This window comes from Gilliamella bombicola (genome assembly GCF_900094945.1).
Lineage (GTDB): Bacteria > Pseudomonadota > Gammaproteobacteria > Enterobacterales > Orbaceae > Gilliamella > Gilliamella bombicola.
Window position 1 is genome coordinate 1 of the sequence record NZ_FMAQ01000009.1, and the last position, 87,648, is coordinate 87,648.

Genomic DNA, 87,648 nt, shown 5'->3' on the forward strand with positions numbered 1-87,648 from the left:
GCCGCTCGGTCTTAACGCACCGTTTGTGGACGCGTTCCAGACGCACCACAAACTCGCCAAACATCCCTGTTTGGCGTGCTAACCTCACTCTGTTGTCGGCACATTCTGACGCCGGAATAAAACAGACAACATAACCTTGGGTATTTTATGTGAATTGCTTTTTTGTTAAAAAACAATGAAATTACATCCAAAAAGTGGTCAGGAAAGGTATTGATTTTATTGAAGTTTTTATTTTGCTGTTTTTAAGATAAATCAATCACTTACACAACCTAAGCAAAGCGCCGGCAACTAACAAATCAACAAAACCAAGAATAGCGCCCCAATAACAGCAAGTTAACCGCTCCAAACCCTTTTTTTAACGATAATTTAAAATTAAATAAAATCAATAAATTATAAAACACCTCAAAAAAAGGGTTTTCAAAGATGAAATTGTTGTTTATCTTTATACAGCAAGATTTATCAAATCTTAAGCTCTACCTTAACGCCGTGTAGGCGGTTTAGAAATGCAAGAATAGCCGTTTCAGCATTTAAATATTCCTTAACGCCGTGTAGGCGGTTTAGAAAGTCTAAAAAGTTGACTGATTCTGGCCATATTTCCTTAACGCCGTATAGGCGGTTTAGAAATTGTGCTGTCGTATTGTCCAAATTAGAAAAATCCTTAACGCCGTATAGGCGTTTAATTCAAATAAAATCAACAATATAATTATAAAAACACAACAATCTTCCCAAAAACGATGGTTATGTTATTTGTCTTATTCCGGCGTCAGAATGTGCCGACAACAGAGCGAGGTTAGCACGCCAAACAGGGATGTTTGGCGAGTTTGTGGTGCGCTTGGAGCGCGTCCACAAACGGTGCGTTAAGACCGAGCGCCGGCGTCGGACAAATTTGTCTGGAACAAATTTGAACATCTGAGCACAGCGAAGATGGCCTCGTAGAGGCGAGTATCAGGATGATACGAGTAGTGCCGCAGGCCACATTCTGCAGCCAAAGCGTGGGTTGTCAGGGAATTCGCTTTAATTCCCTGACTCGGACGTGGTCACGATAGCTATTTTGTTCCCCAAGGTCAAAACGTCCGAAACCACCACACCCAATCTATCCTATTCACCAAAACAAAAAGGCCTGATTTTCCGCCCAAAAATCGGTCAGGAAAGGTATTGATTTTATTGAAGTTTTTCTGGATGTTTTTTATAAAAAAACAATTCATTATTTTATTCTTCTTATTCCGACTGAACAACCAAAGCGCAAATCATCAGGGAATCGTCAATTCCCTGACTTAAACACACTCTCTATTGCTATTTTGAACACCAAAACCACAAACATCCCCCCCCCACACTTAATGCATGTTTAAGTATATTTCTTAAATTATTCAATATATGATATAGCAAAATAACCAATATAAAACAGAACAATGAGTAACGAAATCGAATTAAAGTTTGAAATCAATACCAGCGATATTGCTAGTTTTAAATCTTTTTTAGATCAATGGTCAGATTGTGACGAAGCCGAGTTTTCGGCAATATCATCAACAAAACGAAGTTTTACAAAGCTAAATTTAACCAATACTTATTATGATACCAACGATCATTATTTACGTAATCATGGTTGTGGACTTCGCGTAAGAGGGAGTGATGATGGTTTAGTGAAACGTTTTGAAATCACATTAAAACGTGACAAAAAATCGATTGCGGGGTTGCATGAGCGTGCAGAATTTAATGTTGATTTACCTGATTCTGTCCCCGATTTAACCGTATTACCTTGCCATGCATTACCAAATGGCTGTGATGTTGCTTTGCTACAACGGGATTTACAACCTCTCTTTACCACCGATTTTGAACGGCAAGCGTGGTTAATTTCGTTTGCTAATAGCGAAATTGAAGTTGCGTTAGATCAAGGGCAAATTAGCTCAAATAATCAGTCTATCCCCATTAAAGAAGTTGAACTGGAAATCAAACAAGGTAATAAACAAGATTTACTCAATTTTGCTATTGAGCTAACTCGATTTAATTTGCATCTATTTTCACAAAGTAAAGCTTCTAGAGGTTATCGATTACTGAACAATCTGGCACCTAAAAAATGCGTTTATGCGCTTTCAAGCCAATGTGATTTATCTGAGTTGCTCGAGTTTTGGCAACAAAACGAGGAATATGCGTTAGAAGTGGATGATTTAGCATACTACCTGCAAACCTTAAATCAGGTAAATGATCAGTTAACCAATAAACCACTATCTCACGAACCGGAATTTGCCCAATGGCAAACGGCATTATTATCTGTTAATTCAATAAAAGCGTTTGCTTTTAGTGAGATAAATACCAAATTAAAATTGATGCTGATAGCCAGTATGCATTATTTGTAGGAATAACTATATCAGTAGCAAAAGTCATTTATAATATAACTTTGTTGCGCTGATGCTATTTTGAGTACTAATTTCTAAGAGAGCTTGCCTATGTCAGAATTTAACTCGTCGTTTTCTTCTTTGTTTGAACAACAAAAGCAAAAAGTTACCACTCAACTTCAACAATGCAATCTAGCTCAAGTGCAAGCTCACCTTGATGTTTTGGTGCAGAGTGATTTTTTGGTTGATGCTTTTAACCGATTCCCTAACTGGTTTGCTGACATAGTACAAAATCCACCGCAAGCAGATGAAAGGCTATTTTATCAATCTTGGTTAGATGCGCAATTGGCAGATGTGACCGATGAAGCTATTTTTATGAAAAAACTGCGGTTATTTCGACATTTTATGCTGGTGCGCCTTGCGTGGTCACAATTGGCTAGAATAAGCAATGATGAGCAGATTTTATTGCAATTGACCGAATTGGCCGAAGTGCTCATTGTCACCGCGCGTAATTGGTTGTACGAACTTAGTTGCAAAGAGTGGGGAACACCTTGCAATGCTCAAGGCCAAGCGCAACCTTTATTGATTTTAGGTATGGGGAAATTAGGTGGCGGAGAGCTGAACTTTTCGTCCGATATTGACTTGATTTTTACTTATCCCGAGCATGGGCAAACCCAAGGCGGTCGGCGGGAGCTTGATAATGCTGTCTTTTTTACTCGATTAGGTCAACGCTTAATTAAATCGCTCGATCAGATCACTGAAGATGGCTTTGTCTATCGTGTTGATATGCGCTTGCGTCCGCTTGGCGATGGTGGGCCTTTGGTGCTTAGCTTTTCTGCCATGGAGGATTATTATCAAGAGCAAGGGCGAGATTGGGAACGTTATGCCATGGTTAAAGCAAAAGTACTTGGTGATCAGAGCGCCCCTTATGTATGCGAACTGTATCAAATGCTGAAGCCTTTTGTTTATCGGCGCTATATTGACTTTAGTGTTTTACAATCATTGCGTAATATGAAAAGTATGATTGAACGTGAAGTGCGTCGCCGTGGTTTAAAAAGTAATATCAAGCTTGGCGCAGGTGGCATTCGTGAAATAGAGTTTATTGTACAGGTGTTTCAACTTATTCGCGGTGGGCGAGTGGTTAGGTTACAAACTCGTTCGCTATTAAATGCCCTTCATGTGATTGAACAAGAAGGACTACTTGAATCGAACGAAGTATCATTGTTACGAGAAAATTATCTATTTTTGCGCCGTTGTGAAAATCTTCTACAAGCCATTGCCGACGAACAGACTCAAACATTACCAGACGATGCACTTGATCAAATTCGCTTAGCTACCAGTATGGGGTTTGGCAATTGGCATGATTTTGAAAAAGATTTATCTGGACGGATGGAATATAATCGCCAAATTTTTAATGAACTTATTGGCGAAAACGAATCAGAATCTACCTCAACCACCAAGCCTTATAACGATCAATTTGACGATCTTTGGGTGCCTGATCTTCAAATAAGCGATGTTAGTGCAATATTACCTACCTATTCAGAAACAGAAGTTGCGCAGATCTACCAAATGTTAGTGCAATTTCGTGATGATATAGGTAAACGTACCATTGGCGTACGGGGGCGTGAAATCCTCGATCAGTTGATGCCACGTTTGTTAGAATCCGTCTGTAGCGAAAAGCAAGCAACAATGGTGCTAGCAAGGATTTTGCCATTGCTAGTGAATATTGTAAGTCGTACCACTTATTTAGAGCTGTTACTTGAATATTCAACCGCTTTAAAGCAATTAATTCGCCTATGTAGCGCATCACCAATGATTAGCGATCAACTTGCTCATTATCCTATATTGTTAGATGAGCTTATTGATATCAATTCGCTGTACCAAACCGTTGCACCTAATGAGTATAAAAGTCAGCTTTATCAGTATTTATTACGTATTCAGTTGGATGATGAGGAGCAACAGCTTGAAGCATTACGTCAATTTAAGCAGATGCAATTACTGCATATCGCCGCCGCCGATGTTGAGAATGTGTTAACCACCATGAAAGTTAGCGATCACCTAACTTATGTGGCTGAATCCTTATTAGATTTTGTGGTACAAATGGCTTGGAATCAAATGGTTGCTCGTTATGGAAGACCAGAATATTTGGCAGATAATGATAAAGGACTAGTTGTGGTTGCCTATGGTAAATTAGGTGGCTGGGAATTGGGTTATGGTTCGGACCTTGATTTAGTCTTTTTACATAATTGCCCAGCTAATAGCGTGACCAATGGTGATAAGCAGATCGACAGTCGTCAATTTTATTTACGCCTTGTGCAACGTATCATCCATCTATTTAATGTGCGTACTAGCTTTGGTATTTTATATGAAGTTGATGTTAGACTTCGTCCTCAAGGCGATGCAGGGCTTCTTGCTTGTAGTTTAGATTCGTTTGAAGATTACCAAATGAATGAAGCTTGGACATGGGAACATCAAGCCTTAGTACGTGCTCGAGCTGTATATGGTGAAGGTGAATTAATCAAACGCTTTAACCAAATTCGGCATAATGTACTTTGTAAAAAGCGTGATGAAGTTGTATTAAAAAAAGAAGTGCGTGAAATGCGTGAAAAAATGAGAGTACATTTAGGTAGCACTCAAAACAATTTATTTAACTTAAAAATTGATGAGGGCGGTATTGGTGATATTGAATTTTTATCGCAATATCTGGTGCTTAATTATGCTTATCAATATCCTAAGATGACAACATGGAGCGATAATGTTCGTATTTTAGAACTCGCGGCAAATTACCAAATTATGGATAACGAAGAAGCCCAGCAGTTAACTAAAGCTTATATTGATATGCGTAACGAAATCCATCAATTAGCACTGCAAGTTTTACCGAGTACGGTTGAGAGCTCGTGTTTTAAACAAGAAAGGCATATTGTTAACCAGAGCTGGAAAAAGTGGCTAGCCTGATATTTGGTGTTAGCAGCTTAATTTGGCAAAAAATCTTGTTTTAATTTTTGGAGTTTAAAACTAAATGACAACGATCAAAGATATAGCTAAACAGGCAGGTGTATCACATGGTACGGTTTCAAATGTACTTAATGGTCGTGGAAATGTTAGTGTTAAAAAAATTAAACTAGTGGAAGATGCAGCTAAAAAGTTAGGGTATCACCTTAATTTACAAGCAAAAATACTAAAAGAAGGTGCGGCAAAGACGATTTCGGTTGTTTTGCCTAATATCTCATCTCAACAATATGCTAATCTTTATGATGGATTATTTCATGATTTAAATCAGCTTGGTTATGAACTAACGTTATACCTAACTTATGATTCCAGAGAGCTAGAACAAAAACTTATTGAACAGATAGCTGTTAAGCGCGATTATGCAGTGATAGCCGTTAGTTCTTTAGACAATGCCGATAGTTATTACCAAAAAATAAAAATAGCTAAAGAAAAAATTATTTTTGTTTATCGCCAACCTGAATCGGCTGTGCAATTTATTACGTTGGATTATGAGAAGGCTGGCGCTGATATTGCTAGTGAGATAATGAAACATGATTATAAACGTATTGGTTTACTGAGTAATTCTGAACACCATACTCATGCACAATCTTTTAAAAAAGGTCTGCAAAAGGCCTTTAATGTACAACATTATCCTATTGAATTAAAAAGTATTGAATCAATTCCGTCAAATACTACTTATAATTTGTCTTTCAGTTTTTTTACAAAAGAATCTGAACCTTTTGATGCACTTATTACCATGGATATTGAGCGTGCTCGTTATTTACGGAACGCTAGTTATTTTGGTAGCTTGCAACTTTGTCCGCCTATTTATACGCTTACTGATGATAGTTTTTTTTATGAAAACAATTTTTATCAATATCATATGAATTATGGTATGTTAAGTCAGCAAATCATTAGCTTAATCAAAGGAGAGCCAGTTTATAAATTAGATAATAAAGGCTTTTTTTTATTGTCTGATCAGATTGCTAATACCAAATTTAATAGCAATGAGCAAATCAATGTATTAATTATACCTAGTCCATCAACGGAGGCTTTAAAAAAGTTACTTCCACATTTTGAAAAAATGAGCGGAATAAAAGTTAATTTAATTATCGAACCGTTTGATAAAATTTATCATATCCTTAATGAGCTTGAACAATATAAACAATTTGATATTATTCGTATTGATATGGCAGGATTACCTTGGTTTGCCCCAAAGGTATTTAAACCATTATCTGATTTAAATCTTAACTTAACTAATTTATTCAGTCGCTATTTACCTGAAATTGTTAAACGATATAGTTATGTGAATAATACGGCTTATGCACTGCCTTTTGATCCCAGCGTACAGATGTTATTTTATCGTAAAGATCTGTTTGAAGATCCCTTAATTAAACGATCCTATTTTGAAAAATATCGTCAACATTTAGGTGTACCCGTTGATTTTAAACAATTTAATCAAATTGCTAGCTTTTTTAACCAAGCACAAAATCCTGAATCACCAATAGAATTTGGTAGTTGCATAACCTTAGGTAATGACGAAATTATTGCATCTGAATTTCTAGTACGTTATTACGCTCAGGGAGGTGAGCTATTTAGCAACCAACAATTAGGTTTGGATTGTCCAATAGCTATTGAAACATTGACGCAATTACAGTCTTTTATGCAGATTGCAAACAAAGTAGATACGGCATGGTGGCAAGAGTCAGTTAATCAATTTGAGCAAGGTCGATTGGCTATGATAATGGTCTATGTTAACTTATTCAGTTATATCAACCATCGAAATATTTTGCCATTAGTGGGGTATGCTCAAGTGCCTGGTAATAGCCCATTATTTGGTGGTGGCTCATTAGGTATTTCAAAATATAGTAAAAAAACAGTTTCGGCGTCACTATTTTTTGATTGGATTTATTCTAAAGAAATCAGTGAGCAAATTGCATTATTAGGCGGTACAACCGCACAAAATAGTATTCTTCAAAACCAACGTATTATAAAAGGTTATCCTTGGTTGAAATTAGCACAATTACAGTATGCCAATGGAAAACGAGAAAACTATATAGGTAATCAAGCTATTAATTTAAGGCATATTGAACATATTATTGGTCGTTATTTATCAAAGTGGATTAAAGGACAATATAGTTCAGAGCAGGTTATTTTAAAAATTAACTCTCATATAAAAAAAGAATACTGCTAATAACGTTAATATTATTAGCAGTATGGTGTTTGTTATATCAATATTTACTTTATTTATTGTGTTTTAATTATGAAATGGTTTTAGAGGTCGTAATAATATCTTTATCTCTAAAGAAAAACCAAAAACCAACAGCAACGACAGCGGCTACAGCAGCCGGATAGATCCAAAACTCTTGCCATTGTGGACCTGCATTTGGTAAGGTTTTTGCTGTAACTACTCGGTTATTGATAAATCCGCATACTGATGCCGCCATAAATAGACCAAATCCATTGGATATAATAAGACGTAAACCTTGAGCTTGAGCTTTAATTTCAGGACCTGCTTTTTTATCGACATAAATATCTCCTGCGGTAAAAAAGAAGTCCCAGCAAGCTCCTTGTAACAATAAAGCACCAATAACATAAAAGAGCGTACTACTATCAGTAGTCGCAGCGAGAGATAACATTAAACTACGAATTACCCAGCAAATGGCACCGAACAAAATAATCTTTTTAAAACCAAAGTGTCCCAATAAGAACGATAAAAGGAACATAAATAAAACTTCGGTAGCGATAGCAATTTGCATCATTGATGCTGGTTCAAGACCAAGTACTGGTAAATATACCGGCAAGTAAGCACTATAAGCAGTTTTTGTTATCATCAATATAAAGGTTGATAACATAAAGATGGTGAAATATTTATCTTTAAATAATGATAATGCATCTAAACACAGTGCATCGCGGATTGAAAATTTCTTATTTTTGCTTGTTGGTGGCGTGTTTGGTAGGGTAAAGCAATAAACACCGTATACGATCGAAGCTACCGCTGCAAGTAAAAATGAGTTAATTGATTTTGAAAAACCAGTATAGCCAAGAATAAAACCGACAACCATAAAACCAATGGTGCCAAACACACGAATGATCGGGAACCAACGTACACCATCAATATGCCTAAAACTGACACTATTGGCTAACGCCGTAGTTGGGTAAAAGAGTAATCCAACAATAAAGATCATAATTAAAAAGCCAACAGTATTGCTACTTTCAACAAAAGTAGGAATTAAAAATAGTACACCTGCATTAATAATGTGTAGTATCCCCATCATCTTCTGTGAGGCAATAAATCGATCTGCAATCATACCAATAAATAGTGGTGAAATAATGGTTGCAATTCCTAATACAGAATAAGTTGAACCAACGATCTCTTTTAACTCATAAGCGGCAAGTACCGCACCAATAACCATATTCCATGCACCTTGCACAAAATATTGTAAAAACATCATTATCAGTAAACGAGGTATTTTGAACATAGTAAGTTCCCTATTAAATTATTTTTATTAAGCCGTCGTAAGCAACTTCAATATTGTAAGGTTTAAAAATCTCAACTAATTCATCGTGCATAAAGCCACTGCTGTGAGAGTGATGAGAAGTGATGAGTTGCGTACTACTATGAAAAATGCCTTCATCAAGCATTCGTTTTTGTGCCGATATTACTGATTCAATACTCATATGATTATTAGTACGATCATTTTGTTTATATCCATAAGTACACTCAAAAATCGCTAAATCGATTTTTTTACCACTATTTTTTAGCCATTGCCAAGTTAGTTCAGGGAAATATCCCGAATCATGACCGTGAAGTATGGTTTTGCCGTCTTTTTCAATTAAATAGATATAGCAAAATTCCCATTTAGCATGATTAGCCAGTAGTGGTGTAACTGTATATCCGGCCGATGTTATAACAGATTGATATGGCACTAATAAGTTGAACACAAAACGTTCATGGCTATATCCTGGTAATACATCTAAGCAACCATTGATTGCAATATCATTACCGTACACATAAAGTGGATGAGTGATATTAAATCCATAGTCCACCATACGGCTAAACAAATCCCCTACATTGAAGTGATCAGGGTGAGTATGAGTGAACAGCAGATCTTTTATTTTGGTGACATCAATATTTTCACGCATCACTTGATAGCTAAATTCTGGAGCAAAATCAATTTGCATTATGTCATCAATGACAACAGAACTACGCGTGCGTATGTTTTTTCCTTTTATAATGCGTGATTTTTCGCATATTTGGCATTTACAAAAAGGATTGGGAATACCTTCAGATGCAGCCGTTCCCAAAAATTGTAGTTTCACATTGTTCTCCTATAAGTTTAGTTTGCCATTATCGAGTTTTGTTTTTATCTATTTATTAAAATTGGAACGTTTCAATTTTATTTTACGATACATAATTCTACAATAAAAAAACGTGATTTTTTACTAATGCGTGAGCAAGATCATAAATTTTAGGGAGGAGGGAATATTATCGGTGAATTAAAAAAATTCACCGATAACTTTTGAGACTGGGTTGATTTTGAAAGTTATTTAGCGGAACAATAAACTTTATTGATTGGATTAGCTATTTTGCTTCTTTCCATAAAATCATATCTTGTTCTTCAAGCTCGGAAGCATCAAAGCCAACGGTTGGCGTCATATCTTCGCGGTCAAAAGCGATATCGCCACCATTAACGGCAAGATCACCTTTTTTAATCCCTTTGAAATCAAATAAATTGGTATCACACAGATGGGATAGGGTGATGTTTTGTGTTGCTCGGAACATGGTTTCAATGCGCCCGGGGAACTTTTTATCCCATTCATTGAGCATTTCTTTAATTACTTGTCTTTGTAAGTTGGGTTGTGAACCACAAAGATTACAAGGAATAATCGGAAATTGTTTAATTTCAGCATATTTGGCGATGTCTTTTTCTTTGCAATAAGCTAGTGGTCGGATAATGATATGTTCGCCTGAGTCATTCATTAGCTTCGGTGGCATTGCTTTGAGTTTACCGCCATAGAACATATTCAAAAACAGTGTTTCTAAAATATCATCACGATGATGTCCAAGGGCAATTTTTGTTGCACCAAGCTCGGTGGCTGTGCGGTACAATATTCCACGGCGTAAGCGAGAACAAAGCGAACAGGTTGTTTTACCTTCAGGTATTTTTTCTTTAACAATACCGTAAGTGTTTTCTTGAACAATTTTATACTCAATGCCTAATGATTGCAGGTACTGTGGCAATACATGTTCAGGAAACCCCGGTTGTTTTTGATCTAAATTAACGGCTATTAAATCGAAGTTTATTGGAGCACTGATTTTCAGGTTAATAAGAATATCAAGCAAAGTATAACTATCTTTACCGCCTGATAAGCAGACCATAATACGATCACCTGCTTCGATCATATTAAAGTCAGCAATTGCCTCGCCAGTTAAGCGACGCAATCGTTTGTGTAGTTTATTTTGATTATATATATTCATTACAGTTTTATTGGTTACTCGGCACGACTCATATAACGACGTTCAGCAATATGGATTTTAACTTTTTCGTGGTTATCAATATATTCAGGAACTTGAATAACAAGTCCGGTTGATAAGGTCGCTGGTTTAGTTCGCGCACTGGCTGAAGCACCTTTAATACTTGGCGATGTTTCAACAATTTCTAGATCAACTGTTTGTGGTAATTCCAAAGCAAGCACTTCACCATCCGCCATTAGCACCTGAATACCATTCATGCCACCTTCTGGAATAAACAGTAATTCATCTTCAATTTGCTCTTTTTTGAAGATATACGGGGTGTAATCTTCGTTATCCATAAACACATATTCATCGCCATCAATATACGAAAAACTAACAGGACGGCGTGATAGTTCAATCGTTTCGAGGATATCATCACCTTTAAAACGCTCTTCAACTTTTCCGCCATTTTTGACATCGGTAAAACGCATTTTATAAAGTGTACTTGCGCCACGAGCACTTGGACTTTGAACATCAATATCTTTAACTAGTAATAATTTACCATTATAAGTGACGGCATCGCCACGTTTTATTTCATTTGCTTTAGCCATAGTATTTATTCTTCACAATTAATAAAAGAGTTAAAAATTAGCTCGCTATTTTACCGCTAACTTGCTATTGTCACCATCAAAATTTATTCAAGCGCCTTAAATTAAAGAAAAACTATGGCAGATTTATTCAAATGCAGGCAAAACTGTGGTGCTTGTTGTATTGCACCATCGATTTCATCAATTATTCCCGGTATGCCTAAAGGGAAGCCGGCTGGTGTTGCTTGTATTCATTTAGATGATAATTATCAATGTAAATTATTTTTGCACCCATCAAGACCTGCAGTTTGTGGTCGATTGAAGCCCTGCTTCGAAATGTGTGGTAATAATCGAATACAAGCGTTAAATTATTTAACTCAATTAGAACAGCTAACTAAAGATTAAGTATTGCTTAAATTTAACAAAACAGTTCGATTATTAGAATTATTTATCTCGCACAGTATTTTTTTTGATAAACTCCCCCGCACTTCATTATTCAACGATAGATATCAATACTTTTTAAGTTTGATTGGTCGTTACATGTAGTTTTATAAGCATATTAATTTAGTGATTACTTTTATTATCAAACTTAATCTCTTTAGACAGAAGAAAATCATTATGAAAAACAAATTAAAACGAGATTTAAAAGCCCGCCATTTAGCCATGATAGCTATTGGTGGCTCGATCGGAACTGGGCTATTTGTTGCATCAGGGGCAACCGTTGCTCAGGCAGGTCCTGGAGGTGCATTGCTTTCGTATGCCATTATAGGTGTGATGGTATATTTTTTAATGACCAGCCTTGGTGAGCTAGCAGCTTATTTGCCTGTTTCAGGTACTTTTGCAACTTATGGTTCACGTTATGTCGATGAAGCCTTTGGTTTTGCCATTGGTTGGAACTATTGGTACAACTGGGCAATTACGGTTGCTGTAGACTTAGTTGCAGCTCAATTAGTTATCTCTTATTGGTTTGATGCAGGACCTTATAGTTGGTTATGGAGCTTATTATTTTTAAGCATCATCTTTTGCTTAAACTATATTTCAGTTAAAGGTTTTGGTGAAGCAGAATTTTGGTTTTCATTAATTAAAGTTGTTACGGTAATTGTTTTTATTATCGTTGGCTTATTAATGATTATTGGAATTTTTCAGGGGGCAGGAGGTGCAGGTTGGCAAAATTGGACAATTAAAGAAGCTCCTTTTGCTGGTGGATTTTCAGCAATGATTGGTGTGGCGATGGTGGTTGGATTTTCATTCCAAGGCACGGAACTTATTGGTATTGCCGCTGGTGAATCAAAAGATCCAGAAAAAAACATACCTAAAGCTATGCGCCAAGTGTTTTGGCGAATACTACTGTTTTATATCCTTGCGATTTTTGTTATCAGCATGATTATTCCTTATACCGATCCTAACTTGTTGCGTAATAACGAAACCGACATTAGCGTAAGCCCGTTTACCCTAGTATTCAAGAATGCGGGATTATTATCTGCGGCGGCATTTATGAATGCAGTGATTTTAACATCGGTATTATCAGCCGGTAACTCAGGGCTCTATGCTTCAACGCGTATGCTTTATGCTCTTGCCAAAGAAGGTAAAGCGCCTAAAATCTTTGCAAAATTATCATCGTCAGGTGTGCCTCGTGCTGCGTTGTTAGCAACAACATTTGTGGCCATGCTTTGTTTCTTAACCTCAATGTACAAAGATCAAGCTGTTTATTTATGGTTACTTAATATGTCAGGTATGACAGGCTTTATTGCTTGGCTAGGTATTGCAATTAGCCATTATCGTTTTAGAAAGGGTTACTTTATTCAAGGTAATGATGTTGATCAATTACCATATAAATCAAGCTGTTTCCCATTTGGTCCCATTTTCGCTTTTGTCTTATGCTTAATTATTACGCTTGGTCAAAATTACGAAGCTTTCTTGCAAGATACCATTGATTGGAATGGTGTTATCGCGACCTATATTGGTATCCCATTATTTTTAATGATTTACTTTGGCTACAAGATAGTTAAAAAGACAAAATGGGTTAAATATGAACAGATGGATTTTTCTAGAGAAGATTAATTCGCTAGTTTAGTTCCGATTCTTCACTTTTCCGTCGACAAATGTCGACGGATTTTTTTATTAAAAAAGAGAGAAATAAACTGTTATAGTTTTAAATAGTTTATTTTGATAACGATATTAGCGACTACGGAAGATGATACGTGCTTTAGACAGATCATAAGGGGTCATTTCAACAGTAACTTTGTCGCCAGTTAAAATACGAATATAGTTTTTTCGCATCTTACCAGAAATATGTGCAGTAACGACATGACCATTTTCAAGTTCAACACGAAACATCGTGTTTGGAAGTGTATCAAGTATAGTACCTTGCATTTCAATGTTATCTTCTTTTGCCATTGGGGCCTCTTAATAATAAATACAAATTAAATATACTCAACTGGTTTATCATGCTGCCATACTTAAGGCAGTAGTAAAACAAGAATCTGATGCTTTAATGCCATCTTATTCGTGTTTTATTTTATGATTTAGTAAAGTTAAGTATAAACACAAAAAAACTGAATTCAAAATATATAAACACAGCGGCGAAATAATGCCGAAAAAACTGCCAGATGTAAAGCCCTTTATATTATTTCTTTGCGTTATAAAGCCCTTGCTGTTGAATATAATGCCACACTTTGGGCGGCAATAGATTTTCACAGCAGGCTTGATTGTTGATATTTTGCCTGATTTCAGTCGCTGAAATATCTTCAAGTGGGGTGTGCGCAAAAAAGATATGCCCTTGCGGTAAATCATGTAAATCTTGAACGTTTTGGGTTTGATGTTCATCTATCCATTGTTTTAGTTCAATATTATCAGTATGCTCAGCATAACCGGGCCTACGGCAAATTAGCAAGTGGCAGTAATTAAGTAATGTTTTCCATTTATGCCACGTTGGTAAACTCAATAATGAATCTTGACCCATGATAAATGCTAATCCTTCACTATCCCCATTTTCTTGTCGCCATGCTCGAAGCGTTTCGATGGTGTATGAAGGGCGGGTTGATGCTTTAGGTAAAAGCTCTCTTACATCTAATGCAAATAACGGCAAATCTTCAATAGCTAATTTTATCATCGCTAAACGTTGCTCAGTACTTGCTTCAGGTTGTGGTTTATGGGGGGGAATATGATTGGGCAATAAATTAATTTGCTTTAACCCCACTTCGCTAGCTAATGAAATAGCAGGGCGAAGGTGTCCATAATGGATCGGATCAAAAGTTCCCCCTAATAACGCAGTTAACATTTATCTAATCCCATAAACTGCATTGATAAACTAAACATGGCATCCCATATCCGTGCTTGATTATCATGTTTTAAGCTGATTTCGATTTCGGTCAGTTTTGCTAGTATGCTAAACAGACTTTTTAGATCGAAACGGTTTAGATAATTGATATAAATGGTTCTTTTGTTTTGCCAGACTTTGTACTCATCAAAGACTTGCTTTAGTGATTTTTGTTGTGAACCTTTTTTTAAATTAATCAGCAATATCAACTCACGTTGAATAATCCGCAATAAAAATAACGGTTCAAACTCATTCATCTTCAACTGTTGTAAAATATGAATAGCCCGTTTAGTTTTATTAGCAATCATTGCATCAGTCCAATGAAAGGGAGTAAATATAGCCGAATCGTTAATATTGCTTTCAACTTCATCATAAGAAATGTTTTGATCAGGATATAGCAACTTTAACTGTGCAATAATCTGTGTTAGTGCCAGCAAATTACCTTCATAATAATAACAAAGCAGTTCTATTGCTTTAGGCTCAATGGTCATTTGTTGCTGTTGCAAATGATTTTTAATCCATTGCGGTAAATGTAACGTGTCAGGTGTAACACAGTTAACAACCACAAGCTTATCTGATAGTGCCTTATACCAAGCGGCATTTTCTTGCGATTTTGTGATTTTATTAAGGCTAATTACCAGCGCAATATCGGTCGTTAAAACTTCGCTTAACGTATTGAGCTTGGCGGTGATACTAGCATTTAATGCACCCTCACCAAAATCAAGAAAAATCAAGGTTTGGCTAGAGAAAAGATTCATCGCTTGACAGCTATCTAAAATCGCGGTCCAGTCGGTTTGATTATCGATCACAAACGTTAGTTGCTCATCAAATCCAGCATGAATAAAGGATTTTCGTAACTCTGTTTGGACATAATGTTGTAAATAAGGATCACTACCTACAATCAAATAATAGGGTGATCCTAATTTATGGCTAATTTGATCGGCATTAATTTTTATCATGACAACGTTAATTTACCGCATCAATCGATTTTAATTTACGGATGACTTGCTTAGCGGCTTGCTTGAACATCTCATCTTCGATCAAATCTTGCTCGACTGTTTTTGCCAATGCTTCTGATGGATTATCAAAAAACGTTCTAAATACACGAACATTGATTGGATATATCTGTTGACCTGCAATAACTACTTGTGCTTCAACAGTTAACACTAATTGATATTCGGCTGCTTTACCATCTTGATAAATTGAAATGGTATTGCGGCTTAGATTTTCACTTAGCATTCTTAATGATGGCACCGAGTTTGTAGCATTATTAGCGGTTAATGTCACTTTATTGTCGAGCAATAATTCTTTAATATTACGAGACAATCGCCCATAAGGGTCATAGCTGGTATAAGACATTGTCTTAAACCTTGTTGGGACTTCTGTCTCATGCTGTAAGTGAAATCCACATCCTGTTAAGGATATCGCTAATAACATAAATAATGCTAAATACTTTTTCATATCTATAACCGCCTAAATTTAGTTATCAAACCATCTTAACCCACAACAAGATTTAATAATTTACCCGGCACGTAAATTACTTTACGGATAGTAACGTCGCTCAAGTATTTTTGAATATTAGGTTCTTGTTTAGCTTGCGACACAACAAAATCTTGATCGGCATCAGCTGGCACTGTAAATTTACCACGGACTTTACCGTTGATTTGCACAACAATAAGTTTTTCGTCCTCAATCATTGCTGATTGGTCAGCAACAGGCCAAGTTGTGTTATCAATCGATTCGCTATGACCTAAAGCTTGCCACATAACAAAACAAGCGTGTGGCATCATAGGGTAAAGCAAACGAATAATCGCATTTAATGCTTCACTCATGAGAGCACGATCTTGCTCGGTTTCTTGTGGTGCTTTTTGTAAGCGATTCATAAACTCCATCACAGCGGCAATAGCGGTGTTAAACGTTTGGCGACGTCCAATATCATCACTCACTTTCGCAATGGTTTTATGTAGCTCACGGCGTAATGATTTTTGTTCACTATCTAAGGTTGTAATATCAAGTTTAGCAGTTTGACCTTTTTGGGCATGTTCATAAACTAAACGCCATACACGTTTAATAAATCGGTTAGCACCTTCAACACCAGACTCTTGCCATTCCAATGTCATATCCGCTGGCGAAGCAAACATCATAAACAATCGAACAGTATCAGCACCATATTTTTCAACCATTTCTTGCGGGTCGATACCATTATTTTTGGATTTTGACATCTTTGTCATACCTGCATGGACTAGCTCATTGCCATGTTTGTCAACGGCTTTAGCAATGCGACCTTTTTCATCACGTTCAATAGTGACTTCGGTTGGTGAAACCCAAATGCGTTCATTGGTTGGGCTAGTGTAATAAAATGCATCGGCTAATACCATGCCTTGGCATAATAGACGTTTTGCCGGCTCATCGGACGAAACTAAACCAAAATCACGCATTAATTTATGGAAAAATCTAAAATAAAGTAAATGCATAATCGCATGTTCAATACCACCGACATATTGATCGACAGGCAACCAATAGTTAGCAGCTTTTTCGTCTAACATCCCTTTGTCATATTGTGGACAAGTATAACGGGCATAATACCAAGATGACTCCATAAAGGTGTCAAACGTATCGGTTTCACGCAGAGCAGGCTGGCCGTTCACCGTGGTTTTTGCCCAGTTAGGATCGGCCTTAATTGGACTAGTGATACCGTTCATTTCGACGTCTTCTGGCAAAATAACCGGTAACTGATCTTCTGGTGTTGGAATCGTTGTACCATCTTCAAGCGTCACCATTGGGATAGGCGCACCCCAATAACGTTGGCGCGAGACGCCCCAATCACGCAAACGATAATTGACTTTACGTTGACCAATACCTAACGCAATTAATTTATCGGCAACAGCATTAAACGCTTGATCAAAATCCAGACCATCAAACTCGCCAGAATTAAATAATTTGCCATGCTCAGTATATGCTTTTTCAGACAAGTCTGGCGCGTTGCCGTCTTGAGTTAATATAACAGGATTAATTGGTAAATTATATTTTGAGGCAAATTCATAATCGCGCTCATCGTGCCCCGGTACGGCCATGACGGCACCAGTGCCATATTCAATTAATACAAAGTTAGCAATCCAAACAGGGACTTTTTTTCCTGTTAATGGGTGGATAGCATAAAAGCCCGTTGCAATACCTTTCTTTTCCATGGTTGCCATATCGGCTTCGGCTGTTTTGGTATTTTTACATTCAGCAACAAATTCAGCAATTTTAGGATCGTTTTTTGCTGCTAATTGTGCAAGAGGATGCTCTGCCGCAACTGAGACAAAGCTCACCCCCATTAAAGTATCAGGGCGCGTTGTATAAACGCGTAATTTATCGGCATAATTTTCAACAGCAAAATCAAACTCCACCCCTTCAGAACGACCAATCCAGTTACGTTGCATAGTTTTAACTTGCTCTGGCCAGCTCTCTAAGGTATCTAAATCATTAAGTAGCTCTTCGGCATATTCGGTGATTTTAATAAACCACTGTGGGATCTCTTTACGTTCAACGGGTGTACTACAACGCCAACAGCAACCTTCAACCACTTGCTCATTAGCAAGTACGGTTTGGTCATTTGGACACCAGTTAACTGCGGATGTTTTTTTATAAACTAGACCTTTTTCGTATAACTTGGTAAAAAACCATTGTTCCCATTTATAATATTCTGGACGGCAAGTTGTTACTTCGCGATCCCAATCATAACCGAATCCTAAAAGCTGCAATTGCTTTTTCATATAGGCAATATTTTCGTATGTCCATTTTGCAGGTGCAGTATTATTTTTAACAGCAGCCCCTTCAGCAGGTAAGCCAAACGCATCCCAACCAATTGGTTGTAGTACATTTTTACCATTTAAACGTTGGTAACGTGAAATGGTATCACCAATGGTGTAATTGCGAACATGACCAAGATGCAAACGCCCAGACGGGTAAGGTAGCATCGATAAGCAGTAATATTTTTCTTTTGATGGATCTTCGGTAACGTGAAAGGTTTTATTTTCTTGCCAATGTTTTTGCACAGTGGCTTCGATTTCATCTGGGCGGTATTGTTCTTGCATGACGAGTTAATGTCCTATCTATTATTGCTAATAAAAATATGTTGCTAATTGTATTGGTTATTGACACGTTTTACAAACGATATGTGAATCAAGAGTTAGTTTAAAATATGGCTATAGAGTATGAGATAATAACTTTTGTATTCCACATATTGTTTTCTCTAATATCGACAACAATGGAATTAATATTTTGTAAAGCTTCAGCTAACAAGGTTCCATTTTAATTTGCTAATTAATTGCCATTTAATCAAACTTAAATAGCAATTATATTATGCAGAATTATTAATGGTTGGAAGTCAAATCTAAAACAGCCTAACCGCCATTAAAAACGCTAGTGAAGCGTGATAAAAATGAACGTTGCTCTTCTTTTGGCATGTTTTCAAGGTTGGCTTGAATTAGTTGATCTACTTTTTGTGTTTCGTTGACTAACCCTAATTCATTATAAGCATTACGCATTAATAGCAACGCTTCTTTTGTTGAATCGGTATCTGGGAACGTCGATAGCATGTCAGTCACACGGTTAATTACTGCTACATAAGCGCCACGTTTAGTATAAAATTGAGCTACTTTTAGCTGATAGCGCGCTAATCGGTTTTTCAAAAATACAAGACGTTTTTGTGCATCGGCAGCGTACTGGCTACTAGGGAAGCTAGACACTAAATAGGTAAAATCCTTAAACGCAGCTGCCGCGTAATCAGCATCGCGATCTGAACGATCAACATTAAACCAACCTTGGATCATATTGTCATCTTGCGCCATATTTGAAAGGCCACGCATATAAATAACCCAGTCAATATTTTGATGTGTCGGATTCAACTTTAAAAATCGGTCAATTGAGGCAATCGCCAATGGCAAATCGGCAGACTTATAATAAGCATAAATCAAATCAAGTTGCACTTGTTGTGAATAAGGGCCAAATGGATAATTTTTATCCATGGACTCTAATACTTTAATACTGGATTTTATATTCCCATTTTCAAGCTCTGATTTAGCTTTATTGTAAAGCTCAATTTCGGGTACATTTTCAACATCTGGCTTAGAAGAAGTACAACCAATTAGCATGCCAGTTAAAGCGATAGCTAACAAAGAGTGTAAGCGCAATTTCATTCAGTTTTCAATCCAAATATAATTAAACATAAAAGGCGATGATTGGTATATAATACTCTAAAACAAAACAGCTTAAAATAGATAAATTACACATGCATGAGTTAAAATTATCAACCGAAATTGAACAACACCAATTAGGGATGCGCTTAGATCAAGCTTTGTCAGAGCTTTTCCCTGATTATTCACGATCAAGAATAAAAGATTGGATCGTCAATAATAAAGTCACTGTTAATAACAATATAGTTAATAAACCCAAAGAAAGGGTTTTAGGTGGTGAAAAAATCGCAATTAATGCCGAAATCGAAGAAGAAACCTATCACCAACCTGAAGATATAAAACTTGATATTGTTTATGAAGATGACGACATATTAGTTATCAACAAACCGCGTGATTTAGTCGTACACCCCGGTGCAGGTAATCCGGATGGTACGGTATTAAATGCTTTATTACATTATCATCCTAACATCGCGCGTGTACCGCGTGCTGGTATTGTTCATCGACTGGACAAAGATACCACAGGCCTTATGGTTGTTGCTAAAACCATTAATGCCCAAACTCATTTAGTTGATGCACTTCAACACCGCGAAATCACCCGTGAATATGAGGCAGTTGCTATGGGTATTATTACAGCAGGGGGCACAGTAGATCAACCCATCACCCGCCACCCAACCAAACGTACCCATATGGCAGTATTCCCGACCGGCAAACCTGCGGTTACACACTACCGAGTGATGGAAAAGTACCGCTTACATACCCGATTACGCTTACGCTTAGAAACAGGTCGTACTCACCAAATTCGTGTACATATGGCACATATTGCCCATCCATTAATTGGCGATCCACTTTATGGTGGGCGCCCAAGGCCGCCCAAAGGCGCAAGTGAATCGTTTATTCAAACCTTGCGTGACTTTGACCGCCAAGCATTACATGCCACCATGTTACGCCTGTATCATCCCATTACAGGAGAACTCATGCAATGGAATGCACCAATACCGCAAGACATGCAAACGTTAATTCAAGCTTTGCAAGAAGACACTGAACAGCACAAAGATGAACTAGACTGGTAACCAACATGATAAAATCGATTTACCCATATTGGACAGCACCCAAAAACGTCCATGCCCTCACCACAACACGAACAGGCGGTGTTAGTATGGCACCATTTGCGAGCTTAAATATGGGGAGTCGAACAGGCGATAATTTAGAGCACATAGCGCAAAACCGCCAGCGCCTAATACAAACCGAACAGATACCCAGCGAACCTTATTGGCTAACTCAAACCCACAGCACCATAGCGCTGGATATATCGCAAATTGCTTTACAAACAGCAACAGGCAACATTCCTAACCAAACGATAGAAGCCGACGCATCTTATACTCATCAACCCAAACAAGTGAGCGTAGTACTTACTGCCGATTGTATGCCAGTCTTGTTTTGTACAACTAATGGTGACGAAGTTGCGGCAGCACATGCCGGCTGGCGAGGATTATGTAACGGAATACTGGAAGAAACAGTCAAAAAATTTGTCTCGCCACCGTCAAACATCATCGCATGGCTTGGGCCAGCGATCAGTGCCAAAAAATTCGAAGTTGGTATTGATGTCAAGGAACAATTTGAAAAAGTCGACCGCAATGCAAAAATTGCCTTTAAATTAATCAACCCTGCTGAACAAAAATACCTAGCCGACCTTTACTTAATTGCTAAACAACGCTTACAAGCAATGGGAGTAACTAAGATTTTTGGAGGGGATTTTTGTACTTATACTGAACAAGATAAGTTTTTTTCATACCGTCGGGAAAATCAAACAGGGCGGATGGCGTCAATGATTTGGTTTGAGTAAGTTTTTTTATTTTAAAATAAAAAAAATAATAAAATCAAATATTTTTCTAACTGTTTTTTATTTGTAGATTGATTGTCAGTTATTTGTAGTGGTTTCGGACGTTTGCTGTTTGGTGATCAAAATAGTTATGAAGATTACGTTCAATTTAGGAAGTTTTTTTGCTAAAAATCAGTCAGAAAAGGTATTGATTTTATTGAAGTTTTTATTTTCATCTTTTCAAAAAAATCAATTGTTTATACGCAGTTGGGAAGGTTGCGACATCTAACAAATCAACAAGACTACGAATAGGGAACCATAATGAAAACCATTTAACCAACTAAAAAATGTCTAAAAAGATATCGAATTTAATCATATTTTTGTTTTGGTGTTTAAAAAAAAACGCAAACATACACTCTTGGTCACTTTCGTTGTTTACAATCCTCACGCTAACCTCTAAACTACTCGACGTTCTCAACGGGGTGCCCAGTAGGGCTGAGAATGTTAGATTGGCTAACATAACCCGTCGAACCTGAACTGGATCATGCCAGCGGAGGGATTTGAGTTTATTGTATCTGCTCAAACCTTTTGTCTTTTATTTGCTATTTTGGAGGCAAAATGTTTTTTAAGAATGTTTTATTACCTTTAGGCTTGTTTGCACTTTTTGTGGTCAACAATGCCAATGCTACTAGCGAAAAACCTACTTTGATTGTTTATAGTTATAATTCGTTTATTTCAGAATGGGGACCTGGTCAGGCGATTGAAAAGGGCTTTGAAGCTCAGTGCGACTGCCAACTTGAAATTGTTGCATTAGGCGATGGGGTGGCGGTTTTAAATCGAATTCGCCTTGAAGGGAATAGAACCAATGCCGATGTGATCTTAGGGTTAGACAATAACCTTTTAGATCAAGCCAAACAGGCAGGTATTGTTATTCCTCATCAAATCAGTAAGCCAAATAATTTAAATACCGACTGGTGGGATAGTAATTTTATGCCTTATGATTTTGGTTATTTTGCCTTTATTTATGATCAGCAAAAGATTAGTAACCCGCCACGCACTATGCATGAATTAGTTGATAATAAAGCCAATTGGAAGATTATTTATCAAGATCCAAGAACGAGTACACCTGGTTTAGGTTTATTATTTTGGATAAAGAATATATATGGTGATGATGCGGCATCTGCATGGCAAAAAATAGCTAACAATACTGTGACTGTGACCAAAGGTTGGAGCGAAGCTTACGGTCTATTTTTAAAAGGTGAAGCTGATTTTGTGCTTAGTTATAGCACTTCACCTGTGGCTCATATTATGAATAATAATGATCATCGTTATGCTGCGGCTATTTTTGACGAAGGTCATTATCGTCAAGTTGAAGTTGCTGGCATCACTAAGTACAGTCAGCAACCGGAGCTTGCACGTTCATTTTTGAGATATTTATTAACCCCTGAGGTACAGCGCCAATTTGCTGAAAAAAATTTCATGTATCCGATTATTAATATTCCATTACCTGACGCTTTTCAGCAAATTAGGCCAGTTGATAAAGCGCTTGAGTTTGATGCCAAGCAAGTTGAACAGAATCAAAAAGCGTGGGTACGTGAATGGAAATCCACCATTAGTAAGTAGTTTTATTTAGTCTAATGTTGAAATTAAGAACATTACTTCCTGGTTTTAGCGCTGCAAGCTTCATCTTAATTGTATTAGGCACAGCGCTATGTGCACTTTGCTTGGTCGCTATTAAGTCTAATAATTTAACTGTCTATTTTGATAGTTATTTAATGCATTTGATTTGGATAACAGTATTTCAAGCAACGCTATCGACATTATTATCTATTTTATCTGCAATAGTCATGGCGAAAGCTTTATCAATGGTCAATTTTTGGGGTAAACGGTTATTGTTACGCATAATGCCAATTACCTTCATTTTACCTACCCTTGTTGTGGTAACGGGGCTGCTGTCTGTTTACGGAAAACATGGCTTATTGGCAGGGGTGTTCAATTGTTTGGGATTACCATTTATTACATCCATTTACGGTTTAAAAGGTATATTACTTGCGCATGTGTTTCTTAATTTTCCGTATGCTTGTTGTTTATTTTACCAAACATTAAATAACGTGCCTGTCGCACACAAACAGTTAGCAACGCAGTTAAATTTTTCGAGTTTTACTTATTTTAAATTGGTTGAATGGCCGCTACTACGTCGGCAATTGTTCCCGATGGCATCGCTTATTTTTATGCTTTGTTTTTCGAGTTTTGCCATAGTATTAACGCTTGGTGGTGGACCAAAATATTCCACAATTGAAGTGGCTATTTATCAATCTATTCGTGAGTTTGATTTGATACAAGCTGTATTTTTAGCCTGTTTGCAGTTAGTTTGTTGTGTTAGTTTTATGCGGTTGATGCAAAAAACAAATTATAACAAAAGACTTAGTGTGAACTACGTTAGGCAAAATTATTGCGTGCCAGTTTCGTTTCACTTAGTGTTGTTGAGTATGTTGATTATTGTTATTGGTGGGCTATTTATTGTGCTGCCCATCATCACCATAATTATTGAAGGGATTTATTTTTTTAAGTGGTCATTTTTAACGGCAGCTTTCCAACACGCTGTTATGTTTTCGGTATTAATTGCTTTGGGATCGGCAATGATTGCTATGCTACTTGCTTTATTATTACTTTATACCAACAGTCGCCTATTGATTAACCAACACACGCAGTGGAGCAATCGATTAATGTTAGTGGGATCGCTGATTTTAATTATTCCAAGCATGGCACTGGCATCGGGTCTGTTTTTATTGTTATTTCCCTACGCGTATAGTTCTGTATTTGTGTGTGGCTTAATTATGTTGTGTAATGGCTTAATGGCATTACCTTTTGTATTAAAAAATCTTGCCGCACCAATGTATGATGTGACCGCACGCTACTGGCAATTAACTCAATCACTCAATATTGATGGTTTGTTGCATTTTTATTTGATCGAATACAAAGCGCTAAAAAAATTAATCATTCAGAGCTTTGCTTTTTCAGCCATATTATCATTAGGTGATTTTGGTATTATTGCGTTATTTGGTGGGCAGTCAGTCATTACGTTACCCTACTATTTATATGAGCAAATATCGCATTATTATTATCAAGAAAGTACCGTAACGGCTGCATTATTGTTAATATTATCTTTTAGTTTGTTGGTTGTGATAGATTATGATCGAACTGAATCACATTAATTATCAATATGATAATTTTAAAGTACATTTTGATATTGCTATAGTAGCAAAAGAACGCGTCGTTATTGTTGGGCCTAGCGGTGCAGGTAAAAGTACTTTATTAAATTTAATTGCTGGATTTATTCATCCAAAATCGGGCGATATCATTCTTAATAAACAATACGCAAATAACTTACTTCCTGGTAAACGCCCTGTATCAATGTTGTTTCAAGATAACAATTTATTTAGTCACTTAACCGTTGAACAAAACATTGCTTTAGGACTTAAGCCATCATTAAAGTTAACGGTAGCTGAGCAACAGACTATTTGTGACATTCTAATTCAAGTGGGACTGGATGGATTTGGCAAACGATATCCAGAACAGTTATCAGGTGGGCAACGCCAGCGAGTGGCACTTGCGCGTTGTTTAATTCAGCATCGGCCTATTTTATTATTGGATGAGCCTTTTTCAGCGCTTGATCAAGCTTTACGTTATGAAATGCTAGCGCTAGTTAATCAAATTTGTGATAAGTTTAATTTAACATTAATGATGATATCGCATTACCTTGATGATTCGCTCAGTTACTTTTCGCGTTGTTTGGTCGTGGATAATGGGCAGATTGTTTTTAATGGTTTGCCAAAACAGCTAAAACAACCTGAAAATAGTCACATTGCCAAAATGTTGGGGTTTAATTTTCAATAAATAGTCGTTGTTAAGGGCTAAATAAAGGTCTTTAGCTGTCTATTTATCTATTATTCATCTAAATTAATTCACGATTATTCTTTGTTGATAACTTATTATTTAAATAAAAATTTTTATGTCTTAAGGTTTTATTAATCTATTTTGCGTAGATTATTTTTAATAATTAATAACAAACTTATTTAATATCTATGCAAAACACCAAAGCAAATCGTTCTTTTAGTCGATCAGCACTTATCTTTAATATTCTATTTTTTACTTATTTTTCTAGTGCGTTGCAATTGTATATTTTCTTTTCTGGTCATTCTAATGTTATTGGATTGCGTGATTCTATTATTTATAGTTTGATTTGGCTTATTCCTGTTTTAATTTTTCCTAACTATACGCGGAGGATTGCGACTGTTTTTGGAATGATTGTGGGCAGTTTGTCTTTGATTTCTGTTGGATATTTTATTATTTATCGACAGGAATTTTCGCAAAGTGTCTTTTTTATTATGGCGGAATCAAACTTTGCTGAGTCTAGTGAGTTTATTCAGCAGTATTTGAGTATTAAATTAGTTGTGATTCTGATTATTTATAGCTTGGTAGGGATTTATCTGTGGACTAAAGTAAAACCAGTTTATGTTAAAAGCTGTACAAAATGGATTGCATCACTGTTAATTGTGATTTATGCCATTATGCCAGTGTTTATTAGTGTCACAATAAAAAAATCATCCATCAGGAAAGCGGGATCGCACCTGCTATCACGTATGGAAACAACCGTACCATGGCAATTGCTTAATGGTTATTTAGCTTATCGTTCACAATTATCAAATATGAAAGATATTTTAAACCATTTGCAAACATTACCACCGTTAGAAAATTTAAAAGATGCCAACGGTAATACCCCAAGAACGTTAGTGCTAGTAATAGGTGAATCAACAACACGCAATAGAATGGGAATTTATGGCTATGGACGGGATACTACACCACAAATTGAGCAGTTCAAAAAAGATAATCCGAATTTTGTGGTATTTAATGATGTGATTTCATCAAGACCTTATACCATTGAAATTTTACAACAAGCATTAACTTTTGCTGATGAACAGCACCCAGATTTATATTTAAAAACGCCATCTTTAATCCATTTAATGAAACAAGCAGGTTATAAAACGTTTTGGATCACCAATCAGCAAACAATGACTCGCCGTAATACGATGTTAACGATGTTTTCTCAGCAAACGGATGAACAATTTTATATGAATAACGATCGTAATCAAAGTGCAAGGCGATATGATGAGTCCGTTTTTGAACCATTTAAAAAAGTGTTGAATGATCCAAGTGAGAAGAAATTCATTGTTATTCATTTGCTAGGCACGCATATGAAATACGCGTTCCGTTACCCAAAAGATAGTGTGTATGATCGTTTTAAAGATAAAACAGGTATTACATTTAATATCGATGACGATAAAGTCGATGTGTATAATACTTATGATAATGCCATAAGTTATAACGATTATATTACGACAACGCTTTTTAATATCTTTAAAGATAGCCAAGAAAATGGTTTTATGTTGTATTTTTCAGATCATGGCGAAGATGTTTATCAAACCCCACCACACAATATCTTAGGGCGAAACGAAAAAGCACCAACTCGCACCATGTATACTGTGCCATTTATGCTGTGGCAATCACCAACATGGGTGGCAACGCATCCGAATCATTATCAACATTATGTGGATCGCAAATTTAGTACGCAAGATTTGATTCACACGTGGTCTGATTTAGCGGGATTAAGCTATAACTTATACGTTCCTGAAAAAAGTATTGTTAATCCTAGTTTTCATCAATCAACGCGCTGGATTGGCGATCCTTATGATAAAAATGGTTTAATTGATTTTGATAAATTGGCTAAGTAACCGTAAAGGCTATTTACACAACAGTTTTAGTTATGATATTGTATATTTATACAGTATATTTTTAAGTGTTGTGAAGCCGTTTTATGCGAAAAATTATTCATGTCGATATGGATTGTTTTTATGCCGCCGTTGAAATGAGAGATAACCCCCGTTATCGCAATTTGCCCATTGCGGTTGGAGGTGATCCCCGTAAACGTGGTGTGGTTGCCACTGCCAATTATTTAGCTCGTCAATATGGTATACACAGTGCTATGTCAATGGCACAAGCGATTAAACTGTGCCCTAATCTTAAAATTATACCCGGTAGGCATGCGGTGTATAAAGACGTATCAAAACAGATCCATCAAATTTTTAGGCGGTATACTGAATCTATTGAGGCGCTATCACTTGATGAGGCTTACCTTGATGTGACCGATTGCAAGCTTTGTTACGGTTCAGCTACCTTAATTGCTCAAGATATTCGCCAAGCTATTTTTAAGGAACTTGAATTAACGGCGTCGGCTGGTGTTGCTCCACTTAAATTTCTTGCCAAAATTGCTTCAGATATGAACAAGCCTAACGGCCAGTATGTGATAACACCTGATGAGGTCGATGGGTTTATTGCGCAGCTTCCCTTAAAAAAAATCCCCGGTGTAGGTAAAGTCACTGAAAAGAAACTGGCACAATTAGGGCTATTTACGTGTAAAGATGTTGTTAATTACGACGTAACAAAATTATTCAATCAATTTGGTAAATTTGGACGCATATTGTATGAGCGATGCCAAGGTATTGATGATCGTGAAATTTATAATGACAGGCAACGTAAATCCGTTGGGGTAGAGCGTACTTTAACTGACGACATCCATAGTTGGAATGAGTGTTTATTGCAGTTTGACCCATTATTTGAAGAGATAGAAAAACGATTAAGTAAAGTGCGTGCTGATTTGTCGATTGCTCGGCAGGGTGTCAAATTTAAGTTTGACGATTTTCAGCTGACAACACAAGAGCATGTATGGTCTAAATTAGATAAAGCCGATTTGATTGAACAAGCGCATAAAGTTTGGTTAGAACGGCGTAATGGTCGTGGTGTTCGGTTAATTGGTTTTCATGTAACGTTAATTGATCCGCAAGTTGAAAAACAGTTAATTTTTCCGTTTTAGGTCTTTTTCGTCATAAAATGAGGATGCGGACAAAACTTGAACGCATCCTCTTAATAAAATTTCTGTTAACTGATAATTATGATTTTAAACTTGCACCGTTAGTGCTAATCACTTGTTTATACCATTCAAATGAATCTTTTTTATAACGCTTCATGCTACCGTTACCGGCATTGTCACGGTCAACATAAATCACGCCATAACGTTTTTTCATTTCGCCAGTAGTGAATGATACGACATCAATAATCCCCCAAGCGGTATAGCCAATCACATCAACGCCATCATAATCCATGGCAGTTTGCATGGCTTTAATGTGTGCACCTAGATATTCAATACGAGGTTTGTCGTGCACTTGATTGCCGTTTTCAAGTTCATCAATTGCTCCAAAACCATTTTCTACAATAAATAGTGGTAATTGATAACGATCATACAAACGATTGAGTGTATAACGTAAACCTTCAGGGTCAATTGGCCAGCCCCAATCACTGCTTTTAATATAAGGATTTTCAACCGCATTAGGTAGTGCACCGTTAACGATGTTATCGCGATTGTCATTTTTGGCATCCGCTTTCACAACGGTAGACATATAATAGCTAAAGCCAATGTAATCAACCGTACCTTTTTTCAAATAAACTAAATCTTCATCGGTGATATCTAGCTTATAGCCTTCACGCTCAAACTCTTTTAAAGCATAAGCAGGGTAATAACCACGAACGTGAACATCAGGGAAGAAGAAGCGTTGATGCATAGCAATTTCTGATGCCATCATATCTTCAGGATTACAAGAATATGGATAAATTGGCACATGTGACACCATACAACCAATTTGAAAATCAGGATTGATTTTTTTACCAGCAATCACTGCCTTAGCACTGGCTAATAGTTCATAGTGAGCAACTTGGTACAGGACTTCTTGCGGATTTTCGCCCGGTTTAACTTGTACGCCCGAGTTAGTCCAAAAGAAGATAGGGTTACTGGTATCCATTTGATTATTGATTTCGTTAAATGTCATCCAATATTTGACTTTATTTTTATAACGCTCAAAACACGCAGTGGCAAAACGTTCAAAAAATTCAACTGTTTTACGGTTTCTGAAACCACCATACTGGCGAGCAATATGTAACGGCATTTCAAAATGCGATAAGGTGATAACAGGTTCAATACCGTGAGCAATTAACTCATCAAAAACGTTATCATAAAAGCGAAGTCCTTCTTCGTTTGGTTCAAGCTCATCACCTTTTGGAAAAATTCGAGTCCACGCGATTGAGGTGCGTAAACATTTAAGACCTAATTCGGCAAAAAGCTTAATATCGTCTTTATAATGATGATAGAAATCAATTGCAGTATGATTTGGATAAAATTTACCTGCTTCGATATCTTGGGTGATTTGTCTTGCAACGCCATGCGCACCTGCAGTCATAACATCAACCACACTTGGTCCTTTACCGCCTTCGTTCCAGCCACCTTCAAATTGGTGAGCGGCTAAAGCACCGCCCCATAAAAATGGTTTTTTAGTCATTTTTGATTCCTTGTTATTGCTTAATTTTAAATATGATATCATCAACTGTTACTTCTGTTTTATCAGTTAATGAAATGAATTGGTATTGATCGGTATTAACAATAATAATTGGGGTAATTAACGGGTAGCCTGCTTGCTTAATTACCTCAGGATTGAAGCTGATGAGCAAATCACCTTTTTTAACTTTTTGATGTAATTCAACGTGATATGCAAACTCATTATTGGTTAAATTAACCGTATCAATCCCCACATGAATTAGTAACTCAACGCCGTTATCTAATGTTAATCCAATGGCATGTTTAGAATTTTCAAATACCGCAGTTACCTCGGCATCAAAAGGCGCATAAACGTGATTATCAGTAGGTTCAATTGCAATCCCTTCACCCATGAGTTTTTGTGAAAAAGCAGGATCGGGCACTTCACTTAATGGTAAAGCATGACCTGTCATTGGGCTTGTAATGTCAACTTCATCAAGAAGAATTTTAGGGTTATCATCTTGGTTATTGATAGTTTTTGGGTTGTTAAAATTATCTTGTATCGTTTCGCCAGTGCCAAAAATTTGGATTAAAATTACAGGGCCAATTAATGCAATTGCTGAACCAATTGCCACACCAAAAAATGAACTCATATTATCGGGTTTAATGGCATTGACAATGGTTAATGGTCCTGGTAGTGCTGCATAAGTATAGTAATAAGGTGTAAAGAACCCAGCAACAATGCCACCCAAAGATGCGCAGATACATCCATAAATAAATGGCTTTTTAAAGCGTAAGTTTACACCATAAATAGCAGGTTCAGTGATACCAAATAAACCTGTGATAAATGCAGATAATGAAATACCTTTCATTTCTTGTGTTTTAGTTTTTATATAAAAACCTAGTGCAGCACCCACTTGACCAATTACGGCAATAGTTTGGAATGCTTGGAAAGAATCTTGCCCATATTGATTGATATTTTCGGTGATGACAGGTGTTATTCCCCAATGTACACCAAAAATAACCAATACTTGCCATACAGCACCAATCAACCCACCCGCAATGAAAGGCGCAAGATTAACTATCCAATTATAACCATTGGCAATATAGTGAGCTGCGTTTGCAGTTATTGGTCCTATAGCAATAAGTGTTGATGGCACCATAATCACTAAACAGATTAAAGGCATTAAAAGAGGTTTGATAATACTATGTAATCGTGGTTCCAAAAATCGCTCTAAATACGACAGTAACCACACCAAAAAAAGTGGCGGTAGTACGGTTGAGTTATAAGGCGTTTCTGATAATGCAATACCAAATAAATCGATTTCTGTCCCTGCTTTGATTAATTCTGCCAATTTTGTCCAAGTGGGTGAAAGTAATGCGGCACAACAAGCCACCGCAATGTAAATATTACAACGAAAATGTTGTGAAGCGGTAATAGCAATAAAAATTGGGAGAAAGAAAAAAGGTGCCCAAGAAATAAAGTCAAAAATTTTATAAGTACTAGTTGATTCAAATTCAGGAAAAGCTAATTTAATTAAAATTAAGATCCCTTGTAAAATCCCCGAAGCGGCTAAAACGTAAACAAACGGCGCAAAAACAGCTGACATCGTCGCAATAACACGATTTAAAATATTCGCTTTATCGTCATTCGTTACTTTTTTATCAGTATTAATCAGTTGCGTAAAGGCGTTATAAACTTTATCAACATGCGTACCAATAACCACTTGGATTTGACCACCTTTTTCAACAACGGTAATCACGCCCGGCAATTTAGCGATGTTCTCTTTTGCGTGATCTGGTGTATGTTGGGTAACAAGGCGAAGACGCGTTGCACAGCGAGAAACGGTCACAATATTATTTTCACCGCCTAGCTCATTTAAAATATCGACAGCTAGTTTGTTATAATCTCTAATTTTTGAAGACATCCATAATACTCCTAAAAGCAATTTAGTAAGATTATTTTATCGACAATTTCAAAATTGTTAATTACCAATTATATTGTTTGTGATCTTGATCGACTTTTACATCATTTAATTTAAAAGTTAAAATAACTTGTATAAAATAATGTTTAAATTTTTCATTAAATAAAAGATATAAAAATGATTAAATATCAGGATGTTGCAAAAAAAATCAAACAAACGATTTATCAGCAGCAATTAGCTAAGGGCACCCAACTTGCCAATATTGAAGGGTTAATTAATCAGTATCAGGTAAGTCGTAGCACAATTATTAAAGCGCTCAATTGTCTGGAACGACAAGGTGTTATTTATCAAGTGCAAGGCAGTGGCATTTTTGTTCGTGAACGCAAAAAAAGAGGCTACCTCAATTTTTTACAAAGTCATGGTTTTACCGTTGATTTAGAAGATGTTTATGGTTCATCGACAGTATTTAATGTCGATATTATCAAGCCCTGTTCAAAGGTTAAAGAAAACCTACAATGTGATGACGATGAAGAAGTTTATTTTGTTAAGCGATTACGTTACGTTGAAGGCAAATTATATGGCTTAGAGCAGTCATACTATCGCAAAAAGCTCATTTGTTATTTAAATAAAGAGATCGTTGAAAATTCAATTTTTAATTATATTCAAGAAAATTATAATATTAATATTGGTTTTTCTGATAAATATATGCAAGTAATAAAGCTTGATGCTGAAATGGCGCAATATTTAGGACTGCAAGCCGGTGAGCCAGCACTTTGTGTTGAAGAAATATTTTATACTTCATCAGGTGAACCATTTGATTTTTCAAAAATCATTTATCATTATGAAAATGCAAGATTTTGCATACAAAATCACTCAAAGTAAGTTTCAGTGATGAGTTATTAGGAAGATGAATAAGAAATCGATCATTCATCTTCCTTTAATTATTAGCAAATTTAACTGTTAACAATTAAATTCTACCACCAACCCCCTTAAACTTTTCAACCAATGCGGCGATTTTTTCAAAGACTCGGCTCTTTTTAATTAAATATTGAGGATTAAGTGGACTCATTTTAGGTAGAATCTCGTTCAGCTCTGTGCCATTTTCAGTTGCATACTCTCGCTTTAACGACGAGGCAATATAGCGTTTTGTGGCTGCTTCGTTTAAATTTTCTTCTTCAATTAAGGTATTTAGTTCTACCTGTAACTCTTGCTGTGCATATAAGAAAAACGCATCAATAATCGAAGCTTTATCTGGAATAGCGTCAAGATCGGTTTGTTTTATAAATTCGACAACTAGCTCCTCTTTAGCGCGATTTTCTAAACTTGATCGAATTAATCGCTGAGCATCTTCGACAATGTCTTGTTTGGTTTTTTCTTGCTTATTTTGTTCATAAATTAACTCAAGAATATAATCCAGATTGATCTCTTGCGATTTTAATAGATCAATTTCGAAAACCACATCATCCCAGTCAAATCTTTGCTGATCTTGTTGATTGGCTTCTTTTTCTCGGCGTAGCCAATCACGAATATCATTATAAGTTGAACGATAATTTTGAATGGCGCGATCAGTTGGTAGTTTAACAGCTTGCATTTTTTGCAGATCTTCATCAGTTACATAATGCTTGTTTTTAAACGCTAAAACCGCTTGCTCATCAGTCATATCTAATTGTTGGAAATCTTTTAATGCAACAAATTCATCATAATTTTGTAATATATTGTCAGCACGCAAGTACTCGCCAAATAATTTAACAAATGCTTTTTTATCTTTGTCGGTAATAATTTCGTCAGGATGTGGGAATTTATCTTGCAACTCGGTAACGATAGCTAAATATCCTTGGTGCAATTCGCCTGAATTTTTATCAGTAAATCCTTCCATGTATTCCTTAAAGCTTTTTTCTAACACCACTTCACGAGTATTACTTTTACCAAATGTTTTTATCGCATCAATGGTGGCTTGTTCTAAATCACGGAACGCCACAATATTGCCAAAGGTTTTAGTGGCATTATAGATACGATTGGTGCGTGAAAAGGCTTGAATTAATCCATGATATCGCAGGTTTTTATCGACAAATAACGTATTGAGCGTTGGTGCATCAAAGCCAGTTAAGAACATGCCAACGACAATTAATAGATCGACTTCTTGATTTTTGACTTTTAAAGACAGATCACGATAATAGTTTTGAAATTGATCGCAACTGACATCAAAGTTAGTTTTAAACATCTGATTATAATCTGCTATCGCAGCAGCTAAAAACTCTTTAGCACTTTGATTTAAGGCATCGGTTTCAAAACTTTCATCGGCAAAATTACCTTGTGCATCTTGTTCTTCATTAGCAGAATAAGAAAATATCGTGGCTATTTTTAACGGCTGATTTGCACCTTCTTGTAATTTTTTGAATGATTCATAATAAAGTTTAGCCGCATCTACACTACTCACTGCAAACATGGCATTGAACCCTTTACTTTTGCCCATTAATCGGTGGGTTTTTTGTTTAAAATTATTCAGAATATATTGTGTGATTTGCTCAATACGGTTTGGGTGGAGCAATGCTTTTTTATTTTCAGCAGCGCTAAGTTTTTCGAGATCTTGTTCTTGCTCTATCGATTTAAAATTAGGACGCACATCATTATAGTCGACTTTAAATTTTAGTACCTTTTCGTCACGAATTGCATCGGTTAATACATAAGCGTGCAGTTCACGGCCAAAAACATCCGCTGTGGTTTGCGTTCCGATTGCGTTAGTATGCATAATCGGCGTACCAGTAAAACCAAATTGGTAATATTTTTTAAATTTACGCTTTAAGTTTTTTTGCGCTTCGCCAAACTGAGAGCGGTGCGCTTCGTCAAAAATAAATACCACATGTTTATCATAGATTGCCAAACTATCGTCGCTTTTCATTAAGTTATTAAGCTTTTGAATCGTTGTGACAATAATTTTATTATCGGTTTTCTCAATATTGCGTTTAAGCCCTGCAGTACTATTTGAGCCATTGACACTATCTTTTGAAAATTTTTGATACTCTTTCATGGTTTGATAATCCAGATCTTTACGATCCACCACAAAAAAGACTTTATCAATAAATTCTAATTCGGTTGCAAGGCGTGCCGTTTTAAAACTGGTTAATGTTTTGCCTGATCCTGTTGTGTGCCAAATAAAACCGCCACTTTGTAAGCTACTCCACTTTTTGGCATGATAAGCGCTAGTGATTTGCCACAATATACGCTCGGTGGCGGCAATTTGGTAAGGGCGCATAATTAACAATGTGTCATTCACATCAAGCACCGAATAAGTCAGTAACACATTTAACAGCGTGCGACTGGCAAAAAAGGTGGTAGTAAAGTCTTTTAGATCTTTTATCGGTTCATTTTTAACATTTGCCCAATTCATTGTAAAATCAAAGCTGTTTTTATCGCGCTTAGTGGTGTTAGCAAAATAGCGCGTGTCAGTGCCATTTGAGATAACAAACAGTTGTAAATATTTAAACAGTGAATTGTCTTGATTAAAACTCTCTTTACTGTAGCGATGCACTTGATTAAAGGCTTCCCTAATGGCAATACCTCGCTTTTTTAATTCAACTTGAACAAGTGGCAAGCCATTCACCAAAATAGTCACATCATAACGATTTGCATAATTGCCAGTTTGCTGAAATTGATGGATAACTTGTAATTTATTATTGGTGACATCTTTTTTATCTAACAGCTTGATATTTTGGATATGACCATCATCAAAAACAAAATCATAAATATGATCGTGGTGGATTTTGCGACTTTTATCGATCATCGATTCATTGGGTTTATCTAAATACTCTAATACAAAACGTCGCCATTCATCATCGGTAAATTGCATTTTGTTTAGTGTTTGCAACTGCTCGCGAATATTGGCTAATAACTTTTCATGCGTATTTAAATTCGGTAAATATTCATAGCCTTGTCGAGTTAAATCATGAATAAATTCGTTTTCTAAATCCGTTTCAGTCTGATAAACAGCTGCTGTCTCTTCAAGTTTGTTGTAGTTATCTAAAATAATATAGCTATTGGTTTCGGCAATTGGTTTTGTATAAGTCGTCATATTCTATTCCAGCTATTTAAAATTATAATTTTTAAGTAAATGATTAAGTAAAAATGCAACAGTTTGCTTTTCAGGTTCAGAAGGTTCGGAAACCATTTCATTAGATAAGGTTGAATGGCTGGTAAAATTGATAATCCGTGTTAAGTAAAGTTTTTTATCGCCAGGCAATAAGTCTGACCATTGCGGATAGCCTAAAAAACTGGCGGTTTTTTCATATAAGTTACGTAATAGGGTAAAATGATATTTTTCAATTTTATTTTCCTTAACCGCTTCTTGCAGCAACTGTTTTAAATAAAGATGATAGGAAAAACTACGGTTTGAATCGCCTTTTTTCTCTTCTAATGCAAATTTACCGTCCTCAAATCGTCTTAAAATATAACTATCTTTTGAAGTTAATTCATTATAAAGCACATTATAAAACAGCGGGTTATGGGTCGTAATAATAAATTTAATGTCAGATTCACAGGATGTGATTAATTGGGCAATATCTACCGCCAATTGGATAAGGTGATTTTCGTCCAATGAACTGACGGGATCATCAATAAAAATATAGCGTAAATGGTCAAATTCATTAGTCGAGCGTTCGCTTTTGTCAGTAATATTGCGCTCTGCGATAACTAAGTTAATCAGTGTAAAAAAAATGCTCCAAATTAAATTGTTTTCTTCGCCTTTAGAAATTTTAATATTATCAATACGCTGATCATTATCCCCAGCTAGCGAAAAAGTAATAGCAGAAAAATCCTCATTGAAATGTGGCTGTAATCTTTGATGGGTATAGGATTGAAAGTAACGAACAATATTTTGGTCTTGTCCTTGATCTTTTAAAATCCAGTCAGTAAATGAGTTAGGTTGTATGATTAATTGATGTTCACCCTCTTGGTGTTTATCATTATTCCAAGCAAATAAATCCTCAGTAAAGGCGTTATAGTACAGGATATTGTGCCTTGTTAAGGCGGCATTATTCTCTTTATCATCTTTACGTTGCGATATAATTAAATTCTTAAAGGTTTGAGATAAACGTGTTTTACCAGTGCCGTTAAAGGCATAGATTAATTGGACTTTTCTATTGTTTTTATCCAGCTTTTCAGCAATATTCCTTAATGTGGTATTCATCTTTTTATAACTCTATCTTATTATTCTTGCACTTTCGGAAAGTCTAATAATAAATTCCGATAATATTCATATTGTTTTTGGCGTAATGCAATCTCACGCGGTAAACCTTCGGTGATTGAGTTGGTAAGCGCATCGAATGTATCTAAGATTTCGACAATACGAGCTTGTTCCTTGAGTGGGGGAATGGGGATTTTGAAAGTTAAAAACTTCTCAGATTGAATGCGAATAACCTTAGTACCATTAGCATATTTTTCTTTAAATTTTTGAAAATGGGTTGTTTGTAAAAGATATGTTAAATATTTCGTATTAACTAAATTATTAGGTCTGAATGCATACATATCTCCAGAAAAAACAATTTCTCCACCAAGCCATCCTAAAGGAGTCATCACATCTTTAACATTTTCACTTGTTCCTGCAAGTAAAATATCGCCATATTTAGCTTTTTTTAATTTTTTTGCTAATTCAGCTGAAACAAATGATTTAGTTTCAGTAGCAAAAGTTCCATAGTAAGTATAAATTTGCCCATAATGAATGGCAGGCACGCCAGTTTCGGTAAAGTCTTTTTTTTGTAATCCATTACCTCGAATTAATTGACCGACTTCGCCTAATGTTTTCCACTCAACCTCATCCTCTTTAAAGGTCAACAATTTATCACGATAATAGTTGTATTGTTTTTTTCGTGTAGTAAGCTCTGCTTTGAGTTCTGCTGTGAGCTTTGCAGTGAGGGCTGTGAATGTGTCTAAAATACGGACTATTTCGGTTTGAACGAAGGTAGGGGGAATAGGTATTCGAATTTTTTCTACTTGATTACTCATAAGTTTGGGATTTCCCATTCCTGAATAAACATGTTTTTTGGTTTCAATTGACAGCCAATAAAATAAAAATTTGTAATTTAATTTAGAAGAATTATTAAGTTTAATTAATCCACTTACGTTAGTAATTGAAAATTTTCCTTTTCGGTAAAAGACAGTACCAGCATTTGCTCCATCAGTGGTCCAATTAACGAATTCTCCGTCAAAGTCAAAAGTGTTTATTTTACCAATTTCTCCATTTTTTGCTGTTTGAGAGCTGTATACTGGATAATAACCTATATTTTTAGCCAGATCTTCTTTTGATATTACACGCCCACGTCTTAATTCAGCCACTTCCCCCAGTGTCTTCCACTCAACTTCAACACCTTTCAGCAACTCAGTTATATTACTATTCTTAATCATCCCTCAATCTCCGCCACAATTGCATCGATTTGGCAACGTAAGCTATCAATTTTAGCTACCGTATCTTTTATTTCGGCATTAAGCTTGGTGATATCAATCACTTCACGGGTATCTTCGGCTTCAACATACGAACTGACTGATAGATTATAGTCATTTTGTGCAATGGTTTGATTATCGACCGATTTAGCAAAATATTCGATATCTTGCTTGCTATCAAATACTTGCATAATTTCTTGAATATGATCCTCAGTGAGGACATTATTATTAGTCTCTTTTTTAAACAGTTTGCTGGCATCAATAAATTGTGTCGTTTTGACGGTTTTATTTTTAGCAAGCACCAAAATATTAACCGCAATCGATGTTCCATAAAATAAATTTGGTGCCAGTGAGATTACGGTTTCAACAAAATCATTATCGACCAAATATTTGCGAATTTTTTGTTCTGCACCACCACGATAAAATATCCCTGGGAAGGTAACAATCGCAGCTCGCCCGCACTCGGACAGATAACTTAGTGCGTGCATAATAAAGGCAAAATCGGCTTTCGATTTTGGTGCTAGCACGCCAGCAGGTGCATATCGCTCATCATTAATTAATGTTGGATCGTCACTGCCAATCCATTTAATTGAATAGGGTGGATTAGAAACGATTGCATCAAATGGTTTTTCGTCGCCAAACTTTGGATTAAGTAACGTGTCGCCTAAAGCAATTTCGAATTTATCATAGTTGATATTGTGTAAAAACATATTCATTCGAGCAAGGTTATAGGTGGTATGATTAATCTCTTGACCGAAGAATCCATCCTCAATGATATGTTCATCAAACTGTTTTTTCGCTTGTAACAATAAAGAACCCGAACCTGCCGCTGGGTCATAGATTTTATTGACCTTTGTTTGCTTGTGTAAGGCTAATTGTGAGATCAATTTCGACACATTTGGTGGCGTAAAAAATTCACCACCAGATTTACCGGCATTCGAGGCATAATTAGAGATCAAAAACTCATAAGCATCGCCAAACAGATCGATTTGATTGTCGGCAAAATCACCAAAATCGAGTTCGGCAACACCATTAAGTACCGCCGCTAACCGTTTGTTTTTATCGGCAACAGTATTACCTAATCGGTTACTGGTGGTATCAAAATCGGCAAATAATCCTTTAATATCGCTTTCTGACGGGTAACCATTAGCTGAGCTTTCAATCGCATTAAAAATATTGGCCAAATCAGTATTTAAACTTGAATTGGTGTTGGCTTGAGCTACAATTTTACAAAATAATTGGCTAGGATAAATAAAATAGCCTTTGGTTTTTATTGCGTCTTTTTTAATTTCATCGGTAATGACATCATCGGATAATGTGCTGTAATCGATACCTTCTTCACCACCTTCAATATAATTAGCAAAATTTTCACTAATAAATCGGTAAAATAATGAACCTAAAACATATTGCTTAAAATCCCAACCATCGACAGCACCGCGAACCTCGTCGGCAATTTTCCATATTTGGCGTTGTAGTTGATCGCGTTGTTGCGTTCCGGTCATTGATTGGGCGTTATTAGAAGTCATATTTTCAAAATTCCTAAATAAAAAATAGGTATTGCCTAATTAGAAAGTAACTGATTTTTACTTCCTTATTAGTCATTTTATCGCTAACTGTTATAGGTGCTATATCATAGCTGATTTGTTGTTAATTTTCTATCTGCGAGCTTTTATTTGCTTTATTAAGGATGATAAATCCAACCCTAATTATTTTCTCATTTTTCATATATCAGAAAAATTGAACTGGTCGCGCTTCTTCATTCTATTGTTGCTTGAAAGTTGTTGATGAACATCATTCAATATCTTTTTTGAGTTTTAGGTTTGGGTAGTACTAAGTCATGACACAGTCAAAAAACTAAAAAACAGAACCCTTTTTTTTGCCATATTTTAAAAATAAATAAAATCAAATAATTAAAAACTCACTTCAAAAAAGGGTTTTTAAAACCTAAATAGCTATTTGCCTTTTTACATACAATATTGATAGTATATTAACTTCTAGTTCACTGCCGTGTAGGCAGTTTTAATTCATCACGAAACGGTATAGAATCCTGAATATTTTTTACAAAAATATAGCCTAAAACGTAACAGTTGTGTAAATACTTCATAATGAGCATACAACTTAATAAATAATTACGCTGCTTGTTTTTGTGCTGTATATGCAATGGGAATTATGTTAGTTGATGTTTCATGAGGTCTTTTGGGGGTATCAATGGTTGGATAGCAACTGGTCATATACGTTTAGCCAAATCAATAATGACGGTTATTTTTTCTAGGGTATTATCGCCATAGCACTTGTTGATGATACGGCGATAATTTTGTTTTATGTATATTCATTACAGTCGTTTTTTTACTACTGTAACCGAAGCAAGTAATTTCTACCATTAAATTAATAAGGTATTTTTAATATCTTCGATCGTTTTTGTGCCAGCTAATTGCATGGTAATAGACAGTTCTTTGTTAAGATGATCAAAGACTGATTTTACTCCCTCAGCTCCACCTAAATTCAGACCATAAAGAATAGGGCGTCCAATAGCAACAAGATCAGCGCCACTTGCCAATGCTTTAAATACATGTTCGCCACGTCGTACACCGCTGTCAAAAATGATTGGAACACGTTTGGCAACAGTAGCTGCAATACTAGGCAATACCTCAAATGAAGCGGGAGCGCCATCTAATTGTCGCCCACCATGATTTGATATCCAAATCCCATCAGCTCCGGCAGATATTGCAATTGATGCATCTTCAGGTGATTGAATTCCTTTTACAATAACAGGTAAATTTGCCATATCTTTAATTTTTTGAATATCAGAAGGAACGATACCTTGTTTGGCTGCGGCATAAATTTCGCTAATGCCTTTACCTGAACCATCGCCATTGCCGTTTGATTGACTGTAAGCACTGAGATTTTTCATAGGGAGTGGAAATTGAAATTTATTAACGATATCCTCTTCGCGATAACCGCCTAACGTTGAATCAACTGTTAGAATGATTGCTTTTGTGCCTGCTTTAACGGCTTTATCGATAATAAAACGGTTAAAATCATCATCTTTACTCATATAGAGTTGAAAAAAATACGGTACATTGGGTGCAGCATTGGCGGCATCTTCAATAGATGTATTGGCATAAGTACTAATACAGAAAATAGATCCCGCAGCAGCGACGCCTTTAGCAGTGTCCTTTTCGCCTTGTTCATGAGCCAATCCTTGCGCAGCTGACGGTGCTTGAATAATGGGTGTTTTTAAGGGGATATCCCACAATTTTGTTGATAAATCTGCGTGATCAATACCTTGTAATACACGAGGAATAATTTTTTTGCGATTAAACGATAAGGTATTTTCTCGCATTGTCCATTCGTCTTCGGCACCACCACGGATATAACCAAACGCCCCAGCTTCCATTCTTGCTTTAACTAATGCTTCTAAGGAAGCAATATTAACGATCTCTATAGCGTGTTCTTCATTACTTGTATGGTATGACATGATTCGCTCCTAATTATGAGAGTTAATACAACAGTATGGTTATATCACAGCTATTTTTTATTTAAAATTAAATAAAAATCATTTTTGACAAAATAGCACTTTTTTATATTCATCTTTGTAGGCGCTTGGTTAAGTACAGATCATAGCCTGAAATATAAAGAAAATAGCAATGCAGTTATTTGGATTTTTTAATTTGCTGTAAAGGGATTCAATAAAAAGCTTATTTTTTGCTAAACAAAAAAATAAACCTCGATATTATTCGAGGTTTTTTAATAATTATATATTAGCCATTGTATATTCAAATACTAATAGCTTATTTTATCCCATATTCAGCCCGATAAGCCTCAACTTGTACTACTTGATCTTTTCGAGCTGGATCTTGGTAAAGGTATTGGATCAAATCATCAAGCGTAATAATTGAAATAACATCACAATGATAGGTTTGTTTAATTTCTTGAATTGCAGATAGTTCACCACGACCTTTTTCTTGACGGTCTAGGCAGATGAGTACACCAGCGAGTTTTGATTGATTATCTTCTAATATTTTCATCGATTCACGAATTGCGGTACCGGCGGTAATAACATCATCAACCAGCATAACGCGTTGCTGATAGATAGAACTACCTACTAAGTTACCCCCTTCACCATGGTCTTTGGCTTCTTTGCGGTTAAAGCAATAAGGCACATCGATATTATGATGTTCAGAGAGTGCAACAACGGTTGATGAAACAATAGGAATACCTTTATAAGCTGGACCAAAAATAACATCGTATTCTAAGTTGGCATCCATGAGTGCTGCAGCATAAAAACGACCTAATAAAGCCAGATCTTTACCGGTATTAAACAATCCTGCATTAAAAAAGTAGGGGCTTTTGCGTCCTGATTTTAAGGTAAATTCACCAAATTTTAATGCTTGTCTATTTAAAGCAAATTCAATAAATTCACTTTTATATGATTTCATCGATTTTCTCCAATTAATCTTTTAAGGACTGTTTTTGTGCATCAATAATTGTTGCAATGCCATTTTTTGCTAATTCTAACAGTTTTAATAATTCGTCATGACTAAATGGTTCGCCTTCGGCAGTGCCTTGCACTTCAATCATACGACCATCATCTGTCATAACAACATTCATATCGGTTTCTGCGTTTGAATCTTCTATATATTCCAAATCACAAAGCGCTTCACCCTCAACAATACCAACAGATACTGCGGCCACTAATGATTTAATTGGGTTTTGTTTGATTTTTCCATTGGCTAGCATTTGGTTGATAGCATCATTTAAAGCAACACAAGCGCCAGTAATTGATGCGGTTCGAGTACCACCATCGGCTTGAATGACATCACAATCTAACGTGATGGTGTATTCGCCTAATAATTTAAGGTCAATCATGGCACGTAGTGAACGGGCAATAAGGCGTTGAATTTCCATAGTGCGACCAGTTTGTTTGCCTTTAGCTGCTTCGCGCTGGGTACGTGAATTGGTTGCACGCGGTAACATGCCATATTCAGCGGTTACCCACCCTTGGCCTTGTCCTTTTAAAAAGCGAGGAACCCCTTCGTCAACAGTGGCATTACAAAGTACTTTGGTTTCACCAAATTCGACTAATACAGAACCTTCTGCATGCTTAGTATAATGACGGGTTATTTTGATTGGGCGGACTTGTTCCGCAGATCGACCAGACGGGCGCATGCAATTCTCCAGCAGTTTTAATTAAAAATTATCGTTTTGAGTTAATCATTTAGGAGGACATCAACAAGATTTAAGCGATGTTTAGCCTAAGCTAAGAGCGCATTATACAGAATTTATGATACAATGCCCAGTAAGTTTTTTACAATTTTAGGATTTTATTATGATTTCAAGCATGACTGCTTATGCAAGAAAAGAGGCCAACCAACCATGGGGAACGGCTTCTTGGGAATTACGCTCAGTCAACCAACGTTACTTAGAAACGTATATTCGTTTGCCCGAGCAATTTCGTTCACTTGAACCTATCGTTCGCGAAAAATTACGTAATCGCCTAACTCGTGGTAAAATCGAATGTAATTTGCGTTTTGAATTAGATCCTTCAGCACAACATCAAGAACTTTCATTAAATAAAGAACTGGCTAAACAGATAATTAATGCTGCAAGTTGGATTCAAACTGAACAAGATACAGCTCAAATTAACCCTATTGATGTATTACGTTGGCCAGGTGTTATGTCGGCAAAAGAGCAAAATTTAGATACTATCTCACAAGAAATTTTAGCTCTACTTGATACCGCAATTGATGAGTTTATTGCGGTACGTGAGCGCGAAGGTAAAGCGCTTTGTGATCTTATTATCAAACGATTAGAAGCGATTACCGTAGAAGTTGACAAAATCCGCCAATGGATGCCACAAATTCTTGAATGGCAAAAAGAAAGGCTAAAAAGTAAATTAGAAGAAGCCAATATTGAACTTGACAATTCCCGTCTAGAACAAGAAATTGTTATGGTTGCACAGCGCATTGATGTTGCCGAAGAGCTTGATCGATTAATGACTCATGTAAAAGAAACTTATTCAATCTTGAAAAAGAACGAAGCAGTAGGGCGCAGGCTTGATTTTATGATGCAAGAATTTAATCGAGAGTCTAACACTATTGCGTCTAAATCAATTAATGCTGATGTTACAGCTAGTGCGATTGAACTCAAAGTGCTTATTGAACAAATCAGAGAGCAAGTACAAAACATTGAGTGATCATTTATTCAATGAATAGAATACTTGGCATTTTAGCCGTCATATTGGCATCTATTTTATGGGGGACAACGGGCACAGCAGCTACATTTGCTCCCTTGCTTTCTCCTTTACTTATTGGCTCGTTAGCAATGGGCATTGGTGGCATTTTACAATGCACATTGGCGATACCCAAAATAATCAAAGAGCGTCATTTATTAACCAAACATTTTGGTTTTCTTATTGTTGGTGCCATTGCGGTAATGATTTACCCTTTAGCTTTTTATAGCTCGATGCGATTGTCTGGCGTGACAATAGGAACGGTGGTCTCTATTGGCTCTGCGCCGATTCTTTCAGCCATTATTGAATATATTAGCCGTGATTTTCGGCTAACTAAACAATGGTTAATAGGAGCTAGCTGTGGTATTTTGGGAATAATTTTACTTGCCTTTTCAGAAAATAACTCCACTACAAATCAATATGATCATATCACTATTGGCATTTTGCTAGGCCTAATCGCTGGATTCACTTATGCTCTGTATTCATGGTCTGCACGGCAATTAATGTTAAAAGGTATCGCAACAAAATCGGCCATGGGCGCGACTTTTGGTTGTGGTGGCATCTTACTTATACCTGTTATGCTACTTACAGGATCTGCATTATTTGACTCATTAACCAATATGACTGTTTGCATTTATATGGCATTGATTCCCATGTTTCTTGGGTATTTATGTTATGGCTATGGTTTATCTAAAATATCAGCCAGCTCAGCTATTACTATTAGCTTGTTAGAGCCGGTTATTGCGGCCATATTAGCGATGTTAATTATTGGCGAACAAATGTCATTAGTTGGATGGTTTGGGGTTATATTGATTTTTCTGTGTCTTATGTTTGTGACCTTATCGAGTATTACAAACTTATCGGCTTCGGCATAATAAGGCTACAATACGAAATACTGAACGGAATTAATAGACTTTTGTTTTATTTTGATTTTACTAAAAATAGTTCAGTAATTTTAGTTTATAATAATTTAGAATATATATTTTAATTTCATTAAGTTTTGCTAATAAGGAATATAACGTGAAAAAATTAGTTGCATTATTTTTATTGTTCATATGTTTCTCAAACCCATCTTATGCTCAAGATTTTCGAGATTTGAGTTTTGACGAATTATACAAAAAAGCGGCAGAAGAAAATAATCCAGAAGCACAATTTTATCTTGGCGTTAGGTACCTTTATGGTATTTCTGTCACAAAAGATGCGCAAAAAGCAATAGAATGGTACGAAAAAGCTGCGGCACAAGGTATTGTATATGCTATGACTAATATCGCTAACTTATATTATAAAGGTGAAGAAGTTGAACAAGATTACACCAAAGCTTTTGAATGGTTTCAAAAAGCAGCAGAAAAAGACGACGAAGCTCAATTTAGTTTAGGGTATATGTACGAAAAAGGCCAAGGTGTTGAACAAAATATAACGAAAGCTTTGGAATGGTATCAAAAAGCGAGCGAAAATGGCAATGTAAATGCTCAATATTCTTTAGGTGATATGTATTTTGATGGTAAAGTTGTTGAACAAGATTATAGTTTAGCTAAAATTTGGTTGGAAAAAGCGGCCGAGCAAAATGATCCTTACGCACAATGGAATCTTGGCGTGATATATTTTAATGGCTATGATGTTAAAAAAGATACCAAAAAAGCGAAAGAATTGTTTAAAAAAGCTTGTGAAAATGGAATTAAGCATGAATTTTGTGAACAAAAATAAAAACAACTTCAGTAAATAAAATTGGGCCAAATTAAAAAGGGCGTTAAGCCCTGATTAACTTAAACGGCAGTATTAATTACAACAATGTCTTTTCTTGAGTGATTTAAAATACCAATAAAGTATCAAGCAAGCTGTAAAAGTTGATAACAAATCTGCCGTTGGTGCTGCTGCCCAAACGCCATCAAGCCCAAAGAATAATGGCAAAATATAGAGTGTTGGCAATAAAATAAGGATCTGTCTAGAAAGGCTGAGTAAAATCGATACTTTTGCCATACCAATGCATTGGAAAAAGCTTGTGGTCACCATTTGGAAACCAATAAAAGCAAAAGAAAGTGTGGTATAGCGTAGTGCAATGGCTGATATTGAGATTAAATCCTCGTCAGCACTAAATGCACGGACTAAAATATCCGGAATAAAAAATCCAAGAATAAAGCCAATACTGGTAATTACAGTTGCTACTTTAACGGCATAGAAAAAAGTGGTTTTGACACGCGAATAGTTTTTTGCTCCGTAATTATAACCAATAATGGGTTGCATACCTTGATTAATCCCAATAACAATCATAATTACTAATGTGATCAATCGGTTGGCATTAGAATAGCCCGCAATAGCATCATCACTTGACACGTTAGACAGTGGTGCATAATGTACTAATTGCCAGTTGATAAAAACCACCACTATAGAAGCTGCAACCTGCATGGCAAATGGCGACATACCGATTGATATAATCGATTTAATATAGGTCAAGTTAAGGGTGAAATTGCGCCGATATAGCTTAATATTACTGTTTTTGCCAATAAAGTGTTGCATAACAAATAAGAAGCTAATAAACATGGATAACGTGGTTGCAAAAGCTGCTCCACGCATGCCCCAGCCTAAACCAATAATAAAAATCGGTGCCAAAGTAATATTGGCAATTACACTAATAAACATGGTAACCATTGCTTTAAATGGATAACCACTGGCGCGCATCATATTGTTATAATTAAACGTTAACGTAATAAAAATACTACCCGGTAAATAAACCTCTAAAAATTCTCGAGCATATACATGATTAGTCGCACTAGAGCCGACAAAATGTAAAACGGGATCGACAAAATAGAGCAATAACGAAAGCGTAATGCCACTCAGCACTGCGGTTAGCATAAACGAGGTACCTGCGACTTTTTCGGCTTTGTCGTTTTCGCCACGACCCAAAAAAATCGAAATCCGGCTCGCCGAGCCAATACCTACCAGCATACCAATGCCTGCAGTTAGGTTCATAACTGGCAAAATAATGCCTGCACCACTCAATGCTTCACGACCAATCCAATGGCCAATAAAAATACCATCAATAATGTTATACAGCGTATTTACAATTGTGCCAATTACCGCAGGCAGTGCATATTGCCAAAATAATAAACTGATTTTTTTATTTTTAAAATCATTATAAACATCAAGAGAGTGAACCATTGCTTTTATTTTTCCGCTGCTAATATTGTAAAGAAGTTTTAGGTAGCTATATGTTTGAGTATAAGGCAGTATCATTATTATTCGAATTATCCATGATATGATCATGGCTGCGTATAGGCTATGTTACCAAAATAATATACTGGATTTACTATTTTTACTTATTTTTTATGATTATAGCTTATAGTAATTATCTAAACTTTTCTATTGTTACTGTGTAGTTAAATCTTGTCAAAAAATTTCAGATAACCATGCATTTCAGTATAGATTTAATGCAAGTTAACAGCACTAGTTTAACAGAGTGATAAATTGTTAATAGCACTTTTTTGACGCTTTGATAGAATAACGCTCTTACTGATTATTGCGATCAAATAGGAACCTCACCGATGAGCGTACAAATAGAAAAGATCATATTGCATAAATTAATTAGAAAAAGCGACACCGAAATCGAATTACAACTTCGTGAATCAATGCTAGGTAATGAGCAAGCCGTTGTTAATCTAATCGAAGATATCAACCGCATCTACAATAACAAAAGCAAAGCCTATGGACTATTTAATAGCGATAGCTTATTCGAACAATCACTAAAAGAACTACGCCTTGGCAATCAAGACTTTTTACATTTTAGCCAAGAATCGACCAAACAACTGCGTAACGAATTAGCTAAATACCCTTTTGCTGAAGGGGGAACGGTAGTATTTTGCCAATACCGTTATTTGGCAGTTGAATACTTGATTATTGCGGTTTTAAATAGTTGTTTAAGTATGTTAGTGAATGAAGATTTAGATATCAGCGAAACACAATACTTAGACATTGACCATGCCGATATTATTGCCCGTATCGACATTACCGAATGGGAAACCCAAGCCGACTCAAAACGTTATTTAACTTTCTTAAAAGGACGAGTAGGGCGCAAAGTATCTGACTTTTTTATGGACTATTTAGGTGCTAGCGAAGGATTAGATGCGAAAGCGCAAAACAAAACACTGGTTAAAGCGGTTGATGATTACTGCCAAGAAATGCAATTTGACAAGCAAGACAAAACCAGTGCGCGCGAAAACGTTTACAACTACTGCCAAGCCCAATTACAAGCAGGTGAAGAAATTGAACTGAAAAATTTGGCCAACGAACTACCTGCCAGTGTTGACAATAACTTTATTGAATTTATTAAAAACAGTGAATATGATTTAGAAGAAACATTTCCCGTTGATCGCAGTGCACTGCGTCAGCTTAAAAAATTCTCCGGTAGTGGTGGGGGATTAACGTTAAGCTTTGATTCAAATTTATTAGGTGAACGCATTAAGTGGGATCCGCAAACTGACTCCCTAGTAATTAAAGGTGTACCACCTAATTTACGTGATCAGCTACAACGCAATAGCGGTTCCAACTAATTATCAACCAACAACGTTATTAGGACACAACATGAAATACATTGGTGCACATGTCAGTGCAGCAGGTGGGGTAGACAATGCCCCAATTAACGCCTATCAAATTGGCGCAACCGCATTTGCGCTATTTACTAAAAATCAACGACAATGGCACGCCAAACCGCTTGAGACCACAATTATCGACAGCTTCAAAAAGCGTTGCGAAAAATATGGCTTTACTAGCAAACAGATCTTGCCTCACGATAGTTACTTAATTAATTTAGGTCACCCAGATCAAGAACAGCTCGAAAAATCACGCACCGCCTTTTTAGACGAAATGCAACGGTGCGAACAGCTAGGGCTGACATTACTTAACTTTCACCCCGGTAGTGACTTAAAACAGATTTCGGTCGATGAATGTTTATCTCGCATTGCCGAATCGATTAATATCACGCTTGATAAAACACAAAATGTGGTTGCCGTTATTGAAAACACTGCGGGGCAAGGCTCTAACTTAGGCTATAAATTTGAACATCTTGCCCAGATCATTGACCAAGTTGAAGACAAAAGCCGAGTTGGCGTTTGTATTGACACTTGCCACGCCTTTGCTGCTGGCTATGACTTGCGTACTGAAAAAGCCTGCCAAGAAACCTTTGCCGAATTTGAAAAAATTGTAGGTTTTGAATACTTGCGAGGCATGCACTTAAACGATGCCAAAAGCGAATTTGCCAGCCATGTTGATCGTCATCATAGCCTAGGCAAAGGCAATATTGGCGAAGCAGCTTTTAAATATATTATGCAAGATCCAAGAATTGATGAAATTCCCCTTATTTTAGAAACCATCGATCCCGACATCTGGGCGCAAGAAATAAGCTGGTTAAAGCAGCAGGTAACTGCATAAAAATTATTATATTTTCTATTTGACTATAAACAAAGTGGGTAATGCTTACCCACAAACTAGGTTAAACATTACATAAATGTTTAAACATGTTTCGTTATTCCAATTGCGCTACAAGTCCAATTATTTCCGGCAAAATATCCAAAATCAAAGCTAATTGTTGCATTACAAGCAGATCATTATTGGCTTTATCGTCATCTACTGAATTGACGGAAATGGTATCGATATAATCGACAACAGACTTCTTAATGAATTGGTATTCGCCATCTATCTTTTTATCGCTTAACAGATTAATAATATAGACCGACAAATCGTCAAACAGATCGAGCGTCTGTTTTGATATACATTTATCACGATGTGCGCCTAAAGTTGAAAGATAACTAATTAAAGTATGATTAAGCGTCAATAGACGAAATCCCTGATCAATAACCACCGGATTCATATGTGGCTCTTTGGTCATCAAACTAATTAACGACGATAAATCTGCATTACTATCATGCGTAGCTCGTCTTGCTAATCGATATTGTAGATCATTAGTTTTGCCAGACAAATACTGGCGTCCAATTAACGCCAAATAGTGACTATCATCATGACAAACACGATCAACGAGTTTAGGCAGATTTCTAAACTGCCAGTCAGGCCAAATAAAGCTCACGGCAAACCAAGCAATAAAACAACCAATCAACGTTGCAATAATGCGCGAAACAGCCACCGCAATACTGCTTTCGCCAATCAAGCTAAAACTAAAAAACACCAGTAATGTAATAAATGCTGTCGCGTAAGCATATTGTGAATTCTTAAATAGAAAAAATAGCCAACCGGTAATAATAATTAACACCAACTGTTCAGGTACACTTGGAAATAAAAACGTTAACGGAATACCTACTATGATCCCCAAAATTGTCCCCATTACGCGCAATTTTAGGCGATGTTTTGTGGTGGAATAGTTTGGTTGGCACACAAACAAGCTAGTTAAAATAATCCAATACCCATGTGATAAATCAGAAAAACAAATGACCATATAACCCACAAAAAATACCACACACATACGAATCGCATGGCGAAACAGTGCGGACTTAACCGTCAAATTCCCTTTGATTTTGACAAAAATATCATGAAAACGAGTTAACTCCTCGTCAATTAACTGATTATCTTCTTGCTCTTTTGATAAATGTTGCTCGGTATCAATATTGGCAAGTAACAGATCAATAGATAGCAAATTTTGATGCAAACTTCTTAGCGCCTTCACCATCATCATATCGGCTTTATTGCTTGCGTGATACTGATTAATTGCCTCTTCAAGATACAAAAAATAACGCGAAAACAACGGATCATGCTGATAAGTCTGATTTAACTTAATCGCCATTGCCAACTGAGCACATGCCTTCGCCTGTAAATTTAAAATACGCGCAAATCGAAACAAGATATCACTATGCTTAAAATGCAGACTCAGTGCTTGATAATTTCCATGTGCCGAACTTGCGCGCTCGTGGATATCTTGTGCCACAAAATAGTAGCTCAGCATCTTCCTAATATAAGCCTGCCCACGATAGCTTTTTAGCCGATTAAATAGCGAACGCTTGGTGTGATTAAATGCGCTCACAAGCTGATTATTACTATCGGTCAACTGCAATGTCTGCTTTACAAAATCATTGGTCTCATCAGGATCGAACATTGCCGCCTTAGCATCAAGATATTGCGCCAAATAAATAAAACACAGTGACAGCGACTGCTGGGTTGTACGAATAGGTTGAATGATCGACTCAATTAACGAAACAACATTATACCAAAGCGCTCCAAGTAACAAAAAACAAGGCAACGTATAATTGTCGGTATATAGGTTATGTCCAAGCATGGTATAAGCCGCAATCAAAAGCGATCCAAAAGCAATCACCCCATAACGTTGACCAAGCGACCCAAGCATAATAAAAATAAAAGTCGAAGACACCAAACCGACAATAAATAACACAGGAATATCAAATAACAGCTCGACCGAAAAAGTCGCAATAGCAAAACAGAACAACGTAAAGAGCAAATTAATACAACGGCTTAATAAACGCGTATCAATCTCGGTCAATCCTGCCGCAACCACCCCAAGTGTAAGGGGAATCACAAGCGATGTTTGCCCCAAATACCAAGGAACCAAAGTCGATCCAGTCAAACTAATTAACATTCGAAGACTAAAAAGAAGGTTGCTACTATAAAAGACTTTGCGTAAAGTCAAAATGAATCCGTGCACGGTATATGAACTTTGAATGGGATAATAGCTAATAGGATACTATATTGAGGGAGATTGGGAAAGTATACTTTGTAATCGTTGTTTTTTTGTTAAAAACAGTTAAATAAAAAACTTTAATAAAATCAATACCTTTCCTGACCGATTTTTGAGCGGAAAATCAGGCCTTCTTGTTTTGGTGAATAGAATAAATTGGACGGTGGTTTCGGACGTTTTGACCTTGGGTGAACAAAATAGCGATTGTGATCACGTCCGAGCAAAGGGAATTAGAGCGAATTCCCTTTGCAATCCCATGCTTTAGCTGCAGAATGTGGCCTTCGGCACTACTCGTATCATCCTGATACTCGCCTCTACGAGGCCATCTTCGCTTTGCTCAGATGTTCAAATTTGTTCCAGACAAATTTGTCCTCCGCCGCCGCTCGGTCTTAACGCACCGTTTGTGGACGCGCTCCCGACGCAGCACAAACTCGCCAAACATCCTTGTTTGGCGTGCTAACCTCACTCTGTTGTCGGCACATTCTGACGCCGGAACAAGACAAACAGCATAGCCCTAGGTGTTTTTTGGTAAATTGTTTTTTGTTAAAAAGCAATGTAATTACATCCAAAAAGTGGTCAGGAAAGATATTGATTTTATTTAAGTTTTTATTTTGTGGTTTTTAGCCAAAAATATCACCAAAACCATCCCCCCAAAAAAATAGGCCAACAAAAGTTTAACCTTACACACTTAACAAAACCTTAAAATTTTTAACAAAAACTAGCGTATTCTTAATCAACCGGTTATAATTCAAGCGCATTTAAAACAAGAGAAAGCTCATTAATTGAGCGGAAATTTTAAAAAATCGAAATAAAACAAAAAATTACTTGACAGGATAATTAAAATGCGCTGCCATGCATGGCATCTGGCATCTGGCATCTGGCATGCCAAACCTACGCCCTAAATCTTTTTCAATTTCACCGTAGTCTAAATCAGATACAGTTCTTATTATCATCACCGAAGTCATTTCGCGTAGCGAAATCGGCGACGTTGTCGGCAAGGTTATCGCCGATTCCCAAATTGTTATCTAAAACTTCATTATTATCTAAATCTGCATTGGTCTTTGCTCTATTGTTGTTATTGTCGTATAAGCAGGATACAGAGGCGTTGACGGTAAAGACAACCAATACTATTTACGGTAGTGCACCGTATTTAACGTTTGATGGAGGACCGACAAAGGTAACCGATACAGACACCTTTTTGGCAATAGAGTTGCCGGATGGTAGAACTATCACGCCTTCAACTAACACATCGAGTTCGACAAACCCGATAAGGTTACCCAATGGTAATTTTACATTTAATGATATTCATATGGTGTTGCCGTCGGGTTCAGATAGCATAAGTCTCAACAATTTAATTACCCAAGGGAAGTGGGGAGATGATGATGGAGATGGACAGGGAGTCAATGGAGTTACCGCATCAGGGAGTATAGATTTAATAATAAAGGATAAAGATGGCAATACCATTAATCGTAGTGATTCATTAAGTATATGTGGTGCCCCTTATAAAGTAACTTTAAGTAGTACAGGAGGGAATTTAGTTACGCAGTATGGTGTGCCGAATAGGAGTACGTTTGGAGGGGGTACAGCGGAGTATTATATCACTTTGTCGTCGCCAGTTATTTGTTCGGTCAGGCCGAATTTGTTGTTGGGTGGCACAACTGGTATAGATTCTCGCGACGGCCCTTACCGAGCAGGCCCATCTAACATATGGAATCCTGATAAGGGCTTTTTAGTTCAGTCAACGAGTTCATTATCTTACGACCGAAATTTTCCTACAACCGGTTCAGATGGATTGTATTTTGATTTGGATATTGGTGGGATAGATGGAAGTCAGTTGAGTTGGTCTATTTACACAAGTGGTGATATCAGTGCAACGGTGATATGGACAAGGCCGCGTTCAGGCTCACATCAAGACCCATTTATGGGAACAGTTCAAAACGACGCTTGGATTAGAAATAAATCACGGAACGTAACACGGGTAACGTTGAATGGTCCTAGGGCGAGTAGTAGTCAGATAAATTCAAATTATCCTAGTTCACTTAGACGTCCATCTTTGCCGCAGACCTTTGAGTTGGTGGGTAGGGATAGAAGTGGTAATGAGGTGAAGTATGGATTTGTGTTGAGGCAGTGGTTCGTCAATCGGGACGTTCAAATGGCTCACGTTTCTAATCAAGCCACATGGTGTAATAGTTTGGGTTATCGTATGCCAAGGGTAAGTGATTTAACCAATGCGAAGTGTGGTGTAGATAATAGTTGGTTCCCATGTGTAAATGGCATAGATGGCGCCAGTCCGTCGTCAGATGGTTATTATTACCAGCGTCACATAGGGGCGGGTTTTTTCACAGAGTGGGGCTCTATGGGTTACTCCTCTGATGCAGGCTTCGTCGATGGTGTCTACTGGACGAGTGATGCAACAGGTAGCAACCAGTTCTTTGTCTCCTCGGGCACCGGCGCCGTCCGCAGCGATAGCAGTGGCTACTATACTGTTTGTACCGCACCTTAGTTTTTAGCGTTTATTCCTTAATCCTTGGGCCGCGGGGGCGGTTATGGTACCTGAGAGGATAATCTATCAAAGAATAAAGCCCCCGCGTCAGTTGGGGCACTTTTCCTTAGGGTTGCGCTGTTGCGGCGAAGCCACAATCGCGCCGTCCCCCGCCGCCGACGCTGAAAGTGTCGATGGCAATCCTAGTGGATAATGCTGTGGCGGTTTAAATTTGTGGTCTATTTATAGTACGGCAAGGTTGACCTTGGGTGAACAAAATAGCTACAGTGACCACGTCCGAGCAAAGGGAATTAAAGCGAATTCCCTTTGCAATCCCACGCTTTGGCTACAGAATGTGGCCTGCGGCTGCCCGACGCCGCCGCTCGGTCTTAACGCACCGTTTGTGGACGCGCTCCCGGCGCACCACAAACTCGCCAAACGTCCTGTTTGGCGTGCTAACCTCACTCTGTTGTCGGCACATTCTGACGCCGGAACAAGACAGACAACATAATCTTAGGTGTTTTTTGGTGAGTTATTTTTGTGTTAAAAAGCAATGTAATTACATCCAAAAAGTGGTCAGGAAATTTATTGATTTTATTGAAGTTTTTGTTTTGCCGTTTTCAAGCTAAATCAATCAATTAAACAACCTAAGCAAAGCGCCGACTACAACAAATCAACAAAACCACAAATAGCGCCCTAATAACAGCAAATTAACCGCTCCAAACCCTTTTTTTAACGACAATTTAAAATTAAATAAAATCAATAAATTATAAAACACCTCAAAAAAAGGGTTTTCAAAACCAAAATTGTTGTTTATCTTTATACAGCAAGATTTATCAAATCTTGAGTTCTACCTTAACGCCGTGTAGGCGGTTTAGAAAGCTGAGTCAGAAAAAACTTGGATAGCGCCCAACCTTAACGCCGTGTAGGCGGTTTAGAAAGTTGAAAATAGTAATCCCTGTTGATATCGCACCCTTAACGCCGTGTAGGCGGTTTAGAAATCCGGCGGGGTGGTTTGAGTGCAACGGCGCTCCCTTAACGCCGTGTAGGCATTTAATTGAAATAAATTATATAATTATAAAAAACAATATCTTCCAAAAAAGATGGTTATGTTGTTTGTCCTATTCCGGCGTCAGAATGTGCCGACAACAGAGCGAGGTTAGCACGCCAAACAGGGATGTTTGGCGAGTTTGTGGTGCGCCGGGAGCGCGTCCACAAACGGTGCGTCAAGACCGAGCGTCGGCGTCGGGCAGCCGCAGGCCACATTCTGCAGCCAAAGCGTGGGTTGTCAGGGAATTCGCTTTAATTCCCTGACTCGGACGTGGTCACTGTAGCTATTTTATCCACCCAAGGTCAAAACGTCCGAAACCACCGCACCCAATCCATCCTATTCACCAACCCAAAAAGGCCTGATTTTCCGCCCAAAAATCAGTCAGAAAACATATTGATTTTATTAAAGTTTTTATTTTGTGTTTTTACATAAAAACCTACATAAAAAAACAGCAGCCAAATAGCTGCTGTTTTTTTATTGCATTTGTTTTTTTCGATTATTTAATCGCTTTAGCCACAATTTGTTGCGCCTCTTGCTGTAACGTATTTAAATGCTCATTACTTATAAAGCTTTCAGCATAAATTTTGTAAGCATCTTCTGTTCCAGAAGGACGAGCGGCAAACCAGCCATTTTTAGTTATCACTTTAAGTCCACCAATTGCAGCATTGTTAGCCGGTGCAGTGGTTAGGCATTGAGTGATCTTTTCACCGGCTAGGTTGTCGGTGGTTAGTTGGCTGGCATCAAGTTTAGCTAGTTTTTGTTTTTCGCTAAACGATGCAGGCGCTTGGATTCGTCCATAATAAGAAACACCAAATTTATCTTCGAGTTCTTGGTACTGTTCTTGTGGGTTTTTGCCCATTTTGGCTGTCATTTCGGCTGCAAGTAGGCATAGGATAATACCATCTTTGTCGGTTGCCCATACTTTGCCGTTGGTTCTTAAAAACGATGCACCTGCGCTTTCTTCGCCTGCAAAGCCTAGCTTGCCGTTGTAAAGCCCATCGGCATACCATTTAAATCCAACAGGGTATTCTAGGTATTTTTTGTTGAGGCTGTTTGCCACGCGGTCGATCATCGAGCTTGTAACTAGTGTTTTGCCAATAGCGATATCTTTGTGCCATTGTGGACGATTTTGGAATAAGTAATTGACACAAGTTGATAGGTAGGCATTTGGGTTCATTAGTCCTTTAGGTGTGACAATACCATGGCGGTCAAAGTCGGTATCATTGCCAAAGGCTAAATCAAATTGGTCTTTTAATTTTAATAACCCTGCCATGGCCCAGCGACTTGAGCAGTCCATTCGAATCACTTCGTCATGATCTAGGTGCATAAAGCTGAATGTTGGATCGACTTTGTTATTTACAATATTGAGGTTGATACCGTATTTTTCGGCTATTCGAGGCCAATAGGTGATGCCAGCACCGCCCAGTGGGTCAACGCCAATTTGTAGCGATGATGATTTGATCAGCGCTAAATCTAAAATATTTTCAAGGTCGTTGATGTAGTCAGTTTCGTACTCTTTGGTATGAATGTAATTTGAATTAATAGCCTTGTCTAAAGTTACGCGCTTGACTTCATTGAGTTTGTTTTTTAATAGTTCGTTGGCGCGGTTTTCAATTTGTTTGGTGATGTCCGTATCAGCAGGACCGCCATTGGTTGGGTTGTATTTTATTCCGCCATCTTCTGGTGGATTGTGCGATGGGGTTATTACAATGCCGTCGGCTAGTTGAGTTTGTTTGCCTTGGTTGTAGGTTAAAATAGCATGCGATATCACAGGCGTTGGTGTATAACCCCAATCTTGCGCCATGACAACTGTTTGTTCGTTGGCAACAAAGACTTCAAGCACTGATTTTAATGCGAGTTCTGATAATGCATGAGTATCTTGCCCTATAAAGCATGGCCCTGTGATATTGTTGGTTTTGCGGTATTCGGCAATGGCTTGAGCTACAGCTAGTATATGTGCTTCGTTAAATGTGCCTTTGTTTGAACTGCCACGATGGCCAGAGGTGCCAAATATGACTAGTTGGCTAGCATTATCCGTGTCAGGTTGAATTTGATAATAGTTATTTCGTAATGTTTCAACGTTAATAAGATCTGATGGTTGAGCTAACATTCCTGCGCGGTTTTGCTTGGCCATTTTTTAATCCTCTTTCATAAAATAGTATTTTTATAATGGCTAAAAACGTGAATGAGTTAGAAGGGATCGCGTTTTTAGCTTTTATTCGTTTTTATTTGTCCGGTTAAGGTAAAAAAGCATTGGTGACTTGGTTTATCATCGTTTCGGATATGCCCATGTCACTCATTATTGATTCTATAATATATTGTTTTCTGGCAGTGTTGGTGTTGCTAATAACCCAATAAGGTGTGCCAATGATTTCACGGGGTTTGGTGTTTTTACCTGATGTTTCTAGCAATTGTTTGTCTTTGGCCAAATATTGGCGTTTGCTGCCGTGTAATGAGGTGGCCGCAATGGCAAAGAGTGCTGGGTTGTAGTTATACAGTGCACTAAGTAATAATATAAAGCGATTAATAATGGATTTTTCATTTGTGAAGGTATCGCTGGTTAATAAGTCATTAAAAGGCGTATAATGGCTTTCTTTTTGTGCGGTGATATTTTGTTTTGCCAAGGTTGGCTGATCTATTTTCAATAAACGTCGTAATATACTTGATGCATTTTCGCCGATGTGTTTAGTTTGGCCGGCAATAAATTGGTATAATTCTTCGTCGATTTCTATCGTTTTCATTGTGTTACATGTGCCTATTAAATTATTTTACGGGACATCCTAAAGCAGGAGTGCTGTCTAAATGCAAATTATTCGCCGATGAGTGGTTTAAACAATTATTTGATGGTTGTTTTAATTCAGCACTATCATTTTTTTTGGGCGCTTGATTTGCATCATGGCAAGCCGTTATCATAACTGATAATATTAATGGAAAAAATAACCGTTTCATATACTCATTGTTCGCTCTATAAACTATTGCGCTGAGTATAACCTAACTTAAGGATAAATTGTATTGGCTATTGATAAAATAATGAAAATGATGTTGTCGTTTTTCAAAAACGATATTATCCTAAACAAGGTATAATGAGTAAGATACCGATATTATATGAGGAATTAATTATGAAAAAAATCGTCACATTAGCTATTTTAGCTACAATTTTATCTGGATGTAGCAATAGTGATCTTTATTCTGGCGATGTTTATACTGCTGATCAAGCAAAACAAGTTCAGCAAGTGAGTTATGGTACAGTTGTTTCAGTACGTCCTGTTAAAATTCAAGCTAATGCATCATCAGACGGTAAGAGCGAAAACGTAGCAGGTAACTTAGGCGGTGCGGTTTTAGGTGGTGTATTAGGTAATACTATTGGTGGTGGTACTGGTCGAGTGCTAGCTGTTGCAACCGGTGCTATTGGTGGTGCAATTTTGGGTGATACCATTCAAGATAAAACTAGTCAAGCTAGTGCTGTTGAATTAGAAATTAAACAAGAAAACGGATCAAATATTGTTATTGTACAAAAAGGTTCAGCTAAAGATTTCTTTGCTGGTCAAGCGGTTCGTTTAGTTACTAACGGTAAGAAAATTAGTGCATCACCACGTTATAACAACCAATCAAAATAATCACTAATTGAAAATATAATACTTGATTTTGCTCATCTTGATGATGAGCATTATATTTAGTTGAGTGAGTGGCGATCTGTTTTTTATCCATCATTATTCTTCATACATGTCTCCCTTTCAATAACAAAAATTTGCCTGTCTAAATACTAACGTATAAACTCTATGTGATTTTTATTTGTTATGTTTAAAGGAACAATAAGCAATGCGTATTTTACACACGATGATCCGAGTTGGTGATTTGCAGCGTTCGATCGATTTTTATACCCGTGTAATGGGGATGCGAGTGCTAAGAACAAGCGAAAACACACAATATAAATATTCATTAGCCTTTGTCGGCTATGGCGATGAGACAACGAGCTCAGTTATTGAGCTAACTTATAATTGGGACACAGATACATATGATCATGGAACGGCATTTGGTCATATTGCTATTGGTGTTGATGATGTCGCCCAAATGTGTCACGCCGTTAAGCAAGCCGGAGGTAAAGTAACACGCGAAGCAGGGCCAGTAAAAGGTGGTTCAACGATTATTGCTTTTGTTGAAGATCCTGATGGTTACAAGTTAGAGCTGATTCAAAACGATCAGGCTGATCAAGCCTTAGGTCATTAACCGATCCTAATAGTATATCGCCGGTGTTTTGGCGATATATTTTGTTTTTAATTCGATTGAGTACTCAATAAATCAGCTAATAATTGTTTGTTGATAATTGCTTGTTTTTGTTGCTCTAAGCTAGCCGCGGTAATGATTGCGTTTAATGCGTTTAATGAAGCATCAAAATCATCATTAATAATGATATAGTCGTATTCGTTATAATGCGAAATTTCGGCTTGCGCTTTTTGCATTCTTTTGGCTATGACGGCACTGTTATCTTGGCCACGTTTTATTAGGCGGTTTTCTAGCTCTTTTAGCGAAGGTGGTAATATAAAGATGCTTTTTGCTTGAGGCATTTTTTTGCGTACTTGCCGTGCACCTTGCCAGTCAATATCTAAAAAGACATTAATTCCTTGTGATAGGCTTTGTTCTATTTCTGCTTTGGATGTGCCGTAATAGTGGTCAAATACGTTGGCATATTCTACAAATGCATTTTTATCAATTAAGGATTCAAAGTGTTTATGATCGACAAAATAATAATGTTCGCCATGTGTTTCACCAGGTCGTGGTTCGCGTGTTGTATGCGAAATTGACACTTTGGCTTGATGTGGTTGTTGGTTTAGATAAGCACGAATAAGGCTTGATTTACCTGCACCACTAGGCGCAGAGATGATAAATAGAGTTCCTGTATACATAGATATGTTTGCCACGTTGGTTGCTATTGAGTTATTTGTTTTTATTGCCATTAATACAAGTTAAACGATATTATAGCAAAATTTGGCAATATATTGTGGCTTATTGTTAGTTGAGTAGCTTAATTTAGTGTTTAGGTTTTCGTTTATAAGCACTTTGTTACTTGTTTGCAATATTCTGTATAGGTGTATGTTATCGTAAGGGATGATTATGTCTTTGACTTTTAAAGATGGCGTTTATGCGTGTATTCCAACGTTATTAGGCTATATTGGTATTGGCATTGCTGCAGGGGTTGTGGGTAAGTCGGCAAATCTATCTGTGTTTGAAATTACATTACTGGCTATTATTGTTTATGCTGGTGCATCGCAATTTATTATTGCGGGTTTGATGATGGTGGCTACACCTGTTTCAGCTATTATTTTTACTGTTTTTTTAGTTAATTCCCGTCATTTTTTAATGAGTATGGCAACAGCGCCAGCTTTTCGTAAATTTTCATTTTTAAATAATATCGGTATTGGTAGTTTGTTAACCGACGAAAGCTTTGCTGTTGTGATGAATGCCATTGCCAATAAAGTACCTGTAAATGCTGCTTGGATGCATGGGCTTAATGTTACGGCTTATTTGACTTGGATTATGTCTTGCTTTTTAGGTGCGGTAATCGGTGAATGGTTACCCGATCCTAACTTGTTTGGTTTAGATTATGCCTTAGTTGCCATGTTTATTGGTTTACTTTATTTGCAATTGATTGGTGATAAAAGTAAGAGCCTTAAAAATTGACTGTTAGTAATGGTTACCGTTGCTGTTATGTTAATTTTGTTAATGCGTTTTGTGTCACCTGAAATGGCGATTTTAATTAGCACTTTTGGTGGCTGTTTTATGGGTATGGCAATGGAGCGTGATGGATGACAGTTTATAGTCTAATGATTATTTTAGGTTGTGGCCTAGTTACTTGGTTGCCAAGAGTAATTCCTTTTATGTTGGTTCGAAAGTTGCAGTTGCCAAATGTGGTGATTCGTTTTTTGTCGTATGTACCTTTGTGTATTTTAACTGCACTGTTTGTGCAAAATCTGTTTGTGGCAAAAGAGGGGCAGTTTCCTAGTTTCCATGTGGAATATTGTTTGGCGACAATTCCAACTGTCATTGTTGCTGTTATTACGAAAAACTTAATGTGTATTGTAGTTGCAGGTATGTGCTTTATGGCACTGATTCGTTATTTTGTGGTTTAATTTAGGTCAATTGAACTGACGTTTATTGTTGTTTTTGTGAACTGTTAAAATAAAACAGGGCTATTTGCCCTGTTTTTTTGTTATGTTCTTTCTTTTTGTTCTAGTTTGCTAATCGATTTTAATAGCTTTTCGGCCTCGTTATTTTGGCCTAGTTGATTAAGATAGGTAGCCATCGCTTTTTGATAAGTCATGTTGTTCATAATAGCTCGTGGTTGTGAGTGCCACCATTTTATAAGTGCTTGTGTATCGCTATCGGTCGATAATTGCTTGATTCTAGCAATATAAGCCGCTTGTTTAAACTGATCGAGTTGCGATTCGCTATATGCTTTAGTTTTATACATTACTGGTAATAGATCTATAACTGCTTGGTAATCGCCAGTTTCGTAATAAAGTTGATCGGCTAATCTAAGCACTTCGACATTGCGAGGCTTTTCATTTAGTAATTTTTCTAATACGCTACGTGCGGCAGTGTATTCGCGGTTTTTTAGTTGTAGCCGAATTTGTACTAATTGAAAGGCAAAAATTTCTTTAGGCTGACAGCTTTTAGCTGCTTGTTCTAGCGATTGATTGGCCTGAATTAATTCGTCATTGTCGATTTGCGCTTGCGCGGCAAGTAAATACGATAAAGTAGTGTTTTTTGCCCCTTTGGCACTTTTTACAAAGAGTTTTGCTGCTTGTTGATAATCACCTTCTAGCAATAAAATTTGCGCTTGTTCAATGCGTTTTATCGATTTTTTAGGTGATTTTAAGCGTAACCAATTGCCTAATACAGTTTTAGAATTTAATATTTTATTGAAAATAGAATAAATTAGGTAAAGGAAAAGCAGACCAATTAATTCAAGTATAATAAATGAATTAAACGACATGCTGACACGGTAATTTACAAATTCAAATACCGCCGAACCTTGATGTCCTTGTAATAATGGTCCAAGAAAAAATCCACCCACTAGCACTAAGAAAATAATCAGTATTTTTATCATTATTATTCTCCTATTTTGCCAACATTGAACGAACGCGAGTTTGCATTAGTTTTTCAAGTTCGCTGATACTAGTTAGATTTTCAGGAACGTTTTGGTCGCTGATTGATTGACTTTGTAAAGTCTCGAGTTCATTAATAAATGCTTTAACGCTTGGTGCATTACCATCAAAATAGGCATTCACCCAAGTTGCGGTATCGCTAAGTGCACGTTGATAAATAAGATCTTGATGCCTTGGTACCGCTTGTGCTGCAATCAATAGGCGGAAACGGATATTTTCACGCAGATAAAGCGATTGTTCTATGCTTAACGGTGCTTTTAATATTTGGCAATGGATGATTTGCTTTTCATCTTGGCCAGCGTGTTCTAAGCATGCTTTGAAGCTGTTGTCTTTATTATCAAGCTTTTCAATGGTAATGAATTTATCCATAAAAGTCTTGGTGCTGTTGTATAAATTGTTAGACCAATCACTGGTTGACGATGATATTTCGCTATTTGTATTGTCAGTTGCATTATTTGCTTGTGCTTGCTGATTGTTTGCTACGTTAGCGCTTTTGGTTTGTGGTTCTTTGTTGTCATCTGTATTGGTTGAATCTTCGTTATATTGGGTCATGCCAAGATCGATTTCTTGGTAATGACCCACTAAAGGTAATTCGGTAAGCGAATCTGACAATCCAATTAAGTTAATAATAATGCCGTCAGTATCAATAAAGCTTACTTGAGCAAGTGAGTTAATATCTTTACTGATCGCTTGCCGAGCAGGTAATAGGCTAGGATCATCAGCTTGAGCTAGACTTTCGTCAGCACTTTTAAGGAGTAGTCGTGCTGATGTGTAATCTTGGTCATTCCAAATTTTGCGTCCCGCTAAGTGTACTAAATAATTTGCTTGTGAAATCAACCAAACTTTATGATCTGTGGTTGACATAGCCGCTAAACGTTCGTTGATGTTTTGTAAGCTTTGTTCGTTGAGCTTTAAGGTATCATTTACTTGGTTGCTTAATTGCTGTTGTACTTTTTGTTGATCGCCAAGTTCACGTTCTACGCGCTGTTCTAATGTGTTGAATTGTTGATTTTGTTTGTTAACCGCATCGCTAATACTGCTGTTGAGATCGTCTGTTATGCTCTGCTTAGTGGTTTGTTTTAAATTGGCTAGTTCTGTTTGTAATGTCGAGATGGTCTTTTTTTGCATTTCAACTTGGTTGTTACGATAATAAAAGCCAATACCACTTAAGCAAACGGTTAATGCTATTGCAAGTATTGATAGTTTTGAAACCGGCACTTTGTTTGTGTGACTGTTATTACTGTCTTGGGGTTGAGCTTTAGATTCTAAAGTTGTAGTAGATTGTGAGCTTGTTTGATTTTTTTTGTCTTCTTTCATAATCTTATTCGCTTCATTTTGATTCGCTGTTGTCGTTGGTTGACTAAATGAAGTTGTGTTAATAGTTGAGAGTGTTGCGTTGGCACCATAATATTTTGGCGGCATAAATAACCTCATTTAGATTTATTCAAAATTGATATTGGCATTATGACATAGAGTTAACATTGTTTTAAATAAAATTTGATTATTTGCACCTACTATTTGCAAAACGTTTTGCCAGTTTAGTTGTTGTGCTTTTTTTAAAATTCGCTCACTGGTTACAACGAGCTGGGCTTGCTGTTTGTGTTGTCTTTGACAATAAAGTTCAAGCTGTATTAAGTGTTCAACGCTGGTAATAATGATAATTTGATTGTTTATGTTGTTAGCCAAAATATTGTCACAATAGGTTATTGGCTTTCGATGATAACATGCTAGCAATTTAACTTGCGCTTGTTGTGTTGTGAGTGTGTCTGCTAATAATTGCCGGCCTGAGTTACCCCGTAAAATGAGTACGGTGCGATGTGCTAGCGTTGTGTTTTTGAGTAAGTCTAATAAACCTTCGCTATCTTCTTGTTTAGGGGAGCTGACTTTAGTTGTGGTTAGTTGACTTAATAAGTGTGCCGTTTTGTTACCAATTGCGAAATAATGTACATGCTTTGGAAAGTATAAATCGGGTAAATGTGCTTTGATGGTATGAATTACTTGTGGCGATAGCGCAATAACAATGTCTGATGGCAAAAGGCGGTTAAGTTGTTGCTGTAAATCAACCAGCTCAGAGCTGGGTAAAATATCAAATAAGGGAAGGTGAGTTGCCGGTAAATGGGCTTGATTCAGTTGTTTAGTTAGTTCCTCGCCATTGGGCGAGGGTCTTGTTACATAAATCATTCGTCTATTAATTCCCGTAGTATTTTGTCAGCACCTTGGTTTAATAGCTGTTTGGCTAGGTTGTGACCCAATTGTTCGGCTTGGCTTGCAGGGCCTTTTAGTTCAGCTCTGATTATTTGTGACCCATCAACACAACCAACAAATCCTTGTAAAGTTAACGTGTCATTATTTAGCTGGCTATAGCAGGCAATAGGTACTTGGCATCCACCTTGTAGGGCTTTATTCATTGCTCTTTCTGCTATAATGCATTGGCGGCTATGGTTGTCATCAAGTGGAGCTAATAGTGATAATAGGCATTCGTCATTACTTCGTGTTTCAATGCCAATAGCTCCTTGTCCAACCGCAGGTAAGATTAAATTGATATCAATATACTGTTTTATTCGGTGTTCAAGCGCTAAGCGTTTTAGTCCAACTGACGCTAAAATAATAGCATCGTATTCATTGTTATCAAGCTTTGCTAAACGTGTTCCAACGTTGCCACGTAGTTCTTTAATTTGTAAGTGGGGGTATTTAGCTCGTAGCTGACATTGGCGTCGTAAACTTGATGTACCTACAATTGCACCATTGGGTAATTGGTCTAAGTTGGCGTATTGGTTTGACACAAAAGCATCACGTACTTCGTCGCGTTGACAAATTGTTGCTAACATTAGTCCCTCAGGAAACTCAGCAGGAATATCTTTTATTGAGTGAACAGCGATATCCGCTTCGTTGTTTAGTATCGCTTGTTCAAGCTGTTTAACAAATAATCCTTTTCCACCAATTTTTGATAGGGGGCTGTCTAGTAATACGTCGCCTTTAGTGACCATCGGAATCAATTCCACCGTTAAATTAGGGTGAGCAGCTAGCAGTTGTTGCTTAACAAAATTAGCTTGCCATAGCGCTAAAGGGCTTTTTCGTGTTGCAATGCGAATATTCAATTGATTTCTCTATTTTCTTTTTTTATTAGGTGATTTATATTTACTGTGCAAGTGCGTTTTTCGTTTGATTTATATCGATCACTTGAATAGTAATATTGCCTAACGCAGTGTGATTTGCATTAGGCTAATTACATTTAAACTGTTAGGCTAAATCGTCAACAAAACTAGCTGCATAACCAATATAGTTAGCCGGTGTTAGCTGTTTTAGCCGTGTTTTTTCGTCTTCGGGCAAATCTAACGAGTCAATAAATTCTTGCATGCCTTTAGCATCAACACGTTTTCCTCGGGTTAGTTCTTTTAGTTTTTCGTAAGGCTTTTCGATGCCGTAACGGCGCATGACGGTTTGGATTGGTTCTGCTAATACTTCCCAGTTTCGATCAAGTTCTTCAAGTAAGTAATCGTGATTAACTTCAAGTTTATTTAAGCCTTTTAAGGTTGATTGGTAAGCTATAATGGCATAACCAATACCTACACCTAAATTGCGTAATACTGTTGAATCGGTCAAATCGCGTTGCCAGCGGGAAATAGGTAATTTGCTACCTAAATGGTTCATGATTGCATTGGCAATACCTAAATTTCCTTCTGAATTTTCAAAGTCGATTGGGTTAACCTTGTGTGGCATGGTTGAAGAGCCAATTTCACCAGCAATGGTTTTTTGTTTAAAGTGATTTAACGAAATATATCCCCAAACATCGCGATCAAAGTCGATCATAATGGTATTAAAGCGTGCTACACAATCAAAGAACTCGGCAATATAGTCATGGGGTTCAATTTGGGTGGTATAAGGGTTCCATTTTAATCCTAGCGAGCAAACAAATTCTTCGCTGAATTTATGCCAATTTACTTGTGGGTAAGCAACCATATGTGCATTATAATTACCTGTTGCACCATTAATTTTACCCAATATTTCAACTGATTTTAGTTGTTTTAGTTGACGTTTTAAACGGTAAGCGACATTGGCAAATTCTTTACCAATTGTTGATGGTGTAGCAGGCTGACCATGTGTTCTTGAAAGCAGCGGTAAATCGCGATAAGCTTTGGCTTGCGAGGTAATTTTATCAATCAGCTTGTTCCAATATGGTTCTAATACTGTTTCTTTCGCTGTTTTTAGCATTAATGCATAAGATAAGTTGTTGATGTCTTCAGATGTGCAGGCAAAATGGATGAATTCATTAATCGCATGTAATTCTTCATTGGTGCTGACTTTTTCTTTTAAAAAGTATTCTACCGCTTTGACATCGTGATTTGTGGTTCTTTCGATTTCTTTAATACGCTTAGCATCTTGTTCACTAAATTGCTCAACAATTTTATTAAGGTGATCGATAGCTGATTGACTTAAGGATGGAACCTCTAAAATATCTGCTTGAGAGGCTAACTTTTGTAACCAACGAACTTCAACTTGAACACGGTATTTTAATAAGCCATATTCGCTAAAAATGGTGCGTAATTCTGTTGTTTTGTCACCATAACGTCCATCAATTGGTGAAAGGGCAGTAAGTGCAGATAATTCCATCGGTTTAACTCCGTTGCTATTTTGAAATATCAATTATAAAGTGTAAATTAGCTTGCGCGATTAATTTGGTCCAAAAGTTGTTGTGCAGCATTACAAATACGTTTACGGCAAAAAATAAACTGAAAGCGACTACCGCCAACTTGATACCATAAAATGGCTGATCGAACACACCCCAAAAGCGCAGTTCTTACTTTTGCTTGCACTAATGAGTTTTGTAAAAATTCGATTTTACCAGTAACTTTTATTTTAGTTGATATTGGGCTGATGATGTCAGAATAAATTCCCGCTAATGAATAGGACAGATCATCAACATTAGCACTCACAGTTTCATCGTTCATTTCCGAATAAAGTCCTGAAATGCGTCGTAATCGCTGGTCTATTTTATCTAATGCATCGTTATTTTTTAATAATTTACTTGTAATACTAAGTGTGCCAAATATGTAACGAATAATTTGGACTTGCTCTTTTTGTCCTGATGATAATAGTTGTATTAACGTTTGTAAGCCTGTTTTAACATTTTCAATACCATCATAAACATCATCCGTTGTTTTCGGCGAAGTTTTAAACACACTTTTTATTGCTTGTTCATAAAGTATTGCACTACAAACCCCTGTGTTGGCAAGTTGTGGCACTAATATTGCGCTTTGCGTAGCACCTGCTAGGGCGATGGCAATATGATGGTATTTGTTATTCACTTTAGTACTCCTTACTGCTTTTTATTCGTTCTTCTATAATGCCGCCACCAAGGCATACTTCATTTTTATAAAAGACGGCAGATTGACCTGGTGTAACAGCCGCAACAGGGTTGTCAAAAATGACGTTAATTTTGTCGTCAGCTAGAGGTATTACTTGGCAAGCGATATCTTGTTGGCGATAGCGCGTTTTTACCGTACAGTTAAATGGTTCGGTTACTACTTTACGGTCAACCCAATGGAGTTGTTGAGCAATTAATCCGTCTGAAAATAGTGCGGGGTGGTCATGACCTTGTGCCACAATTAATTCGTTATTGGTTAGGTCTTTGTCAACTACATACCATGGTGTGTCATCGGCTTGTTTTAAACCACCGATACCTAGTCCTTTACGTTGCCCTAATGTGTGATACATCAGACCTTGATGCTGGCCTATAATTTCACCATCAACCGTGCGAATATGACCTGCTTGAGCGGGTAAATATTGGGCTAAAAAATCACTAAATTTGCGCTCACCAATAAAACAGATACCCGTTGAGTCTTTTTTTGCGGCGGTAGCTAAACCAAGTTGCTGGGCAATTTTACGTACTTCAGGCTTTTCAAGCTCTCCGACGGGAAACAAGCTTTGGCTTAGTTGTTTTTCGCTCAAAGTGTAAAGAAAGTAACTTTGGTCTTTATTAGTGTCTATGCCACGTAATAATTCAACTTTACCATCTGTTTCGCGTTTACGAACATAATGCCCAGTGGCAATAAAGTCAGCGCCGAGATCTTCGCCAGCATACTCTAAAAAGGCTTTAAATTTAATTTCTTTATTACATAAAATATCGGGATTTGGTGTTCGGCCTGCTTGATATTCCGATAAAAAATGTTCGAACACGTTGTCCCAATATTCGGCAGCAAAATTAACAGTATGTAATTTGATGTTTAATTTATCACAAACTGCTTGTGCGTCTGCTAAGTCAACGGCAGCGGAGCAGTATTCTTCGGTGTCGTCTTCTTCCCAATTTTTCATAAATAATCCAACAACATCGTATCCTTGTTGTTGCAATAAATATGCCGAAACAGAAGAATCAACACCACCAGACATACCGATAACGACTTTTTTTCGAGTGTTTATATTTGACATAATGACTATAATTAATAGGTAAAATTAATAAAAATTTGACATCAATTTTAGCATAATTAAGGAAAAAAGCATAAAGTTATGCAGATAAAGATTACTGTATTGATTCATTTTTTATACAAATTTAAATTAACTTAATACTACATTTATATTTAAAAGAATACTTTCACGAAGCTTTTTGACGATTTTTGGTTTTTTTTATTTTCGCAGAAAAAAATGCGAACGCATAAGATTAAAACAGCTTTACCAGTAAAAACTTATAAAGCTGCTATTATTTAATAGGTCAAATCAAAATTAGTTAAGATCTTTTAAAAGGTAAACAACAAGCCCAATAATTTTAAAATCTTGTTGACCATATTTATCGCCAATAATGGCAGGGTATTTAGGATTATCACAAAGTAGTGCCAAATTGACGCCTTGATTTTGAATGCGTTTTATGCTGATTTGATCTTCATATTCAACAGCATACAAATAGCCATCAATTGGTTTGTAATGCGCTTTGTTGACAATAAGAATATCGTGGTTTGATATTGTAGGCTCCATGCTATCGCCTTTTGCCCATACTGCAGTTAAATCTTCGCAACTACAACCTTGATGTTTTATTAAAGTCATATCAAATGGGATTGATTCGATTTGCGAATAAGATTTACTTGTTTCGTTTAAATGGTGAAATGGAATATGTACAAAGCTACTATATTTGGACTCTGCCAATAATCGACATTCTCCTTTTCCTGTTGCTAACCACTCAATAGGTACATCACATTTTTGGGCAATAATCGCCAGTCTATTTAATGCAGGATAGGTTTTCCCTGATAGGTAATCCCGTATCACAGCTTCTGACATACCAACTTTTTTTGCAAATGCGTTACCCGATACTCCTTCTAGTACTAAGTTTAATCTTTTCTTAAAATCAATAACTCCTGTACTAGTTAGAATTCGTGTTTTTTCTTCTTCTGTTGTTTTTTTTATTTTGTTTTCTGTCATTTTTCATTTTATTCCATATGCTTTTTCGTTTTTTTTATTTTAATTCGTTTTTTTATGTGCTATTCTTTGCTTGTAATTTTTATCTTTTGAATATTTTTTGAACGTTGTAATACCGATAATCTTTACAACAGCAAAAGTTTAACCAATAGAGGATCTCATAATGAGAGAGCAAGATCAAGACTGGGCCCCATCTAGAGTAGTGGGAGAAATTAAAATTAGAGGTGGAAATTTAAGAGCATTGTCGAGAGCGAGTGGATTACAAGCTGATACTTTAAGAAATGCATTATATCGACATTGTCCTAAGTATGAACGAATTATTTCCGAGTATTTGCAAGTCCCTGTTGAAAAAATTTGGCCATCGCGCTATCAACCAAAAGCAAAAAAATAATATTAATTTGCAAATAAAAAAGACGCTTATCAACGTCTTTTTTATTATTAGTTATATTGTGATTTATTTTTTAGCCAATTCTGCTGCTTTAACAATTGCCGCAAAAGCATCAGCTTTTAAAGATGCGCCACCGACTAATGCACCATCAATGTCTGGTTGAGTAAATAATTCTGCTGCATTTTTGTCATTAACAGAACCACCATATTGAATGATCACTTGTTGTGCCACTTTTGCATCTTGTTTTGCAATATGATCACGAATAAATTTGTGAACAGCTTGAGCTTGTGCTGGGGTTGCAGATTTGCCAGTTCCAATTGCCCACACAGGTTCATAGGCAATAACAGCACCGTTGAATGCTTGAACTCCAAGTGCTTTGATGACCGCGTCAATTTGACGAGCGCAAACAGCTTGTGTTTGACCAGCTTCGTTTTCAGCTTCAGTTTCGCCAATACATAATACAGGCACTAAACCCGCTTCTTTAATGACACCAAATTTTTTAGCAATAAATTCATCAGATTCTTTGTGATAAGTGCGACGTTCAGAATGACCAATAATGATGTGAGTCACACCAATATCTTTTAACATTTCTACTGATACTTCACCAGTATAAGCGCCAGAAAGATGAATACCGACATCTTGGGCTCCTAAAATGATGTTAGTTCCATCTAATTGGTGCTTTACAGAATCAAGATAGACAACAGGTGGTGCAATTGCAATATTACATGCTGTGTCGTTTGATAGCTCTTTCCGTAGTCCTGCAACTAGGTTTTTAGCCATATCGATACTACCATTGAGCTTCCAGTTTCCCATAACAAGTGGTTTACGCATAATTTTCTCCAACTTAAGGTTTAAAATAGTGTTGATTTTAGAATGAATTCGGTATAATGATTAGCATTATACACCAAATAAATTGAGCCTGAGGAAAAATATGTCATTAGAAATATTGAACCAATTAGAGAATAAAATCCAACACACTGTTAATACTATCACCACATTACAACAAGAAATTGCAACTTTAAAACGAGGTAATCAAGAGTTGGAGCAACTGATCAATGATAGTTCTGATGAAATGAAAGCACTACGTGACGAAAACGAAAAACTAAAACAAGATCAACAAATATGGCAACAACGTATCCAAAATTTATTAAGTAAAATTGGCGAAATTACGCAATAATTGATTCGAATTTTATTAACGCGACTTAGGTCGCGTTTCTTTTATTCTTAATTGTTAATAGTGGCGAAGATTAAGTTTAATGCAACAAAAACTAAAAGCACTCTGGCTGACCGAAACCATTCATTTAATTGAGACCGAATCTGGACGGTTTGCTGATCAAGATATTAATAGACAAGTAAGAGTAGAACAGATATCGCTCACAGATCGAATTGTGATGCGAGCAACCATGTTGTCTAAACAAAATGGGTTATATTCGGCGCAGAAAATACTGTTAAGATCTGTTAAATTTTCTTTTGTGCTATTACTGCTGTTATCTGTATTTTTGGGAAGCTCTTTAGCATTGGGGGCGTTAAGTCAAAATCCAATCAATTTGTATTGGGCACTTTTTAGTTTATTAGGTGTGCATTTGATTACATTATCTATTTGGCTTAGTTCGTTTTTTTTCTTTGCTAATTTTGGTGGCAGTTTGTTGATTCATGTCTGGTTGTGGTTAGCGAAAAAACTATCTCAGAAAAAGACTGTACAACAGCTTATTCCTGCGTTTGTTGAACTGTTTGGTTCAAGAGTTCGCTGGCTCATTGGTTTTGTTCTTAATCTGTTTTGGACTGTGATTTTAAGTAGTGCATTGTTGGTATTAGTTGTATTATTTTCAACCAGGCATTATAGCTTTGAATGGCAAACGACATTACTTAGTTCTGATACCATTATTAATTTAACTCGTTATTTAGGTTATTTACCATCATTATTGGGTTTTGATATTCCTAAAGATGATGTAATAAAGCTAAGTGAACATGCTTTAAATGCTGGTGAAGTGCGTTCGTCGTGGGCTATTTGGTTGTTGGGTGTGTTTATTATTTACGGGTTAGTCGTACGATTTTTATGTATGGTATTTTGTGGTGTTAATTGGTTAATTAGTTGCCGTCAAATTAAGCTCAATATTTCACACCCAGATTATCAAATATTAGCAAATCAATTACAGCCATTACTGATTAACATTGAAGATGCTGATAAATTTGGTAACAACGATCACCAATGGCATTTGCCAACACATTCTATTGAAGATGGAACAGGCGCTTTTTTGGTTGCGATTGATGTGCAAGAAAGTTGGCATCATCCAGAGTCTGTTTCATTTTTAGGTTTTTTAAATACTCGTGAACAGCGCAGTAAAATTCTAGATTATTTGCAATTAACACCTGCTAAAAAATTATTAATTGCAATTGATACCGATAGATCACCCGATAGGGGGCTATTGAATTTTATTAATCAACTGATTAACAAATCGCAACAAAGTCGTATTTGGTTTATTAATCAAGGTAAGCAGTATCATAATTGGCAATTGCTCTCTTTACAGTTAGCTAAACCTGATTGGTTAAGCGAGGATCTTTAAGATGTTATCAACATTAAAATTAGCTGTGGTTGGTCATGCCAATGTTGGCAAAACATCATTATTACGTACTTTAGTCCGGAATAACCATTTTGGTCAGGTATCGGATCGCCCTGGCACGACAAGACATGTTGAATCAATAACATTGCCACTTGAAGATAATAAATCGATTGTTTTTTATGACACCCCAGGATTAGAAGACAGTTTAGCCCTTTATGATTATATTAACCAACTTGTTCCCGCTAATTCAAAACTTGATGGTATTGATAAATTAACATTTTTTTTACAAAGTCCAGAGTCTGAAAACGTATTTAATCAAGAAGCTAAAGTTATTAGACAATTGTTAAATAGTGATGCAGCCATCTATGTGATAGATGTGCGCGAACCAGTATTATCCAAATATCACGATGAATTAGCTATTTTAGCTAATAGTGATAAACCAATATTAGCCGTTTTAAATTTTATCGCTGATAGCAACCAAAATGAAAAGGAATGGAAAAGATTACTGTCTCGCGTTGGAATTCATGCTATTATTAAGTTTGACGCTATTTTTCCACCTTTAGATGGCGAAGAGCGACTATATCGTAGCCTTGCTTTATTGGTTGAACCAGCTAAAGAAATATTAGATAATTGGCTAGATAAAATCTCACAAATTCGTGATTCTCGTAATCAAACCGCTAATCGGATTATTGCCGAAACGCTTGTTGATGTTACTGCCTTTTACAAAATGGCTAAACTAGACGATCGCCAAGCGATTACTGATTTACAAAACAAAGTTAGAAAGCGAGAACAAATAGCGATCGATGAATTATTAAAATTGTATCAATTCGATTCAACTCAAGAGAGTGAAGAGAGCTTGCCTTTAATCAAGGGTCGTTATAATGCTGACCTTTTTAATGTTGATGCACTAAAAACGGTAGGCATGCATTTGACTAAAGGCTTTGTGTCAGGCGCAACAATTGGTGCAAGTATTGACTTAGCAACTGGTGGTATTTCGCTTGGCTCGGCTGCGTTAATTGGCGCAGCAGTTGGTAGTTTAATGCAAACTGCTAAACATTATGGTTCTAGAATGCGGTATCAGCTTTCTGGATATAGTAAATTAAGTGTTGATGATGTTATTATTTGTTTTCTTTCTTTACGATTAATTCGCCTTAAAGAAAGTTTAAATCATCGCAGCCATGCGGACATGAGCCCTGTTAGATTATCTAAATTAGATAAAAATGAATGGGAAAAAGGCGTATTACCTAGAACTCTAAAGGTAGCAAGACGTTATCCGCATTGGTCGACGTTAAATAAAGGAACAAAAAGAAATGACAAAAAAAGACAATCGACTATTAGGAACGTTGCTCAGCAACTGCATTAATGTAAAGAAACGTTTTTTAATAACTACATTGATCTTTTCTCTCTTTGTGTTATTTGGTTGTAGTACTAGTCAAGGTCAGGTTTCTACTAAAAATATCAAATCAGATTCAGCTATGTTAGCTAAAATAGAATCTCACTATAAAAAATGGCAAAATACGCCGTATCGTTATGGCGGCACAACTTTGGCCGGTAGTGATTGTTCTGCTTTGGTGATGAATTTTTTCAAAAATAGACTTTCAAAACCCTTGCCAAGAAGCGCGGCAGAGCAAGCTCAATTAGGTGTTAAAGTAAACACACCTAAAGCTGGCGATTTAGTGTTCTTTAAAACGGGTCGTAGTCGTAGTGGCTTACATGTTGGTATCTATTATGCTGATGGTAAGTTCTTACATGCCTCAACCTCAAAAGGGGTTATTTATTCAAACTTGAATGAGGATTATTGGAAGAAGCATTACTGGATGGCTCGTCGCATAACGGGTAGCTAAATAACTTCTTTTTTATCATTTTTCACGAATAATTGTCACGAAAAAAGCGCTTTAAATTAATTAATATTTATAGCGCTTATTTTTTATCTACCGTAAAAATAATTATAGTTAAATTTTTCCTTTTTCTTTTAATTCATTCATTATATTAGCTACATAAAGCATTTCGCCAGGTGAGCCAAGTGATATTCGGCACCAATTTGTTGCTGGTTCAAAATCTCGGCCAATCAATATAAAATTATTTTTCATTAGTTCACGATAATCTTTTAAATCGATAGGGCTTTTGTGAAACATAAAATTAGTTTCTGATTTTAGATAGTGTAACCCTAAGTCTGATAGCGTTTTTTCCATGATTTGGCGTGATACATCAACCGCTTTTTTTGAATAAGTCAAAAATGATTGATCATCCATAGATGTCAGCGCTGCACAAACGCCACAATAGTTGAGCTTTTCACCAGCGACATATTGAGCCATATTTTTAATATTTTCAATTGAACTAACTGCATAACCTACTCGTAATCCTGCCATAGCATGAATTTTTGAGAAGGTTTTAAGTAAGATAATATTATCGCAACCTTGTATAATTAGCTTATCGACTGATTTAAATGCAGGATCATTAACAAATTCAGCATAAGCCTCATCAACAATAAAAATTGTATTTTTAGGTTTGCTTTTGATCCAAGGTTCTATTTGATGCGTTGCAAAAATAGTTGAAGTAGGATTGTTGGGATTAACTAAATAGACAATTGAAAAACCTTTATAGTCTTCAACTGCCTTTTGTAAACCTTTGATATCGATTTGCCAATCTGGTAAACTCGGGACTTTGGTTATATTTAAATTAAAAATCTTGGCAAAATATTCTCCATCGCTATAGGTAAGTTCGGGAATTACTAGCTGAGTGTTGGGTTTAACAAATGCGGCAATAGCACTACGAATACCTTCTGATGAACCAGCAGTTAGCAAAATTTGAGCATCATCAACGTTATGATGTTTAGCTAAACGTTTATTAAGTAGTGGCATTTCTGCTTTGGCATATCGATTAGCTTTTGGTACGGCATTTATTGCTGCTTGTTTTGCACTTGGTGACATTCCAAGTGCATTTTCGTTGAAGTTTAGCCTTACTGGGTTGTTAACATCTGGTATTACCACCTTATCAAGCATGGGAACAGAGAATGAGACTGAGTTTTGTGCTTCTATTGCGTGAGCTTTAGATAGGAATTGATTAATAGATAGCCCTGCAATTGCTGCACTAGAAAATGTGATTAGTTTTCTTCTACTGACATTGATATTAGATACCATGATACACCTCATGTTTTAGTTGATACTTACGTACTTAATTATTGATGTTGCAAAATTAATACCAATTTTAAAAATTATATTTATTGCTTATTTTTAATAGAAAGATCATATGTATATGGATAAAAACAGATTTGGTTTTTTATCTGGTATTTTAATATGCACTTAATTGGTGCTTTATTGCTTAATATTAGGAAATAAAAAAACCAGTTACTGCTAAGTCAATAACTGGTTTAATAGATTGGATAATCATAAACTATTCGTTATGATCAACTATCGGCAGGAGGCTCAATATCTGAAAAGGTAGCCAGCATTTGCAAGAATTTATATTTAGAATTCACCATTTTAGTGGAACGCTCATGCAAAGTGTTTGCAATGGTTGGCTCTAATGTTTCTAAACGGCGGAAACGCTGCTCTTTCAATAAAATGCCTGATAATAACTCGCTATTTGGTGCTTTTGAATCAAGTACCAAACCTGGTTTACCTTCTATCATACGACGTGGATCATAACGGTAAAGAGGCCAGAAACCAGATTTAACGAGATCCTTCATTTGTTCATGTGATTTAGCAAGATCATAACCATGCTCTTCACAAGGGCTATAAGCAATAACTAGCGATGGCCCATCATAGGCTTCGGCTTCTTGTAAGGCTTTAAGGGTTTGGTTTAGTTGCGAACCTAACGCAACTTGCGCAACATAAACATGACCGTACATCATTACGCTGACCCCTAAATCTTTACGCGCTTTATGTTTACCTAAATCAGCAAATTTTGATACGGCACCCATCGGCGTTGCTTTGGACTGTTGACCCCCTGTATTGGAGTAACATTGCGTGTCTAATACCAATATATTGACGTTATCGGTTAAGCTCATGACATGATCAAGCCCACCAAATCCAATATCGTAAGCCCAACCATCACCACCTATAGCCCAGACTGATTTATCAACTAAGTAATTGGCATCTTGGATTAACTCTTGTGCTTGTGCTGATGCTAAGTGGGCAAGTTGTTCACGTAGCAATACGATTTGTTGGCGTTTTTCAGTGATAGAGGTTTCTGATGATTTTAACGTCATTACAATTTCTGGCGAAATGTCGCCAGCGACATAATCAAGCAAACGTAACGCACGTTTTTTATGTTGGTCATAAGTAATGCGATACCCTAATGCAAATTCGGCATTATCTTCAAATAACGAATTAGCCCAAGCAGGTCCACGACCATCGCGATCGGTGGTATAAGGTGACGACGGCAGGTTGCCGCCATAAATTGATGAACAACCAGTGGCATTGGCAATGGCTAAATGGTCTCCATAAAGTTGTGTTAATAGCTTAATGTAAGGCGTTTCACCACATCCAGCACAAGCACCTGAATATTCAAATAAAGGAGTAAGTAATTGTGAGGTACGAACATCAATACGTTCGAGTGTTTTTATATCACGATCTGGTAATGCCATAAAATACTCAAAATTGGTGCGCTGAGTATCAAAATTGTCGATGCGCGATTGCATGTTAATAGCTTTAATTTCAAAGTTGTTGCGATCACGTGCTGGACATACTTCAACACATAAATTACAACCCGTACAATCTTCAGGTGCAACTTGTAATACATAGCGTTGACCTTTCATATCTCGGGCTTTGACTTCTAGTGAACTTAATGAGTCTGGTGCGTTGATCATATCATCTGGCTCAACAACTTTGGCGCGAATAGCCGCATGAGGACAAGCAACTGCACAGTGATTACACTGAGTACACAGTTCAGGTTGCCAAATAGGTATCTGTTCTGCAATATTGCGCTTTTCCCATTTTGTAGTGCCTGTAGGCCATGTACCATCGGGTGGGAATGCTGATACAGGCAAATTATCACCCAAGCCAGCTAACATCGCCGCAGTCACTGTTTTAACAAAAGTAGGGGCGTTCGTTGGTACAATAGGTGGCATGGTCGCACTGCTTTGATCAACACAACTAAGTGGAATTTGCTCCAGCGAAGCGATAGCTAAATCAAGCGCTTTCCAGTTGTTTTCAACTAAATCTTGCCCTTTACTACTGTAACTTTTAGCAATGACTTCCTTTAATTGGGTAATACTAAAATCATTTTTAAAAATTTCAGCAAGGTGAAAGAAAACCGCCTGCATAACGGTATTAATTCTTGCCCCTAAATTACATTCACGAGCAATTTTTGTTGCATTAATGATATAAAAATGTGCTCGTTTTTGAATTAATTGCACTTGTACTTCTTTAGGAAGACGGTGCCAAATTTCATCTTTGCTATATGGAGTATTAAGCAAAAAGATTCCGTCGTCTTTTAATTTATCAACAATTTGGTATTTATCGATAAACTGATCTTGGTGGCATCCAATAAAGTGTGCACTGGTAATTAAATAAGGAGAATCAATAGGATCTAAGCTAACTCTTAAGTGAGAAGTAGTTAAACCACCCGCTTTTTTAGAGTCATAGACAAAATACCCTTGTACATAAAAAGGCGAACTATCACCAATAATTTTAATATTATTTTTTGTTGCCGACACAGTGCCATCACTACCAAGTCCATAAAATAGGGCTTCGAGTGAAGATTTTTGTGGAATAGATTGATCAGGCAATGGTAATGACAGCCCGGTAACATCATCATAAATACCAACGGTAAATCGTGGTTTAGGTTTATCTAATCCCAATTCAGTAAAAATGGCAAGCACACAACGAGGATCAAACTCTTTAGACGATAATCCATAACGCCCACCGACAATGATTGGCATGCTATTGCGTTCACCACGTGATAAGCTTTCAGCAAATGCGGTTATGATGTCTAAATAAAGCGGCTCAGCTTGTGCGCCAGGCTCTTTGGTTCTATCCAGAACGGCTATTTTGTTAACAGTATTAGGAATAACGTTCAGTAAATGGTTAGCTGAAAAAGGGCGAAATAATCTAACGGTCACAACACCAACTTTTTCGTTTTGTTTAATTAAAACATCAACCACTTCTTTAGTCGTACTTGCTCCCGAACCCATAATGACAATAATATGTTCGGCATCGCTAGCACCATAATATTCAAAAGGTTGATATTTTCTACCCGTTTCTATTGCAAAAGCGTCCATAGCATCAACGACATGTTGATAGGTGTCATCATAATACGTATTTATTGCTTCTCGGCATTGAAAGTAGGTATCAGGATTGGCAGATGTACCTCGAGTTACTGGATTATCAGGTGTTAAAGCTCGTTCACGATTGGCTTTAATTGCTTCGTGAGGTAATAATTTATGGATTTGTTCATCACTTAGTGGATAGATTTTATTTACTTCGTGCGATGTTCTAAATCCATCAAAAAAGTGAACAAAAGGAACGCGGCTGTTTAAAGTTGCTATTTGTGAAATCAGAGCAAAATCTTGTGCTTCTTGCACAGAACTTGAACAAAGCATAGCAAAACCCGTTTGCCTAATTGCCATCACATCAGAATGATCGCCAAAAATAGATAGAGCATGAGTTGCAACAGTACGTGCGGCTACATGCAAAACAAAAGGGGTAAGTTCGCCCGCTATTTTATACAGCGACGGAATCATTAAAAGCAAACCTTGTGACGAAGTAAACGAAGTGGCTAGTCCACCTGTCATTAATGCACCATGAACAGTTGCAATAGCACCCGCTTCGGACTGCATTTCAATTACTCTTGGCGTATCGCCAAATACGTTTGGCTTATTAAATTCTGCCCACGTGCTAGCTTGCTCGGCCATTGTTGAGCTTGGAGTAATTGGATAAATAGCAATGACTTCGTTTGTACGATAAGCAACGGATGACACCGCACTGTTAGCGTCTGATATGATCATTAAAAAAACCTTATATTTTAAACTATTACGACATTACTAAATTATTATAAATTTGTATCATTGTATCAGAAACTAAGATAGCTTTTTGTTATTTTTATGTTAAATTTTTTATTATTACAACTCTAGATAAAAGTATCGATAAAAACTAAAGTAAATTAACTTAAACTGTAGAAATTATTCACGTTGTTTATTATCATTTGAGTTATTACTTATAAAAAATAAAGATCTTATAATGTATTAAATATATGATAGTTCTAGAATATAAGACATTAAAACAAGTACTACAATTTTCTACGTAAGTTGTGTATTGATTATGGGGGAATTTATACAACTATTATTTATTTTTTAGATTATATTTTTATAAAAAGCATTTAGGGGTATATACCGCTTAAAGCTAAGAAACTAATTATTATCAAAAAATGTTTCAAAGATAAATACTTTAATCTCAAGCCTAACAAAGTATTACAAATAGTAACAAAAAACTAGCGAAGTCTTTTTAAGTAGTCTATAATTCAGACAATTTTGCAGTATTAATTGCTCGTTAAACGAGCTGCTAATTATTAAAAATTAAAATAAAATAAAAACTTACTTGACAGGTAGAATGTTATGCGCTATTCTATTATTAAGCACCAAGCACCAAGCACCAAGCACCAAGCACCAAGCACCAAGCACCAAGCACCAAGCACCAAGCACCAAGCACCAAGCACCAACACTGGCAATCTTATTCCCTAAATCTTTCTAATTATCACAGTAGTCAAAAACAGACGCTATTCTTATTTTTGTCATTGAAGCTGGCAAAATCTCTCAAGTTGTCGCTAAAGCGCAAATTTTTATCAAAATTGTTGTTGTTTGTTGCTCCATTGTTATTATTGCCGTATTCGCTAAGTTTACAGGCATTATCAGCGCAAACTTCAGGTGTCATTCAAGGTACTGCACCGTATTTAACGTTTGATGGTGGAGCGACCAAGGTAAAAAGTGTTGAAGGGTTGTTAAGCATAAAACTGCCGAATAGTAGTTATATACCATCAGGTATAAATAGACCACTTTACCCAAATGCAACGGTAGATACCTCAAGTGTAGACAACCCAATAGAAATGCCAAATATAACTGACACTTTCGCTGATATTCAAACCATAGTGCCTGTTTCAAATTATCCTGAAGTTTCGTTAACTAATTTGGTTAATGCGCCGTATAATTATGGCCGAGATGATGACGGGGATGAAGGCATTAATGCAACTGGCAAACTAACGATTAAATGGCAAGATAGCAGTGGTCGGGATATCACGGAACAAGTCAAAAATAACCCTAACAAACGATTAAATCTTTGCGACGCACCTTATCAACTTACCTTAATGGTAACTAATGGTAATTTATCAACGCAGTATGGTATTCCTAATAGTAGCGATTTCACTGGAAATAAGCATAGCTATTACATTAATCCAAAAATGGACATGCCCATTGTTTGTTATGCACAGCCGAATTTATATTCAGATAACTTAGCTTGGGGATCTGAGTATGATTTAGATGGTCCTAATTGGGTTGCAAATAAGGGATTCAAAGTGATGAATGAAGATGATCCGATAAAGAATTTTCCGACAACAGGAGCTGATAGGTTGTATTTTTATTTATTACTAGGAGGAATTACTCCAGAGCAAGTAATCGTGGCAAACGGTACAACGGTAAGTGCAGAAAGTGGTACTGGAATAAGTTTATCATTAAGTAAAGATGAGACGCCTAAATGGGAAGATTGGCTTGGAAACCCTGTTTCAGCCTATTTTGGTGGTGATAAAGGATTAAAAGTACTACTAAAAGGTCCTTCTATTAATTCAACAAATAAGGTGTTTACTCCATCATTATTTAAACTCTATGCTGATAGTAACCATACAAAATTGTTGTATAGTTTTAAAATAGAGCGTTGGTATATTGTCCAGCCAGGCGAGTCATCAGGCTATGCTAATGCACAACGTTTTTGCCAAAATTTAGGCAATGGTTATCGTATTCCCGATATAAATGATTATTCTAATGCCAATAATTTTGGTTGGACTGGCGGTATACCAAGAAGAAATTCGGCTTGGTATCAAAGACGTTTAAGTTACCAAGAAGGCAATCGTTGGATTGGTGGATTATTTAATGAATGGGGAAGAACTTATAACGGGACTAATAGCTATTCTGGTAGCGACTGGGATTCTGGAGATGGTTATTGGACTGCTCAACCATCTGGTATTTATGATCAGTATATTGTTAATTCTGGTGATGGCTATATAAACATTACTTACTTGACCCAAAGCGAAGTTAGAGTTGCTTGTGTTGTTCCTTAAAATAATGCAATATTAAAAAATATTGAAGATGTAAAAAACGATAACAGGTAATATACATATCTACTATGTAAATACGAATTTAGTAGAATACCGAGTATTTCTAAAATTACTAGGCGGAGTATTATATAAAATTCTGCCTAGTTTGAGGATGGTTATTGTAACAATATTGATATGAAAGTCAAAATGTTAGCAATAAAAATAATTATTTATTTGAGAGTGATGAAAAATTTTTTATCAAAGATTAATTAAATTTTAATTTTACAAAAAAAAACTACTCAAGAGCTTAAAAAGCAAATAAATACTGAAAGGAATAACCACAATCAGACATAGCCAAAATTGGCATGCTTTGTTACTTATTTAATTATTATAGCTAAAGGCATTCAGATATTTTTAATAAAGATTTACCCACTGCTATTGCAAATAAGCTTAATTGATTGTTTTTTTGATTAATTTTAAAAGCGTTCAGAAGGAAAATTGATTTTATTTAATTTTTCATTTGTTATTTTTAACCAAACATAACACCCAAAGAACTGTTTTCAAAAATATCATAGAGATAATCACATTAAACCCTAAGGCTAACAAAGTATTACAAATAGTAACAAAAAACTAAAGAAGTCATTTTAAGTAGTCTATAATTCAAACACTTTTGCAGTATTAATTGCTCATTAAATGAGCTGATTATTATTAAAAATATAAATAAAATAAAAACTTACTTGAAAGATGGCATGTTATGCGCTATTATATTAGCCATAAGCATTGGCAATCTTATTCCCTAAATCTTTCTAATTATCAAAGTAGTCAAACACAGACGCTATTCTTCTTTTTGTCATTGAAACTGGCAAAATATCTCAAATTGTCGCTAAAGCGATAAAATATGTAAAAATGGACTATTTACAAAATAGTTCATTTTTTAAATTTTGCTTTGCAAAACATATTCAGAAATCTATACCACGTGGTTATTAAAAACGCCGAAAAAAGTGTGTTTTAGAGGACTATTTTAACCATAAATATCCCAAAGATATCTTCAATCAAAACATTAACAAAGCTTTACAAAATTTAAATTGAAAAGGAATAGCGAACTAAAATTAAGCGGTCTATAATTCGCACGTTTTATATAAATTAAGATCATTAAACGAGCAAATGGCTATAAAAACATAAATTAAACAAAATATTATGCGATAGGTGGAATATTATGTTTTACCATAGAAAAAAGCAGTCATATATTCTAAATCTTTTTAATTATTACAGTAGTCAAAAGCAAAATCTTTCCTCACTTTTATTATTGAACTTAACGGACTTATCAAAGCCCTCGTTGTTTTTTGCACCATTTTTGTTATTACCGTGTTCTTTGAGTTTACAGGCATTATCGGTGCAAACTTCAAACGTCATTCAAGGAACAGCCCCGTATTTAACGTTTGATGATGGAGCCACTAAGGTAATGAGTTTTGAAGGGGCATTAGGTATAAAATTGGCAAATATCAGCTATATACCACAAGGTATCAATAGCACGCTTTATCCAAATGCAATTGTTGATACATCAAACATAAATAACCCAATTGAGATGCCAAACACAACCTATACTTTTGCGGATATCCAAACGATCGTACCTATTGCAAGTTACCCTAATATCTCGTTAACTAACTTGGTTAATGCGCCATATAACTATGGGCGAGATGATGATGGAGATGGAGATGGATCTATCAATGCAACAGGTAATTTGACGATTAAATGGCAAGATAGCAGTGGTAAAGATATTACGGAGGACGTTAAAGCTAACCCAAATATGGAATTAAATTTTTGTAATGCACCTTATCAGCTCACATTAAGTACAACGAGTGGCTATTTATCAACTGAATACGGTATACCTAAAACTACTTACTTTAATAATGCGAACCATAGTTACTATATTAATCCGAATCGAATAAATGCAAAAGTCTGTTTTGCTCAACCAAGTTTACATGCACAACAAGGTGATGAACAAAAAGAATATTGGGTTAGAAAAAAAGGTTTTAAAGTGCAACCATTTAACAACCCAACCAATAATTTTCCAACGACAGGCTCAAATAAAATGTTTTTCTACCTGCTGTTGGCTGGTATTACACCAGAGCAAGTTATTGCAGTCAATGGCTCAACAGTACAGGGAACTGGAGGGAACGTAACATTGCAATTAAGTGCGGCAACCACACATGGTTGGGGAAGTATTAGTTACCCAGAGAGGGAGCGAGCTCTAAAGGTTGAACTAATTGGGCCGACTCGAAACTCGACAAATACAAGATTCTTACCAACAGAGTTTAAATTATATTCTGATAATATTGGTGGTCACTTAATTTATAATTTTAAAATAGAGCGTTGGTTTATACCTCGCCCTGGACAAGTAAATGGGTATTTGAATGCTCAAAATTTTTGTAGAAGTTTAGGGTATGGTTATCGGATTCCTGGCGTTGAGGATTATACTAATGCGAATCGCCCAGATATTGGTTGGAATAATGGTATACCAGGCAGAAATATCGATATGTACCGAAGAGCTTTAAGTTACCGAGACGGTAACCGCTGGGTTGGAGGATTCTTTAATGAGTGGGGAGTTATGAGCGACGCAAATAGTGGTTATCCTGGTACTGATTGGAGCGTCTACGACTATTGGGCTTATCAAGCGCGAGGCGGGAATGAATGGTATAGCGTTGGTTCGGGTGGTGGTAACATTAATACTACTGCTATTTCTAGTCATTTATATAATACTAATAGAGCAGCGTGTGTAAGCCCTTAATATGATGAAGTAATTTGCTCGTTGGTCACAAAACAATAGCTAAATAAAATTTATTAAATGGTACAGTTATACGTTTGCAAATTGTTACGGCTGGCAATAACAATCTGAAAAGGGAGCATATTATCCATCTAATTCATTATATTAATGGATGGATAATATGAAAATACAATTTATTTTATTACAACACGCTCGCCTGATGTAGCGTGTTTAATTTTACCTAATAACCACGCCTTTTCGCCATGGTTATTTAGTAAGCTAATCGCTTTATCGGCTGACTGTTTAGGTAATGTGACAATTAAACCAACACCGCAGTTGAAAGTTCGGTACATTTCGTGACGATCAACATTGCCTGCTTGTTGTAGCCAATTAAAGATGGCTGGCCATTGCCAACTTGCTAAAATTACGCCAGTGGCAGAAAAGCTAGCAGCACGCTTTGCCCGCAAAGGTGTTCAAAAAGCGTTTAATCTATTTGCAATGCGTACAATATTATACCGTTTTGCTGGGATTGTTGGTCTTGCTGCCTTAGTTTTAGAGTTACTTTATGACTATTTTTCTGACAATCAAATTCAAGTTTGGATCACTTATTCTGCTTTAGGAGTACGTAAAGGTGAGCTAAGATTTAAGATGAGTTTCGATCAAATTAGAGCATTTAAAGAACTTAATCTGTTTGTTGAAAAACTTCAAGAAGAGAGCGGTGTTAATCTTTCCCAAATTGATAAAAAAGCGATTGAAAGTATGAAAAACGATTACGAGTCTATCTTATTAACGACGCAAAATAATGTTCATAAATGGCTTAAATAAAAAAGGGCATGCGTGCCCTTATTGTTCAAGCGGAGGATAGCCTGGCCAGTAATTTTCAAATGGTAGCTCTCCCATAGTAATAGCATATTTACGCCAAAGTTGAGCTTGTGTAATATCTTGTGCCTCGCCTTTATAGTAGTAACTTAATAATGTCATGCATTTATAATATCCTTGTATTGATTCTTTAACAAAAAAACGCTCTTTTAATGGTGTAATTTCACCCACTGTTTCACCTAATATTACTGACCATGTTGGTCTTGTCCAATCATACATTGCCCCAACAGTACCTGTAAAATTTAACTGATAGATTCGATTGAAAAATTGAAATCGTTCAGTAATATAGTCTTCGTCGCTGGAATCATTTGGTTCAAATTTTTGTCGGCGTGGTTCTTTATAATCTTCAATTTTAGCTTTAAGTGAGTATTTTTTATAATTTTCGTTAGTTTCAATACGCCAGATAACATCTTCTAGATTATTATCAGGCATAACACGAAAAGCCTGCACTAAAGCGGCAAAACCTTTAGGTACATCTTGCTCAGTGCCAAGTCCTTGCATATACATAAAGGCCAGTGTTTTAAGCGCTGGTGCACAGTTTTGTTTAGCGGCTTTTTGGTATAACTCAAAGGCTTTTTTTTCGTCTTTTTCAACACCGATACCAAATAGATAAAAATAAGCTAAATTGGTTTGGGCAAGGGCATGGCCTTTATTGGCCGCTTTTTGGTACCATTCAATGGCTTTAGCCAAATCAGGCTCAACGCCTTGACCAAATTCGCTCATTGGGTAAATTGCACGGGAATAAGGGTCAGAAGGTAATTGAAACTCATAAGGAGCAAATTTGGCTTCGATATAGGGTAAATCAGGGTCAGTATTTTTGCCGTTTTCATCAAAAAAATAGTTGCGGGGTGGTTTACCGCCGGAGCCGTTTTCGTAGATATAGCCAATACTATTTTGCGCATCAAGATTGCCTTGAGCAGCAGCTTTTTCAAACCAGCTTAATGCAACAGGAAAATTATTAAACTCATCACGGTATATGGCACCTAAATTATATTGGGCTTTAGCCAATCCTTGAGCCGCGGCTTTTTCGAACAGTAATCTGGCTTTGGTATGATAGCCTTTATGCAATAGGGCATCTTGATAATAAATTTCCCCAAGGCTATTTTGGGCATTGGCATCACCTTTATCGGCCAGTTTGGTACAAATAGCGATATTGGCTTCATCTTTTTTTAGTGGCAAACATTTTGTGTTGGTTTTAGCAGCACTAGGCAATGATAACCCAACTAACATAATCAATAAAAGGGATAATTTGGTGTGCGCTAACATAAAGTATTCCAGTTGATTGTTCGATAAAACATCAGTTTATCATAAAATATTTCTAGATA

Annotated in this window: 70 protein-coding genes, 1 pseudogene and 1 riboswitch; of the genes and pseudogenes, 32 read left to right on the plus strand and 39 right to left on the minus strand. The window is 36.5% G+C overall.

Going from position 1 to position 87,648, the window contains the following annotated elements:
* Positions 1-459: 459 nt before the first annotated feature.
* A complete protein-coding gene (locus tag GA0061081_RS07815; RefSeq protein WP_091349399.1) occupies positions 460-645 on the minus strand; it encodes a hypothetical protein in 186 nt (61 codons plus the stop codon).
* A 764-nt stretch (positions 646-1,409) separates the two neighbouring features.
* Here GA0061081_RS07815 and GA0061081_RS07820 point away from each other — a divergent pair.
* The 3 genes from GA0061081_RS07820 (at position 1,410) to GA0061081_RS07830 (ending at position 7,515) form a co-directional block, all read left to right on the plus strand.
* Positions 1,410-2,354, plus strand: coding sequence for a CYTH domain-containing protein (locus GA0061081_RS07820; protein WP_091349401.1), 945 nt, complete (start codon positions 1,410-1,412; stop codon positions 2,352-2,354).
* Positions 2,355-2,444: 90 nt separating this feature from the next.
* Positions 2,445-5,288: a bifunctional [glutamate--ammonia ligase]-adenylyl-L-tyrosine phosphorylase/[glutamate--ammonia-ligase] adenylyltransferase gene (gene glnE / locus GA0061081_RS07825; RefSeq protein WP_091349403.1), complete on the plus strand. Its 2,844-nt coding sequence runs from the start codon at positions 2,445-2,447 to the stop codon at positions 5,286-5,288.
* Positions 5,289-5,352: 64 nt separating this feature from the next.
* Positions 5,353-7,515, plus strand: a complete 2,163-nt coding sequence (locus GA0061081_RS07830) for an extracellular solute-binding protein (RefSeq protein WP_091349405.1) — start codon at positions 5,353-5,355, stop codon at positions 7,513-7,515.
* A 67-nt stretch (positions 7,516-7,582) separates the two neighbouring features.
* Here the strand turns inward: GA0061081_RS07830 and GA0061081_RS07835 are convergent, their stop codons facing one another.
* The 4 genes from GA0061081_RS07835 to yeiP all read right to left on the minus strand — a co-directional run bounded on the left by GA0061081_RS07835 (position 7,583) and on the right by yeiP (position 11,390).
* Positions 7,583-8,803: an MFS transporter gene (locus GA0061081_RS07835; protein ID WP_091349408.1), complete on the minus strand. Its 1,221-nt coding sequence runs from the start codon at positions 8,801-8,803 to the stop codon at positions 7,583-7,585.
* Between the two features lie 13 nt (positions 8,804-8,816).
* Positions 8,817-9,644, minus strand: a complete 828-nt coding sequence (locus GA0061081_RS07840; protein WP_091349410.1) for an MBL fold metallo-hydrolase — start codon at positions 9,642-9,644, stop codon at positions 8,817-8,819.
* Positions 9,645-9,906: 262 nt separating this feature from the next.
* Complete coding sequence (gene ttcA / locus GA0061081_RS07845; protein WP_091349412.1) at positions 9,907-10,803, minus strand: tRNA 2-thiocytidine(32) synthetase TtcA; 897 nt, start codon at positions 10,801-10,803, stop codon at positions 9,907-9,909.
* A gap of 14 nt (positions 10,804-10,817) precedes the next feature.
* Positions 10,818-11,390, minus strand: a complete 573-nt coding sequence (gene yeiP / locus GA0061081_RS07850) for an elongation factor P-like protein YeiP (protein WP_085246635.1) — start codon at positions 11,388-11,390, stop codon at positions 10,818-10,820.
* 114 nt (positions 11,391-11,504) lie between these two features.
* On the opposite strand from yeiP, the gene GA0061081_RS07855 reads away from it, so the two are divergent.
* Positions 11,505-11,771: a YkgJ family cysteine cluster protein gene (locus tag GA0061081_RS07855; RefSeq protein WP_091349415.1), complete on the plus strand. Its 267-nt coding sequence runs from the start codon at positions 11,505-11,507 to the stop codon at positions 11,769-11,771.
* 207 nt (positions 11,772-11,978) lie between these two features.
* Positions 11,979-13,427 carry an amino acid permease gene (locus GA0061081_RS07860; RefSeq protein ID WP_280642563.1) on the plus strand — a complete coding sequence of 483 codons (1,449 nt, stop codon included), beginning with the start codon at positions 11,979-11,981 and terminating at the stop codon, positions 13,425-13,427.
* Positions 13,428-13,544: 117 nt separating this feature from the next.
* On the opposite strand, the gene infA is transcribed toward GA0061081_RS07860, so the two are convergent.
* The 6 genes from infA to bamD all read right to left on the minus strand — a co-directional run bounded on the left by infA (position 13,545) and on the right by bamD (position 19,868).
* Complete coding sequence (gene infA, locus GA0061081_RS07865) at positions 13,545-13,763, minus strand: translation initiation factor IF-1 (RefSeq protein WP_025315083.1); 219 nt, start codon at positions 13,761-13,763, stop codon at positions 13,545-13,547.
* A 229-nt stretch (positions 13,764-13,992) separates the two neighbouring features.
* Positions 13,993-14,646, minus strand: a complete 654-nt coding sequence (gene nadD, locus GA0061081_RS07870) for a nicotinate-nucleotide adenylyltransferase (protein ID WP_091349419.1) — start codon at positions 14,644-14,646, stop codon at positions 13,993-13,995.
* Positions 14,640-15,644 (minus strand): DNA polymerase III subunit delta, encoded by a 1,005-nt coding sequence (gene holA / locus GA0061081_RS07875; RefSeq protein WP_091349421.1) that lies wholly within the window; start codon positions 15,642-15,644, stop codon positions 14,640-14,642. Before holA ends, nadD begins: the two co-directional genes overlap by 7 nt.
* Positions 15,645-15,651: 7 nt before the next feature.
* The gene (gene lptE, locus GA0061081_RS07880; protein ID WP_091349423.1) at positions 15,652-16,146 is read right to left on the minus strand and encodes an LPS assembly lipoprotein LptE; all 495 of its coding nucleotides are present in this window, start codon (positions 16,144-16,146) and stop codon (positions 15,652-15,654) included.
* Positions 16,147-16,181: 35 nt separating this feature from the next.
* Entirely contained in the window at positions 16,182-18,764 is a 2,583-nt protein-coding gene (leuS, locus tag GA0061081_RS07885; protein WP_091349425.1) for a leucine--tRNA ligase, read from the minus strand.
* Positions 18,765-19,073: 309 nt separating this feature from the next.
* Entirely contained in the window at positions 19,074-19,868 is a 795-nt protein-coding gene (gene bamD, locus GA0061081_RS07890) for an outer membrane protein assembly factor BamD (RefSeq protein ID WP_091349427.1), read from the minus strand.
* Between the two features lie 92 nt (positions 19,869-19,960).
* Here bamD and rluD point away from each other — a divergent pair, with 92 nt between their 5' ends.
* The 7 genes from rluD to dinB all read left to right on the plus strand — a co-directional run bounded on the left by rluD (position 19,961) and on the right by dinB (position 28,615).
* The gene (gene rluD, locus GA0061081_RS07895; protein WP_091349429.1) at positions 19,961-20,935 is read left to right on the plus strand and encodes a 23S rRNA pseudouridine(1911/1915/1917) synthase RluD; all 975 of its coding nucleotides are present in this window, start codon (positions 19,961-19,963) and stop codon (positions 20,933-20,935) included.
* Between the two features lie 8 nt (positions 20,936-20,943).
* Entirely contained in the window at positions 20,944-21,708 is a 765-nt protein-coding gene (pgeF, locus tag GA0061081_RS07900; RefSeq protein ID WP_091349541.1) for a peptidoglycan editing factor PgeF, read from the plus strand.
* Between the two features lie 444 nt (positions 21,709-22,152).
* Positions 22,153-22,261: riboswitch (TPP riboswitch) on the plus strand.
* Between the two features lie 41 nt (positions 22,262-22,302).
* Positions 22,303-23,307, plus strand: coding sequence for a thiamine ABC transporter substrate binding subunit (thiB, locus tag GA0061081_RS07905; RefSeq protein ID WP_091349432.1), 1,005 nt, complete (start codon positions 22,303-22,305; stop codon positions 23,305-23,307).
* Positions 23,308-23,321: 14 nt separating this feature from the next.
* Positions 23,322-24,899 (plus strand): thiamine/thiamine pyrophosphate ABC transporter permease, encoded by a 1,578-nt coding sequence (gene thiP / locus GA0061081_RS07910; RefSeq protein ID WP_091349435.1) that lies wholly within the window; start codon positions 23,322-23,324, stop codon positions 24,897-24,899.
* Positions 24,877-25,581, plus strand: coding sequence for a thiamine ABC transporter ATP-binding protein ThiQ (thiQ, locus tag GA0061081_RS07915; RefSeq protein WP_091349437.1), 705 nt, complete (start codon positions 24,877-24,879; stop codon positions 25,579-25,581). The genes thiP and thiQ overlap by 23 nt, the downstream gene beginning before the upstream one ends.
* Positions 25,582-25,769: 188 nt before the next feature.
* Complete coding sequence (gene cptA / locus GA0061081_RS07920) at positions 25,770-27,476, plus strand: phosphoethanolamine transferase CptA (RefSeq protein ID WP_091349439.1); 1,707 nt, start codon at positions 25,770-25,772, stop codon at positions 27,474-27,476.
* An 83-nt stretch (positions 27,477-27,559) separates the two neighbouring features.
* A complete protein-coding gene (gene dinB / locus GA0061081_RS07925) occupies positions 27,560-28,615 on the plus strand; it encodes a DNA polymerase IV (protein ID WP_091349440.1) in 1,056 nt (351 codons plus the stop codon).
* Between the two features lie 76 nt (positions 28,616-28,691).
* Here dinB and GA0061081_RS07930 read toward each other — a convergent pair whose 3' ends face one another.
* Together GA0061081_RS07930 and GA0061081_RS07935 are read right to left on the minus strand one after the other, a co-directional pair.
* Positions 28,692-30,131 carry a 6-phospho-beta-glucosidase gene (locus GA0061081_RS07930; RefSeq protein WP_091349544.1) on the minus strand — a complete coding sequence of 480 codons (1,440 nt, stop codon included), beginning with the start codon at positions 30,129-30,131 and terminating at the stop codon, positions 28,692-28,694.
* Positions 30,132-30,144: 13 nt separating this feature from the next.
* The gene (locus tag GA0061081_RS07935; RefSeq protein WP_091349443.1) at positions 30,145-32,034 is read right to left on the minus strand and encodes a glucose PTS transporter subunit IIA; all 1,890 of its coding nucleotides are present in this window, start codon (positions 32,032-32,034) and stop codon (positions 30,145-30,147) included.
* Positions 32,035-32,208: 174 nt separating this feature from the next.
* On the opposite strand from GA0061081_RS07935, the gene GA0061081_RS07940 reads away from it, so the two are divergent.
* Positions 32,209-32,913 carry a GntR family transcriptional regulator gene (locus GA0061081_RS07940; protein ID WP_091349445.1) on the plus strand — a complete coding sequence of 235 codons (705 nt, stop codon included), beginning with the start codon at positions 32,209-32,211 and terminating at the stop codon, positions 32,911-32,913.
* 85 nt (positions 32,914-32,998) lie between these two features.
* Here the strand turns inward: GA0061081_RS07940 and GA0061081_RS07945 are convergent, their stop codons facing one another.
* From GA0061081_RS07945 to rph, 7 genes are all read right to left on the minus strand, one after another.
* On the minus strand, positions 32,999-36,100 hold the full coding sequence (locus GA0061081_RS07945; protein ID WP_091349448.1) for a type I restriction endonuclease subunit R: 3,102 nt from the start codon (positions 36,098-36,100) through the stop codon (positions 32,999-33,001).
* 12 nt (positions 36,101-36,112) lie between these two features.
* Positions 36,113-37,213 (minus strand): ATP-binding protein, encoded by a 1,101-nt coding sequence (locus tag GA0061081_RS07950; protein ID WP_091349451.1) that lies wholly within the window; start codon positions 37,211-37,213, stop codon positions 36,113-36,115.
* A 20-nt stretch (positions 37,214-37,233) separates the two neighbouring features.
* Positions 37,234-38,427 (minus strand): restriction endonuclease subunit S, encoded by a 1,194-nt coding sequence (locus GA0061081_RS07955; protein WP_091349453.1) that lies wholly within the window; start codon positions 38,425-38,427, stop codon positions 37,234-37,236.
* The gene (locus tag GA0061081_RS07960) at positions 38,424-39,965 is read right to left on the minus strand and encodes a type I restriction-modification system subunit M (protein WP_091349547.1); all 1,542 of its coding nucleotides are present in this window, start codon (positions 39,963-39,965) and stop codon (positions 38,424-38,426) included. Before GA0061081_RS07960 ends, GA0061081_RS07955 begins: the two co-directional genes overlap by 4 nt.
* An 878-nt stretch (positions 39,966-40,843) precedes the next feature.
* Positions 40,844-41,941, minus strand: coding sequence for a lactate oxidase (locus GA0061081_RS07965; protein WP_091349456.1), 1,098 nt, complete (start codon positions 41,939-41,941; stop codon positions 40,844-40,846).
* A gap of 313 nt (positions 41,942-42,254) precedes the next feature.
* Positions 42,255-42,902 carry an orotate phosphoribosyltransferase gene (gene pyrE / locus GA0061081_RS07970; RefSeq protein ID WP_091349459.1) on the minus strand — a complete coding sequence of 216 codons (648 nt, stop codon included), beginning with the start codon at positions 42,900-42,902 and terminating at the stop codon, positions 42,255-42,257.
* 13 nt (positions 42,903-42,915) lie between these two features.
* Positions 42,916-43,632 carry a ribonuclease PH gene (gene rph, locus GA0061081_RS07975; protein ID WP_091349461.1) on the minus strand — a complete coding sequence of 239 codons (717 nt, stop codon included), beginning with the start codon at positions 43,630-43,632 and terminating at the stop codon, positions 42,916-42,918.
* 160 nt (positions 43,633-43,792) lie between these two features.
* On the opposite strand from rph, the gene GA0061081_RS07980 reads away from it, so the two are divergent.
* The 3 genes from GA0061081_RS07980 (at position 43,793) to GA0061081_RS07990 (ending at position 46,399) form a co-directional block, all read left to right on the plus strand.
* Positions 43,793-44,659 carry a YicC/YloC family endoribonuclease gene (locus GA0061081_RS07980; RefSeq protein ID WP_091349463.1) on the plus strand — a complete coding sequence of 289 codons (867 nt, stop codon included), beginning with the start codon at positions 43,793-43,795 and terminating at the stop codon, positions 44,657-44,659.
* An 11-nt stretch (positions 44,660-44,670) separates the two neighbouring features.
* Entirely contained in the window at positions 44,671-45,570 is a 900-nt protein-coding gene (locus GA0061081_RS07985) for a DMT family transporter (RefSeq protein WP_091349466.1), read from the plus strand.
* 145 nt (positions 45,571-45,715) lie between these two features.
* The gene (locus GA0061081_RS07990) at positions 45,716-46,399 is read left to right on the plus strand and encodes a tetratricopeptide repeat protein (protein ID WP_091349469.1); all 684 of its coding nucleotides are present in this window, start codon (positions 45,716-45,718) and stop codon (positions 46,397-46,399) included.
* 72 nt (positions 46,400-46,471) lie between these two features.
* Here GA0061081_RS07990 and GA0061081_RS07995 read toward each other — a convergent pair whose 3' ends face one another.
* Positions 46,472-47,851 (minus strand): MATE family efflux transporter, encoded by a 1,380-nt coding sequence (locus tag GA0061081_RS07995; RefSeq protein ID WP_167349331.1) that lies wholly within the window; start codon positions 47,849-47,851, stop codon positions 46,472-46,474.
* 383 nt (positions 47,852-48,234) lie between these two features.
* Between GA0061081_RS07995 and yejK the strand changes: the two genes are divergently transcribed.
* On the plus strand, positions 48,235-49,239 hold the full coding sequence (yejK, locus tag GA0061081_RS08000) for a nucleoid-associated protein YejK (protein WP_091349474.1): 1,005 nt from the start codon (positions 48,235-48,237) through the stop codon (positions 49,237-49,239).
* A gap of 31 nt (positions 49,240-49,270) precedes the next feature.
* Entirely contained in the window at positions 49,271-50,116 is an 846-nt protein-coding gene (gene nfo, locus GA0061081_RS08005) for a deoxyribonuclease IV (protein WP_091349476.1), read from the plus strand.
* Between the two features lie 94 nt (positions 50,117-50,210).
* On the opposite strand, the gene yccS is transcribed toward nfo, so the two are convergent.
* The gene (gene yccS, locus GA0061081_RS08010) at positions 50,211-52,337 is read right to left on the minus strand and encodes a YccS family putative transporter (RefSeq protein ID WP_209435394.1); all 2,127 of its coding nucleotides are present in this window, start codon (positions 52,335-52,337) and stop codon (positions 50,211-50,213) included.
* Between the two features lie 904 nt (positions 52,338-53,241).
* On the opposite strand from yccS, the gene GA0061081_RS08015 reads away from it, so the two are divergent.
* Positions 53,242-54,888, plus strand: coding sequence for a hypothetical protein (locus tag GA0061081_RS08015; protein WP_091349478.1), 1,647 nt, complete (start codon positions 53,242-53,244; stop codon positions 54,886-54,888).
* A gap of 1,526 nt (positions 54,889-56,414) precedes the next feature.
* On the opposite strand, the gene pgm is transcribed toward GA0061081_RS08015, so the two are convergent.
* From pgm to GA0061081_RS08030, 3 genes are all read right to left on the minus strand, one after another.
* Positions 56,415-58,052 carry a phosphoglucomutase (alpha-D-glucose-1,6-bisphosphate-dependent) gene (pgm, locus tag GA0061081_RS08020; protein ID WP_091349480.1) on the minus strand — a complete coding sequence of 546 codons (1,638 nt, stop codon included), beginning with the start codon at positions 58,050-58,052 and terminating at the stop codon, positions 56,415-56,417.
* A gap of 103 nt (positions 58,053-58,155) precedes the next feature.
* Positions 58,156-58,659, minus strand: a complete 504-nt coding sequence (locus tag GA0061081_RS08025) for a hypothetical protein (RefSeq protein ID WP_091349483.1) — start codon at positions 58,657-58,659, stop codon at positions 58,156-58,158.
* A 22-nt stretch (positions 58,660-58,681) separates the two neighbouring features.
* Complete coding sequence (locus GA0061081_RS08030) at positions 58,682-58,867, minus strand: hypothetical protein (protein WP_091349485.1); 186 nt, start codon at positions 58,865-58,867, stop codon at positions 58,682-58,684.
* Positions 58,868-59,034: 167 nt separating this feature from the next.
* Between GA0061081_RS08030 and GA0061081_RS08035 the strand changes: the two genes are divergently transcribed.
* Both GA0061081_RS08035 and gloA read left to right on the plus strand, forming a co-directional pair.
* Positions 59,035-59,535, plus strand: coding sequence for an outer membrane lipoprotein (locus tag GA0061081_RS08035; RefSeq protein ID WP_091349552.1), 501 nt, complete (start codon positions 59,035-59,037; stop codon positions 59,533-59,535).
* A 202-nt stretch (positions 59,536-59,737) separates the two neighbouring features.
* Positions 59,738-60,145: a lactoylglutathione lyase gene (gene gloA, locus GA0061081_RS08040; protein WP_091349487.1), complete on the plus strand. Its 408-nt coding sequence runs from the start codon at positions 59,738-59,740 to the stop codon at positions 60,143-60,145.
* 47 nt (positions 60,146-60,192) lie between these two features.
* Here gloA and gmk read toward each other — a convergent pair whose 3' ends face one another.
* Complete coding sequence (gene gmk / locus GA0061081_RS08045) at positions 60,193-60,822, minus strand: guanylate kinase (protein WP_091349489.1); 630 nt, start codon at positions 60,820-60,822, stop codon at positions 60,193-60,195.
* A 202-nt stretch (positions 60,823-61,024) separates the two neighbouring features.
* On the opposite strand from gmk, the pseudogene GA0061081_RS08050 reads away from it, so the two are divergent.
* Positions 61,025-61,726 (plus strand): annotated as a pseudogene (locus GA0061081_RS08050) (AzlC family ABC transporter permease).
* Positions 61,723-62,046, plus strand: coding sequence for an AzlD domain-containing protein (locus tag GA0061081_RS08055; RefSeq protein WP_091349491.1), 324 nt, complete (start codon positions 61,723-61,725; stop codon positions 62,044-62,046). Before GA0061081_RS08050 ends, GA0061081_RS08055 begins: the two are co-directional and overlap by 4 nt.
* 80 nt (positions 62,047-62,126) lie before the next feature.
* On the opposite strand, the gene GA0061081_RS08060 is transcribed toward GA0061081_RS08055, so the two are convergent.
* From GA0061081_RS08060 to GA0061081_RS08095, 8 genes are all read right to left on the minus strand, one after another.
* Complete coding sequence (locus tag GA0061081_RS08060; RefSeq protein WP_091349493.1) at positions 62,127-63,026, minus strand: heme biosynthesis HemY N-terminal domain-containing protein; 900 nt, start codon at positions 63,024-63,026, stop codon at positions 62,127-62,129.
* A 10-nt stretch (positions 63,027-63,036) separates the two neighbouring features.
* Positions 63,037-64,506, minus strand: coding sequence for a uroporphyrinogen-III C-methyltransferase (locus GA0061081_RS08065; RefSeq protein WP_167349332.1), 1,470 nt, complete (start codon positions 64,504-64,506; stop codon positions 63,037-63,039).
* 18 nt (positions 64,507-64,524) lie between these two features.
* Positions 64,525-65,265, minus strand: coding sequence for a uroporphyrinogen-III synthase (locus GA0061081_RS08070; RefSeq protein ID WP_091349498.1), 741 nt, complete (start codon positions 65,263-65,265; stop codon positions 64,525-64,527).
* Positions 65,262-66,182: a hydroxymethylbilane synthase gene (gene hemC / locus GA0061081_RS08075; RefSeq protein WP_091349501.1), complete on the minus strand. Its 921-nt coding sequence runs from the start codon at positions 66,180-66,182 to the stop codon at positions 65,262-65,264. The genes GA0061081_RS08070 and hemC overlap by 4 nt, the downstream gene beginning before the upstream one ends.
* 142 nt (positions 66,183-66,324) lie before the next feature.
* Positions 66,325-67,695, minus strand: a complete 1,371-nt coding sequence (gene purB, locus GA0061081_RS08080) for an adenylosuccinate lyase (protein ID WP_091349504.1) — start codon at positions 67,693-67,695, stop codon at positions 66,325-66,327.
* Between the two features lie 47 nt (positions 67,696-67,742).
* Entirely contained in the window at positions 67,743-68,390 is a 648-nt protein-coding gene (gene hflD / locus GA0061081_RS08085; RefSeq protein WP_091349507.1) for a high frequency lysogenization protein HflD, read from the minus strand.
* A gap of 1 nt (position 68,391) precedes the next feature.
* Positions 68,392-69,510, minus strand: coding sequence for a tRNA 2-thiouridine(34) synthase MnmA (gene mnmA, locus GA0061081_RS08090; protein ID WP_091349509.1), 1,119 nt, complete (start codon positions 69,508-69,510; stop codon positions 68,392-68,394).
* 291 nt (positions 69,511-69,801) lie between these two features.
* Positions 69,802-70,491, minus strand: a complete 690-nt coding sequence (locus tag GA0061081_RS08095) for a LexA family transcriptional regulator (protein WP_091349512.1) — start codon at positions 70,489-70,491, stop codon at positions 69,802-69,804.
* Positions 70,492-70,651: 160 nt separating this feature from the next.
* On the opposite strand from GA0061081_RS08095, the gene GA0061081_RS08100 reads away from it, so the two are divergent.
* The gene (locus GA0061081_RS08100; protein WP_091349515.1) at positions 70,652-70,879 is read left to right on the plus strand and encodes a helix-turn-helix domain-containing protein; all 228 of its coding nucleotides are present in this window, start codon (positions 70,652-70,654) and stop codon (positions 70,877-70,879) included.
* A 63-nt stretch (positions 70,880-70,942) separates the two neighbouring features.
* Here GA0061081_RS08100 and tpiA read toward each other — a convergent pair whose 3' ends face one another.
* The gene (gene tpiA, locus GA0061081_RS08105) at positions 70,943-71,707 is read right to left on the minus strand and encodes a triose-phosphate isomerase (protein ID WP_091349517.1); all 765 of its coding nucleotides are present in this window, start codon (positions 71,705-71,707) and stop codon (positions 70,943-70,945) included.
* 100 nt (positions 71,708-71,807) lie between these two features.
* Here tpiA and zapB point away from each other — a divergent pair, with 100 nt between their 5' ends.
* The 4 genes from zapB (at position 71,808) to GA0061081_RS08125 (ending at position 75,281) form a co-directional block, all read left to right on the plus strand.
* Positions 71,808-72,053, plus strand: a complete 246-nt coding sequence (gene zapB, locus GA0061081_RS08110) for a cell division protein ZapB (protein ID WP_091349519.1) — start codon at positions 71,808-71,810, stop codon at positions 72,051-72,053.
* 79 nt (positions 72,054-72,132) lie between these two features.
* The gene (locus tag GA0061081_RS08115) at positions 72,133-73,440 is read left to right on the plus strand and encodes a DUF2868 domain-containing protein (RefSeq protein ID WP_091349521.1); all 1,308 of its coding nucleotides are present in this window, start codon (positions 72,133-72,135) and stop codon (positions 73,438-73,440) included.
* A gap of 1 nt (position 73,441) precedes the next feature.
* The gene (locus GA0061081_RS08120) at positions 73,442-74,800 is read left to right on the plus strand and encodes a DUF3482 domain-containing protein (RefSeq protein ID WP_091349523.1); all 1,359 of its coding nucleotides are present in this window, start codon (positions 73,442-73,444) and stop codon (positions 74,798-74,800) included.
* A complete protein-coding gene (locus GA0061081_RS08125) occupies positions 74,748-75,281 on the plus strand; it encodes a C40 family peptidase (RefSeq protein ID WP_091349525.1) in 534 nt (177 codons plus the stop codon). The genes GA0061081_RS08120 and GA0061081_RS08125 overlap by 53 nt, the downstream gene beginning before the upstream one ends.
* 108 nt (positions 75,282-75,389) lie before the next feature.
* On the opposite strand, the gene GA0061081_RS08130 is transcribed toward GA0061081_RS08125, so the two are convergent.
* Positions 75,390-76,577: a pyridoxal phosphate-dependent aminotransferase gene (locus GA0061081_RS08130; RefSeq protein WP_091349526.1), complete on the minus strand. Its 1,188-nt coding sequence runs from the start codon at positions 76,575-76,577 to the stop codon at positions 75,390-75,392.
* Between the two features lie 266 nt (positions 76,578-76,843).
* The gene (gene nifJ, locus GA0061081_RS08135) at positions 76,844-80,386 is read right to left on the minus strand and encodes a pyruvate:ferredoxin (flavodoxin) oxidoreductase (RefSeq protein ID WP_091349528.1); all 3,543 of its coding nucleotides are present in this window, start codon (positions 80,384-80,386) and stop codon (positions 76,844-76,846) included.
* A 606-nt stretch (positions 80,387-80,992) separates the two neighbouring features.
* Between nifJ and GA0061081_RS11220 the strand changes: the two genes are divergently transcribed.
* The 3 genes from GA0061081_RS11220 (at position 80,993) to GA0061081_RS08145 (ending at position 85,468) form a co-directional block, all read left to right on the plus strand.
* Positions 80,993-81,118: a hypothetical protein gene (locus GA0061081_RS11220; protein WP_280642562.1), complete on the plus strand. Its 126-nt coding sequence runs from the start codon at positions 80,993-80,995 to the stop codon at positions 81,116-81,118.
* Between the two features lie 47 nt (positions 81,119-81,165).
* Positions 81,166-82,704, plus strand: coding sequence for a hypothetical protein (locus GA0061081_RS08140; protein ID WP_167349333.1), 1,539 nt, complete (start codon positions 81,166-81,168; stop codon positions 82,702-82,704).
* Between the two features lie 1,369 nt (positions 82,705-84,073).
* The gene (locus tag GA0061081_RS08145; RefSeq protein ID WP_141683354.1) at positions 84,074-85,468 is read left to right on the plus strand and encodes a hypothetical protein; all 1,395 of its coding nucleotides are present in this window, start codon (positions 84,074-84,076) and stop codon (positions 85,466-85,468) included.
* Positions 85,469-85,638: 170 nt separating this feature from the next.
* Here the strand turns inward: GA0061081_RS08145 and GA0061081_RS08150 are convergent, their stop codons facing one another.
* Positions 85,639-85,911 (minus strand): AIR synthase-related protein, encoded by a 273-nt coding sequence (locus tag GA0061081_RS08150; protein WP_091349534.1) that lies wholly within the window; start codon positions 85,909-85,911, stop codon positions 85,639-85,641.
* Between the two features lie 31 nt (positions 85,912-85,942).
* Between GA0061081_RS08150 and GA0061081_RS08155 the strand changes: the two genes are divergently transcribed.
* Complete coding sequence (locus tag GA0061081_RS08155) at positions 85,943-86,269, plus strand: hypothetical protein (protein WP_091349536.1); 327 nt, start codon at positions 85,943-85,945, stop codon at positions 86,267-86,269.
* Between the two features lie 18 nt (positions 86,270-86,287).
* Here the strand turns inward: GA0061081_RS08155 and GA0061081_RS08160 are convergent, their stop codons facing one another.
* The gene (locus tag GA0061081_RS08160) at positions 86,288-87,589 is read right to left on the minus strand and encodes a tetratricopeptide repeat protein (RefSeq protein WP_091349538.1); all 1,302 of its coding nucleotides are present in this window, start codon (positions 87,587-87,589) and stop codon (positions 86,288-86,290) included.
* Positions 87,590-87,648: the final 59 nt, after the last annotated feature.

Coding starts and splice junctions, on each gene's coding strand:
- GA0061081_RS07820 (WP_091349401.1), top strand. CDS start 1,410: ATGAGTAACGAAATCGAATTAAAGTTTGAAATCAATACCAGCGATATT.
- glnE (WP_091349403.1), top strand. CDS start 2,445: ATGTCAGAATTTAACTCGTCGTTTTCTTCTTTGTTTGAACAACAAAAG.
- GA0061081_RS07830 (WP_091349405.1), top strand. CDS start 5,353: ATGACAACGATCAAAGATATAGCTAAACAGGCAGGTGTATCACATGGT.
- GA0061081_RS07835 (WP_091349408.1), bottom strand. CDS start 8,803: ATGTTCAAAATACCTCGTTTACTGATAATGATGTTTTTACAATATTTT.
- ttcA (WP_091349412.1), bottom strand. CDS start 10,803: ATGAATATATATAATCAAAATAAACTACACAAACGATTGCGTCGCTTA.
- yeiP (WP_085246635.1), bottom strand. CDS start 11,390: ATGGCTAAAGCAAATGAAATAAAACGTGGCGATGCCGTCACTTATAAT.
- GA0061081_RS07855 (WP_091349415.1), top strand. CDS start 11,505: ATGGCAGATTTATTCAAATGCAGGCAAAACTGTGGTGCTTGTTGTATT.
- infA (WP_025315083.1), bottom strand. CDS start 13,763: ATGGCAAAAGAAGATAACATTGAAATGCAAGGTACTATACTTGATACA.
- nadD (WP_091349419.1), bottom strand. CDS start 14,646: ATGTTAACTGCGTTATTAGGGGGAACTTTTGATCCGATCCATTATGGA.
- holA (WP_091349421.1), bottom strand. CDS start 15,644: ATGATAAAAATTAATGCCGATCAAATTAGCCATAAATTAGGATCACCC.
- lptE (WP_091349423.1), bottom strand. CDS start 16,146: ATGAAAAAGTATTTAGCATTATTTATGTTATTAGCGATATCCTTAACA.
- leuS (WP_091349425.1), bottom strand. CDS start 18,764: ATGCAAGAACAATACCGCCCAGATGAAATCGAAGCCACTGTGCAAAAA.
- bamD (WP_091349427.1), bottom strand. CDS start 19,868: ATGAAATTGCGCTTACACTCTTTGTTAGCTATCGCTTTAACTGGCATG.
- rluD (WP_091349429.1), top strand. CDS start 19,961: ATGCATGAGTTAAAATTATCAACCGAAATTGAACAACACCAATTAGGG.
- thiB (WP_091349432.1), top strand. CDS start 22,303: ATGTTTTTTAAGAATGTTTTATTACCTTTAGGCTTGTTTGCACTTTTT.
- thiP (WP_091349435.1), top strand. CDS start 23,322: ATGTTGAAATTAAGAACATTACTTCCTGGTTTTAGCGCTGCAAGCTTC.
- thiQ (WP_091349437.1), top strand. CDS start 24,877: ATGATCGAACTGAATCACATTAATTATCAATATGATAATTTTAAAGTA.
- cptA (WP_091349439.1), top strand. CDS start 25,770: ATGCAAAACACCAAAGCAAATCGTTCTTTTAGTCGATCAGCACTTATC.
- dinB (WP_091349440.1), top strand. CDS start 27,560: ATGCGAAAAATTATTCATGTCGATATGGATTGTTTTTATGCCGCCGTT.
- GA0061081_RS07930 (WP_091349544.1), bottom strand. CDS start 30,131: ATGACTAAAAAACCATTTTTATGGGGCGGTGCTTTAGCCGCTCACCAA.
- GA0061081_RS07935 (WP_091349443.1), bottom strand. CDS start 32,034: ATGTCTTCAAAAATTAGAGATTATAACAAACTAGCTGTCGATATTTTA.
- GA0061081_RS07940 (WP_091349445.1), top strand. CDS start 32,209: ATGATTAAATATCAGGATGTTGCAAAAAAAATCAAACAAACGATTTAT.
- GA0061081_RS07945 (WP_091349448.1), bottom strand. CDS start 36,100: ATGACGACTTATACAAAACCAATTGCCGAAACCAATAGCTATATTATT.
- GA0061081_RS07950 (WP_091349451.1), bottom strand. CDS start 37,213: ATGAATACCACATTAAGGAATATTGCTGAAAAGCTGGATAAAAACAAT.
- GA0061081_RS07955 (WP_091349453.1), bottom strand. CDS start 38,427: ATGATTAAGAATAGTAATATAACTGAGTTGCTGAAAGGTGTTGAAGTT.
- GA0061081_RS07960 (WP_091349547.1), bottom strand. CDS start 39,965: ATGACCGGAACGCAACAACGCGATCAACTACAACGCCAAATATGGAAA.
- GA0061081_RS07965 (WP_091349456.1), bottom strand. CDS start 41,941: ATGTCATACCATACAAGTAATGAAGAACACGCTATAGAGATCGTTAAT.
- pyrE (WP_091349459.1), bottom strand. CDS start 42,902: ATGAAATCATATAAAAGTGAATTTATTGAATTTGCTTTAAATAGACAA.
- rph (WP_091349461.1), bottom strand. CDS start 43,632: ATGCGCCCGTCTGGTCGATCTGCGGAACAAGTCCGCCCAATCAAAATA.
- GA0061081_RS07980 (WP_091349463.1), top strand. CDS start 43,793: ATGATTTCAAGCATGACTGCTTATGCAAGAAAAGAGGCCAACCAACCA.
- GA0061081_RS07985 (WP_091349466.1), top strand. CDS start 44,671: ATGAATAGAATACTTGGCATTTTAGCCGTCATATTGGCATCTATTTTA.
- GA0061081_RS07995 (WP_167349331.1), bottom strand. CDS start 47,851: ATGGTTCACTCTCTTGATGTTTATAATGATTTTAAAAATAAAAAAATC.
- yejK (WP_091349474.1), top strand. CDS start 48,235: ATGAGCGTACAAATAGAAAAGATCATATTGCATAAATTAATTAGAAAA.
- nfo (WP_091349476.1), top strand. CDS start 49,271: ATGAAATACATTGGTGCACATGTCAGTGCAGCAGGTGGGGTAGACAAT.
- GA0061081_RS08015 (WP_091349478.1), top strand. CDS start 53,242: ATGGCATCTGGCATCTGGCATCTGGCATGCCAAACCTACGCCCTAAAT.
- pgm (WP_091349480.1), bottom strand. CDS start 58,052: ATGGCCAAGCAAAACCGCGCAGGAATGTTAGCTCAACCATCAGATCTT.
- GA0061081_RS08025 (WP_091349483.1), bottom strand. CDS start 58,659: ATGAAAACGATAGAAATCGACGAAGAATTATACCAATTTATTGCCGGC.
- GA0061081_RS08030 (WP_091349485.1), bottom strand. CDS start 58,867: ATGAAACGGTTATTTTTTCCATTAATATTATCAGTTATGATAACGGCT.
- gloA (WP_091349487.1), top strand. CDS start 59,738: ATGCGTATTTTACACACGATGATCCGAGTTGGTGATTTGCAGCGTTCG.
- gmk (WP_091349489.1), bottom strand. CDS start 60,822: ATGTATACAGGAACTCTATTTATCATCTCTGCGCCTAGTGGTGCAGGT.
- GA0061081_RS08055 (WP_091349491.1), top strand. CDS start 61,723: ATGACAGTTTATAGTCTAATGATTATTTTAGGTTGTGGCCTAGTTACT.
- GA0061081_RS08060 (WP_091349493.1), bottom strand. CDS start 63,026: ATGATAAAAATACTGATTATTTTCTTAGTGCTAGTGGGTGGATTTTTT.
- GA0061081_RS08065 (WP_167349332.1), bottom strand. CDS start 64,506: ATGCCGCCAAAATATTATGGTGCCAACGCAACACTCTCAACTATTAAC.
- GA0061081_RS08070 (WP_091349498.1), bottom strand. CDS start 65,265: ATGATTTATGTAACAAGACCCTCGCCCAATGGCGAGGAACTAACTAAA.
- purB (WP_091349504.1), bottom strand. CDS start 67,695: ATGGAATTATCTGCACTTACTGCCCTTTCACCAATTGATGGACGTTAT.
- mnmA (WP_091349509.1), bottom strand. CDS start 69,510: ATGTCAAATATAAACACTCGAAAAAAAGTCGTTATCGGTATGTCTGGT.
- GA0061081_RS08095 (WP_091349512.1), bottom strand. CDS start 70,491: ATGACAGAAAACAAAATAAAAAAAACAACAGAAGAAGAAAAAACACGA.
- GA0061081_RS08100 (WP_091349515.1), top strand. CDS start 70,652: ATGAGAGAGCAAGATCAAGACTGGGCCCCATCTAGAGTAGTGGGAGAA.
- tpiA (WP_091349517.1), bottom strand. CDS start 71,707: ATGCGTAAACCACTTGTTATGGGAAACTGGAAGCTCAATGGTAGTATC.
- zapB (WP_091349519.1), top strand. CDS start 71,808: ATGTCATTAGAAATATTGAACCAATTAGAGAATAAAATCCAACACACT.
- GA0061081_RS08115 (WP_091349521.1), top strand. CDS start 72,133: ATGCAACAAAAACTAAAAGCACTCTGGCTGACCGAAACCATTCATTTA.
- GA0061081_RS08120 (WP_091349523.1), top strand. CDS start 73,442: ATGTTATCAACATTAAAATTAGCTGTGGTTGGTCATGCCAATGTTGGC.
- GA0061081_RS08125 (WP_091349525.1), top strand. CDS start 74,748: ATGACAAAAAAAGACAATCGACTATTAGGAACGTTGCTCAGCAACTGC.
- GA0061081_RS08130 (WP_091349526.1), bottom strand. CDS start 76,577: ATGGTATCTAATATCAATGTCAGTAGAAGAAAACTAATCACATTTTCT.
- nifJ (WP_091349528.1), bottom strand. CDS start 80,386: ATGATCATATCAGACGCTAACAGTGCGGTGTCATCCGTTGCTTATCGT.
- GA0061081_RS11220 (WP_280642562.1), top strand. CDS start 80,993: ATGCGCTATTCTATTATTAAGCACCAAGCACCAAGCACCAAGCACCAA.
- GA0061081_RS08155 (WP_091349536.1), top strand. CDS start 85,943: ATGCGTACAATATTATACCGTTTTGCTGGGATTGTTGGTCTTGCTGCC.
- GA0061081_RS08160 (WP_091349538.1), bottom strand. CDS start 87,589: ATGTTAGCGCACACCAAATTATCCCTTTTATTGATTATGTTAGTTGGG.